Annotated in this window: 97 protein-coding genes and 4 tRNA genes (2 of these 101 cut by a window edge); 36 read left to right on the forward strand and 65 right to left on the reverse strand. The window is 67.8% G+C overall.

Annotated features, from left to right (window positions below):
* Positions 1 to 126 carry the 5' portion of a signal recognition particle-docking protein FtsY gene (gene ftsY / locus LDO86_RS11850; protein ID WP_018768297.1) on the reverse strand. Its footprint begins 1080 nt before the window's first position, so the window shows 126 of its 1206 coding nt (coding positions 1-126); it begins with the start codon at positions 124 to 126; its stop codon lies beyond the left edge, outside the window.
* A gap of 104 nt (positions 127 to 230) precedes the next feature.
* Positions 231 to 3854 (reverse strand): chromosome segregation protein SMC, encoded by a 3624-nt coding sequence (gene smc, locus LDO86_RS11855; protein ID WP_018768298.1) that lies wholly within the window; start codon positions 3852 to 3854, stop codon positions 231 to 233.
* Positions 3855 to 4083: 229 nt separating this feature from the next.
* Between smc and LDO86_RS11860 the strand changes: the two genes are divergently transcribed.
* From LDO86_RS11860 to LDO86_RS11870, 3 genes are read left to right on the forward strand one after another with little or no spacing between them, the layout of a single operon-like run.
* Complete coding sequence (locus LDO86_RS11860) at positions 4084 to 5106, forward strand: 3-oxoacyl-ACP synthase III (RefSeq protein WP_026265615.1); 1023 nt, start codon at positions 4084 to 4086, stop codon at positions 5104 to 5106.
* A complete protein-coding gene (locus tag LDO86_RS11865) occupies positions 5100 to 7784 on the forward strand; it encodes an alpha/beta fold hydrolase (protein WP_026265616.1) in 2685 nt (894 codons plus the stop codon). The genes LDO86_RS11860 and LDO86_RS11865 overlap by 7 nt, the downstream gene beginning before the upstream one ends.
* A complete protein-coding gene (locus LDO86_RS11870; RefSeq protein ID WP_018768301.1) occupies positions 7781 to 8752 on the forward strand; it encodes an NAD-dependent epimerase/dehydratase family protein in 972 nt (323 codons plus the stop codon). The genes LDO86_RS11865 and LDO86_RS11870 overlap by 4 nt, the downstream gene beginning before the upstream one ends.
* Positions 8753 to 8782: 30 nt before the next feature.
* On the opposite strand, the gene mutM is transcribed toward LDO86_RS11870, so the two are convergent.
* From mutM to coaD, 5 genes are all read right to left on the reverse strand, one after another.
* Complete coding sequence (mutM, locus tag LDO86_RS11875; RefSeq protein WP_018768302.1) at positions 8783 to 9751, reverse strand: bifunctional DNA-formamidopyrimidine glycosylase/DNA-(apurinic or apyrimidinic site) lyase; 969 nt, start codon at positions 9749 to 9751, stop codon at positions 8783 to 8785.
* Positions 9752 to 9757: 6 nt separating this feature from the next.
* The gene (rnc, locus tag LDO86_RS11880) at positions 9758 to 10486 is read right to left on the reverse strand and encodes a ribonuclease III (RefSeq protein WP_018768303.1); all 729 of its coding nucleotides are present in this window, start codon (positions 10484 to 10486) and stop codon (positions 9758 to 9760) included.
* 20 nt (positions 10487 to 10506) lie between these two features.
* A complete protein-coding gene (gene rpmF / locus LDO86_RS11885) occupies positions 10507 to 10710 on the reverse strand; it encodes a 50S ribosomal protein L32 (RefSeq protein WP_009356569.1) in 204 nt (67 codons plus the stop codon).
* Between the two features lie 36 nt (positions 10711 to 10746).
* Positions 10747 to 11271: a YceD family protein gene (locus LDO86_RS11890; protein WP_081620162.1), complete on the reverse strand. Its 525-nt coding sequence runs from the start codon at positions 11269 to 11271 to the stop codon at positions 10747 to 10749.
* A gap of 122 nt (positions 11272 to 11393) precedes the next feature.
* Positions 11394 to 11894, reverse strand: a complete 501-nt coding sequence (gene coaD, locus LDO86_RS11895; RefSeq protein WP_026265617.1) for a pantetheine-phosphate adenylyltransferase — start codon at positions 11892 to 11894, stop codon at positions 11394 to 11396.
* A gap of 43 nt (positions 11895 to 11937) precedes the next feature.
* Between coaD and LDO86_RS11900 the strand changes: the two genes are divergently transcribed.
* On the forward strand, positions 11938 to 13167 hold the full coding sequence (locus LDO86_RS11900; protein WP_224083993.1) for an aminotransferase class I/II-fold pyridoxal phosphate-dependent enzyme: 1230 nt from the start codon (positions 11938 to 11940) through the stop codon (positions 13165 to 13167).
* Positions 13167 to 13955 (forward strand): fused MFS/spermidine synthase, encoded by a 789-nt coding sequence (locus tag LDO86_RS11905; protein WP_018768308.1) that lies wholly within the window; start codon positions 13167 to 13169, stop codon positions 13953 to 13955. Before LDO86_RS11900 ends, LDO86_RS11905 begins: the two co-directional genes overlap by 1 nt.
* Positions 13956 to 13984: 29 nt before the next feature.
* On the opposite strand, the gene rsmD is transcribed toward LDO86_RS11905, so the two are convergent.
* Genes rsmD through thiL form a run of 4 tightly spaced genes read right to left on the reverse strand, consistent with a single transcriptional unit; the run spans position 13985 to position 19002 of the window.
* Entirely contained in the window at positions 13985 to 14644 is a 660-nt protein-coding gene (gene rsmD, locus LDO86_RS11910) for a 16S rRNA (guanine(966)-N(2))-methyltransferase RsmD (RefSeq protein WP_051081314.1), read from the reverse strand.
* A gap of 42 nt (positions 14645 to 14686) precedes the next feature.
* On the reverse strand, positions 14687 to 16957 hold the full coding sequence (locus tag LDO86_RS11915; RefSeq protein ID WP_018768310.1) for an ATP-dependent DNA helicase RecG: 2271 nt from the start codon (positions 16955 to 16957) through the stop codon (positions 14687 to 14689).
* The gene (locus LDO86_RS11920; RefSeq protein WP_018768311.1) at positions 16947 to 17933 is read right to left on the reverse strand and encodes a DAK2 domain-containing protein; all 987 of its coding nucleotides are present in this window, start codon (positions 17931 to 17933) and stop codon (positions 16947 to 16949) included. Before LDO86_RS11920 ends, LDO86_RS11915 begins: the two co-directional genes overlap by 11 nt.
* Before the next feature lie 22 nt (positions 17934 to 17955).
* Positions 17956 to 19002 (reverse strand): thiamine-phosphate kinase, encoded by a 1047-nt coding sequence (gene thiL / locus LDO86_RS11925; RefSeq protein ID WP_018768312.1) that lies wholly within the window; start codon positions 19000 to 19002, stop codon positions 17956 to 17958.
* A 69-nt stretch (positions 19003 to 19071) separates the two neighbouring features.
* Here thiL and LDO86_RS11930 point away from each other — a divergent pair, with 69 nt between their 5' ends.
* Positions 19072 to 19575, forward strand: a complete 504-nt coding sequence (locus LDO86_RS11930; RefSeq protein ID WP_018768313.1) for a DUF3515 domain-containing protein — start codon at positions 19072 to 19074, stop codon at positions 19573 to 19575.
* A gap of 42 nt (positions 19576 to 19617) precedes the next feature.
* On the opposite strand, the gene LDO86_RS11935 is transcribed toward LDO86_RS11930, so the two are convergent.
* The 6 genes from LDO86_RS11935 to leuC form a co-directional block, all read right to left on the reverse strand.
* On the reverse strand, positions 19618 to 20766 hold the full coding sequence (locus tag LDO86_RS11935) for a D-alanine--D-alanine ligase family protein (protein ID WP_018768314.1): 1149 nt from the start codon (positions 20764 to 20766) through the stop codon (positions 19618 to 19620).
* 2 nt (positions 20767 to 20768) lie between these two features.
* Positions 20769 to 21818, reverse strand: a complete 1050-nt coding sequence (locus LDO86_RS11940; RefSeq protein WP_018768315.1) for an NAD(P)H-dependent glycerol-3-phosphate dehydrogenase — start codon at positions 21816 to 21818, stop codon at positions 20769 to 20771.
* Positions 21815 to 22582 (reverse strand): lysophospholipid acyltransferase family protein, encoded by a 768-nt coding sequence (locus tag LDO86_RS11945; protein WP_224083994.1) that lies wholly within the window; start codon positions 22580 to 22582, stop codon positions 21815 to 21817. Before LDO86_RS11945 ends, LDO86_RS11940 begins: the two co-directional genes overlap by 4 nt.
* 9 nt (positions 22583 to 22591) lie before the next feature.
* Entirely contained in the window at positions 22592 to 23917 is a 1326-nt protein-coding gene (murA, locus tag LDO86_RS11950; RefSeq protein WP_026265620.1) for a UDP-N-acetylglucosamine 1-carboxyvinyltransferase, read from the reverse strand.
* A gap of 159 nt (positions 23918 to 24076) precedes the next feature.
* The gene (leuD, locus tag LDO86_RS11955) at positions 24077 to 24679 is read right to left on the reverse strand and encodes a 3-isopropylmalate dehydratase small subunit (protein WP_018768318.1); all 603 of its coding nucleotides are present in this window, start codon (positions 24677 to 24679) and stop codon (positions 24077 to 24079) included.
* A 10-nt stretch (positions 24680 to 24689) separates the two neighbouring features.
* Positions 24690 to 26144, reverse strand: coding sequence for a 3-isopropylmalate dehydratase large subunit (gene leuC, locus LDO86_RS11960; RefSeq protein ID WP_026265621.1), 1455 nt, complete (start codon positions 26142 to 26144; stop codon positions 24690 to 24692).
* 113 nt (positions 26145 to 26257) lie between these two features.
* Here leuC and LDO86_RS11965 point away from each other — a divergent pair, with 113 nt between their 5' ends.
* Both LDO86_RS11965 and LDO86_RS11970 read left to right on the forward strand, forming a co-directional pair.
* A complete protein-coding gene (locus LDO86_RS11965; protein ID WP_009356552.1) occupies positions 26258 to 26977 on the forward strand; it encodes an IclR family transcriptional regulator in 720 nt (239 codons plus the stop codon).
* A gap of 44 nt (positions 26978 to 27021) precedes the next feature.
* Positions 27022 to 27567, forward strand: a complete 546-nt coding sequence (locus LDO86_RS11970; RefSeq protein ID WP_018768320.1) for a DUF1697 domain-containing protein — start codon at positions 27022 to 27024, stop codon at positions 27565 to 27567.
* A 23-nt stretch (positions 27568 to 27590) separates the two neighbouring features.
* Here LDO86_RS11970 and LDO86_RS11975 read toward each other — a convergent pair whose 3' ends face one another.
* The 4 genes from LDO86_RS11975 to LDO86_RS11990 form a co-directional block, all read right to left on the reverse strand.
* Positions 27591 to 29207 (reverse strand): GTPase, encoded by a 1617-nt coding sequence (locus tag LDO86_RS11975; protein WP_018768321.1) that lies wholly within the window; start codon positions 29205 to 29207, stop codon positions 27591 to 27593.
* Complete coding sequence (locus LDO86_RS11980) at positions 29204 to 30919, reverse strand: dynamin family protein (RefSeq protein WP_224084483.1); 1716 nt, start codon at positions 30917 to 30919, stop codon at positions 29204 to 29206. The genes LDO86_RS11975 and LDO86_RS11980 overlap by 4 nt, the downstream gene beginning before the upstream one ends.
* Before the next feature lie 231 nt (positions 30920 to 31150).
* A tRNA-Glu gene (locus tag LDO86_RS11985) sits at positions 31151 to 31226 on the reverse strand.
* Between the two features lie 129 nt (positions 31227 to 31355).
* Positions 31356 to 31427 (reverse strand) — tRNA-Gln (locus tag LDO86_RS11990).
* 311 nt (positions 31428 to 31738) lie between these two features.
* On the opposite strand from LDO86_RS11990, the gene LDO86_RS11995 reads away from it, so the two are divergent.
* Positions 31739 to 33334, forward strand: a complete 1596-nt coding sequence (locus LDO86_RS11995; protein ID WP_018768323.1) for a hypothetical protein — start codon at positions 31739 to 31741, stop codon at positions 33332 to 33334.
* A gap of 89 nt (positions 33335 to 33423) precedes the next feature.
* On the opposite strand, the gene LDO86_RS12000 is transcribed toward LDO86_RS11995, so the two are convergent.
* The 6 genes from LDO86_RS12000 to LDO86_RS12025 all read right to left on the reverse strand — a co-directional run bounded on the left by LDO86_RS12000 (position 33424) and on the right by LDO86_RS12025 (position 39829).
* Complete coding sequence (locus LDO86_RS12000; RefSeq protein WP_018768324.1) at positions 33424 to 34164, reverse strand: HAD family hydrolase; 741 nt, start codon at positions 34162 to 34164, stop codon at positions 33424 to 33426.
* On the reverse strand, positions 34164 to 35678 hold the full coding sequence (gltX, locus tag LDO86_RS12005) for a glutamate--tRNA ligase (RefSeq protein ID WP_018768325.1): 1515 nt from the start codon (positions 35676 to 35678) through the stop codon (positions 34164 to 34166). Before gltX ends, LDO86_RS12000 begins: the two co-directional genes overlap by 1 nt.
* A gap of 56 nt (positions 35679 to 35734) precedes the next feature.
* Positions 35735 to 36511: a fumarylacetoacetate hydrolase family protein gene (locus LDO86_RS12010; protein WP_224083995.1), complete on the reverse strand. Its 777-nt coding sequence runs from the start codon at positions 36509 to 36511 to the stop codon at positions 35735 to 35737.
* A gap of 10 nt (positions 36512 to 36521) precedes the next feature.
* Entirely contained in the window at positions 36522 to 37343 is an 822-nt protein-coding gene (locus tag LDO86_RS12015) for an MBL fold metallo-hydrolase (protein ID WP_018768327.1), read from the reverse strand.
* Between the two features lie 216 nt (positions 37344 to 37559).
* Positions 37560 to 38672, reverse strand: coding sequence for a branched-chain amino acid aminotransferase (locus LDO86_RS12020; RefSeq protein WP_018768328.1), 1113 nt, complete (start codon positions 38670 to 38672; stop codon positions 37560 to 37562).
* Between the two features lie 104 nt (positions 38673 to 38776).
* Positions 38777 to 39829 carry a 3-isopropylmalate dehydrogenase gene (locus LDO86_RS12025; protein ID WP_018768329.1) on the reverse strand — a complete coding sequence of 351 codons (1053 nt, stop codon included), beginning with the start codon at positions 39827 to 39829 and terminating at the stop codon, positions 38777 to 38779.
* 150 nt (positions 39830 to 39979) lie between these two features.
* Here LDO86_RS12025 and LDO86_RS12030 point away from each other — a divergent pair, with 150 nt between their 5' ends.
* From LDO86_RS12030 to LDO86_RS12045, 4 genes are all read left to right on the forward strand, one after another.
* Positions 39980 to 41173 carry a histidine kinase gene (locus LDO86_RS12030; protein WP_018768330.1) on the forward strand — a complete coding sequence of 398 codons (1194 nt, stop codon included), beginning with the start codon at positions 39980 to 39982 and terminating at the stop codon, positions 41171 to 41173.
* A gap of 2 nt (positions 41174 to 41175) precedes the next feature.
* Positions 41176 to 41904 (forward strand): response regulator transcription factor, encoded by a 729-nt coding sequence (locus tag LDO86_RS12035; RefSeq protein ID WP_196804743.1) that lies wholly within the window; start codon positions 41176 to 41178, stop codon positions 41902 to 41904.
* Between the two features lie 101 nt (positions 41905 to 42005).
* Positions 42006 to 42782 (forward strand): ABC transporter ATP-binding protein, encoded by a 777-nt coding sequence (locus tag LDO86_RS12040; protein WP_134163869.1) that lies wholly within the window; start codon positions 42006 to 42008, stop codon positions 42780 to 42782.
* Positions 42783 to 42784: 2 nt separating this feature from the next.
* Positions 42785 to 45319 (forward strand): FtsX family ABC transporter permease, encoded by a 2535-nt coding sequence (locus tag LDO86_RS12045; protein WP_224083996.1) that lies wholly within the window; start codon positions 42785 to 42787, stop codon positions 45317 to 45319.
* 88 nt (positions 45320 to 45407) lie between these two features.
* Here the strand turns inward: LDO86_RS12045 and metG are convergent, their stop codons facing one another.
* From metG to ilvD, 8 genes are all read right to left on the reverse strand, one after another.
* Positions 45408 to 46967 (reverse strand): methionine--tRNA ligase, encoded by a 1560-nt coding sequence (gene metG / locus LDO86_RS12050; RefSeq protein ID WP_018768335.1) that lies wholly within the window; start codon positions 46965 to 46967, stop codon positions 45408 to 45410.
* Between the two features lie 36 nt (positions 46968 to 47003).
* Entirely contained in the window at positions 47004 to 47759 is a 756-nt protein-coding gene (locus LDO86_RS12055) for an ATP-binding cassette domain-containing protein (RefSeq protein WP_018768336.1), read from the reverse strand.
* Entirely contained in the window at positions 47756 to 50554 is a 2799-nt protein-coding gene (locus LDO86_RS12060; RefSeq protein WP_018768337.1) for an FtsX-like permease family protein, read from the reverse strand. The genes LDO86_RS12055 and LDO86_RS12060 overlap by 4 nt, the downstream gene beginning before the upstream one ends.
* A gap of 218 nt (positions 50555 to 50772) precedes the next feature.
* Positions 50773 to 52362 carry a phosphoglycerate dehydrogenase gene (gene serA, locus LDO86_RS12065; RefSeq protein ID WP_018768338.1) on the reverse strand — a complete coding sequence of 530 codons (1590 nt, stop codon included), beginning with the start codon at positions 52360 to 52362 and terminating at the stop codon, positions 50773 to 50775.
* Positions 52363 to 52487: 125 nt separating this feature from the next.
* Entirely contained in the window at positions 52488 to 53513 is a 1026-nt protein-coding gene (gene ilvC, locus LDO86_RS12070; RefSeq protein ID WP_026265624.1) for a ketol-acid reductoisomerase, read from the reverse strand.
* A gap of 83 nt (positions 53514 to 53596) precedes the next feature.
* Complete coding sequence (ilvN, locus tag LDO86_RS12075) at positions 53597 to 54109, reverse strand: acetolactate synthase small subunit (protein WP_018768340.1); 513 nt, start codon at positions 54107 to 54109, stop codon at positions 53597 to 53599.
* A gap of 2 nt (positions 54110 to 54111) precedes the next feature.
* Entirely contained in the window at positions 54112 to 56019 is a 1908-nt protein-coding gene (locus tag LDO86_RS12080; protein ID WP_018768341.1) for an acetolactate synthase large subunit, read from the reverse strand.
* Between the two features lie 376 nt (positions 56020 to 56395).
* Positions 56396 to 58114: a dihydroxy-acid dehydratase gene (ilvD, locus tag LDO86_RS12085; RefSeq protein ID WP_018768342.1), complete on the reverse strand. Its 1719-nt coding sequence runs from the start codon at positions 58112 to 58114 to the stop codon at positions 56396 to 56398.
* 261 nt (positions 58115 to 58375) lie between these two features.
* Here ilvD and LDO86_RS12090 point away from each other — a divergent pair, with 261 nt between their 5' ends.
* The 3 genes from LDO86_RS12090 to LDO86_RS12100 all read left to right on the forward strand — a co-directional run bounded on the left by LDO86_RS12090 (position 58376) and on the right by LDO86_RS12100 (position 60948).
* Positions 58376 to 59572: a hypothetical protein gene (locus LDO86_RS12090; RefSeq protein WP_026265625.1), complete on the forward strand. Its 1197-nt coding sequence runs from the start codon at positions 58376 to 58378 to the stop codon at positions 59570 to 59572.
* Positions 59573 to 59627: 55 nt separating this feature from the next.
* Positions 59628 to 60758, forward strand: coding sequence for a PQQ-dependent sugar dehydrogenase (locus LDO86_RS12095; RefSeq protein WP_018768343.1), 1131 nt, complete (start codon positions 59628 to 59630; stop codon positions 60756 to 60758).
* 114 nt (positions 60759 to 60872) lie between these two features.
* Positions 60873 to 60948, forward strand: a tRNA-Lys gene (locus LDO86_RS12100).
* Between the two features lie 168 nt (positions 60949 to 61116).
* Here the strand turns inward: LDO86_RS12100 and LDO86_RS12105 are convergent.
* Positions 61117 to 61575, reverse strand: coding sequence for a MarR family transcriptional regulator (locus LDO86_RS12105; RefSeq protein WP_018768344.1), 459 nt, complete (start codon positions 61573 to 61575; stop codon positions 61117 to 61119).
* Between the two features lie 96 nt (positions 61576 to 61671).
* Between LDO86_RS12105 and bcp the strand changes: the two genes are divergently transcribed.
* From bcp to LDO86_RS12145, 8 genes are all read left to right on the forward strand, one after another.
* On the forward strand, positions 61672 to 62145 hold the full coding sequence (gene bcp, locus LDO86_RS12110; protein ID WP_018768345.1) for a thioredoxin-dependent thiol peroxidase: 474 nt from the start codon (positions 61672 to 61674) through the stop codon (positions 62143 to 62145).
* A 120-nt stretch (positions 62146 to 62265) separates the two neighbouring features.
* Positions 62266 to 62347, forward strand: a tRNA-Leu gene (locus LDO86_RS12115).
* A 230-nt stretch (positions 62348 to 62577) separates the two neighbouring features.
* A complete protein-coding gene (locus LDO86_RS12120; RefSeq protein WP_018768346.1) occupies positions 62578 to 63270 on the forward strand; it encodes a fasciclin domain-containing protein in 693 nt (230 codons plus the stop codon).
* A gap of 160 nt (positions 63271 to 63430) precedes the next feature.
* On the forward strand, positions 63431 to 65098 hold the full coding sequence (locus LDO86_RS12125) for an ABC transporter substrate-binding protein (protein WP_026265627.1): 1668 nt from the start codon (positions 63431 to 63433) through the stop codon (positions 65096 to 65098).
* Between the two features lie 79 nt (positions 65099 to 65177).
* Positions 65178 to 66680 carry a malate:quinone oxidoreductase gene (locus LDO86_RS12130; protein WP_018768348.1) on the forward strand — a complete coding sequence of 501 codons (1503 nt, stop codon included), beginning with the start codon at positions 65178 to 65180 and terminating at the stop codon, positions 66678 to 66680.
* Between the two features lie 68 nt (positions 66681 to 66748).
* The gene (locus tag LDO86_RS12135) at positions 66749 to 69979 is read left to right on the forward strand and encodes an efflux RND transporter permease subunit (RefSeq protein WP_018768349.1); all 3231 of its coding nucleotides are present in this window, start codon (positions 66749 to 66751) and stop codon (positions 69977 to 69979) included.
* A gap of 113 nt (positions 69980 to 70092) precedes the next feature.
* Positions 70093 to 71202 (forward strand): LLM class flavin-dependent oxidoreductase, encoded by a 1110-nt coding sequence (locus LDO86_RS12140; RefSeq protein WP_018768350.1) that lies wholly within the window; start codon positions 70093 to 70095, stop codon positions 71200 to 71202.
* Entirely contained in the window at positions 71202 to 71669 is a 468-nt protein-coding gene (locus tag LDO86_RS12145) for a MarR family transcriptional regulator (protein WP_018768351.1), read from the forward strand. The genes LDO86_RS12140 and LDO86_RS12145 overlap by 1 nt, the downstream gene beginning before the upstream one ends.
* Positions 71670 to 71767: 98 nt before the next feature.
* Here the strand turns inward: LDO86_RS12145 and LDO86_RS12150 are convergent, their stop codons facing one another.
* Both LDO86_RS12150 and LDO86_RS12155 read right to left on the reverse strand, forming a co-directional pair.
* Positions 71768 to 72574 (reverse strand): transglutaminase family protein, encoded by an 807-nt coding sequence (locus LDO86_RS12150; RefSeq protein WP_018768352.1) that lies wholly within the window; start codon positions 72572 to 72574, stop codon positions 71768 to 71770.
* A 67-nt stretch (positions 72575 to 72641) separates the two neighbouring features.
* Positions 72642 to 73469, reverse strand: a complete 828-nt coding sequence (locus LDO86_RS12155; protein WP_043424747.1) for a hypothetical protein — start codon at positions 73467 to 73469, stop codon at positions 72642 to 72644.
* A gap of 180 nt (positions 73470 to 73649) precedes the next feature.
* Between LDO86_RS12155 and LDO86_RS12160 the strand changes: the two genes are divergently transcribed.
* On the forward strand, positions 73650 to 74312 hold the full coding sequence (locus LDO86_RS12160) for a DUF1684 domain-containing protein (RefSeq protein WP_018768354.1): 663 nt from the start codon (positions 73650 to 73652) through the stop codon (positions 74310 to 74312).
* A gap of 86 nt (positions 74313 to 74398) precedes the next feature.
* Positions 74399 to 74887 (forward strand): GtrA family protein, encoded by a 489-nt coding sequence (locus LDO86_RS12165; protein ID WP_018768355.1) that lies wholly within the window; start codon positions 74399 to 74401, stop codon positions 74885 to 74887.
* A gap of 14 nt (positions 74888 to 74901) precedes the next feature.
* Here LDO86_RS12165 and LDO86_RS12170 read toward each other — a convergent pair whose 3' ends face one another.
* Genes LDO86_RS12170 through LDO86_RS12190 form a run of 5 tightly spaced genes read right to left on the reverse strand, consistent with a single transcriptional unit; the run spans position 74902 to position 80796 of the window.
* Complete coding sequence (locus tag LDO86_RS12170) at positions 74902 to 76068, reverse strand: cysteine desulfurase family protein (RefSeq protein ID WP_018768356.1); 1167 nt, start codon at positions 76066 to 76068, stop codon at positions 74902 to 74904.
* Between the two features lie 7 nt (positions 76069 to 76075).
* Positions 76076 to 76993, reverse strand: a complete 918-nt coding sequence (gene nadC, locus LDO86_RS12175; protein WP_018768357.1) for a carboxylating nicotinate-nucleotide diphosphorylase — start codon at positions 76991 to 76993, stop codon at positions 76076 to 76078.
* Positions 76986 to 78788 (reverse strand): FAD-dependent oxidoreductase, encoded by a 1803-nt coding sequence (locus LDO86_RS12180; protein WP_018768358.1) that lies wholly within the window; start codon positions 78786 to 78788, stop codon positions 76986 to 76988. The genes nadC and LDO86_RS12180 overlap by 8 nt, the downstream gene beginning before the upstream one ends.
* Entirely contained in the window at positions 78788 to 80089 is a 1302-nt protein-coding gene (gene nadA / locus LDO86_RS12185; RefSeq protein ID WP_056387944.1) for a quinolinate synthase NadA, read from the reverse strand. Before nadA ends, LDO86_RS12180 begins: the two co-directional genes overlap by 1 nt.
* Positions 80086 to 80796: an NUDIX domain-containing protein gene (locus LDO86_RS12190; RefSeq protein ID WP_018768360.1), complete on the reverse strand. Its 711-nt coding sequence runs from the start codon at positions 80794 to 80796 to the stop codon at positions 80086 to 80088. The genes nadA and LDO86_RS12190 overlap by 4 nt, the downstream gene beginning before the upstream one ends.
* 385 nt (positions 80797 to 81181) lie before the next feature.
* On the opposite strand from LDO86_RS12190, the gene LDO86_RS12195 reads away from it, so the two are divergent.
* From LDO86_RS12195 to LDO86_RS12205, 3 genes are all read left to right on the forward strand, one after another.
* Positions 81182 to 82489: an amino acid permease gene (locus LDO86_RS12195; RefSeq protein ID WP_018768362.1), complete on the forward strand. Its 1308-nt coding sequence runs from the start codon at positions 81182 to 81184 to the stop codon at positions 82487 to 82489.
* 81 nt (positions 82490 to 82570) lie between these two features.
* Entirely contained in the window at positions 82571 to 83398 is an 828-nt protein-coding gene (locus LDO86_RS12200; protein ID WP_018768363.1) for an alpha/beta fold hydrolase, read from the forward strand.
* Between the two features lie 103 nt (positions 83399 to 83501).
* A complete protein-coding gene (locus LDO86_RS12205) occupies positions 83502 to 84149 on the forward strand; it encodes a phosphoribosyltransferase family protein (protein ID WP_018768364.1) in 648 nt (215 codons plus the stop codon).
* 80 nt (positions 84150 to 84229) lie between these two features.
* On the opposite strand, the gene LDO86_RS12210 is transcribed toward LDO86_RS12205, so the two are convergent.
* Positions 84230 to 85564 carry an MFS transporter gene (locus LDO86_RS12210; RefSeq protein ID WP_018768365.1) on the reverse strand — a complete coding sequence of 445 codons (1335 nt, stop codon included), beginning with the start codon at positions 85562 to 85564 and terminating at the stop codon, positions 84230 to 84232.
* Between the two features lie 252 nt (positions 85565 to 85816).
* Between LDO86_RS12210 and LDO86_RS12215 the strand changes: the two genes are divergently transcribed.
* Positions 85817 to 86548, forward strand: coding sequence for an IclR family transcriptional regulator (locus tag LDO86_RS12215; RefSeq protein WP_018768366.1), 732 nt, complete (start codon positions 85817 to 85819; stop codon positions 86546 to 86548).
* 35 nt (positions 86549 to 86583) lie between these two features.
* Here the strand turns inward: LDO86_RS12215 and LDO86_RS12220 are convergent, their stop codons facing one another.
* The 4 genes from LDO86_RS12220 to LDO86_RS12235 all read right to left on the reverse strand — a co-directional run bounded on the left by LDO86_RS12220 (position 86584) and on the right by LDO86_RS12235 (position 93312).
* Positions 86584 to 87840, reverse strand: coding sequence for an MFS transporter (locus LDO86_RS12220; protein ID WP_018768367.1), 1257 nt, complete (start codon positions 87838 to 87840; stop codon positions 86584 to 86586).
* Positions 87841 to 88006: 166 nt separating this feature from the next.
* Positions 88007 to 91135: an SMC family ATPase gene (locus LDO86_RS12225; protein WP_018768368.1), complete on the reverse strand. Its 3129-nt coding sequence runs from the start codon at positions 91133 to 91135 to the stop codon at positions 88007 to 88009.
* A complete protein-coding gene (locus LDO86_RS12230) occupies positions 91132 to 92310 on the reverse strand; it encodes an exonuclease SbcCD subunit D (RefSeq protein WP_026265630.1) in 1179 nt (392 codons plus the stop codon). Before LDO86_RS12230 ends, LDO86_RS12225 begins: the two co-directional genes overlap by 4 nt.
* A 57-nt stretch (positions 92311 to 92367) precedes the next feature.
* Positions 92368 to 93312: an aquaporin gene (locus LDO86_RS12235; RefSeq protein ID WP_018768370.1), complete on the reverse strand. Its 945-nt coding sequence runs from the start codon at positions 93310 to 93312 to the stop codon at positions 92368 to 92370.
* Between the two features lie 215 nt (positions 93313 to 93527).
* Here LDO86_RS12235 and LDO86_RS12240 point away from each other — a divergent pair, with 215 nt between their 5' ends.
* The gene (locus LDO86_RS12240) at positions 93528 to 94613 is read left to right on the forward strand and encodes an ADP-ribosylglycohydrolase family protein (RefSeq protein ID WP_018768371.1); all 1086 of its coding nucleotides are present in this window, start codon (positions 93528 to 93530) and stop codon (positions 94611 to 94613) included.
* On the opposite strand, the gene LDO86_RS12245 is transcribed toward LDO86_RS12240, so the two are convergent.
* The gene (locus LDO86_RS12245) at positions 94594 to 95073 is read right to left on the reverse strand and encodes a DUF4395 domain-containing protein (protein ID WP_018768372.1); all 480 of its coding nucleotides are present in this window, start codon (positions 95071 to 95073) and stop codon (positions 94594 to 94596) included. The two genes, LDO86_RS12240 and LDO86_RS12245, sit on opposite strands and share 20 nt — an antisense overlap.
* 83 nt (positions 95074 to 95156) lie before the next feature.
* Positions 95157 to 96212 (reverse strand): exonuclease domain-containing protein, encoded by a 1056-nt coding sequence (locus tag LDO86_RS12250; RefSeq protein WP_018768373.1) that lies wholly within the window; start codon positions 96210 to 96212, stop codon positions 95157 to 95159.
* A 68-nt stretch (positions 96213 to 96280) separates the two neighbouring features.
* Between LDO86_RS12250 and LDO86_RS12255 the strand changes: the two genes are divergently transcribed.
* Positions 96281 to 97075, forward strand: a complete 795-nt coding sequence (locus LDO86_RS12255; RefSeq protein ID WP_043424767.1) for a VTT domain-containing protein — start codon at positions 96281 to 96283, stop codon at positions 97073 to 97075.
* Between the two features lie 130 nt (positions 97076 to 97205).
* Here LDO86_RS12255 and rdgB read toward each other — a convergent pair whose 3' ends face one another.
* The 6 genes from rdgB to clpS all read right to left on the reverse strand — a co-directional run bounded on the left by rdgB (position 97206) and on the right by clpS (position 101533).
* Complete coding sequence (rdgB, locus tag LDO86_RS12260; protein ID WP_018768375.1) at positions 97206 to 97853, reverse strand: RdgB/HAM1 family non-canonical purine NTP pyrophosphatase; 648 nt, start codon at positions 97851 to 97853, stop codon at positions 97206 to 97208.
* Positions 97850 to 98608 carry a ribonuclease PH gene (gene rph / locus LDO86_RS12265; RefSeq protein ID WP_026265632.1) on the reverse strand — a complete coding sequence of 253 codons (759 nt, stop codon included), beginning with the start codon at positions 98606 to 98608 and terminating at the stop codon, positions 97850 to 97852. The genes rdgB and rph overlap by 4 nt, the downstream gene beginning before the upstream one ends.
* Positions 98609 to 98659: 51 nt before the next feature.
* Positions 98660 to 99457: an MBL fold metallo-hydrolase gene (locus LDO86_RS12270; protein WP_018768377.1), complete on the reverse strand. Its 798-nt coding sequence runs from the start codon at positions 99455 to 99457 to the stop codon at positions 98660 to 98662.
* The gene (gene murI, locus LDO86_RS12275) at positions 99454 to 100524 is read right to left on the reverse strand and encodes a glutamate racemase (protein ID WP_043424768.1); all 1071 of its coding nucleotides are present in this window, start codon (positions 100522 to 100524) and stop codon (positions 99454 to 99456) included. The genes LDO86_RS12270 and murI overlap by 4 nt, the downstream gene beginning before the upstream one ends.
* A gap of 66 nt (positions 100525 to 100590) precedes the next feature.
* Complete coding sequence (locus LDO86_RS12280) at positions 100591 to 101157, reverse strand: DUF2017 domain-containing protein (RefSeq protein WP_018768379.1); 567 nt, start codon at positions 101155 to 101157, stop codon at positions 100591 to 100593.
* Complete coding sequence (clpS, locus tag LDO86_RS12285) at positions 101150 to 101533, reverse strand: ATP-dependent Clp protease adapter ClpS (protein ID WP_018768380.1); 384 nt, start codon at positions 101531 to 101533, stop codon at positions 101150 to 101152. Before clpS ends, LDO86_RS12280 begins: the two co-directional genes overlap by 8 nt.
* A 155-nt stretch (positions 101534 to 101688) precedes the next feature.
* Between clpS and LDO86_RS12290 the strand changes: the two genes are divergently transcribed.
* Together LDO86_RS12290 and LDO86_RS12295 are read left to right on the forward strand one after the other, a co-directional pair.
* A complete protein-coding gene (locus LDO86_RS12290) occupies positions 101689 to 103017 on the forward strand; it encodes a nicotinate phosphoribosyltransferase (RefSeq protein WP_018768381.1) in 1329 nt (442 codons plus the stop codon).
* A 9-nt stretch (positions 103018 to 103026) separates the two neighbouring features.
* Positions 103027 to 103659 (forward strand): isochorismatase family protein, encoded by a 633-nt coding sequence (locus LDO86_RS12295; protein WP_018768382.1) that lies wholly within the window; start codon positions 103027 to 103029, stop codon positions 103657 to 103659.
* Positions 103660 to 103674: 15 nt separating this feature from the next.
* On the opposite strand, the gene LDO86_RS12300 is transcribed toward LDO86_RS12295, so the two are convergent.
* The 5 genes from LDO86_RS12300 to LDO86_RS12320 form a co-directional block, all read right to left on the reverse strand.
* Positions 103675 to 105456, reverse strand: a complete 1782-nt coding sequence (locus LDO86_RS12300) for a DEAD/DEAH box helicase (RefSeq protein WP_018768383.1) — start codon at positions 105454 to 105456, stop codon at positions 103675 to 103677.
* Positions 105456 to 105797 (reverse strand): DUF3039 domain-containing protein, encoded by a 342-nt coding sequence (locus LDO86_RS12305; protein WP_026265633.1) that lies wholly within the window; start codon positions 105795 to 105797, stop codon positions 105456 to 105458. The genes LDO86_RS12300 and LDO86_RS12305 overlap by 1 nt, the downstream gene beginning before the upstream one ends.
* Before the next feature lie 108 nt (positions 105798 to 105905).
* The gene (nagB, locus tag LDO86_RS12310) at positions 105906 to 106685 is read right to left on the reverse strand and encodes a glucosamine-6-phosphate deaminase (protein WP_018768385.1); all 780 of its coding nucleotides are present in this window, start codon (positions 106683 to 106685) and stop codon (positions 105906 to 105908) included.
* 21 nt (positions 106686 to 106706) lie between these two features.
* A complete protein-coding gene (locus LDO86_RS12315; RefSeq protein ID WP_018768386.1) occupies positions 106707 to 108278 on the reverse strand; it encodes a hypothetical protein in 1572 nt (523 codons plus the stop codon).
* Positions 108260 to 109054 (reverse strand): ABC transporter ATP-binding protein, encoded by a 795-nt coding sequence (locus tag LDO86_RS12320; protein WP_026265634.1) that lies wholly within the window; start codon positions 109052 to 109054, stop codon positions 108260 to 108262. The genes LDO86_RS12315 and LDO86_RS12320 overlap by 19 nt, the downstream gene beginning before the upstream one ends.
* Before the next feature lie 51 nt (positions 109055 to 109105).
* Here LDO86_RS12320 and LDO86_RS12325 point away from each other — a divergent pair, with 51 nt between their 5' ends.
* Positions 109106 to 110980: a Na+/H+ antiporter gene (locus tag LDO86_RS12325; protein ID WP_026265635.1), complete on the forward strand. Its 1875-nt coding sequence runs from the start codon at positions 109106 to 109108 to the stop codon at positions 110978 to 110980.
* Between the two features lie 14 nt (positions 110981 to 110994).
* Here the strand turns inward: LDO86_RS12325 and LDO86_RS12330 are convergent, their stop codons facing one another.
* Genes LDO86_RS12330 through LDO86_RS12345 form a run of 4 tightly spaced genes read right to left on the reverse strand, consistent with a single transcriptional unit; the run spans position 110995 to position 115135 of the window.
* Complete coding sequence (locus LDO86_RS12330) at positions 110995 to 111279, reverse strand: DUF3253 domain-containing protein (RefSeq protein ID WP_018768389.1); 285 nt, start codon at positions 111277 to 111279, stop codon at positions 110995 to 110997.
* Between the two features lie 14 nt (positions 111280 to 111293).
* Positions 111294 to 112391 carry an NADH:flavin oxidoreductase/NADH oxidase gene (locus LDO86_RS12335; protein ID WP_018768390.1) on the reverse strand — a complete coding sequence of 366 codons (1098 nt, stop codon included), beginning with the start codon at positions 112389 to 112391 and terminating at the stop codon, positions 111294 to 111296.
* Positions 112391 to 113383 carry a tetratricopeptide repeat protein gene (locus tag LDO86_RS12340; RefSeq protein WP_018768391.1) on the reverse strand — a complete coding sequence of 331 codons (993 nt, stop codon included), beginning with the start codon at positions 113381 to 113383 and terminating at the stop codon, positions 112391 to 112393. Before LDO86_RS12340 ends, LDO86_RS12335 begins: the two co-directional genes overlap by 1 nt.
* Positions 113384 to 113434: 51 nt before the next feature.
* Positions 113435 to 115135: a hypothetical protein gene (locus tag LDO86_RS12345; RefSeq protein ID WP_026265636.1), complete on the reverse strand. Its 1701-nt coding sequence runs from the start codon at positions 115133 to 115135 to the stop codon at positions 113435 to 113437.
* A gap of 207 nt (positions 115136 to 115342) precedes the next feature.
* Between LDO86_RS12345 and LDO86_RS12350 the strand changes: the two genes are divergently transcribed.
* Position 115343, forward strand: partial view of an AI-2E family transporter gene (locus tag LDO86_RS12350; protein WP_026265637.1) — a 1-nt sliver only. The gene runs 1319 nt beyond the window's last position; just 1 of its 1320 coding nucleotides falls inside the window; the start codon is cut by the window's right edge — 1 of its three bases falls inside, at position 115343; its stop codon lies off the right edge, out of view.

Raw genomic sequence — 115343 nt, forward strand, 5'->3', positions numbered from 1 at the left:
GTTGGCATCCCGCGTGCCGGGGTACCGGGTGATGTTCCTCCGCGTCTTGAGCAGGACCGGAATCAGGCCGCCGATGACCACCAGCGCAACAAGAATGGACAGGACAATGGGAAGGATGTCATTCACTCCCCTAGCTTCTCACAAACGGCCTGCCCGGTTCGGGCGCGCAGCCCGCCCCTGACCTGCCCCAATGCGGCGCCCCCGCGGCCGCCGGACGCCGGCGGGTCCTGCTACACCTCGGAAACGAGCCGCTGGCTGATCACCGTGGAAACGCCGTCGCCCCTCATGGTGACGCCGTACAGTGCGTCCGCCACCTCCATGGTCCGCTTCTGGTGGGTGATGACGATGAGCTGGCTGGACTCCCGAAGTTCCTCGAAGATGGTGATCAACCGGCCGAGGTTGGTGTCGTCCAGCGCCGCCTCCACCTCGTCCATGACGTAGAACGGCGAGGGCCGCGCCTTGAAGATGGCCACCAGCAGCGCCACCGCGGTAAGGGACCGCTCGCCTCCGGAGAGCAGGGACAACCGTTTAATTTTCTTGCCCGCAGGACGGGCCTCCACCTCGATGCCTGTGCTGAGCATGTCCCCCGGGTCCGTGAGGACCAGGCGGCCCTCGCCGCCGGGAAAGAGCCGCTCAAAAACCCGGACAAACTGGACCTGGGTGTCCTCGAACGCCTCGGCGAAGACGCGCTGGACCCGGTCGTCCACTTCCTTGATGATGTCCAGCAGGTCCCGGCGGCTGGCCTTCAGGTCCTCAAGCTGGGTGCTGAGGAACTGGTGCCGCTCCTCCAGTGCCGCGAATTCCTCCAGGGCCAGGGGGTTGACCTTGCCCAGGCTGGCGAGGTCGCGTTCAGCTTTGCGCAGCCGTTTCTCCTGCTCCTGCCGGACGTACGGCTTCCCTTCCCGGATTTCTTCCCCGCCGGCGTCAACGGGAGCCCGCAGCGCGGCCCACTTGTCGCCGGTCTCCTCCGCAGGCACGGGAACCGGGACGTGCGGCCCGAACTCTGCCACCAGCGCTTCGGGGGTGATGCCCAACTCGTCCACGGACCGGGATTCCACCGCCTCGATCCTGGCCCGCTGCTGCGCACGGGCCAGCTCATCCCGGTGCACGTTGTCGGTGAGGTCGGCCAGTTCGCGGGCCAGGGCGTCGTTGGCTTCCCGGATGTCCCGAAGCCCACGGTCACGCTGTTCGCGGTTTTCCTCGGCCAGGTCCCGTTCGTGCCGGGCGAGGTCCACCGATACGTCCACGTAACGCAGTGCCAGTTCCGCCGCGGCGGAAACGGCGGCCGCACGCCTGGCCTGGATGCGGCGGCGCCGGGCACGCTGGGCTGCTTCCTCCCGGGCACGGCGTTCGGTGGCGGCGGCGCGCTCCAGGGACGCCACCCTGTTGCGGGTTGCCGCCAGCTGCTCTTCGGCGCTGCGCAGGGATAACCGCGCCTCCACTTCCGCTGCACGGGCGGCGGATGCGGCACGGGCCAACGCGTCCCGCTGTTCGGTGGAGGGCTCCTCTTCAACCGGAGCCTCCTGGGCGGCGGCCAGCCGGGCCGTGATGGCAGCGAGCGCCTCCTCCTCCGCGGCAACGTTCTCCGCAGCGCGTGCCAGGGAGGCCGCCAGGCGGTCGCTCTCACCGACGGCGCTGCGCAGGACCGAATTCAGGTGGCCCAGGCGTTCGGCCACGGCGGCCAGGCGGGCATCGGATTCGTGCAGTTTGTCCAGGGCAGCGTCCGCCTCCTCCTGCGCTCCGGCGCGGCGCGCCTCGGCGGCGGCCAGGGCGAACCTGTTCCGCTCCAGGTCTGCCGTGACCGCCGAAAGGCCACGGTCGGCGTCGTCCACCGCCGCCTGCACCTCAAGGAGGGAGGGCGCCTTGGCAGAACCGCCGGCAACGGATACGGCGGTGAACACGTCCCCCTCGCGGGTGACCGCCGTGAGTCCGGGCAGCCCGGCCACCAGCGCAGCCGCGGCGTCGATGCCTGTGACGACGGCGGTTCCGGACAGCAGGTGCCGGACCAGCGGGATGTGCTCCGCAGGTCCGTCCACCAGGTCGGCGGCCCATTGCGCACCATCGGGCAGCGGCACTGCTTTGGGGGCGGCCGCTCCTCCCGGCGTGGACTCCGTGGCGGGGTCACCCAGGTGGCCTGCCACCGCTGATGCGAGGAGCAGCGACGCCCGCCCGGCGTCGTCGTCCTTGAGCACCTTCAGGACGGCGGCCGCCGTGTCCTGATCCTGGACGAGGACTGCCTCGGAGGCCTCTCCCAGCGCGGCAGCGACCGCCGCCTCGTAACCACCCTGCACGCTGATCCCGGCCGCCAGGCTGCCCAGCACCCCGGACAGCCCTGACTCCAGTACGTGCCTGGCACCGTCCTTGCGGTCCAGGCCGAGCTTAAGAGCGTCGAGCCGGGCGGCAAGGGCGTCCCGCTTGCGGACGCCTTCGTTGACGGCGGCCTTGAGCCGGGCAATCTCCTGAAGGACCGCATCAAGTGCTTCACTGGCGGCCTCGTAATCGGCGTCGAGGGATTCCTCCCCTTCCTCCACGCCGGCCACCTGGTTTTCCAAGGCCGTGAACTCGGCCTGGGCGCGCGCCCGCCGTTCCGTGCCGGCGGCAAGGGACTCCCGCAGCCGGCCCAGTTCTGCCTGCGCGGACTCTACCCGGGACCGCGCCGCCGCCACTTGTCCGGCCAGGCGGGCCAGGCCCTCCCGCCGGTCCGCGGCAGCCCGGAGCTGGGCAGTGAGCCGCCGGTCCTCAGCCACGGCCGCCTGCTCGGCGTCGGCCTTGGCGGCGCTGGCCGCCTCCAGGGTGGTGCGCCTGGCCTGGATGTCCTGTTCAAGCTCAGCCAGCTCCTGCCGCACCCTGGCTGCCTGGCGCTCGAGCTGTTCGGGATCCCGGCCGGAAACCGGCGCGGCATCGTCGGAACCCAGCAGGCGGCTGCGCTCGGTGGCCAGCGAACCGAGCGCCCGGAGGCGCTCGCGTGCAGTGGACAGCCGGTACCAGGTGTCCCGCGCCGCGTTGAGGCGGGGCGTGGCTTCGGCCGCCAGCTGCTCCAGTGCCGCCTGCTGCCGGCGCCCGGCTTCGAGTTCCTGTTCGACGGCGGTCCGGCGGGCTTTGAGCGCTGCCTCGTCCGCCACGTCCTGCTCCAGTGCCTGCTGCAGCTGGACGAGGTCATCGGCGAGCAGCCGGGCACGGGCGTCCCGGACGTCGAACTGGACGCGCTGGGCACGGCGGGCCACTTCGGCCTGTTTGCCAAGGGGAGTCAGCTGGCGGCGGATCTCGCCGGTGAGGTCGGTAAGGCGCTGGAGGTTGGCCTGCATCGCCTCCAGCTTCCGGACGGTCCGTTCCTTGCGCCGACGGTGTTTGAGGATTCCGGCCGCCTCCTCGATGAAGCCGCGGCGGTCCTCGGGGGTGGCGTGCAGCACGCGGTCCAGCTGGCCCTGGCCCACGATGACATGCATTTCCCGGCCCAGCCCGGAGTCGGAGAGGAGCTCCTGGATATCCAGCAGCCGGCAGGAGGCACCGTTAATGGCATATTCTGAGCCGCCCGTCCGGAAGAGTGTCCGGGAGATGGTGACTTCGCTGTATTCGATGGGGAGGGCGCCGTCGGTGTTGTCGATGGTCAGCGAAACGTGGGCCCGTCCCAGGGGCGGCCGCCCGGACGTCCCGGCAAAAATGACATCCTCCATTTTGCCGCCGCGGAGGGTCTTGGCCCCTTGCTCCCCCATGACCCAGGCCAGGGCGTCCACCACGTTGGACTTGCCGGATCCGTTGGGACCCACGACGGCGGTGACCCCGGGTTCGAAGTCGAAGGTGGTGGCAGAGGCAAAGGACTTGAACCCCCGGACGGTGAGGCTTTTGAGGTGCAAGGCTTTTCTGGTCTCCTGGAGCGGATAGGGCACTTTTGCTGGAACCGGCTCACTACAATCTACTGGGCAGGACCGACATTTCCCGGCAGCAGCCCCCGGAACCGGAACAGGGGACACGGCCGGATATGCCGGTTCCGGCCCGGCAAAGGCATAGTTAAGCTCTTGAGCCTGCGTATATGTGGGTACAGTCACCGCATGAATGCGCGACGGAAACGAAGAGGGGCTTGAATTGGCAGGTAATGCAACCTTCCGCCACAGCAACACCGCGCTGCTCTCGGTGAGCAGCGTCGAGGCTCCGAGGATTGTAAGCTCCACGGACTTCGACCGCCACCTGGCGCACACCCTGAAGCGGCTGAAGTTTCCACCCCGGCTGCTTGAGCGGGTAGCAGGCATTACGCACCGCCGATGGTGGGCCCCCGGAACATCGTTCGATGACGCCGCGGTGGAAGCCGGCGCCAAGGCCCTGGCCGAGGCAGGCATCGAAGCCTCCGACGTCGGACTGCTGATCAACACCTCTGTCACGCGGCGCAACCTCGAACCGTCCGTCGCGGTGAAGATCCACCACGGCCTCAGCCTGCCGTCGTCGGCCATGAACTTCGACCTCGCCAACGCGTGCCTCGGGTTCGTGAACGCCCTGACCCTGGCAGCGAACATGATCGACTCAGGACAGATCAGGTACGCCGTCGTCGTCAATGGCGAGGACGCCCAGCTGACGCAGGAGGCGACCCTCGCCCGGCTGCAACGGCCGGAAACCACCCGCGACGATTTCAACCGCGAGTTCGCCACACTGACGTTGGGGTCCGGGGCTGCGGCGGCCGTCCTGGGGCCGGCCGATGAGCACCCCGGTGCGCACCGGGTGGTGGGCGGCGTGATGCGTGCCGGCACCGAGCACCATGAACTGTGCGTGGGCGGCATCGACGGCATGAACACCGACACGAAAGGGCTGCTCGACGGCGGCCTCCAGCTGGTCGTGGACGCGTGGCATGAGGCGCAGCCCGAGTGGGACTGGGCGGCCATGGACCGCTACGTCACGCACCAGGTCAGCAACGCCTATACACGGGCCATCATTGACGCAATCGACCTCGACCCGGACAAGGTGCCCATCACGTTCCCGCACTGGGGCAATGTTGGTCCGGCCTCGCTGCCCATGACGCTGGCGGCCGAGTCGCAGTCCCTGGATACCGGCGACCGCGTGCTGTGCATGGGCGTGGGTTCCGGCCTGAACACCGCGATGCTGGAAATCGTTTGGTGATCGTGGACTGGCCGGGCGTGGCCAACGAATGGTCGCGCGAAATTGATGTCCCTTCCACAGCGGGTGTCGATGCACCAGGTACGGTGCGCCGCTGGCACCTGCTGGACAACGGCGGAGAACTTGCCCGCCGCGGCCTGATTCCCGCAGGAACCCTGCTGTGCGTGCACGGCAACCCCACCTGGTCCTACCTGTGGCGCAGCCTGCTGGCCGCCGGATCCGACCCCGCTCATCCGTGGCGGGTGGTGGCGGTGGACCAGCTCGACATGGGCTTCTCCGAGCGGACGGGCACCTTCCGCCGGCTGGCTGACAGGATCCAGGACCTGGGCGACCTGACGGACGCGCTGGCCCTGGACGGACCTGTCGTCCCGGTGGGGCATGACTGGGGCGGGGTGGTCAGCCTGGGCTGGGCGCTGGCACATCAACACCAGCTGGCGGGTGTGGTGCTGACCAATACGGCCGTTCACCAGCCTGCCGACTCATCCATTCCCCCGGCTTTGCGCGTTGCCCTCCACCCTGCCGTGCACAAGTGGGGAACCACCACCTCCGATTCCTTCCTGCGGGTGACGCATTCGCTGGCGCAACCGCCGTTGCCTGCAGACGTCCGGAACGCCTACACGGCCCCCTACCGCGGAGCCGCGCGGCGGGCCGGGGTGGGAAACTTTGTTGCCGACATCCCCGTGGACGCCTCGCATCCCAGCTTTGCCGCGCTCGGCGGCGTGGCGGAAGGCCTCCGGAACCTGAAGGTCCCTGCCCTGATGCTGTGGGGTCCGCGCGACCCGATTTTTTCCGACCGCTATCTCAAGGACCTCATCACCCGCCTCCCGCATGCTGACGTGCACCGCTACGAGGGCGCAGGACACCTGCTCGCGGAGGACCGGGACATCGCCCCGGCGGTTTTCGACTGGCTGGCCGGGCGGGTCAGCGGCGGCGGCAACGGTTCGCCCGCGACGGGGAACGCCGCTTCCCAGCCACCGGCCCGCGAAGGTTTCCGGCCATTGTGGACGCTCCTCGCCGAACAGGCGGCAGGACCCGCCGGAGGTGAGCCGGCCGTCGTCGAAATGGCTGCGGACGGCACCGTGGCCCGCGCCCTCACGTGGCAGCAGCTGGACTCTGACGTCGACCGCCTGGCCACCGGCCTGCACCTGGCAGGCGTAAGGCCGGGCAGCCGGGTGAGCCTCATGGTCCCGCCCGGGGTGGACCTGACCGTGGCCCTTTATGCCTGCCTGCGGCTGGGAGCCGTGGTGGTGGTGGCCGATGCCGGCCTGGGTACGAAGGGATTGAGCCGGGCCGTCAAGGGGGCAACCCCGGACTTCCTGATAGGCATTGACAAGGCACTGGCCGCTGCCCGCGCCCTGGGCTGGGCGGCCAGGCGCATCAGCGTGCGCGACCTGCCGCCCGCCCGCCGGCGGATCCTCGGGGTGGAAACGTCCCTGGCCGGGCTGGCGAGGGCGGGTACCGTGCCCTCCGCCGGGCCTGGCCACGGCGACGGAACATACTCCGCGGCCCCGGACTCCCCCGCCGCCGTGCTCTTCACCTCCGGCTCCACGGGTCCGGCCAAGGGGGTTCTGTACACGCACCGGCAACTCGCCGCCATGCGGGACACCGTGGCCGAAACCTTTGGGATCCATCCGGGCCAGCGGCTGGTGGCGGGTTTCGCGCCCTTCGCCTTGCTGGGACCAGCTCTGGGAACCGTGTCCGTAACGCCGGCGATGGACGTCACCGCACCACGAACCCTGACGGCACGAGCCCTCGCGGATGCCGCAGCGGCCATCGACGCCACAGTGGTCTTCGCGTCCCCGGCTGCCCTGCGCAACGTGGTCGCCACCGGCGGCGGACTCACCGCGGAGGGCACGGCAGCCCTGAAACGCGTTGAACTGCTGCTCTCCGCCGGCGCTCCCGTTCCGGAGCCGCTCCTTGCGGAAGTGCAGCGGCTGCTGCCGGGTGCCTCCCTGCACACGCCTTACGGAATGACGGAGGCCCTGCCCGTCACCGACATCAGCCTCGAACAAATCCGGACCGCGGCCTTCGACGCCGGATCCGGGACAAAGCCCGGGGCCGGCAACGGCGTCTGCGTGGGCCGGCCCGTCCACGGCGCCCAGGTAGCCGTCATCCCCTTGGCGGCAGACGGTACCGCCCCCGGTTCAACTCCTGTCACGGACGCGGGAATCACCGGTGAAATCCTGGTCAGTGCTCCGCACGTCAAGGATATGTACGACCGGCTCTGGCTGACCCAGGAGGCCAGCACCGGCGTGGCCGGATGGCACCGCACCGGCGACGTAGGCCACTTCGACTCCGACGGCCGGCTGTGGGTGGAAGGCCGGCTTGCGCACGTCGTCACCGCGCCCGGTTCGGTGGTGACCCCGGTAGGCGCCGAACAGGCCATCGAACGGGTGGCCGGCATCCGCATGGCCGCGATCGTTGGCGTGGGGCCAGCGGGGACGCAGGCCGTCACCGCCGTCGTCGAGACCGTCCCGCCCGTCCGGAAAGCGGGCCCCGCCGGTCCGGAACTGGCTGGACAAGTCCGGGAGGCCGCCCGCCTGGCGGGCGTTTCCGTGGCCGCCGTCCTGGTGGTCCCCGCGCAGCCCACCGATATCCGCCACAACGCAAAGATTGACCGGACGCGCCTGTCCCGGTGGGCTGAGTCCGTCCTGGCCGGCGGACGCGCGGGGACGCCATGAAAGTCCTCGTCACCGGTGCAAGCGGACTCCTGGGCCGTGAAGTCGCCGGACAACTGGTGCGCCGGGGCCATGACGTCACCACCTTCCAGCGGCGTCCCTCAGGGGTCGACGGCGCCACCGACCACCGCGGATCCCTCACCGATGATGCCGCCGTCGGCGCTGCCGTCCGGGGTGCCGAGGCGGTCATCCACCTGGCGGCCAAGGTCTCCTTCACGGGCCGTGCCGCCGAGTTCGACGAGGTAAACGTCCAGGGCACCCGACGGCTGCTCCTCGCCGCCCGCGCGGCCGGTGTGAGGGACCTGGTCTACGTGTCCTCCCCGTCAGTGGCCAATTCCGGCGCCGCCATTGCGGGCCTGGGCGCAGAGCCGGCGGACCCGGAACGTGCCCACGGGGACTACTCCCGCACCAAGGCCCAGGCCGAACTGCTGGCCCTTGCCGCGGACGCCGCGGACTTCCGCGTTGCTGCCGTACGGCCGCATGTGGTCTGGGGGCCCGGGGACACCCAGTTGGTGGAACGGGTGCTGGCGCGCGCGGCCCGGCACCGGCTGCCGCTGCTGGATGCGGGTGCTGCCCTGATCGACACCACGTATGTGGACAATGCCGCGTCGGCGATCGTTGCCGCGCTGGACCGCATCGGCCATATCCATGGCAGGGCACTGGTTGTCAGCAACGGCGAGCCACGGCCGGTGGGCGAACTGATTGCCGGCATCTGCGCCGCCGGTGGCGTGCCTGCTCCGTCGTGGTCCGTGCCGGGACATCTTGCCCGGTCCGCGGGATCCGTAGTGGAAAAGGTGTGGCTGAGGCTTGGAATGCAGGACGAACCGCCCATGACGAAGTTCCTTGCGGAGCAGCTCTCCACCGCCCACTGGTTCGACCAGCGCGAAACCCGGGAACTCCTCGACTGGACTCCGGCCGTCTCGATCGACGAGGGCCTGGCGCGGTTGGCCGCATACTACGGCTCCCGCTGACCGCTCCGGAGGAGCTGGGCCGGGCCTGTACTACCAGCGGCCGTTGCGTGGCCGCGGCTGGCACACCGGGCAGGTGTGGGACGAACGGTTCATGAACTGCTCGCGGCGGATGATCGACTGGATCCCTGCGGCCGCGCACCTTGTGCACGGCTCACCCTGGCGGCCGTACGCGTTGAGTGACCGGTCAAAGTAACCTGAGGCGCCATTGACGTTGACGTACAGGGAATCGAAGCTGGTACCTCCTGCGGCCAGGGCATCGAGCATGACCCCGCGGGCGCTGTCGAGGACACGCCGGGCCTCGCCCCGGCGCAGGGTGTCGGTGGGCCGGGCGTAATGCAGCCGGGCCTGCCACAGGGCTTCGTCCGCGTAGATGTTTCCGATCCCCGAGACCAGGCCCTGGTCCAGCAGTGCCCGCTTCAGGCCGGTCCGGCGCTTCCGAAGCCGCTGGTAAAAGAGGTCGAAAGAGAAGGAAGGGTCCAGCGGATCGCGGGCGATGTGTGCTGCCTCCGCGGCGATCAAGGGAAGGGGGGATTCCGCCAGGCCGCCCGGGCCGCCGTCGTCCGTGGGTACCAGGGCGGTGACAAAAAGGCCTCCGAAGATCCGCTGGTCCACGAACCGCAGCTGGTCCGGCATGCCACCCCGGGGACTGAGCCGGAAACGGACCTTGAGGTGCTTTTCATCGGGAACGCCGGGGTCCTGCATCAGCAGCTGCCCGCTCATGCCCAGATGCGCCATGAGTGCCACCTTCGGAACAAGGGTGTCCTCCCCGCAGTCCGGCTGCGCGGCGGTGCCGTCCAGCAGCGGCATCCAGAGGAACTTGCCGCGCCGCACGACGTCGGCCACCGTGGCGCCTTCGAGGTTGCCGATGAAGTCGTCTACGCCAAGGGCGTGACGCCGGATGGAGCGGGGATCGATGACGTCCACGGCCCGGATGGTTCTGCCGCGGACCCAGTTCACCAGGCCGCGGCGCACCACTTCGACCTCGGGCAGCTCAGGCATGGAGCGCTACTTGGCGGCTACGGAGCCTGCGGAGGGGCTGGGCGCGGCCTGGGCCCCGGTTCCGGAGAGTACCCGCCAGGCGTCTGCCGCCGCCTCCTGTTCGGCTTCCTTCTTGGAATGGCCGGAGCCCTTGCCGTAGGCCGTGCCGCCAATGTTCAGCACCGCCATGAAGGTACGGGCGTGGTCCGGGCCGGAGCCCTCCACCGCATAGTGGATGGTGCCCAGCTGCCGGCTGGCGGCGAGTTCCTGGATGCTGGTCTTCCAGTCCGTGCCGGCGCCCAGGACGGCGGCGTCCTTCAGCAGCGGACCGATCAGCCGCATGACCAGCTGGCGCGCGGTTTCGATGTCGTTGGAGACGTACGTTGCCCCGATCAGGGCCTCCATGGTGTCCGCGAGGATGGAGGCCTTGTTCTTGCCGTGGGTGAGCTTTTCGCCCTGCCCCAGGTAGATGTACTCGCCAATGCCAAGACTGCGGCCGATGCCGGCCAGGGCCCGGGTACTGACGACGGCGGACCGGCGCTTGGCGAGTTCGCCTTCAGGCAGGTCCGGGTTGTCCCGGTAGAGGGCATCAGTGACGGAGAATCCCAAAATGGAGTCGCCCAGGAACTCGAGCCGCTCATTGGTGGGTATGCCGCCGTTTTCGTATGCGTACGAACGGTGGGTAAGCGCAAGACGAAGCGTCCCGGCGTCAATAGTGACACCGAGACGCTTCAGAAGCTCTTCAGTTGAAGACATCAGTCAGCCTGTTGGGCCGATTAGACGTCAGCGACCTTGCGGCCCTTGTACTCAAGGAACAGCGCGGTGCCGGCAGAGTCGGTAACGACCTTTGCCTGGTGCGGCAGGCTGTAGGTGACCTGGCCGTTCTCAACGGTCTTCACCAGGTGGGGGGCGGTCGCCTTCCACTGCGAGCGGCGGGCGCGGGTATTCGAGCGAGACATTTTCCGCTTGGGAACAGCCACGGCTAACTCATTTCTCTCTAGACAAACACGTACAAATCAATTTTGCCGGTCAGGCTTAGCCATATCAGCTAGGGCAGCCCAGCGAGGATCCAGGACCTCGTGGTGGTGCCCCGGCTCGTCTTCCAGGCGAACTCCGCATTCGGAGCAAAGGCCCTGGCAGTCTTCCCGGCACACCGGCTGGAACGGCAGATTGGTGACAACCGCGTCCCGCAACACCGGTTCAAGATCGATTACATCGTGCTCGACTCGACGTTGCTCTTCATCATCTTCTCCATCCGAAAGCTGAATGCCCTCGTAGAAGAAAAGTTCTTGCACATTGACCTCAAGGTCATACGCAAGGGGATCCAGGCATCGGCCGCACTCGCCAGTAACTTCGGCAACCACGGTTCCTGATACCAGAATTCCTTCGTGTACGGCCTCCAGCCTCAGATCCAGCTCGACATCCGAGCCTTCCTGAACACCAATGAGCGCCACACCAAGATCACCCGGTGCGGGTACATGTTCCGTCAGCGTCCGCATGCTTCCCGGGCTGCGCCCGAGGTCCTTGACGTCGAACGCCAAGGGCGAACCAGCATCTCTGTTAATGAGAACTCCTGTTGAACATATGACCGACGTACCATCTTAGCCTGAAGAGCCGCAGTGACTCAAACCGGCAGGAGGCAGCGCCGAAGTACCGATCCAGCCTACCGCTTTGGCTGCTGATCCGCCGAAGGCTCGCCGGAAACCATCCGCCGGTGCACAGAACGGGGCACATAAGCGGACACGCTGCCGCCCAGGGACGACACCTCTTTGATGAGGGTGGAGGACAAATGGACGTAGCTGGCCTCGGCCGGAAGGAAGACCGTCTCCACTCCGCTCAGCTGGCGGTTCATGGTGGCCATGGGGAGCTCGTAGTCAAAGTCCGACGAGGACCGGAGCCCCTTGACGATGGCCGACACGCCCCGCTGGCGGCAATACTCGGCCAGGAGCCCCTCGCCCACCGGTTCCACCACGATGCCCTTGAGCAGCGCCAACGTTTCGCGCGCCATTTCCAGCCGCTCTTCCAGGCTGAACATGTACTTCTTGGCGTAGTTGGTGGAGATGGCCACGATGACCTCGTCGAAAAGACCGGCAGCCCGTGCAATGACTTCGAGATGGCCGTTGTGGATGGGGTCGAAGGATCCGGGGCACACAGCGCGTCTCATGCTCCGAACCTACCCCATGGAAAGGCCGGGATACCATGACTGGATGCATCCACCACGGGAACTTTCCACCCCCTTGGCACCTGCGCCCTGGCAGCGCACAGCGCTCGGAGCCAACCTCCTGGCACCCGATGGCAGGCTGGGTGTCACCATCTTCGAAGAGATGACCACCCTGGCCGTCCAGACCGGGGCCATCAACCTGGGACAGGGCTTCCCCGATGAGGACGGCCCGGCCGAAATCCGGGAGGCCGCCCGGGCAGCCATCGCAGCGGGAGCCAACCAGTACGCACCCGGCAAGGGCCTCCCCGAACTGCGAGAGGCGGTGGCCGCACACCAGGAACGGTTCTACGGGCTGGCGCCGGACCCGGCCACGGAGGTCATCATTACCACCGGGGCTACCGAGGGCATCGCCGCCGCCCTCCTCGCCTTCGCCGGACCGGGCGATGAGGTCCTGACGTTCGAGCCCTTCTATGACTCCTACGGCGCGGTCATTGGGCTTTCCGGCGCCTCCCACGTAACGGTGCCGCTGGCCGCCCCGGACTTCATGCCGGACCTGGCGGCTTTGGAGGCAGCGTTCAACGAGCGGACCCGCGTGGTACTGCTGAACAATCCGCACAATCCCACCGGCGCCGTTTTTCCGCCGGCCGTCCTGCAGCGCGTGGTGGAGCTCGCGGAAAAGCATGGCAGCATCGTCATCACGGATGAGGTGTACGAGCACCTCACCTTCGGCGTGGCCCATACCCCCGTTGCCACCCTTCCAGGCGCCGCCGCCCGCACCATCACCATTTCCTCTGCCGGAAAGACCTTCTCCCTGACCGGTTGGAAGATCGGCTGGCTGAGCGGGCCCGAGGAGCTGGTCGCCGCCGTCCGCACGGTCAAGCAGTTCCTTACCTACAGCTCAGGCACTCCCTTCCAGGCCGCGATCGCCAAGGGACTGGCGTTGCCGGACGGTTTCTACACGGGCATCGCAGCCGCCCTCGGGAAGAAACGGGACATCCTCAGCGCCGGGCTCCGGGCGGCGGGCTTTGACGTTTTCACCCCGCAGGGAACCTACTTCGTCAATGTGGATACGGCGCCGCTGGGCATCACCGACGCCCTGGACCTCGCCCGCCGCCTGCCGGCACTGGTGGGTGTGGCGGCCATTCCCGTTCCGGTCTTCTGCCATGCGGAAGGCGCGGAACGGATGCGAAGCCTGCTCCGGTTCGCCTTCTGCAAGAAAACAGAAGTCCTGGAGGAGGCTGCGGCGCGGCTGTCCACCCTCCGTGGCAGGCTCTGATGTCCGGCGGCAGCGGCGTGCACGCCAGCCGCTTCCTGCGGACCACTGGCCAGCACGCCGGCATCGAATCCGATGCGTTCATTGACGGGGGCTATGTACTGAGCATCGGCGGATCAGAACAATCCCACGTCAACCTCGACCGGCCCGAGGACATTTTCTACGAGTACCTCCGCAGGATCGGACACCTGGTGGACCTGGCCGCCCCTCCCGGCGAGCCGGTCAGCGCGCTCCACCTCGGGGCAGGGGCGCTGACGCTTGCGCGGTACATCCAGGCGACCCGTCCCGGCTCGGTCCAGTACGCGGTTGAGCTGGAACGTGAGCTGCTGGACTTTGTCCTCCGGCACCTTCCCATGCCCGACGGAACGGACCTCACCACCATCATCGGCGACGCCCGCGAGGCGCTCGGTGCCCTCGATCCGGAGCTCACGTTCGACGTCGTGATCCTGGACATCTTTTCCGGCCCGGAGGCGCCGGCCCACATCGCCACCAGCGGTTTCTACCGCGAGGCCAGGGAGCGTTTGCGCCCGGACGGCCTGCTGATCGTCAATGTGGGCGACGAGGCCGCCCTCACACTGGTCAGGAGCCAGGTGGCGGCGATGCGCGCAGCCATGGCGGATGTGGGCGCCGTTGCGGAAGCGGGAATGTTCGAGGGCAGGTATCCGGGCAACATCATCCTGGCAGGAACGCAGGGCCCGTGGCCGGAATCGTGGACAGCTGAGCTGACCGCACGGGGCCCCCACCCCGCACGTGTCCTGGCGGGAATGGACCTGGACCCCTTCTCACGCTAAACGCCTGTCCGGCTGAACGCCTTGTCGGGCTAGGCGCCCTGGGTGTCCGGCCCGGCGGCCTCGAATCCGGCAGTGTCAGGTCCGGCAACATCGGCCAGGTCATCCGGAGCGATGGCGTCGGGCACGAACGGCTCGGCGAACCACAGCCGGGTTTCCCCGTACTTCTTTTCGGCGAACCTCGTCATCCCGTCCGGCCACTGCGGTTCCGGGGAGCGGGACGAGCGTTCCACCACCACAACGGCACCCGGGACCAGGTGCGCGGCGAGCTTCTGCAGCACCGCCGACAGTGCGGCTTCCTCCAACGGATACGGCGGATCCAGGAACACCAGGTCCCAGGCCGCAGATTCCGCGGCCCGGTCCAGGAAAGGTTCCACCCTGGAGCGGTGCACCGTGACGGCCTTTCGGCCCAGGACTCCGTTAATGAGGTCCGCGTTGCGCTGGCACACACCGCTGGCCTTGGCGTCGGATTCCACCAGGTCCACTGTCGCGGCTCCCCTGCTGGCGCTTTCCACCCCCAGGGAACCCGAACCCGCGTATAGATCAAGCACCCGCGCCCCGGAAATCACCTCGAAGGCGTCCAGGCGGGAGAACAGAGCTTCCTTCACCCGGTCTGTCGTAGGCCTGGTCAAGGACCCGGGAACCGCCGCCAACGGCGTTCCGCCACCAACGCCGGAGATAATCCTGGTCACCGTGCCCACCGCGATCCGCCGGCGCCCGCTCCGCTTTCTTTGCTAACCGCGTTCAAGGAACGCCTCCTTCTCAGGGTTGAGGTATTTCTCGATGGCGTCCGCGAGTTCCGGGTAGCCGGACAGCAACGGGTCGCCGCCTACGATCGCCTGGGCGTCCTCCCTGGCCCGGGCGATGACGTCTTCGTGTTCGAGCACCCGCAGCAGTTTCAATGTGGACCGTCCGCCGGACTGGGAAGCGCCCAGGATGTCGCCCTCGCGCCGCAGTTTGAGGTCTTCCTGGGAGAGCACAAACCCGTCGGTGGTGGCCGCCACGGCATCCAGCCGCCGCCGGCTTGGGTGGCCCGGTTCCAGGGCGGTGACCAGCAGGCAGGTTCCCGGCAGTCCGCCGCGGCCCACACGGCCGCGAAGCTGGTGCAACTGGGAGATGCCGAACCTGTCGGCGTCCAGGATGACCATCAGGGTGGCGTTGTGGACGTCCACCCCCACTTCGATCACGGTGGTGGAGACGAGCAGCTTGATGCGGTTGGCGGTGAACCCGGCCATGGTCTCCGTCTTCAGGTCGGGGTCCTGGCGTCCGTGTAGGGGAGCCAGCGGCACCCCTGCCAGCGAGGGCTCGCCCTGAAGATGGTCCACGACGGCGGTGACCGACGCGAGCTCCCGCGTCTCCTCTGTGTCCATGCCGGGAGGTGCCGCCTCCCCCGGGCTGAAGTCGCCGTCGTCGTCTGTTCCGATCTTGGGACAGACCACGTACACCTGGTGGCCGGCGTCGATCTCTTCCCGGGCACGTGCCCAGATCCGTGCCACCCAGCCGGGATTTTCCGCAAGGCCCACGAGGTAGGTGGTGATCGGGGCCCGGCCCTTTGGCAGTTCGTCGAGGGTGGAGGTCTCAAGGTCGCCAAACACGGTCATCGCTACGGTGCGGGGAATGGGCGTGGCGGTCATGACGAGCAGGTGCGGCGGTTTCCGGGCCTTCGCCCGCAGGGCATCGCGCTGTTCCACACCGAAGCGGTGCTGCTCGTCCACCACGATCAGGCCGAGGTCGTAGAAGGACACGTTGTCACTGAGGAGGGCGTGGGTGCCGATGATGATTCCTGCGGTCCCCGAGGCGGCGTCCAGCATGGCTTGTTTCCGTGCCGCAGTGGGCATGGACCCGGTCAGAAGCGTGACCTGCACGGACGGCCCGTTGCCCCCGGACGGCCCGCCGAGGAGTCCGTCGCTGGAGAGCACGCCCAGGGTGCGGCGGATGGAGTCGTAATGCTGGGCGGCGAGCACTTCGGTGGGCGCCAGGAGTGCGGCCTGGCCGCCGGCGTCGATCACCTGCAACATGGCCCGCAGCGCCACCACGGTTTTCCCTGAGCCCACTTCACCCTGCAGCAGCCGGTTCATGGGGGCTGCCTGCGCCAGTTCCGCGGCGAGGGTCTTGCCGACGGCGGCCTGGCCGGCTGTGAGCGTGAAGGGCAGGTCCTGGTCGAAGGCAGCCAGGAGACCGTCTGTGACAGGGCGCCGTGCGGTGGCTTCCTCGGCGGCGAGCTGGGCCCGGCGCCTGGCAAGCGCTGATTGCAGCACCAGGGCTTCCTGGTACCGGAACCGGTCCCGGGCGCGTTTCCAGTCGGCGGCGATTTCCGGCGCGTGGATGAGCCGGTACGCCTCCGCCACGGGCAGGAAGCCTTCCCTCGCGGCGACCGTAGGTGGAAGCGGATCCGGCAGCGCACCCAGGTCCACGGTTTCGAGCAGGGTGCCGATCACCTTCTGGATCCTCCAGCTGGGAAGCTTGGCTGTGGCGGGATACACGGGGATGGGCATCGCGGCGAGTTTCGCGGGGTCACCGGTGCCCTGCACGAAGGGGTCATCGTCCAGGAGCTGGAAGTCCGGGTTGGTGAGGCCCAGCTGGCCTTTGAAGCTGGTGACTTTTCCCGAGAACAGCGCCCGCCGTCCCTGCAGGAGCTCGGCTTTTGCCTTGTAGCCGTTGAAGAAGCTGATCTTGAGGGTCCCGGGCACTTTGCCGTGGTAGTCCCTGCCGCCCACCAGCCGGAGGCCCTGCTGCCCGTCGTCGTCGGAAACGATGACGTCCGTGATGGTCCCCCGCCGTGCCTGCATTGCCCGCGTGCTGCTGGACAGCACCCGGGCGATGAGGGTGACGTCCTCATTGAGCGGGAGCTCGCTGATGGGAGTCAGCTCACCGCGCATGAGGTAGCGGCGGGGAAAGTAATTGAGGAGGCCTTCGACAGTGGTGATGCCAAGGTGTTTTTCAATGACGGCCGCGGAGCGCTTTCCGATTCGGCGTTCCAGGGCGAGGTCCAGCTCAGCGTTCATGCCCGCCGGTGTTCACCTTTTCCGCATCCGGGTCCCGGGGAAGCGCCAACTCGCTGATGCTGATCTGGGACGGCTCCCCCAGCGACCTGATGATGTCCACGGCCGCGTCAGGTTCCGGAACGTGGACGTGGACCCGCCACCGGTAGTTGCCCTCGGGATCCGAGCCGTTGCCCACCTGGCTCATGATGACGGACTCGCCGATCTCGTCCAGCCGCTGCCGGAGGGTGGCGGCATTCAGGGGCGAAAGGTTGATGGTGCACATGACTTCCACGCCGTCGTCGTCCGGGATGGAAGTGTGGATGTGGGGATCGGAGACGTCGTAGCCGTGCAGGCCATCGAGGAGTTCGCTCTGCAATTCCTCGCCCAGGACGGCGGAGCGGAGGCAGTCGAGGATCAGCAGCATGCCCACGCCGCCCGCGTCCACCACATGGGCGGACTGCAGGGCATCGAGCTGCTCCTCGGTGTGGATCACGGCGGCCAGCGCACCCTCCACCGCCGCGTCCAGGGCCAGGCCCAGCGCATGGTTGCTGTCATCGCCGTCCTGGGCGGAGTCGACGGCGGCTGCCGCACGGGCTGCCGCTTCCATGACCGACAACATGGTTCCCGGAACTGGATCACTCAGTGCGGACCATGCGCGGATCTGGGCACGGTTCAGCGCTGCCGACAGGAGCGTGGAGGTCAACCGGGTATGGCCGGCAAGGGGTTCCGCGGCGGCGCAAAGAAACACGGAAAAAAGAGTTCCCGAGTTTCCCCTGGCTTCCTCCATGGCGGCCTGCCCGGCCGTGGCAAGGACTTCCCCGACGTCGACCGGGGCCGGCTGATCCTCGGCGAGCACCAGGGAGCGGGCGGCAGCGCGCACGGTGAGATAGAGGTTGGTGCCCGTGTCGCCGTCGGCCACCGGGAAGATGTTGATGGCGTTGAGCCGGTCGCTGTGGTTTCCCAGGGCAGTTTCAGCCTTGCCCAGCCACCTCTTCATCGCCAGCGCGTTGGCGGCAACCTTAGTGTGCAAAGTGATCCCATCCCCCGGTGTCCGCGGCCCGGCCCGCAATCAGGACGCCCGGGCCTTCGTCGGTACCGAGTGCATGTATCGAGCCTATCGCAGTGAATCCGGGTGGCAGCTGAACGCCCGCCGGGAATGTGGCCAGGAGCCCGTGGTCCTCTCCGCCGCCCAGCACCCATGCCGTGCCGTCCCCGCCCAGGCGGGCGGAGGCGGGGGCCAGGAGGTCCGCCAGTTGCGCCAGGCCGGCCGGATCGAGCGCGACGGCGACGTTGCTGGCGGCGGCCAGCCGCTTGCCGTCCCGCAGGAGTCCGTCCGAGATGTCCAGCATTGCCGTGGCACCCGCCGCCCGGGCTGCAGGCCCGGCATGCAGCGGCGGACGCGGCCGGCACTGCAGGTCCACGAAGGCGCGCTCCGCCGGGGTGAGGGTGTCCACGGCGATGTCCGATTCAAGCAGCGCCAGGCCTGCGGCGGCATGGCCTGCTGTTCCTGCCAGCGCCAGGATGTCCCCCGCCCGGGCGCCGGACCGCAGGACCGGCTGTCCGCCGTCGAGCGTCCCCAGCACCGCCACGGTTACCGAGATTTCGCGGCCCCGGCCCAGGTCCCCGCCGGCCACGGAGCAACGCGCGGCGCCAAGTTCACGGATTCCGGCTGTCAACCCGTCCGCCAGGTCCTCCACCCACCTCACGGGCGTGTCCACGGTGAGGGTGAGGCTGACCACCATGGACATTGCCTGTGCGCCCATGGCGTTGATGTCGCTGAGGTTTTGTGCCGCAGCCTTCCATCCTACGTCGAACCCGGTGGTGCGGTAGCCGTTGGGCCACAGGAGGCGGAAGTCCTGGTCCTGGACCTGGGTGTCGATGCTGATGACGGTTCTGCCGTCCGGGGCTGCGACGACGGCGGCGTCATCGCCGGGACCCAGCAACGTGCTGGCGGTGTGGCCCCCGGCCATCCGGAGGCGCGGAAAAATCCGGTCCAGCAGCTCGGCTTCGGAAAGGCCGGCGACGGTGGGCTGGCAGGCGACGCGGTTACGGAGGTCTTCAGGCACGCCACTACGCTACCGCGCCCGGCCGACATCGTGTCCGGGCGGGGACGACGTCGGCGATAGGCTGGGATCATGCACCATCCCCAGCTGCCCCTGTCCGCCCGTGCCGCCAGGATGGCGATGGTTGGGGGAATTGCCGCCCTTTCCTTGACCGCCTGCTCCCCCGCGGTGGACGTCACGCCCGCCAGGGACGCCGCCAATCCGCTGTGCGCACCGATGATGGTGGCCCTGCCGGACGCCATCGGCGATTCAAAGCTCCGGAAGACCAACAGCCAGGCCACCGCAGCCTGGGGCGACCCGTCGCTTGTCATCCTCCGCTGCGGCGTCAATGTGCCGGGCCCTACGACGGACCGCTGCGTGACCGTCAACGGCGTCGACTGGGTCATCAAGGAGGGCGACCCCGTGTGGACGCTGACCACCTACGGGCGGGAACCGGCCACGGAAATCCTGATGGACCCGGACAAAATCAGCTCCGCAACCGTACTCGCGGACCTGGCAGCAGCTGCCGAAAAGGTGCCGTCAGCACGGAACTGCGTGGGCCAGGAAGACCTGCAGAACCTGCCGAAGAGCCGGTAGGTCCAGGCGGGTGGGCCCACGCCGGGAGGGTTCCGGCGTGGATCAGCGAAGGCCGGTTTTGCGGTTCAGGGCCAGGTGGATGAGTTCGTCGATCAGGTCCGCGTAGCCCAGTCCGGACGCTGCCCACATCTGCGGGTACATGCTCTTGGGCGTGAAGCCGGGCATGGTGTTGATCTCGTTGATGATCAGTTCGCCCTCGGGGGTGTAGAAGAAATCCACGCGGCTCAGGCCCTCGGCGCCGACGGCGTCGAATGCGGCGGCCGCCAGCTCCCGGACCCGGGAGATCGCTTCCGCGGGGATGTCTGCGGGACAGCTCAGGGCTGCGGCATCATCCTCCACATACTTGGCGTTGAAGTCGTAGAACTCGTGCGTCCCCCCGGACACCGAGATTTCGCCCGGCATCGAGGTCCGGGGCGCATCGGTGCCCCTGCCTTCCAGGACAGCGCATTCGATTTCGCGGCCGACAATTCCGGCTTCAATGACCAGCTTGAGGTCGTGGCGGCGGGCCTCTTCGATCGCGGCGTCCAGGTCCTCAAGGGAATCAACCTTGGAGATGCCCATCGACGAGCCGGCACGGGCCGGCTTGACGAAGACGGGGAAACCGAGGCGGTCCACCTGCTTCCTGACGGATTCGGGATCCCGCTGCCACTGCCGGTCGGTCACAGCCACGTAGGGTCCCACGCGGAGTCCGGCGGCCTCGAAGACCACCTTCATGTAGTGCTTGTCCATGCCGACCGCCGATGCCAGGACTCCGGCGCCGACGTAGCGGGTGTCGGAAAGTTCAAGGAGCCCCTGGATGGTGCCGTCCTCGCCGAAGGGGCCGTGCAACAGCGGAAAGACCACGTCGACGGCGCCCAGTTCCTGCGGAACCTCGTTGGGGGACGCCACGATCAGCTGGTGTTCCCCGCCGATCTCAGCAAGCGTGACGGTCTGCGGGGAAGGTACTACCTCGGGGAGTGATGATGCGGCAAGCGACCACTGGGTGGTTTCGGCCGGGGCAAGAACCCACTGGCCGGTTTTGGCAATCCCGATGGGGATGACGTCGTACTTGTCCTTGTTGATCGCGCCCAGCACGCCTGCGGCGGTGACGCAGCTCACGGCGTGCTCGCTGGAGCGGCCGCCGAAAAGCACGGCGACCCGCGGCTTCCGGGTGGTGGCAGTTTCCCCTGTGTTGGGTGTGTCTTGGGACATGGTCAGTAATCGCCTTCAGGTTTCAATTCCCGGGACAGCAGAACCGGCCCCAGTTGGTCAACGGACAGCTTGCCTGCCAGCACCGCGACGACGGCGGCAGTGATGGGCATGTCGACGCCGAGCTTGCCGGCGAGTTCATGGACGGCCTGGCCGGATTTGATGCCTTCGGCGGTCTGGGTCATCTTTCGGCCCACCTCCTCCAGGGTCAGGCCCTGGCCCAGCAGCCTCCCGGCCGTGTGGTTCCGGGACAGCGCGGACGAACAGGTTGCCACGAGGTCGCCCAGCCCGGCGAGCCCGGCCATGGTCTTGGCCTCGCCGCCCAGCGCCAAGGCGAGGCGGGACGTTTCCGCGAGTCCCCGGGTAATCACCGAGGCCTTGGTGTTGTCCCCCATCTGCTTGCCCTCACAGATGCCTACTGCCAGCGCAATCACGTTCTTGACGATGCCGCCGATTTCGACGCCGACCACATCGGCCGTGGTGTAGGGCCGGAAGTAGGGGGCGGTGCAGGTCCGGGCGAGCCAGCCTGCAGTGGCGGAGTCAGCGCATGCCACGACTGATGCCGTAGGCTCTTCCCGCGCAATTTCCATGGCGAGGTTGGGTCCCGAGACAACTGCGATGCGTTCCAGCGGCAGGTCCAGTTCCTGTGCGATGACCTCGCTCATCCGCGCATCCGTGCCCAGCTCCAGCCCCTTCATCAGGGACACCACAACAGCTCCGGGAGCGATCATGTCCTTCCATTCGCGCAGCTGCGGGCGCAGCGACTGGGCCGGAACCGCCAGCACCACCAGGTCGGCTCCCGCCAGGACTGCGCGGACGTCTGTGGACGCCGTGATGCTCTCCGGCAGGACGATGTCCTTGAGGTACTCACTGTTGCGGTGGCAGTTGTTGATCTCTTCGACCACCCCGGCGCGCCTGCCCCAAAGCCTGATGACGCGCGGCGTTCCGGCGGCAATCGCAGCGTCCGCGAGGATCTTCGCGAAGGTTGTCCCCCACGATCCCGCACCCAGGACGGCTACCGTGCCCGCCGCCCCCGGCTTCCCGTCAGCGGTCACGGAGCTTCCGTTCCTGATTCGGGCTCGCCGCGGTCAACGAACCGTCCGTGCTTGGCCTGCGGCCGCTTGGCCGGGTCCCAGCGTTCGGCGGGAGGCTGCTCGCCGCGCAGGCCTGCCAGCAAAGTCGTGATCGCGTCCATGATCACTTCCGTCGCCTCCGTCAGGGTGGCCTTGTCCAGCGGGCGGCCGCGGAACGCACTCAGGTCCACCGGTTCGCCCACGACGACGCGTGAGTGCTTCCGGGGGAACACGTGGAACCGCTTGCCGTACCTGGGGAACACCTCGTGCGCGCCCCAGTGGGCAATGGGCACCACCGGAATATCGCCTTCGAGGGCCAGCCTTGCCGCGCCGGTATGCCCCTTCATCGGCCAAAGCCCGGGATCGCGTGTCAGCGTTCCCTCCGGGTAGATGATGATCGCCCCGCCCTCAGCCACAATCTCCTGGGCCACTTGCAGCGATCGGTTCGCTCCCGCCGTCGAGCGCTCCACCGGCACCTGCTTGGTGGCGCGCAGGAGCGCACCCAGGCCGGGAACCTTGAACAGCGCGGCCTTGGCCAGGAAGTGCGGGGCACGCTTCTGGTTGTAGAGCATGTGCCCCACAACAAGGGGGTCGATCTCCGTGCAGTGATTGGGGGCTGCGATGAAGCCGCCGGCGGGAAGTTTTTCGGTACCTTCCCACGTCTTGGACATCATCAGGTTCAGCAGCGGCCGGGCGATGCTGGCAATGAAAACAAATGTGGCCTTGCTTTTGGCCGATTCCTTCACGGTGCCGCGCTACTTCGTGGTGGTGATGTCGAAGTCGGCCCCAAGGCCGGCGAGCTTTTCCGTGAACCGCTCGTAGCCCCGGTTGATGATGTCGATGCCGGTGACCCGGGACGTTCCGGTGGCGGCCAGGGCGGCAATCAGGTGGCTGAACCCGCCGCGCAGGTCGGGGACATCAATGTCGGTTCCCTTGAGCTGGGTGGGTCCGGAAATCACCGCGGAGTGCAGGAAGTTGCGCTGGCCGAACCGGCACGGGACGCTGCCCAGGCATTCCCGGTGCACCTGGATGCTGGCGCCCATGCGGATCAGGGCGTCGGTGAAGCCAAAACGGTTCTCATACACCGTTTCGTGCACGATCGATACGCCCTCGGCCTGGGTCAGCGCAACCACCAGGGGCTGCTGCCAGTCCGTCATGAAGCCGGGGTGGACATCCGTTTCAAGGACCAGCGGGTTCAGCTTTCCGCCCTTGTGGTAGAACCGGATGCCGTCCTCGCCAATGTCCATTCCGCCGCCCACCTTGCGGTAGGTGTTCAGGAACGTCATCATGTCGCGCTGGGAGGCGCCTTCAACGAAGATGTCGCCGCGGGTCACCAGTGCGGCCGAAGCCCAGGACGCCGATTCGTTGCGGTCCGAGAGGGCACGGTGGTTGTAGCCGCCGAGGTCACGGACACCCTCGATGCGGATGGTCCGGTCCGTCTGCACGCTGATGATGGCGCCCATCTTCTGCAGCACGGCGATAAGGTCGATGATTTCCGGCTCGGTGGCGGCGCCGGACAGCTCCGTGATGCCTTCCGCGCGGGTGGCGCTCAGCAGGACCTGCTCGGTGGCGCCCACGGACGGGTACGGCAGCGAGATCTTGGCGCCGTGCAGGCCCTTGGGTGCAGAGATGTGGATGCCACCGGGGCGCTTCTCCACGACGGCACCGAACTGGCGCAGGACATCCAGGTGGTAGTCGATGGGACGGTCGCCGATCTTGCAGCCGCCCAGGTCGGGAATGAAGGCTTCGCCAATGGCATGGATCAGCGGTCCGCACAGCAGGATGGGGATGCGGGAGTCACCGGCATGGGCATCGATCGCGGTGCTCGGCGCCGTCTTTGCGGCCTTGGGATCGAGGGTGAGGTCACCGTTGACCGGGTCCTTCTCCACGGTCACCCCATGCAGCTGCAGCAGGGAGGTGACCACCTCCACGTCCTTGATCTCCGGCACGTTCCGCAACACCGAGGGTTCGTTGCCCAGCAACGCCGCCACCATTGCCTTGGGGACAAGATTCTTTGCCCCACGGACGCTGACGCGGCCTGTAAGCGGGACACCGCCGCGGATTGTCAGAACACTACTCATATACCGGTTTCCTCACGATCACTAGCCCCCAAAACCTTGCAAAGGCTCCAACCAAGCATAGGAGGTCGCGTTACCGAACCGAAATAAGGGGGTACCGGCGGCGGGGCGTGGCGCGGCCTTCGCCCGCTGCGCCGCGCCGCCGGCATGGTGGCCCAGGGGCTAGGAAAGCTTCGCCGGCAGGGTCTTGGGCTTGAACGCCTGGCGGGTCGCCTCGTAGGCGGTGATGTCGGCTTCATGCTGGAGGGTCAGCCCGATGTCGTCGAGGCCTTCCAGGAGCCGCCAGCGGGTGTAGTCGTCGATGTCGAACGGCGCCACGATGTTGCCGCAGACGACGGTCTTGGACTCGAGGTCCACCGTGACCTGGGTTCCCGGGGCGTTTTCGAGTTCCTTCCAGATGAGCTCGATGTCGTCCTGCGCAACCTGCGCGGCCAGCAGTCCCTGCTTGCCCGAGTTGCCGCGGAAGATGTCGGCGAACCGGGAGGACAGGACGGCTTTGAAGCCGTAGTCCTTCAGCGCCCAGACCGCGTGTTCACGGGAGGAACCGGTGCCGAAATCGGGGCCTGCCACCAGGACCGATCCCGCGTTGTAGGGCTCCTGGTTCAGGATGAAGGAGGGGTCCTTGCGCCAGGCGGAGAAGAGCGCGTCCTCGAAGCCGGTCCGGGTGATCCGCTTGAGGTAGACCGCGGGGATGATCTGGTCGGTGTCGACGTTGCTCTGGCGCAGCGGGACGCCGATACCGGTGTGCTTGGTGAACTTTTCCATTTGTGCTGTCCTAGGCTGCGTCGATGCGGATGGCGGCGGGTTCGGGAGCCGGGTCAAGGTCCGATGGAGAGCTGAGCGTGCCCCGTACTGCCGTGGCTGCGGCCACCACCGGGGAAACCAGGTGGGTGCGGCCACCCTTGCCCTGCCGGCCTTCGAAGTTTCGGTTGGAGGTTGAGGCGCAACGCTCCCCCACCTCCAGCTGGTCCGGGTTCATGCCCAGGCACATGGAGCAGCCGGCAAAGCGCCACTCAGCACCGAAGTCCTTGAAGACCTTGTCCAGGCCCTCGGCCTCGGCTTCCAGCCGGACGCGGGCAGAGCCGGGGACCACCAGCATCCGGATGTTCGGATCCTTTTGCCGGCCGCGGATGATGTCGGCAGCGGCACGCAGGTCCTCCATCCGGGAGTTGGTGCAGGAGCCCAGGAAGACGGTGTCCACGCGGATGTCCTTCATGGGCGTGCCGGCTTCGAGTCCCATGTACTGCAGGGCGCGCTCGGCAGCGGCCTTGGCGTTTTCGTCACCGAAGTCCCCGGGTGACGGAACGGACTCGGACAGGGACACGCCCTGGCCGGGGTTGGTGCCCCAGGTGACGAACGGCTCCAGGGTGTTGGCGTCCAGGTCAACCTGCACGTCGAAGGTGGCGTCGTCGTCGGTACGCAGCGTATTCCAGTACTCCACGGCGGCGTCCCAGTCCTCGCCTTCCGGCGCGTGGGGGCGGCCCTTCATGTACTCGTAGGTGGTTTCGTCCGGGGCCACCATGCCGGCGCGGGCGCCGGCTTCGATGGACATGTTGCAGATGGTCATGCGCGCTTCCATGGACAGGGCGCGGATCGCCGACCCGCGGTATTCCAGGACGTAGCCCTGGCCGCCGCCGGTGCCGATCTTGGCGATCACGGCGAGGATGATGTCCTTGGCGGTGACGCCGGGACGCAGTGTGCCCTCGACGTTGATGGCCATGGTCTTGAACGGCTTCAGGGACAGGGTCTGGGTGGCCATGACGTGCTCCACCTCGGAGGTGCCGATGCCCATGGCCAGCGCACCGAAAGCGCCGTGGGTGGATGTATGCGAGTCGCCGCAGACCACCGTCATGCCGGGCTGGGTGAGGCCCAGCTGCGGGCCCACCACGTGCACGATGCCCTGCTCGGCATCGCCCAGGCTGTGCAGCCGGACGCCGAACTCCGCGCAGTTGTTGCGCAGGGTCTGGATCTGGGTGCGGCTGGTCAGGTCGGCAATCGGTTTGTCGATGTCCAGCGTGGGGGTGTTGTGGTCCTCGGTGGCAATGGTCAGGTCCGGCCGGCGCAGCTTGCGGCCGGCCAGCCGCAGGCCTTCGAACGCCTGCGGGGACGTGACTTCGTGGACCAGGTGAAGGTCGATGTACAGAAGGTCCGGCTGGGCGTTGGCACCATCGCCGTCACCTTTGCGCACCACATGTGCGTCCCAGACTTTCTCGGCCAATGTCTTTGCCATGGCCATCTCCCTTCACTGCTGTTTGGCTGATTGATCCAACTGAATCAGGACGGCTCCGCGCTGCGCCAGCCGAAAGATTTGCATCTCAGATATTGAGACGGCAATATCATTACATGGACAATTCTAGTGGAGTCGGTGTCATTGATAAAGCGGCCCAGGTGCTCGATGCCCTTGAGGCCGGCCCCACCACGCTGGCGCAGCTGGTAGCCGCCACCGGCCTGGCCCGGCCCACTGTCCACCGCCTCGCTTTGGCGCTGGTGCACCACCGGCTGGTCAGCCGAGACATCCAGGGCCGGTTCGTGCTCGGCAGCAGGCTTGTGGAGCTTGCCTCCGCCGCCGGGGAAGACCGCCTGATCGCCTCGGCCGGGCCCGTACTCATGCAACTGCGCGATGCCACCGGCGAAAGCGCCCAGATCTTCCGCAGGCAGGGTGACTGGCGCGTATGCGTCGCCTCCGCGGAGCGCCCCATCGGCCTGCGCGACACCATTCCCGTGGGCACGCAGTTGTCCATGAAGGCCGGCTCTGCCGCGCAGGTCCTGCTCGCCTGGGAGGATCACGACAGGCTCCTCGAGGGCCTGCAGTCGGCCCGTTTCACGCCGACCGTCCTGGCAGGAGTACGACGCCGGGGCTGGGGACAGAGCCTTGGCGAGCGTGAGCCGGGGGTCGCCTCCGTTTCGGCACCGGTGAGGGGTCCGTCCGGCAGGGTGATTGCCGCCGTCTCCATTTCCGGTCCCATTGAGCGGCTGACCCGCCAGCCCGGTCGCCTGCACGCCGAAGTTGTCTGCAATGCCGGGCGCATCCTCACCGAGGCCCTCCGCAAGAACAACGACTAGGCTCCTGCCGGCCCCACCGGGGCTCCGGCCGCTAGGCTGTGCCCATGGGCAGCTATGCGGTGTTCCTCCGCGGCATCAACGTGGGCGGGATCAATATCAAGATGGCGGACCTGCGGGACGCGCTGAAATCCTGCGGCTTCACGGACGCAAAGACCCTGCTGGCCAGCGGAAACGTGGTGCTCAGCAGCACCCTGGACGCAGCATTGGTCAAACAGGAATGCGAAAAGTGCCTCCGGGCCGCCTTTGGCTATGAAGCGTGGGTTGTGGTCCTGGACGCCGGGCGGGTGGCCCAACTGGTGGATGGCTGCCCCTACCCGGACGACGACAGGTCCACCCACACCTACATCACCCTGTCCTCGGACACCGCCGTCCTTGACGAACTGGAGGCGGCCGGGTCAGCCCTTGAAAGCCAGGACCAGCAGCGGCTGGGGCCCGAAGCGCTTGCCTGGCTGGCCCCGGCGGGAGGGACACTGGACAGCCCCTTCAGCAAGATCAGCGCGAAAACGAAGTTCAAGGCCGCAACCACCACCCGCAACCTGCGCACCCTCATCAAGGTCCGGGACGCCGCTGTCGCCCTGGCGGGCGGCTAGGTCATTATGGGCCGGTAGCAGCCCTACGGCCCCATGGCCTTCTTCAGCGCCTTGTTGAAGGCTGCCAGCCTGGCAATCTCCTCCTCCACGGGCGCCACCACCAGCTCCTGCGCCGCCGCTGCCACGGCGCTGTTCAGCCGCCGTCGTGCCCTTGCAGCGCGCACCCGGGCAGCACCGGACGCAATGAAACGGCCGGTGACCGCCAAAAATATCCCCAGCACCAGGCCGAAGGCGATCATCAAGGTGGGTACCGGCCAGCCTTCCGCGCGTGGAACTTCGGGCACCGGCAGCTGCAGGTAGGCCAGTCCGGCCAGGACGCCAAGCCAGCCCAGGCCGCCCAGCACCGTCAGCAGCGCCAGCCACTGAACCACGTTGAAGGCACCCCACCACCACGCCTTGCGGTTGGCCCCGATGTCGGTCCCGGCGATGGCCTGGTCCAGGGCGTCGGGCAGCCGGTCCCGGCCGGCCCTGGCCCTCCCCCTAATTGCTGCCCGCCAGGGTCCCGGAGCCCCCTCGCTGGCCGCGTCCGCAAATTCCCTGACGGCAGCGTCCGTCCGGGCCCGCTCCGGCGCGCCGGCGGGCGGCAGGGAGGTCCGGTTCAGCCCGGCAGGTGAATCCCTGCGGAGATTGAGGCGGCGCAGCGGGTCCGGGCGGAACCTGGAGAGCCAGCGGGTGACGGGCCAGCCGGTGCGCCGGACGGACTCCAGCCGGTAGGACTGGCCGACGGCCCGCACCACGGCAGGCACGTTCGCTGCCACAGCCAGTTCGTCCGCGAGCCGGGACCTGGCGGCCGGCCGGACCCCTGCGGCGTCGCCGTCCCCGGAAGCCTGCCGCAGGTCCTGCCCGGCCTTGGTGATATCCGCCTCCAGCCGCCGGGACTGGGCCTGGCGCTGGACGGCCACCTTCCGGATCGCCGCCCGCACTTCCCCGATCCCCGCCCCCGTCACCGCCGATGAAGGGAGGACCCGCACCTGTCCCAGCCCCTCACCTGCAAGGATTGCGTGCAGCGAGTCGAGCACGGGCTGCACATCGTGTTCCGGGAGCCGGTCCACCTGGTTCAGGACCACAAGCGTGACGGCCCCGTGCGAAGCGTGCGGCGCCAGGAACCCATGGTGGACGGCAGCGTCGGCATACTTCTGCGGGTCCAGCACCCACACCAGGACGTCCACCATCCCCACCATCCGCTGCACGATCCCGCGGTTGGCTGCATGGGTGGAGTCGAAGTCAGGCAGATCGAGCAGGATCAGCCCCGTCTGTTCGTCGGCGAAGCCGTCCACCGGCGCGGCGTGATGCCGGTTTCCCACTTCCAGCCAGTCGAGGAGGGCTTCGCTGCCTGCCGCTCCCCAAACACCTGCCAGTGGTTCCGATGTCGTCGGACGGCGGGCCGCCGCCGTCGCGATCTCCGCGCCGCTGACCGCGTTGAAGAGGGAGGACTTGCCGCTTCCGGTGGCCCCGAAAAATCCCACCACGGTGTGGTCGCCGGACAAGGAACGGCGGGAACTTGCGCGCTCCAGGACGTCGAACACGTCCTGCAGCGCCTGGTCCGGCAGGACCCCCTCCCCCAGCTCCCGGGCGTCCTGGAGCGCCTGGAGCCGGGCGTCCAGTTTGGAGGACGCGTGTGCCCCGCTGTGGCGGCTCACGCGCTCTCCGCCAGCCGGGCCAGTTCCCCGGCCTGCGCAGCAAGGCGTTGTGCGAGGGCGGGATTGCCTTCCGGCAGCCGCTGCAGGAACTTCTCCTGCTCGTCTGCCAGCAGGCGCCGGCACCGCGTGGCCAGATCTTCACGGGCTTTATCAGCCATGCGGCGCACGGCGTCCTCGCCGAACACCGCTTCCAGCAGGCGCTGGCCCACGACGGCGGTTCCGCCCGCCACGCCGATCTCCAGTCCGGTCAGGCCCGCAGTCATCGAAAACACCACGATCATCAGCGCGGCGCCGAGGCCGTTGATGCCAAAGGACAGCCACCGGGCCTGCGTCCGCCGTCCCTGGCCTTCCGTCCGGATCAGCTCCATCAGGGCTTCCTGCCACGCCCGGATTTCCGCTGCTGCCCGTTCGGCGAACCCGGGCGCCGTCCCCGACAGGTCGTCCGGACCCAGCAGCTGCCGCCCCGCGGGGTCTGAGCGCCACCGCTGGTCGGTGTCCTCCGCTGCGTTGGCTGCCTCGTCCACAATGACGGCCTGAAGCCCGGTTTCGATGGCCGCCTCAACCCCGACGGCCGGTGCCGGTTCACCGCGGAAGAAGGCCCCCAGCCTGTCCCGGAACCGCCCCACATTCTGCTCAAGGGCGCGGAAGAATTCACCGGTGCCCACAAAATCCTGCCACCGGGCCAGCACTTCGCCCCGGAGGAGTGCACCGTCGCGGGTGGCATCAAGGATCCGCTTGGCGGCATCCGCGTAAGCCGCCACGGCGTCGGCCTCAAGTCGCGAGGCGGCCAGCTCCTGCTCACGGACGGCGCCGGCGATATCCGGAATCCGATGGGCCAGGGCGCGGACGGTTCCATTCAGGGTCCGCCGTGCGACGGCGGCCCGGCCGGCAGCATCGGCGGCCAGGGCACCAAGCCAGTCCCGCAGCTCATTGACAGCGCCGGGAGGCAGCATGCCGTGCGGATCAAGGACCGTCTCGGCGATGATGAACAGCCGGCTCCCACCGAGCCCCTCCCGGTCGAGCAGGCCGCGGAGGTCCTCGCTTACCTCCGCCTGCGCGCCCGGCGGCACCCGGTCCAGCACCACTGCCACAGTAATGTCCCGCGCCGCCGCGTCCAGGAGGAGCTTCCAGGGAACGGCGTCCGCGTACCGGTTGGCTGTGGTGACAAACACCCACAAGTCCGCGGCGGCCAGCAGTTGCCCGGCCAGCAGGCGGTTTTGGTCGGAAATGGAGTCAACGTCCGGGGCGTCAAGGAGTGCGATGCCGGCCGGAACCGCCGGATCGGCCAGCAGCACCAGCGAAGCGGCGTCGCGCGGCTCCGGCATGGCGCCCGCGGCGGCCGGACTGCCGGCGAGGAAACCGCGGATCCGGCTTAGCCCGGGCAGGACCCGCTGCCCTTCAAACCATGTTCCCTCCGCGGGGTTGTGCAGCAGGATGGGCTGGCGGGTAGTGGGGCGGATGGCCCCGGCCCGCGTGACGGGATGCCCCACGAGCCCGTTCACCAGGGTGGATTTGCCGGCACCGGTGGAACCGCCGACGACGGCAAGCAAGGGGGCGTCCAGGCTCCGGTACCGCGGAAGGATGTAGTCGTCCAGCTGCGCCCTTGCGGCCGACGTTTCGCGGCGTGCCTGGTCCGCGCCCGGCAGCGCGAGCGGCAGCAGCACATCGTCCAGGCCGCTGCGGATCTCCTCCAGCAGGGTCACTGCCGCCATGGCGTGCGGCACCGGCGGGATGGGGCGGCCGTGCTCGTCATGGGAGGTCACAGCTACATCATGCCAGTTGAGTAGGGGGCGCGAAGTTCCACCGCGTGTCGTCCCCAGCAGGGAATTCCCCCGCAGCAGGACGATTTTCTTCGAAACGACAGGCGGTCTCGTCCGGCTGGAGGGGAACCGGCCTGATGCTCATAAAAAATGGCCCCGGGCTAATGCCCGGGACCATTTCGATGGTGACCCCAGCGGGATTCGAACCCGCGTTACCGCCGTGAGAGGGCGGCGTACTAGGCCGCTATACGATGGGGCCAGAGTACTTCCGGCAGCGTTTCCGCCGCTCAAGCTCAGTGAGTATTTCACACACTTTGCCGTGGTTTCAAATCGGCGAACCGAGTGGAAACCTACTGAATTCCAGCTGAAGCCAGCTTTCAAATCAGAGCTGGGATACCAGGACTCGAACCTAGAATGACGGTACCAGAAACCGTAGTGTTGCCAATTACACCATATCCCAATGGCACTTTCGGGCCGGTTTTCAGGGCTTTTTCCCTGCTCCGTGCGCCTCAGCACGAGAAATTACTTTACCCGAGACTTTCGGCTCGCACAAATCGGGATCGACGAAGTCGCCGGCAGCCGCATGGACTTCTCCATGCGGGCCCTTGCCCACGCTCCCGCCGTATGGTTACCCTCGAGTAAGTTACCCATCAGTAACAACTTCCCGTCCCGCTATCCGGGCACCCCCACGAGGAAACAGGATGGCCCTCCCACCAACGGTTTCGACCACCGGGCAGCGTCGCCCGGTGGCCCAGTTAGGAAGTGTCAGCGTTGACAACCCGCACAGAATCCATCGCAACAGCCAAGCCCAAAACCCGGTCCCAATCCATCGCCATCACCGCACTGTCCCTGCTGCTGGCTCTTTTCCTTGCGGTTTATACCTTCCTCACGGGCCAGATCGCCAACGGTGCCGCGCAGCTGATGGACGGAGCAGAGCAGGCTGCCGCGGGGGCCAACCAACTCAAAGACGGTTCGGGCCAGCTGGCAGCAGGAGCAGGGGCCGCGAACAAAGGCGCGGCGCAGGTGAAGGACGGCTCGGACAAGGTCAGGGACGGCAGCAGCGAATTGAATGCCGGCGCCGCGGCCCTGCAGTCGGGGGCCGGCCGGATCTTCTCCGGAGTCCGCGACCAGCTGGCACCAGGGGTGGACAAGCTGCACGCCGGTACCACCAAGCTGCAGAATGATGTGCTGAACAAGCTGGTACCGGGTGTCTACCAGGTGGACGACGGCGCACGGAAGCTTCAGTCCGGCGCCGTCGCTCTTTCCGCTGCGCTGACCCCAACGGCGTCCGGAAACGCACCCAACAACCTTGCTGACGGCGCGGGCCGGATCGCTGCAGGCACGGGCCAGCTCGCCGCAGGTGCCGGCGATCTTGATGCCGGCGCCACCAAGCTGCGCAGCGGGACCGCAGCGCTGAAGGACGGCACCGGCCAGCTGGCAGCCGGAGCAAACCGGCTCAAGGGTTACCCGGGTGCCGGCAACGACCCCGCACAGGGCGACGGGCTCGCCGCACTCAGCCAGGGACTGGACCAGCTCGAAGCGGCAGCGAACGGACCGCAGGGCCTGGTACCCCTTGCAGTGATCAAGGACCAGATAGCCAAGCTGGCCGACGGCGGCCGGAGGGCCTATGCCGGGGCGGTACAGCTTGACGCCGGCGCAGCAAAGGTCAACGGCGGGGCCGGGGCCCTGGACGACGGCGCCGGGCAGCTGAAGACCGGAACGGGCAGGCTGGCCACGGGAGCCGGCGAGTTGAACGACGGCGCCGGACGGTTGAAGGCGGGCTTTGCCACCCTGGCGGAAAAGCTCAATGCGACGGATCCGCAGAACCCGGGCGTGGTGCTGGGCACGTCGATGCTGGCCGAGGGGACGGCGAAGATCCGGGTGGGGATGGACGGTGTGCCGGGCGACCCCGACCGTCCCGGCCTGATCTACGCCGCCAACAACCTCCAGGACGGCACCACCCGGCTCAGCGCGGGCATCAACGGCGGCGGCGACCCGGCGAACCCGGGCCTGCTGGCGGGAACGGAAGCCCTCTCCGACGGAACCGTCAAGCTCAGCAGTGGGACGGGCCAACTGGAATCGGGGTCCGCACGGCTCGCCGAAGGATCCGGTCAGCTGGCCGATGGCAACGGCCGGCTGGACGACGGTTCCGGCAAACTGGCGGAAGGCGCCGGCAAGCTGGCGGACGGCAACGCGAAAATCGCTGCCGGCACGCAGGAGCTGCACACGAAAGTGGCGGCAGTGTCGCCGTCGTCCTGGCTGGACAACCCGGGCATCGCCCTGCTGCTGATCGCGCTGCTCGTGGCCGCCGCCGTCGCGGCCTACCTGCTCCTGCGCCGCCGTGCCGCGGGCCTGCGGGCCCCCTGACAGCTGACGCAGACAGGCCGGGACCGCGGCCCTGCAAAAAGGGGGGCCGCGGTCCCGGCCTGCAACGCCTATGTGGCCGGCTGGTCCGGTTAGGCCAGCAGTTCCTCCAGGGAAGCAACCATGCTGCCCTCGAAGCCCTCCACAACCTCACCCATGCGGTTCAGCCAGACGCCCAGCAGCCCTGCCGCCGTCGAACCCTCCGCATCCAGCAGCCGGTTATCGCCCACGTACAGCGTTTCGCCCGGGGCAGTGCCCAGCAGCCGGACGCCCTCAAGGTACATGGCCGGATCGGGCTTGGCCACGCCAAGCGTGTCCGTGCCCACCAGGTGCGTGATCCGCTCCAGCCCGGCCCCGTCCAGCTTGGCGCGCTGGTAGTCATGGACGTTGTTGCTCACGGCGCCGTAGGGCACTCCCGCATTGTCCAGGACGTCCAGGAGGGGCAGCACATCGGGGAACGGCTTCACGTACGCGGGCTGCTTCTCCATGTAGGCCGCCAGCCACCGGTGCGACTCCTCGCCCTCGCCCAGGTCAACGCCGAAGTGTCCCAGTGCCGCACGCCCGCGGAGCAGGCGTTGTTCGTTGAACGTCAGCTCGCCGGCCAGGTAGCGGTCGTAGAAGTGGGTGGTCTCGTGGGTGAAGATGCGGCCGAACCGCTCCCACCCGGCCTGGTCCAGTCCGGGCAGGAGGTGTTCGCTGACCTCGCGCAGCGCGGTGGTCATCGAATACTCGAGGTCCACCAGGGTGTCGTCAATGTCGAACAGGACGCCCCGGACACGGCCGAAAGGTGTCTCCAGTATGCCGGCTCGGGCCGCTTGGCTGGGAGCGGTCATCAGCCGCGGAAGGCGCGGAGCCGGCGCAGGGAGGACTCCTTGCCCAGGATCACCATGGACTCAAACAGCGGCGGCGACACGCGGCGGCCGGAAACGGCCGTGCGCACCGGGCCGAAGGCAAGCCTCGGCTTGATGCCCATGTCCTCCACCAGGGCCTGCTTGAGTGCGGCCTGGATGTTGTCCGGCGTCCATTCCGCCACCGGTTCCAGCGCGGCGATGGCGGCATCAAGGACCTCGGGAAGGTTGGCGGGAAGGCCTTTGCGTGCGTCGTCGGCGATGTCGATGGCGTCATCGGCCTTGAACAGGAACGCCAGCATGTCCGGGGCTTCGCCCAGGAGCGTGATGCGTTCCTGGATCAGCGGCGCCGCCTCGGTGACGATTTCCTCTTCGCGGTCTGTCAGGATCTCCCCCACCAGGCCTGCCTCGCGCAGGTAGTGCGCAACGCGGTCACGGAACACCTTGGGCTCGAGCATCCGGACGTGGGTGCCGTTGATGGCCTCGGCCTTCTTCAGGTCGAAGCGGGCCGGGTTGGCCAGGACGTCGTGGACGTCAAAGTGCTCCACAAGCTGCTCCACCGTAAAGATGTCCTCGTCCGCGCTGAGGGACCAGCCCAGCAGGGACAGGTAGTTCAGCAGCCCTTCCGGGATGAAGCCCCGCTCCCGATGCAGGAACAGGCTGGACTCGGGGTCGCGCTTGGACAGCTTCTTGTTGCCCTGGCCCATGACGTAGGGAAGGTGGCCGAACTCCGGCATGTACTCGGCGACGCCGATGGCGTACAGCGCCCGGTACAGGGCGATCTGGCGGGGCGTGGAGCTGAGCAGGTCCTCGCCGCGCAGCACATGGGTGATGCCCATCAGAGCGTCGTCCACCGGGTTGACCAGCGTGTAGAGCGGCGCACCGTTGGCCCGCACCACGGCGAAGTCAGGGACGGAACCGGCCTTGAACGTGATGTCGCCGCGGACCAGGTCGGTGAACGTGATGTCCTCGTCCGGCATGCGCAGGCGGAGGACAGCCTGCCGGCCCTCCGCCCGGTACTGCGCCAGCTGCTCCTCCGTCAGGTGCCGGTCAAAGCCGTCGTAGCCAAGCTTCGGGTCCCGTCCGGCCGCGCGGTGGCGCGCCTCGATCTCCTCCGGGGTGGAGAAGGACTCGTAGATGAACCCGCCGTCATGCAGCCGCTTGATGACGTCCTGGTAGATGTCGCCGCGCTGGGACTGCCGGTACGGCTCGTGCGGGCCGCCGACCTCAACGCCCTCGTCCCAGTCGATGCCCAGCCACTTCAATGCGTCGAGCAGCTGGTGGTAGCTTTCCTCGCTGTCCCGCGCCGCGTCCGTGTCCTCGATGCGGAAAACCAGCGTGCCCTTGGTGTGGCGCGCGTAGGCCCAGTTGAACAGGGCCGTCCGGATCAGTCCAACGTGCGGGGTACCCGTGGGCGACGGGCAGAAACGGACCCGGACGGGCGTCTCGGCGGTAACGGGCGGAATGGCTGCGGCGGGTGACGAAGAAGCGATAGTCATAGTGGCTTCAACTTTACCCGCCTGGCCGGGTCCGGCCTTCCGCCGGCCGGACAGGCCTAGCGGCGGACGATGGGGTTGGAAAGCCGTCCGATGCCCTCGATTTCCACCTCGAAGCGGTCGCCCTCCTTGACCAGGCCCACGCCGGCGGGCGTGCCGGTCATGATCACGTCGCCCGGCAGCAGGGTAAACGCCTGCGATACCACCGACACCAGTTCGCGCACGCCGCGGATCATCTGGCTGGTGCTGCCGTCCTGGCGCACTTCACCGTTGAGCCTGCCCTGGATCCGCAGGTCCTCCGTGTCCAGGTCGGTCTCGATCCAAGGCCCCAGCGGCGCGGAGGTGTCGAAGCCCTTGGCGCGGGTCCACTGCAGATCCGTTTTCTGGACGTCGCGGGCCGTGAGGTCGTTGCCGCACGTGTAGCCGAAGATGACATCGTCCACGCGGTCTTCCGGCACGTCCTTGCAGATCCGGCCGATCACCACGCAGAGTTCAGCTTCGAAGGAGACCTCTTCGGAGAACTCCGGCAGGACTACGGGGTCGTTGGGGCCCACGACTGCGGTGTTGGGCTTCAGGAAGAGCAGCGGCTGGGCGGGGACCTCGTTGCCGAGTTCATGGGCGTGATCCACGAAGTTCCGGCCAACGCCGATCACCTTGCTCCGCGGGATGATCGGCGCCAGCAGCCGGACGTCCTCCAGCTTGTGGCGCACGGATGTGCGCTCCACGCCATGGAAGAAGGGGTCGCCGTGGATGACAGTGATTTCCTCACTGCCCGGTTCACCTTCCATAACGCCGTACAGGGGATCGGAATCGACTACAAACCTGGCAATACGCATGGCTCCTACCCTACCGTCCCGCCGGTGCCGCCTGGCCCGCGCTGCCGCCGCCGCGCAGGTAGGACAGCTGCGCGGCCACGGACAGCTCGGCGGCACGCCGCACGGAAGGCTCGACGTCGGAATAGACGGCGTCGGCCACTTCCCCCGCGGCTGCATCCTGGCCCAGCCGGTCCAGCGCGGCGCGGATCTGCGCCAGCCGTTCTTCCCGGTGTGTCCGGTAGTCCCGTGCGATGGCTTCAAGGGAGGGCAGCACCGGGCCGTGGGCCGGGAGGACGGTTGCGGGCCCCAGCGCTTCGAGCCGGTCCAGGGATGCCAGGTAGTCGCCCAGCGTGCCGTCCGGATAATCCAGGACGGTGGTGCCGCGGCCAAGGACGGTGTCGCCCGTCAGCACCGATCCATGGTCCCCGTCCGCAGGCAGGTGGAAACAGACGGAGTCTGAGGTGTGGCCGGGCGTGGCCAGGACGACGATCTCCAGCCCTGCGGCCTGAATCACCTCTCCATGGACCAGCGGCACTCCCCCGCCGTGGCAGTGGCCGGGATCCGCCGCCCGGACCGGCGCGCCCGTCAGTTCATGCAGGCGGGCGGAACCCGCCGTATGGTCCGCGTGCCGGTGGGTCACCAAAATCAGTTCGACGGCGGCGGTCCCGGCCAGTGCGTTCAGGTGCGTTTCGTCCCGGGGACCGGGATCCACGACCACCACGGAGGAATGGCCGGGGGCACGCACGAGGTAGGAGTTGGTGCCGTCCAGGCTCATGGGGCCGGGGTTGGGTGCCAGGATGAACTGTGTGAGCCCGGAGCTGCGCTGCAGCCGGGGGCCGGAAACTGAAGTCACCGGTCCATCCTTGCATCCGGCGCTGCCCCACCCCAGCCCCGCAGCGCGTCGGTGTGCCGGCATCCACCCCGCAACAGTCAGCAGCTTGTTCGCACAACCACGCCTTCAAGGTCAGGATCTGCGAACCAGCCCAGGAATGCCTGTTGGCCGGAACGCAGGACGGCGCCTGCCGGACCCAAGTCCGGCAGGCGCCGTCGTACATTGAAAACTGCCAGGCTATGCCAGGCGGGTCAGCCAGCCGTGGGTGTCCGGCTCCGTGCCCGTCTGGATGCCCAAGAGCTTTTCGCGGATGGCCATGGTGGTCTCCCCCGCCTTGGCGTCCTCGGAACCGATGAACTCGGTGGCGTCCTTGAGGACTCCGATGGGAGTGATGACGGCTGCCGTGCCGCAGGCGAACACTTCGGTGATGTCACCGGAGGCCACGCCGTCACGCCACTCGTCAAGGGTGATCTTCCGCTCGGAAACCTCGCGGCCCATGTCCTTGGCCACCTGGATGACGGACATCCGGGTGACGCCTTCCAGGATGGTCCCGGTGAGCGCGGGCGTTACCAGCGAGCCGTCCTTCATGACGAAGAACACGTTCATGCCGCCCAGTTCTTCCACGGCGTTGTCGTTGGCCTGGTCAAGGAACAGGACCTGCTTGCACCCGTTGGCCTCGGCCTCCTGCTGCGCGATCAGCGAAGCCGCGTAGTTGCCGCCGCACTTGGCGTCGCCGGTGCCGCCACGGCCGGCGCGGGCATACTGCCGGGAGATCCAGATGGACACGGGCTTGAGCTCGCCGCCGAAGTAGTTGCCGGCAGGCGAGGCGATCACCCGGAAGGACACCTCGCGGGCGGCGCGGACGCCCAGGAAGGCCTCGGTGGCGATCATGAACGGCCGCAGGTACAGGGCCTCGCCGTCGCCGGAGGGGACCCACTCCTTGTCCACTGCCACCAGTTCGCGGATGGCGCCGAGGAAGTATTCGGCCGGCAGTTCCGGAAGGGCCAGCCGGCGGGCGGATTTGTTCAGCCGCGCCGCGTTCGCCTCCGGGCGGAAGGTCCAGATGGACCCGTCCGCGTGGCGGTAGGCCTTCAACCCTTCGAAGATCTCCTGGCCGTAGTGGAAGACGGCGGCGGAAGGATCCAGGACGATCGGACCGTAGGGTTCGATCCGGGCATCGTGCCAGCCGCCGTTGCCGTCCGCGTCCACGCTGTAGTCCACGATGGCGGTGTGGTCGGTGAAGTAGTTGCCGAATCCCGGGTTTGCCAGGATGGCTGCACGCTCTTCGGCGGACTTCGGGTTGGCCGAAGGCTGCCGGGTGAATTCGACGCCATGGGCGGTCTGGGTCATGGTTCCTCCACGATCGGCCGCCACCTCGTTCAGCGCTGAACGGCGGGGCGGCATTTGGTGATTCGAGACAAGCTTACGCCCGATGCCGGATGCCCCGGCGCGGGCTAAAGGCCGGCGGTGATGGCGTCGCCCACGGCCGTGGTGCTGCGTGCGGTGCCGTCACGCTTTTCGACGTCGGCAACCACGGCAGCTTCAATCCTGCGGGCGGCGTCCGTGTAGCCCAGGTGGTCCAGCAGGAGGGCCGCGGAGAGGATCGCCGCGGTGGGATCTGCCTTGCCTTGGCCGGCGATGTCCGGCGCGGAACCGTGGACCGGTTCGAACATGGACGGCGCCGTGCGGTCCATGTTGATGTTGCCGGAGGCGGCCAGGCCGATGCCGCCGGTGATGGCAGCGGCGAGGTCGGTGATGATGTCGCCGAACAGATTGTCCGTGACGATGACATCGAAGCGGGACGGGTCCGTGACCATGAAGATCGTGGCGGCGTCCACGTGCAGGTAGTCGTGCGTGACGTCCGGGAATTCCTGGGCGACGGCTTCGACGGTGCGCTTCCAGAGGTGGCCGGCGAAGACCAGGACGTTGTGCTTGTGCACCAGGGTGACGTGCTTGCGTTCCCGTGCGCTGGCGCGTCGGAAGGCGTCACGGACCACGCGCTCCACGCCGTGGGCGGTGTTCAGGGAAACTTCGGTGGCTACCTCGTGCGGGGTGCCCGCACGCAGGGTGCCGCCGTTCCCGACGTAGGGCCCTTCAGTGCCTTCGCGGACCACGATGAAGTCGATGGTGCCGGGGTTGGCCAGGGGGCTGCCGACGGTGCCGTAAAGCCGGGAAGGCCGCAGGTTGACGTAGTGGTCCAGGCTGAACCGGAGCTTGAGGAGCAGCTCACGCTCGATGATGCCGGACGGGATCCGGGTGTCGCCGGGGGCGGCGCCCACCGCGCCGAAGAGGATGGCGTCGCGGGTCTTCAGGTCGGCCAGGACGTCGTCCGGCAGGGTCTCGCCGGTGCGAAGCCAGTGCTCGGCGCCGAGTTCGTAATGCGTGGGCTTGAGCTCCACGCCCTCCGCCGCAACAGCCTTTTCCAGGACTTTAAGGGCCTCGGCAATGACCTCGGGGCCGATGCCGTCGCCGGGAATAACTGCAAGATCGATGGAGGATGCGCTCATGTCTTCAGGGTAGCCAGACCATCCATATGCTGGTCAAGCCGTCCCATATTCCGGACACCGGGTCCGTCGGCGGCGTTGGAGTCCCGGACGTGTACAGCGATCAGCCCCAGGCATGAGGCACCCGCCACCGCATCAGCATAGAGTTTCGGGGTGGAATTACGGCACAAGGCTTATCACTGGCTCCGGGTCAACACCTTCCGGGTGGACCTGGTCCTCATGCTGGCGCTCCTGCTTTTCTGCGGCCCGGTGTACCTCATCGCGGACCGACCCTGGCACTTCGTGCTGTCGAGCGCACTGGTGGTGCCGCTGGCATGGCGACGCACCCGGCCGGTGCCCGCGGCGGGCGCCATTGTGCTGGCATCTCTGGCGTTGTGGGCGTCCGGGCTGGAGCCCCTGGCGGGATTGATGGCTGTTCCGCTGATCATCTATGCCGTTGCCGCCTACGGTCCTGCCTGGGCCAGCCGGTCGGTCCTTGGCCTGGGCCTGCTGGGCGGCGTGCTGCTGACCACCCGAAACCTCAGCAGCACGGCCCAAACGGGCGTGCTGGGCCTCACCATCAGTGCCGTGTACACCGTACTGATCTGGATGCTGGTGTTGTTCAGTTGGACCCTCGGGGACTTGACACGCGTCCGCCGTCAGCAGCTGCAGACCCTCGCGGACCGTGCCCGTCGGCTCGAAACCGAACAACAGCAGGAACGCTCCCTGGCCGCCGCCGATGAACGCGCCCACATTGCCCGTGAGATGCACGACATCGTGGCGCATTCCCTGTCCGTGATCATCACCCAGTCCGACGGTGCACGATACGCCGCGGCAGCCAACCCTGCCGTGGCCACGGAAACGCTGGCCACCGTCGCCGCCACGGCACGGGAATCGTTGGCGGAAATGCGCCGACTGCTGGGTGTGCTGCGGCACGGCGATGAGTCCACCACCCGCCCGTTGCCCGGACTTGTGGACCTCGATGAGCTGTTCCTGGGGTTCCGTTCGGCCGGCCTGCCGCTGGACGTCGAACAGCTGGGATCGCCGCGGCGCACCCTGCCTCCGGGCGCCGAACTCACGGCATACCGGGTCCTCCAGGAATCCCTGACGAACGTCCTCAAGCATGCAGGTCCGCGGGCCCGGGCCCGGGTTTTGGTGCGGTGGCAGCCACGCGGGCTGCAGCTCGAAGTGCACGACGACGGCCGGGGCGCTGCTGCCCATCCGGCGGTGGGTGCCGGGGAAGACGGCGGTAACGGGCTGCGGGGCATGCGGGAACGGATCAGCCTTTACGATGGTTCGTTGGCGGCCCGCCCGGCCGCGGGCGGGGGCTTCCAGGTTTCGGCCTTCCTTCCCTACACCGAGGCTTGAGCATGACTTTGCCACTAGACCGTGACACAACCGCTCCGATCCGAGTGGCGCTGGTCGATGACCAGCAACTGGTGCGGTCGGGATTCAGAATGCTGATCAACTCCCAGCCGGACCTTGACGTCGTGGTCGAGGCCGGGAACGGGCTCGAGGCACTCCAGGCCCTCGGAGCAGCAGCCGCCGACGTCGTCCTGATGGACGTGCGCATGCCGGGAATGGACGGCATCGAGGCCACCCGCAGGCTTATCGAACGCGCCGCTTCCGCCCCCGCCGGGTCAGCCAGGGCTGAACTTCGCGTCGTGGTGCTCACGACCTTCGATCTGGACGAGTACGCACTGGCGGCAATCGAAGCCGGCGCCAGCGGTTTCCTCCTGAAGGACGCCCCGCCGGAGGAACTGCTGGAAGCCATCCGCACGGTGCACCGCGGGGACGCCGTCATCGCCCCCTCCACCACCCGCCGGCTCCTGGACCACGTAGCTCCGCTGCTGCGCGCGCACGGCAACGAACGGCCCGAGGACCACGAGGCCGTCGAACGGCTCACAGCCCGCGAGCGCGAAGTGTTCACCCTCATGGCACAAGGGCGATCCAACCCTGAGATCGCGGCAGACCTGTTTGTCTCCGAAGCAACCGTCAAAACGCATGTAGGGCACATCCTGGCCAAGCTTGGGGCACGGGACCGGGTCCAGGCAGTCGTGCTCGCCTACGAGACCGGGGTGGTCACTCCCGGGGGCTGACGCCTGGCGCGGTGGTCTCAGACCTGGGTATGAGGCCGGCCCCGGCAGGACCAGACCACCGGCCGATCCCCGGGCGCCGGGTGCGGCCATAGCGTGGAAACATGACAACTTCCGCGCATGCCCATACTGCTTTGAACAGGCAAAACATCACCTCCGCTCCCGCCGTGCAGGCCCTCTCCCTGGCCAAGACGTACGGCCGCGGCGCCACCCGCGTCAGCGCCCTGCGTGAGGTCAGCGTCACATTCGATGCCGGCCGCTTCACCGCAATAATGGGCCCTTCCGGCTCCGGAAAGTCCACCCTGATGCACTGCCTCGCCGGCCTGGACACCGCGGACTCCGGACGGATCCTGGTGGGCGGGACGGACATCACGGCCCTGAACGACAAGCAGCTCACCACTCTTCGCCGCGACAGGATCGGATTTGTCTTCCAGGCCTTTAACCTCGTGCCGACGCTGACAGCCGAACAGAACATCACGCTGCCGCTGGCACTGGCAAACAAGGCCACCGACGCCGCCTGGTTCGACACAGTGGTGGCCACGCTTGGCCTTAAGGACAGGCTCCGGCACCGGCCGCACGAGCTCTCCGGCGGTCAACAGCAGCGGGTGGCCGTGGCCCGGGCCCTGCTGACCCGGCCCGACGTGGTGTTCGGGGACGAACCTACCGGCAACCTTGATTCGACCGCCGGCGGCGAGGTCCTGGCACTGCTGCGCCGCAGCAGCCGGGAAATGGGCCAGACGATCATCATGGTCACCCACGATCCGGTGGCGGCCAGCTACGCCGACCGCGTGGTCCTGATGAGTGACGGCGGTCTGGTGGGCGAGATCGCCGAGCCCACCGCCGGGTCCGTCCTCGCTGCCCTCGGCAAGCTGGGAGGCTGATCGTGCTGCGCGTTGCCTTCTCGCAATTCCAGTCCCACAGCCGCCGGTTCATTGCCGTCGGCCTGGCGGTGATGCTGTCAGTGGCGTTCCTGTCCACCACCCTGATGATGGGGGCGAGTACCCGTGCTTCGCTGGGTGCCAGCCTCGGAGAGGCCTACAGCAAGGCCGGCCTCATCGCCACCCCGGACACGGGAACCTTCAACGATGCCGCCCTGGCAGCAGTCCGTGCGGTACCTGGCGTGACCGAGGCCTATGGCCGGATGGAGGCGTACACCGAGTTCACCGCCGGCGGCCAGGAGGTGTTTGCGCAGGCCCGGAACCTGGCGCCGATGGCCTTGGAAACCGCGGCCGTGACCTACGGCGCCCTCCCGGAGAGTGCTGACGGCGTTGCGGTGGACGGGGCTGCCGCCGCCCGCTACGGGCTGCGCATCGGCGACTCCCTGACCCTCAGGGCCCCCGGCGGCGCCACAACCGTGGCCATGACCGTCACCGGGATCCTTCGCGGCAGCAACGACCCCTTCACCTCTGCCCTCCCGCAGATCGTCGCCGGGACACCGGCCGTCAGTGCCCTGGCAGCCGGTGCCCGGGACCCGCAAGGTGGTACCGGCGCCGGCGCCGGCTACGGGACCATCCAGTTGGCCCTGGCTTCAGGCATCGACGCCGCCACAACCAGCAAGAACGTGCTGGCGGCGCTCACCGGCGTCGGCGCCGGCGCGCAGGTCAAAACAGCAGACGAACAGGTCACCGCCCAGGTGGCGATGATGACCGGAGGCCAGGATGAACTGACAATCATCCTGCTGGCGTTCGCCGGGGTCGCCCTGATTGTCTCCGGCCTGGTGGTGACCAACACCTTCGCGGTGCTGGTGGCCCAACGCACCAGGGAACTGGCGCTGCTCAGGTGCCTGGGGGCGTGCCGGAGCCAGGTACGCAACTCGGTCCTGGCCGAAGCCCTGGTGGTGGGCCTGGTGTCCTCTGCGGCTGGTGTGCTCGCCGCCGTCGCCCTGATGGCTGCCCTGATCGGCTGGGCCGGGACGCAGCCGGACATGGCGTTTGCCACCATGGCCGTCCCGTCGTCGTCCGTCATTGCGGGGCTGGCAGTAGGCACATTCCTGACCCTGGGCGCCGCCCTGGTTCCCGCGAAAGCTGCCACGGCCGTGGCTCCGCTTGCTGCCCTGCGGCCGGCTGACGATGCCGGAATCGGGAACCGGCGCGGCCGAGTGCGACTGGTGCTGGGCCTTGCCGCCCTTGCCCTTGGTATTCCGTTGCTGGCCCTCGGCGCCGCGGGCGTGATGCTGGTGGTGGCCTTCGCCGGCGGCGTGCTCTCCTTCGTCGGAGTCCTGCTCTGCGCCACCCTGTTCGTCCCGCAGCTGGTGGGCCTGGCGGGACGGTTGGCCTCCCCTGCCGGCGTCCCCGGGAAGCTGGCCGCACTCAATGCCGTCCGCAACCCGGCCCGGACTTCCGTCACCGCTGCCGCCCTCCTGATCGGCGTCACGCTGGTGTCCCTCATGATGACCGGGGCTGCCACTGCCCGCCAGGCGTTTGATGACGCCCTCGCCGGTACCTACCCCGTGGATATGGCCATCACCGGGGGTGCACTGACAGCCCTCGAGCGTGACGCAGTAGCACGGATCGACGGCGTCGCTACTGCGGCCTTGCTGCCGGTAGCAGGCACCATGGCCGGCGAAGGCATGGACAGCCCCGTCTATGCCCTCGACGCGGCGGAGGCCGGCCGGCTGCTCCGCGACACCACTATTACCCTTGAACCGGGCAGGATCTACCTGCCCGAAGGCTCCCCGGCCGGATCCGTTGAGGTCAACGGCGCCGCCGGACGGGCCACCTTGGAAGCCGTGGTGCTGCGGACCCGCAACATCCCGGCCCTGGTGTCCACCGACACCGCCCGCCAGTCGGGCCTGACGGGCAGTGGCGTTGCCCCAACAGACAGTGCGCGGACCGATGGCACCGGCCCCGCGGCCAGTGCCGTCTGGCTGCGCCTGGCGGACGCTCCCGGCGGCGCACCGCTGTCCGCAGACCGGATCAAGGACATCCAGTCCGCTGTTGCCCAGGCAGCAGGCGTGTCCGCGGGTGCGGTCAGCGGCGCCGCCATAGAGCGGGTCACCTTCAATGAGGTCATCGACGTACTGCTCCTAGTGGTCACGGGCCTATTGGGGGTGGCGGTGCTGATCGCGCTGATCGGCGTGGCCAATACACTGTCGCTGTCCGTGCTCGAACGGACCAGGGAGAACTCCCTGCTCCGGGCGCTGGGCCTTACCAAAGGCCAGCTGCGGGGCATGCTGGCCCTTGAGGCAGCCCTGGTGGCCGGCGTCGCCGCAGTGATTGGTGCTGTCCTGGGCAGCGTCTATGGCTGGCTGGGGGCGCGGTCCGCCCTCGGCAGCCTGGCCGAGGTCACACCCTCCGTCCCTTGGCTGCAGTTGTTGGGGGTACTGGCCGTGGCCGTGGTCGCCGGCCTGCTGGCGTCGGTCATTCCTGCCCGGCGTGCGGCACGGCTGTCGCCTGTCCAGGGGCTTGCCGCCGCATAGCCCGCCGACGGCCGGGCCAGGGCGCCGGAACGGGAAAGGGCAGGTGGCGCGGAAGTCCGCCTCACCTGCCCTTTCGTGCGCCGGAACCTCAGGCTTCGGCCGGTTCCTCGAACTTGGGGAACACAGGAGTGGGAGCCGGCAGTGCCGTTCCCGGGACGATCGGGCTGGCGATGGCGGCGAACTGGCGGGCTTCACCTTCTGCCTGGCCCAGGGCGTCCAGGAGCTTGGCCGTGGCGTTGGGCATGACCGGCTGGGCCAGGATGGCCACGATCCGCAGGACCTCCAGGGTCACGTACAGGACGGTGTTCATGCGTTCGACGTCGGTCTTCCGCAGGACCCAGGGCGCCTGATCGGCGAAGTAGGCGTTGGTGTGGTGCAGCACGCCCCAGACAGCTTCCAGGGCGCGGCTGAATTCCTGCTTGTCGAAGGCGGCGCGGGCGGCGTCCAGCAGGCCGTTGGCCTGGTCAAGGATGGCCTGGTCCGCAGCCGTGAACTCTCCGGGGGTGGGAACCGAGGCGCCGCAGTTCTTCGCCACCATGGACAGCGACCGCTGTGCGAGGTTGCCGAAGTTGTTCGCCAAGTCCGCGTTCATGCGCCCCACGATGGCCTCATGGTTGTAGCTGCCATCGGCCCCGAACGGGACTTCGCGGAGGAAGAAGAACCGCACCTGGTCCAGCCCATAGCGGGCAACGAAATCGGCAGGAGCCACCACGTTGCCCAGGGACTTGGACATCTTGACCCCGTTGTTGTGCAGGAACCCGTGGATCATGACCCGCTTGGGCAGATCCAGCCCTGCGCTCATCAGGAAGGCGGGCCAGTAGATGGCGTGGAACCGGGAGATGTCCTTGCCGATGATGTGGACGTCGGCGGGCCAGTACTTCCGGAACTTGTCCGAGTCCACATCCGGGTAACCGACGCCCGTGAGGTAGTTGGTCAGCGCGTCCACCCAGACATACATGACGTGCTTGTCGTTGCCGGGCACGGGAACGCCCCAGTCGAACGTGGTCCGGCTGATGGACAGATCCTCCAGCCCGCGCTTGACGAAGCTGATGACCTCGTTGAACCGGTACTGCGGCGCGCCGAATTCCGGGTGGGATTCATACAGTGCCAGCAGTTTGTCCTGGTAGGCGGACAGCCGGAAGAAGTAGCTCTCCTCCGCCGTCCACGTCACCTCAGTGTCCGTCTCTTTCGAGTAGCGCACGCCGTCGTCCTTGACCACGGTGTCATCCTCGCCATAGAAGGCTTCGTCCCGGACGGAGTACCAGCCCTCGTACTTGGAGAGGTAGATGTCCCCGTTCGCTTCCATCTTCTTCCAGATGGCCTGCGAGGCAGCGTAGTGGTCCTCGTCCGTGGTGCGGATGAAGCGGTCGTAGCTGATGCCCAGCGCGGCGTGCGCGGCCATGTAGACCTCCGCGTTCCGGTCCACCAGCTCCTTGGGCGTGACGCCCTCCTTCTCCGCGGTCTGGGCAATCTTCATGCCGTGCTCGTCCGTGCCGGTCAGGAACATCACGTCATAACCGTCCAGCCGCTTGAAGCGCGCCATGGCGTCGGTGGCTATGTACTCGTAGGCATGACCGATGTGCGGCACACCGTTGGGGTAGGTGATGGCCGTGGTGATGTAGAACGGCGTTTTTTCTGGAGCAGTCACGTTCGGACGGTTACCTTCAGTGCGGAGTGGGCGGGGCTAGATCAGTTCTGTCAGGGTATCGCTCAGCCGGACCAGTTCGTGGTCGTGGGAGGCCACCAGGACGGCGATCCCGTCAGAGGTGGTGTCCTTCAGGATACTGATAATGCGGTTGGCAGAGGCACGGTCCAGGCTGGCGGTGGGCTCGTCCACCACCAGGACCCTGGTGCCCAGGATCAGGGCGCGGGCGATCGCCACGCGCTGCCGTTCACCGCCGGACAGCTGGGCGGGACGGTGCCGCATCCGCCGGCCAAGGCCCACCAGGTCCAGGAGGTCCTTGGCCATGTCGCGCCGCTGGTCCACTTCGCCGTCCGGAACGGCAGGCAGGAGCACGTTCTCCAGTGCGCTCATGCCGTCGATCAGGGCACCGCCCTGGTCCACATAACCGATCAGTGCACGACGGCGGTCGGCGATTTCGTCGTCGCCCATGCTTTCGAGCGAATCGCCTTCCCAGAAAACGCGGCCCGACGTCGGCAGGGTGAGTCCCGCGCCGACGGTCAGGATGCTGGTCTTGCCGGAGCCGCTTCGGCCGGCCACACAGTGCATTTCGCCGGCGTGCAGGGTCAGGTCGAAGCCTTCCACCACGCTCACGGCCTCGGCGCCGCCCTTTCCACCGCCATAGCGGATGGTGATGTCGCGCATCTCCAGCGGGGTGGCGTGGTCGGCCGACTTGACGATGGTGTTGGCCCGGGTCTGCAGGGGGACCTCGTTGGAGCCGCTCCTGCGGCTGCGCTGGAGGTTCGTCGGGTTTGTCATTGGACCACTTTCGTTGCAATAGGTATCCAGCAAATTACAGCCACCAGGCCGGCTACGGCGGCCCAGATGGCCGCGTAGGGTGCCAGCAGCAGGCCGATGCCCAGGGCGCCCAGCACGCCCAGCGGCAGGGCCACGGTTCCCACCAGTGCGTTCTCGAACAAACGGACCTGGCGGAGCATGTCAGGGTTCCAGCCCATCGCCTGGAGGATGCCAAGGTATTGCCGCTTGGCGTTGAGCTCGAAGCGGCCTGTCACCAGGGTGAGCACCAGTCCCACGGCCACCCCCGCAAGCGCCAGCAGGATGCTCGGCAGGGTGACGCTGGCCGCCGCCAGGCCGCTCAGCGCGCTTGCACCCGCTGCCCGCGGGATGTCGATCAGCAGGGCGATCAGCCCGCCGACGGCGGCACCGAAGACGCCGACCGCAACCGCCAGGGACAACGTGTTGAACTTGTTGGTGCTCAGCTGCCGGTTGGCGAAGGTCAGCGGCGAATCCACCGGGATGAGCCGTTCGTCGTGCTGCGGCTCCTGGTCGATCACGTCGCGGTGGCGGAGCTGCTGCGCGGCGAAGAGGGCCGCGCCGCAGTACAGGACCAGGACGGCGGCGCACACCAGTGCGGTGGCAAGGCTCCAGCTCACCAGGCTCAGCACGATGCCGGCGGCGGCGAGCAGTACGGCCCCGACGCCGAATTCCTCAAGTACCCAGCTGCGGATCCGCCGCTGGGTCCAGCCCATGGCCCGCAGGGTTCCTGCCTCGCTGCGCCGTTTCCGGATGTAGCTCACGGTGGAGGCCCCCGTCAGCAGGGCGGCGCCGCACAGGGTGAGGAACAGCAGCGTGATGTTCGTTCCGGACAGTGCTCCGGCCACGGCTTCGGCAGCGTTCTGCCGGACCCAGGACTGCTGGACGGTGCCCAGGGCGGACTCCTTGCCGGCTCCGTCCTTGGAGTAGCCGGGAACGAAGATGCTGGTGTCCTCACGCGCCGAACCGGCCACCACGGTGGCGTCCAGGCCCATGTCCCTGATCTCGGCGGCGAGCTTCTCCACCTCGGGCTGGGCGTCCTTCCAGCTGCCCGGCGCCTTGGCGCGGACGCGCACGGCGTCGATGACGGCGGCGTTCTGCTTGTAGCCGCGCGCTGCTGCGAGTCCGTAGTAGTCGGTGATGGCACCGGCGGACTGGCTGGCCAGCCCGGTGGCGCTCAACGAGGGCTTCAGGTCTGCTGCGGGAACATCCTTGCCGGCAGCATCCTTGACCAGCGTGAACGGCGTGGGGTCGTAGCCGCCCAGCGGGAGCTTGTTGACGTCCCCGGAGGCCGCCTCGACAGCGGCGGGGTCGAACGTGCCGTACACCATGGGCAACGGCGTTGCCGCCTGCTGCTGGCCGGTGGACAGGTTGTCCCGGTAGGACCGCTCGTCCACCGGGTTCCGCTGGGTCTGGTCAACGGGCGCGCCGTTGGCGGCCTTGTCAGGAAGGCGGTTGACGGTGACCCATTCGCCGGGAACAGCGGTCTTGTCCACGGCACCGTTGGCCGCTGTGTCACTGTCGTTGTATTTGGGGGCGCCGGCGAAGTTGGTGCTCCACTTTGCCGGGGTGTACAGGCCCGCGTTGAAGTTGCCGTTGTTGCCCAGCAGCGACGAGTGGTCCGTGGAGCCCGGCCATGACAAAACGAACGGGTCCTTCGAGACGAACGGCAGGTAATCCTTGCCCAGGGACTTCGACACGGTGCCGACGTCCTTGACTACCTTGCCGGCGTCGTCAATCTCCTCGATCTTGACGTTGTACTTCAGGTCCAGGGATGTTCCGGAACGCACGATCAGCGGGACGGCCTGCGAGCCGCTGGTCAGCTGGCCGGTGCGCTTGGCCTGCTGGTACTGGGTCATCAGCGGAGCCCAGTACTTGAGCTTGACGCCCAGGAAGTCCGGACCTTCCTTGAGTTGGTCCATGCTGATGCCGTTGGTGAAGAGGCCTTCCAGGTAGCGGCCCACGGCGCCCGCGTCGCGTGCGTCGGCGGGCGGGGCCTTCTCCAACGGGGCCAGGAAGTCGCCCGCGGAGCCCAGCAGGGCCCGTTCAGCGGCCGGGTCCACTGCCACCACGGATTCGGTGACCTCGGGAGCCAGCGGGAGGGCGACGGAAAGGTTGAAGAGATTGTGCTCGGAGCCGCCGGCGGGGGCGGGGAATTTGATGCCGGTCTCCCCCGCCGCCGGGGCGATGCGGATGCTGCTGCCGCCCTGGGCCTTTTCCTCCACGAGCCGGGCCTTGCCCAGCGTGCCCTCGGCGGTGGTCTTGAAGAGGGTCTGCTCCGAGTTGCCGTCAGAGCTCACTGCGCTGGCGGTCAGCCGGTACTTCTTGGCGGCATCGGTCAGGACCGATTCAGCGGCCGGCCACTTGTCCGGTGAGGTGGCACCCGCCGCCTGGTCCGCGGTGGCGGTGCCGGCCAGCCCGGCGTTGTAGCCGAGGTAGTCCATGGCGTCGAGCCGGGGCGTCTCAAGGTTCTGGGTGACCCGCGAGACCAGGCTGATGGGGGCCGCCACGGACGTGCCGGACAGCTTCCGGATGGAGTCCAGCTGGTCGAAGCCGATGCCGCCGGCGCCGTTGGCGATCTCGGGCTGCAGGAGGGCCCCGGAGGGTGCCTTGGCCTGGACCAGGATGTCGTAGAGCCCCCTCGAGTTTTCATCAACCGTGCGGTTGAGCGCAGCCTGTGACTGGCTTTGAACGAGGACCGACAAGCACATGGCTGCGATCAAGATGGCCGCGGTCAACAGCAGCACCCTGCTTCTGATGAACCTCTGGACGGCGTTCATGGAACTCCCTGAAACCTGGATTGCGTGCGCACACTTCCATCCGCCCGGGCAGACGTGGACAATGACGGACGGATGTGCAAAAGGTATTGGCCGGTCTGCCGGCTACGGTCCTGAATCAGGACCAAGCCATTGTAAGCAGACCGGCCAATCATACGTGGCTCCGCAGTGGACGAAGCCTTGCGGAGGGGCGGCAGCGGCGTTTCGGCCGGTGTGTCGCGTTAGTCTTCCAGGTCCACTTCCCGGACCATCTCAGCGCCGATGCCTGCCTTGATGGCGTCCAGCACCTGCTGCGGCACAGAGCTGTCGATGGTCAGCAGGGCAAGGACCTGGCCGCCCTCGTTGGAACGCGCCACCTGCATGCCGGCGATGTTGATGTTGTTCATGCCCAGGATGTGGCCGATGGTTCCGATCACGCCGGGGCGGTCGGTGTAGGCAACCACCACGAGGTGCTCGCTGATGGGGATCTCAACCTCGAAGCCGTTGATGCCCACCAGCTTCTCGATCTGCTTGGGACCGGTCAGGGTGCCGGCCACGGAGATCTGGCTGCCGTCGCTGAGGGCGCCGCGCAGGGTCAGGACGTTGCGGTAGGACTCGGTCTCCGGCGTGGTGATCAGGCGGACGTTGATGCCGCGCTGCTCGGCGATCACCGGGGCGTTGACATAGGACACCTGTTCGGTCACGACGTCGGCGAAGATACCCTTCAGCGCGGCCAGTTCCAGGACCTTGACGTCGAGTGAGGAGATTTCGCCGGCCACCTCGACGTCGAACTGGGTCAGGGAGGCGTGGGTCAGCGCGGTGAAGATGCGGCCCAGCTTCTCGATCAGCGGGATGCCGGGGCGGACGTCGGGGGCAATGACGCCGCCGGCAACGTTGACGGCATCCGGCACCAGCTCGCCGGCGAGGGCGAGGCGGACGGACTTGGCCACGGAGACGCCGGCCTTCTCCTGGGCTTCGTCGGTGGAGGCGCCCAGGTGCGGGGTCACCACCACGTTGTCGAGCTTGAAGAACGGCAGGTCGGTGCTGGGCTCCTTGGCGAAGACGTCCACGCCGGCGCCGGCGATCTCGCCGTCCTGGAGGGCGGTGAAGAGGGCTTCCTCGTCCACCAGGCCACCGCGGGCCACGTTGACCACGTAGGCGGTGCTCTTCATCTTCTTGAACGCGTCAGCGCCCAGCATGCCCACCGTCTCGGGCGTCTTGGGCATGTGGATGGTGATGAAGTCCGACTGGGCCAGGAGTTCGTCCAGGGTCACCAGCTGCACGCCCAGCTGCGCGGCGCGGGCGGAGGTGATGTAGGGGTCGTAGGCAAGGATCTTGGTGTCGAAGCCCTTCAGGCGGGCTGCCACCAGGGCACCGATCCGGCCCAGGCCGATGATGCCGATCTTCTTTTCGAACAGCTCGATGCCGGTGTACTTGGAGCGCTTCCATTCGCCGTCCTTGAGGGCGGCGCTGGCCTGCGGGATGTGGCGGGCCAGGCTCAGGATGTGGCCCACGGTGAGTTCAGCGGCGGACACGATGTTGGACGTGGGCGCGTTGACCACCATGACGCCGGCCTGGGTGGCGGCCTTGATGTCCACGTTGTCCAGCCCCACGCCGGCACGGGCAATGACCTTCAGGTTCTTGGCCGCAGCGATGGCTTCGGCGTCAACCTGGGTGGCGGAGCGGACCAGGATGGCGTCTACGTCACTGATCGCAGAAAGCAGCTGGGAACGGTCGGCACCGTCGGTCTGGCGGATTTCAAAGTCCGGGCCAAGGGCCTCGACGGTGGCGGGGGAAAGTTCTTCGGCGAGCAGTACTACGGGTTTTGACACGGCTGATCCTCTGCGTTGCAGTCCTGGGGATGGAAACAAGTCTAGGCCGACGGAAAGGCCGGGCTCACATTGTTAAGTGTGAACCCGGCCTCACCGTTGCGGTCTATGTGGTTGGGCTGGCAGCCTTAGCGGGCTGCGGAGCCTTCCACGTAGTCGACGTCCTGCTGCTGCCAGGAGAACAGGGAGCGCAGTTCGCGGCCGACAGCCTCGATGGGGTGCTGCTCGGCCTTGGCACGCAGTTCCTTGAACTCCACGCCGCCGTTGTCCTGGTCCTCGATGAAGCGCTTGGCGAAGGCACCGGACTGGATGTCGGCCAGGACGGCCTTCATGTTTTCCTTCACCTGGGGGGTGATGACGCGCGGGCCGGAGACGTAGTCGCCGTATTCTGCGGTGTCCGAGACGCTCCAGCGCTGCTTGGCGATGCCGCCCTCCCACATGAGGTCGACGATGAGCTTGAGCTCGTGCAGCACCTCGAAGTAGGCGATCTGCGGCTGGTAGCCGGCCTCGGTGAGGGTCTCGAAGCCGTACTGGATCAGCTGGGAAACGCCGCCGCAGAGGACAGCCTGCTCGCCGAAGAGGTCCGTTTCGGTCTCTTCGGTGAAGGTGGTCTTGATGACGCCCGCGCGGGTGCCGCCGATGGCCTTGGCGTAGGACTTGGCCAGCTCCCAGGCGTTGCCGGACGCGTCCTGCTCGACGGCGATGATGTCCGGGATGCCGCGGCCGGCCTCGAACTCGCGGCGCACGGTGTGGCCCGGAGCCTTCGGGGCCACCAGGATGACGTCAACGCCTTCCGGTGCCTGGATGTAGCCGAAGCGGATGTTGAAGCCGTGGGCGAACGCCAGTGCCTTGCCGGGGGTCAGCTTGTCCTTGATGGAGTCGTTGTAGATCGCGCGCTGGTGCTGGTCCGGCGCCAGGATCATGATGACGTCAGCCCATTCGGCGGCGTCGGCAACGTTCTTGACCGTGAAGCCTGCATCCTGCGCCTTGGCGGTCGACTTGGAGCCGTCCTTCAGGGCGATGACGACCTCGACGCCGGAATCGCGCAGGTTGAGCGCGTGGGCGTGGCCCTGGGAACCGTAGCCAACGATGGCAACCTTGCGGCCCTGGATGATCGACAGATCGGCGTCGTCGTCGTAGAACATTTCAGTCACTTGCGTAACTCCTCTTGAGTGGTTGTAGATAGTGGTCTTGCGGTGCTGCGGTTACGGGCGCGGGGCCCGCCTTGGGCAGGTGCCTAGGCGGAGCGGAGCGCCCGGTCACTCATGGAGCGGGATCCCCGTCCAACGGCCAGGGTGCCGGACTGCACAATTTCGCGGATGCCGAAGGGCTCCAGCACTGAAAGCAGTGCCGTGAGCTTTTCGGGGTGGCCGGTGGCCTCAATGACGACGGAGTCGGTGGAGACGTCGACCACTGAGGCACGGAACAGGTCTGCGGCCTGGGTTACCTGCAGACGTGTTGCGGCATCCGCACGTACTTTGACCAGGATGTGGTCGCGCTGTACGGAAGATTCTGGGGTCAGCTCAACGATCTTGATGACGTTGATCAGTTTGTTGAGCTGCTTGGTGACCTGCTCGATGAGGTCGCCGTCGGCGTCGACCACCACCGTCATGCGGGATACGCCCGGCACTTCGGTGGGGCCAACGGCCAGGGAGTTGATGTTGAAGGCGCGGCGGGCGAACAGGCTGGCCACGCGAGTCAGGACGCCGGGCTTGTCCTCAACCAGGACGGAGAGTGTGTGGCGGCTCATGCTCAGTCTTCCTCTTCCCATTCCGGGGTCATGTTGCGGGCAACCTGGATCTGGTCGTTGCTCACGCCGGCGGGCACCATCGGCCACACCATGGAGTTGGGGCTCACCACGAAGTCGATAACCACGGGGCGGTCGTTGATTTCGAGGGCTTTTTGGATGGTGGCGTCAATGTCCTCGTCGCGTTCGCAGCGGAACGAGGCACAGCCGTAGGCCTCCCCCAGCTTGACGAAGTCCGGGATGCGGACGGTGTCGTGGCCGGTGTTGAGGTCGGTGTTGGAGTAGCGGCCCTCGTAGAAGAGGGTCTGCCACTGGCGCACCATGCCCAGCGAGGAGTTGTTGATGACAGCAACCTTGATGGGGATCTTGTTGATGGCGCAGGTGGCCAGTTCCTGGTTGGTCATCTGGAAGCAGCCGTCGCCGTCGATGGCCCAGACCACCCGGTCCGGCTCGCCCACCTTGGCGCCCATGGCCGCCGGTACGGCGTAGCCCATGGTTCCCGCGCCGCCGGAGTTCAGCCATGCGTGGGGGCGCTCGTACTTGATGAACTGGGCAGCCCACATCTGGTGCTGGCCCACGCCGGCCACGTAAACGCCTTCGGGCCCGGTCAGGGCGCCGATCCGCTGGATGACCTTCTGCGGTGCGATGAGGCCGTCGTCAGGCTCCGTCCAGCCCAGCGGATAGGTTTCCTTGAGGTTGTTAAGGAAGGCCCACCAGGTGGTCAGGTCAGGGGCGCCGGAGGCCTCGAACTGGCTGCGTACGGCCTCGGTCAGTTCCGGGATGATCTCCTTGACGGACCCCACAATGGGCACATCGGCGGTGCGGTTCTTGGAGATCTCGGCCGGGTCGATGTCCGCATGGATGACTTTGGCGTTGGGCGCGAAGGTCTTCAGCACGCCGGTCACGCGGTCATCGAAGCGGGCTCCGAGGGTGATCAGCAGGTCGGACTGCTGCAGGGCCGTGACGGCGGAAACGGTGCCATGCATGCCGGGCATGCCCACGTGCTGCGGGTGCGAATCCGGGAATGCGCCCTTGGCCATCAGGGTGGTGACGACAGGTGCCCCGGTTGCTTCGGCGAGTGCAAGCAGTTCAGCTGACGCGTGTGCCTTGACCACGCCGCCGCCCACGTACAGTACCGGCTTGGTGGACGCCGCAATGAGCTTGGCCGCCTCGCGGACCTGCTTGTTGTGGCCGCGGGTGACCGGCCGGTAGCCGGGCAGGTCGATCTTCGGCGGCCAGGAGAACGTCATCTGGCCCACCTGGGCGTCCTTGGCGACGTCGACAAGCACAGGGCCCGGACGGCCGGTGGAAGCCAGGTGGAAGGCTTCGGCCATGACGTGCGGGATGTCGTTGGGGTCGGTCACCAGGAAGGAGTGCTTGGTGATGGGCATGGTGATGCCCACGATGTCGGCTTCCTGGAAGGCGTCGGTGCCGATGACGCCGCTGGACACCTGGCCGGTGATGGCCACCAGCGGCACGGAGTCCATGTGGGCATCCATGATGGCGGTAACGAGGTTGGTGGCCCCGGGACCCGAGGTGGCGATGCAGACGCCAACCCGCCCGGTGACCATGGCGTAGCCTTGCGCGGCGTGGCCGGCTCCCTGTTCGTGACGGACCAGCACGTGGTTCATGGTGGAGGCCATCAAGGGGTCGTAGGTGGGCAGGATCGCGCCACCCGGCAAACCGAAAATGTCGTCGACGCCGAGTTCTTCGAGCGAGCGGACGATTGCTTGCGAGCCGGTCATCACCGTCGGGGGTACGACGTTGTTCGGCCCAAGGACAGGAGAGACGGCAGCAAGGTCGGCGACGACGGCGGCGTGGTCAGCCGTCCGGTCGGCGCGTTCCGGAGCCTTGGCGGCTCCAGCGGACTTGGTGGCCATCAGCGAGGGGCTGATGGGCGATCCTTTGCTCATCGGACTCTTCCTTGTGGATCTTCTGTGGTTTCTGGCTGAGGGAAATAAAAAAACCCCTCAGCCGGGTGGCTCTGTGAGGGGTTTCGCGCGTGACGGTTCGTTACCAGTGGAGGCTAATGTGCCACGCGCTTGGTAAAGACGACGACGGTGCCGGCGGTAACGAAAGTCATGCGTTCAGTCTTCCCTCTCGGTGAGACAGGTGTCAACGAGCGACAACCCTATCTCACCATGTGGACCCCATTGTCCACTCTTTGATCCTATCTCGGAAGGACCGACCGAAACCCAACCGCACAGGCGGCAGGGCTTAATAAGGGGGATCCCGAGGGCCCCAAGTGATGCGGCGGCCGCGCCGCATCACTTGGGAAGGGATCACCCGTCAGCCGGTGTAGGCGCCCTGGCTGGCGCTGTGCACCAGCTTGGCGTACTTGGCGAGCACGCCCTTGGTGTAGCGGGCAGGGAGCGGCTCCCAGCCCACCTTCCGGGCTTCCAGTTCTGCGTCGTCCACCAGCAGGTCGAAGCTGCGGGCGGCGATGTCCACCCGGATCCTGTCACCGTCCTTCACGAAGGCGATGGGGCCGCCGTCGACCGCTTCCGGGGCAACGTGGCCGATGCACAGGCCGGTGGTGCCGCCGGAGAACCGGCCGTCGGTGAGCAGCAGGACGTCCTTGCCCAGGCCTGCCCCCTTGATGGCGCCGGTGATTGCGAGCATTTCGCGCATGCCGGGGCCGCCCTTGGGTCCTTCGTAGCGGATCACGACGACGTCGCCCGCCTGGATCTTGCCGTTGTCCAGCGCGTCCAGGGCGCCCTGTTCGCGCTCGAACACGCGGGCGGTTCCCTCGAAGACATCGGCGTCGAATCCGGCACTCTTGACGACGGCGCCTTCGGGCGCCATGGAGCCGTGAAGGATGGTGATGCCGCCGGTCTTGTGGATGGGATTGTCCAAAGCGCGGAGGATCTTTCCGTCCACGTCCGGCGGGTTGATCGCTTCCAGGTTTTCCGCAACGGTCTTGCCCGTGACGGTGAGGCAGTCGCCGTGGAGCAGGCCGGCGTCGAGCAGGGCTTTCATGATCACCGGCACGCCGCCGATCCTGTCGACGTCGGTCATCACGTAGCGGCCGAAAGGCTTCAGGTCGCCCAGGTGCGGGATCCTGTCGCCGATGCGGTTGAAGTCGTCAAGGGTGAGCTCAACCTCGGCTTCGCGGGCAATGGCCAGCAGGTGCAGGACGGCGTTGGTGGAGCCGCCGAAGGCCATCGTGACGGCGATGGCGTTCTCGAAGGCCTGCCTGGTCATGATGTCGCGGGCCGTGATGCCCTTGCGCAGGAGGTTGACCACGGCTTCGCCGGACTTGCGGGCGAACTCATCACGACGGCGGTCTGCCGAGGGCGGTGCGGCCGAGCCGGGCAGGGACATGCCCAGGGCCTCGCCGATGCAGGCCATGGTGTTGGCCGTGTACATCCCGCCGCATGCGCCTTCGCCGGGGCAGATGGCCTTTTCGATGCGGGTGAGGTCCTCCATGCTCATCTTGCCGGCCGCGCATGCGCCGACGGCTTCGAAGGCGTCAATGAGGGTGACTTCCTTCTCGGAGCCGTCCTCGAGCTTGACCCAGCCGGGCATGATGGAGCCGGCGTAGAGGAACACGCTGGCAAGGTCCAGTCGGGCCGCCGCCATCAGCATGCCGGGCAGGGACTTGTCGCAGCCGGCCAGGAGGACCGAACCGTCGATCCGTTCCGCCTGCATGACGGTCTCAACGGAGTCGGCGATGACCTCGCGTGAAACCAGGGAGAAGTGCATGCCCTCGTGGCCCATCGAGATGCCGTCGGAGACGGAGATGGTGCCGAACTGCATGGGGAACCCGCCACCTGCGTGGACGCCTTCCTTGGCGCCCTGCGCAAGCCGGTTCAGTGAGAGGTTGCAGGGGGTGATCTCATTCCATGAACTCGCCACGCCCACCTGCGGCTTGGCGAAGTCGTCATCGCCCATCCCGACCGCCCGGAACATGCCGCGCGCGGGGGCCGCATGGATCCCGTCGGTCACGACGCGGCTGCGGGGTTTGATGTCAGGCGTGGTCTCGGAGGCGGTCTGGGCGTCACTCATAGGGGAAAGTCTAGGGCGCAGACCGTCGCGGAAACGACAGTCTGCGCAGAGGTTGGGCCAAAAGGCACGGAAATGGTTGTCAAATAGTGGACGTTCGTCTCATATTTCGAGACGCAGCGCAGCGCATGCCGGGTCCCGGCCGGCCGCAGGAGCTTCACGGCCATGACTCCCCCGGCGTGGCGCGGGATCTCTGGACAGCAGTGGTGACCCGACGTAGCGTCGGGGACAGGACACCGAGCCACTTGGACCGAAAGGCCTGCCATGGACATTGTTTTCTGGATCATTCTCGTCGTTATCGTCATCATCATCATCGGCTGGCTGGTGAACCGCAGCAGGTCCGCCAATCAGCGCGGCGGATCATCGGCGGGGGCAGGGACGGACAGGGTCCGGACCGATGGAGCGCTCGAAGGCGGCAGTGCCGCAGCCTCCGCCCAGGCTGCGGGCACCACCGGCATCCCCACGGCGGCGGGGTTCGGAAAGCCCGCCGAACCGGCCGTCCTTCCCACCGCTGAGGAACCGGCTGATTCCGCCGCTGCATCCAGCACCGGCACTCCGGCAGGCGGCACGTCGCCCCGCAGCACGTCACCCGGCAGCACAGAGGACGGGGACGGTCGCAGCCAGGACCAGGCACAGAACCAGGCGGCAGACCAGGCCGAGTGGGAAACCCAGTGGTCCGAGGCCGGCTCCGGGTCAGGCTCCTCCGCCGCAGGTGCAGCCGGAACTCCCGCGGAACAGCCGGCACAGGCCGGAGCTCCCGCCGGGGCGCCGTCCGGGCAGGCTTCACCCCCGGCGACCCGCCCGGTCCACCATGACGAGTACACGGCACCGCACGCCCCCACGCTTCCCGGCGCTGAAACGGCTGCACTGGAAGGCACGGACGACGGCGGCGCGGCGCCAGCGCGGCCGGCCGGCGGGCACGCGCCACGGCACCACGCCGACACGTCCGCATCACCGGCCCACCAGGAGCCGGCCGTGCCGCCAGCCGCCGATGGCACCGAGGGACAGGCCGCAGCGGCCGAAACACTGGACCGCACCCAGTCCTCCGCCCTGGTAGAGAACGGGGCGGATCACCACCAGCCCTCCGGCCAGGACCAGAGTGTGCCCGCGGCCGGGCAGGGTGTGCCCGCGGCCGGGCAGGACGTGGCAGCGGCCGGGCAGGGCGCGCCGCCACAAGGCGGGCACGCCCAGGGCGCCCAGGGCGCCCAGGCACAGGGTATGGCTGCCGTCGAGCCGGCCGGACACCTCGCAGCAGATGAGCCCTATGGCGCAGGTTCGGCCGCGCCGGGCCCCGATGGGAGCGGACCGGCGGACTACACCGTGAAGGGCGATGCCGCCGCGATGGTCTACTACGAAGAAGGACATCCCGACTATGAGCAGACCCGGGCGGAAGTCTGGTTTGAATCTGCCGCACACGCGGAGGCCGCCGGCTTCCGCGCGCCCCGGCGCAAACGGCTCTAAGAGGAGGAAGGCCCGCCGCGTTGCGGCGGGCCTTCCTTGCCTGGACTCATCCAAGGTGCTGGCATCGTGCCTGGCGCTGGCCCTGTCCCTGGCGCTTGCCGCCTGCACGGGGACCCCCGGGCCGCCTGCACCGGCCACAGGCACGGCAAGCCGCGGCACCCCGCCGGAAACCGCCGTCGTTGTTCCCCCACTCTCTACCGCCCCTGCCCCTTCCGCTTCTTCTGCCCCCGTACCGGCGGTGCAGGAACGGCTGGACCTGCAGCTGAGCATCCCTTGGGCGGCGGTCTTCCTTCCGGACGGCACCGCCATCATCTCCGAGCGGGACACAGCGCTCCTGAAGGCCGTCCGGGAAGGAAAAGCCACAACGCTTGGCAAAATCCCGGGCGTGGTCCCCGCCGGGGAAGGGGGCCTGCTTGGCCTGGCACTGTCCCCGCACTTCGCCACGGACCACCTGCTGTACACCTACCTGACCGCACAGGAGGACAACCGCATCATCCGGTTTACCGTCAAGGCCAATGGCGATGGTTCCCTGGCGCTCGGCCAGCCCCAGGTTGTGTTTACAGGAATCCCAAAGGCCACCACCCACAACGGCGGCAGGATCCGCTTTGGCCCGGACGGCCTCCTGTACGTGGGCACCGGCGACGCCCAGCGCCGCGGGCAGCCGCAGGACCCCAACGCCCTGGGCGGAAAAATTCTTCGGCTTACGCCCGACGGCAGCCCCGCCCCGGGCAACCCGTTCGGCAACGCCACCTACAGCCTGGGCCACCGGAACGTCCAGGGCCTGGCCTGGGATGACGCCGGCAGGCTGTGGGCCAGCGAGTTTGGACCCGAGGTGGACGACGAACTGAACCTGATTATGCCGGGCGCCAACTACGGCTGGCCGCTGGTCACCGGCGCACCGCACCGGGCGGAGTTCCAGGATGCGAAAGTGGTGTGGCCGTCGACGAGCGATTCTTCACCCAGCGGACTGGAGATAGCCGGGGGCGTTGCCTATCTGGGTGCCCTCCGGGGGCAGCGCCTGTGGACGGTGCCGCTCAACGGGACAGAGGCGGGCACCCCTGTGGCCTATTTCACAGGCGGATACGGCCGGATCCGCGACGTGATTCGGACCCCGCAGGGAGGTTTGTGGCTGCTGACGAACAACGAAAACCCTGATTTCGTGCTGGTTTTGCGCCCATTCCAGTGATTCACGCACCGCCACCCGGGCCGATTTCACTTGCACCAAAAGTTCGTGTAGAGTTTCATGTCGTTGCGGAGATCAACGGGAAAGAAAAAGCCCGGGGATGGAAGCAAAAAAGATGCACCTCTAGCTCAATTGGCAGAGCAATTGACTCTTAATCAATGGGTTCCGGGTTCAAGTCCCGGGGGGTGCACCACTGGGAAAACAGCCTCCGGTTTGTGGAAACACAAACCGGAGGCTGTTTTGTTTTAGGGCTTCACGGCGTCCGGAACGGGCACCCTGCAGTCGGGCACCAAAAAAGCGCGGTCCCGGCTTTTCCATGCCGGGACCGCGCTTTTCCTTAAACGGCCTGCGGGGCCAACTGCTACTTGGCGGCGTTGTCCACCAGGTCGCCCGCGTTGCTGGGCGTGGTGGAGAACTGGCTGGCCAGTTCGCGCACTACGGCCTTGAGTTCCTGGCGCAGCAGTTCGGGGTCGATCGACGCCGATGCCAGCACGGAGCGCTCCATCTCCACCGCCTGGGCAACGGCTTCCTTGCCCTGCTCGGTGAGCGACACGACGTGGCTCCTGCGGTCCGAGGTGCTGCGGACCCGGACGATGTGGCCGTGGGACTCAAGCCGGCTGAGTGTCTTGCCCATGGTCTGGGCCTGGACACGGACATACTGGGCAAGCTGCGCCTGTGTCATGGGTCCTTGCGCGGCAAGGACCTCGATGGCGATAACACCGGCGTGGGTGAGTCCGATGGCGCCAAGTTTTTCGTTCCAGGAGTGTTCAACGAGGCGCGCAGCAGTGGACAGGAGGCGCCCTGTGGGCCAGTGATCCATATCAGGCATAGCAGCAAGTATAGCCAAATGCCGATTAGCACTCGCCCCACGTGCTTACTAGGCTGTTGTGTCCCGCCCGCGACAAGGAGAAAAACAATGGCTGAAAGACTCGTTACCGGCGACAAAGCACCCGCTTTCACTCTTCAGGATTCGACCGGCAAGGACGTCAGCCTGGCTCCCCGGCCCGGCCGCTCCACCATTGTGTATTTCTACCCGGCCGCCTCCACGCCCGGCTGTACCAAGGAAGCCTGCGACTTCCGGGACAGCCTTGCGTCGCTGCAGGCCTCCGGCTTCGACGTCCTTGGCATCTCCCCCGACCCGGTTGAAAAACTGGCCAAGTTCGCTGCCAACGAGTCGCTGACGTTCCCCCTGCTCTCCGACGCGGACCACGCGGTGGCCGAGGCTTACGGCGCCTGGGGCGAAAAGAAGAACTACGGCAAGACGTACCAGGGCCTTATCCGCTCCACAATCGTCGTGGACCCCTCTGGCAACGTTTCCCTTGCCCAATACAACGTCCGCGCCACGGGACACGTCGCCAAACTGCGGCGGGACCTCAATCTGGACAACTGACCCCGCAGGCAACCGCCCCTGTCAGTTGTCCAGGCACCCTCCCAGCCACGTACCCGGGCAACGCTACAATGGACACTGGCATCCGCCGTCGAACCTTCAGGGTTCCCGGCAGGAAACCGCGCGCGAGTGGTGAAATTGGCAGACACGCAGGATTTAGGTTCCTGTGCCTTCGGGCGTGGGGGTTCAAGTCCCCCCTTGCGCACCTGGGATCCCCCGGCTTCGGCCGGGGGATTTTGCGTTAAAGGCATGACGGTGCTTGGGCCGGATTAGTGCCTCAAATCGAAAAACTCCAAAGATCACCCATCCACCACTGCCCAACGGCCGAATAGCCATTGAGACACCAGCCAAGGGCAGGTGCTTACCCCAAGGCAAACTGCAGGTCGCGGACATCCCATCCGGGGCGGCAGGCAAAACGATCCAAGGAGAACTGAAATGCAGACCTTCAAGCGCACAACTTTCACCGTCGCAGGCGTTGCAGCGGCCGCTCTGCTCAGCCTCACCGCATGTGGCGGTTCCGGCAGCACCTCCGGTTCGTCGGCGTCGTCGGCGCCGATGACATCCTCCCCCAGCTCCAGCATGGCGTCCCCGTCCGCCAGTGCGTCGGCCAGCTCCTCGGCCGGCATGATGGACCCGGCCGCAAACCTGGTTGGCCCAGGCTGCGCCGCCTACGCCAAGCAGGTTCCCACCGGTGCGGGCTCGGTGGAGGGCATGGCCCTGGACCCGGTGGCCGTCGCCGCCTCCAACAACCCGATCCTGACCACGCTCACCGCTGCAGTCTCCGGCAAGCTGAACCCCAAGGTGGACCTGGTTGACACGCTCAACGGCGGCGAATTCACCGTCTTCGCGCCGGTGGACGACGCCTTCAAGAAGATCGACGCCGCCACGATCGAGACCCTGAAGACGGACGATGCGCTGCTCAGCAAGATCCTGACCTACCACGTGGTTCCCGGCCAGATCACCCCGGACAAGATTGCCGGCACGCACGCCACGGTCCAGGGCGGCTCCGTCACCGTCACCGGCAGCGGCGACAACCTCAAGGTGGACAACGCCAACGTGGTCTGCGGCGGCGTCAAGACCAAGAATGCGACCGTCTACCTGGTCGACTCCGTCCTCATGCCCAAGTAAGCCCTCTCTTCCCCACATGACCAAGGCCGGGCCCGCTGCAACGAGCGGGCCCGGCCCTGGCGCGTCCCGGACGTGCCTGGGATTGGCCCCATGCCTTGTCCTCTAGACTGGTCCCGGCCCGCAAGGGGCGGAGCCGGCAGCATCCAGAGGTGATAAACGAGTGCCCAGCAGTACATCGCGGCGAACGGTCATCAAGGCCGGCGCCGTCCTCATGGCGCTGGGCATGACGTCATGCACCGGGACGCCGTCCCCTTCCCCCACATCCGGAACGCCCAGTTCCGCGCGGGCGGAGCCTGATGCCACCTTCAGTTTCGGCACGGCCGCCCAGCCCCTGGGACTGGATCCCGCCCTGTCCAGCGACGTGGAGTCGCAGCGCATCACCCGCCAGATCCTTGAAGGCCTTGTGGGCGTGGACCAGACCACCGGCAAGCCGACCCCGCTGCTGGCCACGGAATGGAACGAGTCCAACGAGGGCCGGACCTACACCTTCAAGCTCCGCTCCGGGGTTACGTTCCAGGACGGCACGCCATTCAACGCCGATGCCGTCTGCGCCAACTTCAACCGCTGGTTCGCGTTTCCCGCCGAGTTGCGGAGGCAGGCGCCAGGCAGCTCGTTCAAGAGCGTGTTCAAGGCGCACTCGGACGAGCCCGGATTGTCCATCTTCAAGAGCTGCACGGCGGTCTCGGCCGACACCGTCCAGATCGACCTGACGCAGCGCTTCACGGCGTTCCTCCAGGCACTGACCCTGCCGGCTTTCGCCATTGCGTCCCCTGCGGCCCTTGCCGCCGGCACGGCAGACGTCCTGGACCAGAACCGGGGCGGCCAGGCCATGTCCAGGTTCGCCACGAACCCCGTCGGCACCGGGCCCTTCACCCTGGCGGCGTGGGGCAGCGACAGTGTCACCCTCTCCAGCAACAAGACCTACTGGGGCGACCGCGGCCAGATCGCCACCATCAATTTCCAGGCCTACAACCATCCCCAGATTCGCCTCCAGGCCCTGCTGGACGGAAAGATCGACGGCTATGACGCCGTGACCGTGGGGAATTTCGACCAACTGGTCAAGCGCGGCAAACAGATTGTGCAGCGCGACCCGTTCTCGGTGATGTACGTCGGCATGAACCAGGACATCCCGGTACTGCAGAACCAGAAGATCCGGCAGGCGGTGGAGCTTGCGATCGACAAGGAAACCCTGATCCGGAAGTTCTTTATCGACAACACGGCCAAAGCCACGCAGTTTGTCCCGCCCAAGATCAGCGGCTTCAACAATGACGCCCCGGCACTGGGGCACGATCCGTTGAAGGCCAAGGATTACCTCAAGGAGGGCGGCTACGCGGGCGAGGAACTGAAGTTCTACTACCCCATGAACGTCACCCGGCCCTACCTGCCCACGCCGGAAAAGGTTTACGCCGAGCTCAGCCGCCAGCTCACCGCCGTCGGCTTCAATATCCGTCCTGTCCCCGTGGACTGGTCGGACGGCTACCTCCAGAAGGTCCAGTCCGCCGGCGACCACGCGCTCCACATCCTCGGCTGGAACGGCTCGTACTCGGACGCGGACAACTTCGTCGGCCCTCTCTTCGGAGAGAAGAACGGCGAGTTCGGCTACCAGGATCCCCAGGTGTTCTCGAAGATCAACCGGGCACGGGGACTGCCTGACGGCAAGGAACGGGATGAGCTTTATCACACCATCAATGCCCAGATCGCCGCGACCGTGCCGGCAGTCCCCATCGCCTTCCCCATCTCCGCGCTTGCCCTGTCAGACCGGGTGCTGAGCTACCCTGCATCGCCGGTCTTAAACGAAGTTTTCACGAAGGTCCAGCTAAAGCCTTGACGGGCCCGGCCAATTTCAGTATGCGGGCCGCGCGGGGATATTCTGTGACAGCCAGAGCCGCTGCAATCGGAGACTGATCGTGACCTTCATTTCCAAGACCCCACACGCCGACGTTGTCCTGATAGGCGGCGGCATCATGAGCGCCACCCTGGGGGCATTCCTCAAGCAGCTGGAGCCGGACTGGACCATCTCCCTGTTCGAACGGCTGGACCAGCCGGGCCGCGAAAGCTCGGACCCCTGGAACAACGCGGGCACGGGCCACGCCGCCCTCTGCGAACTCAACTACTCCCCCGCAGCCAAAGACGGCTCGGTCAACCCCGGCAAGGCACTGCTCATCAACGAACAGTTCCAGCTCTCCCGCCAGTTCTGGTCCCACCTGGTGGACAACAACCTGATCGGTTCGCCCAAGGGCTTCATCAACACTGTCCCGCACATGAGCTTCGTGATCGGCGAGGACCACAGCCGGTTCCTGAAGACCCGGTACGAGGCGCTGAAGCCGCACCCCCTGTTCCGCAGCATGGAGTACTCCGAGGACCACGCGCAGATCGCCAAGTGGGCGCCACTGATCGTCAAGGGACGCGACCCCCAGCAGCGCATCGCCGCCACCCGCGCGGCCGAGGGCACCGACGTCGACTTCGGGGCACTCACGCGCGAGCTGGTGACCTACCTTGGGCACAACGGCGTCGAAATCAACTACAACCACGACGTCACCGGGATCTCCCGCGCCTCCGACGGCGGCTGGGACCTGACGCTGAAGTACCCCAAGTCCGGGGAACACGGCAAGATCCACGCCAAGTTCGTCTTCGTCGGAGCCGGCGGCGGGGCCCTGCACCTGCTGCAGGCCTCCGGCATCCCCGAAAGCAAGGGCTATGGCGGCTTCCCCGTCTCCGGCCAGTTCTTCCGCTGCACGGACGAGGCCATCGCGGCCCAGCACAGTGCCAAGGTCTACGGCCAGGCCTCCGTGGGCGCTCCCCCCATGTCTGTTCCGCACCTGGACACCCGCTACGTCAACGGGAAGCGTTCGCTCCTGTTCGGTCCGTACGCCGGCTTCTCCACCAACTTCCTGAAGAACGGCTCCTACCTGGACCTGCCGCTGTCCATCCGGCCCGGGAACATCATCCCGATGCTGGCCGTGGCCAAGGACAACATGGACCTCACCGCGTACCTCGTCAAGGAAGTGGTCAAGCGGCACGACCAGAAGGTTGAGGCACTGCGCGAGTACTACCCCGAGGCAAAGGGCGGGGACTGGGAACTCATCACCGCCGGCCAGCGTGTACAGATCATCAAGAAAGACCCGCAAAAGGGCGGCATCCTTCAGTTCGGTACCGAGGTGATTGCCGGCCGCGACGGCTCCATCGGTGCGCTCCTGGGCGCGTCGCCCGGAGCCTCAACCGCTGTCCCCATCATGATCGAACTGCTGCAGAAGACGTTCCCCAAGAACTTCAAGGGCTGGCAGGGCAAGCTCAAGGACATGATGCCCGGCTACGGGGTGAAGCTGGATGAGAATCCGAACCTTGCCGCGGAGCTGGAACGGGCAACGGCCGCGTCCCTCCAGCTGGAGAGCGTTTCCGCCAGCCACTGACCCTGCGGGGCCAGCGGCTGGCACCCCCAGGGCATGTACCAGTCACTTAGACCCCCAGGAGACCACCCATGTTCCGGCTGGCGCACCTTTCCCTGGCAAACCGGGCCCTGATCGCACTGATCACCGTGTTCGCCTCGGTCTTCGGCGTGATCACCATGTCATCGCTGAAGCAGGAACTCATCCCTTCCATTGAGTTCCCGCAGATCACGGTGCTCAGCTCCATGCCGGGCGCGTCGCCGGAAGTGGTGGACAAGCAGGTCAGCGGCCCGCTTGAGAAGGCGCTGAACGGCGTGGAGGGGCTGGAATCCACCTCCTCCACGTCACGCACCGGCGTCTCCCAGATCACCATGGTGTTCACGTACGGGTCGAACCTGGACCGGGCCAGGAACCAGATCGACCGGGCCATCTCCAATGCCAAGCGGTCCCTGCCCAGCGATGTCCAGCCGCAGGCCATTGCCGGAAGCATCAGCGACTTCCCCATCGTCTTCCTCGCCGTCTCCTCGGACAAGACGCTCAGCGAGCTGAATGCCGACCTGCAGCGCCTGAGCGTTCCCCGGCTGCAGAAGATCGACGGCGTCCGCAGCGCCGATGTCACCGGCGGCGCATCCCAGCACATCGAGATCCTTCCCAGGGCCGACGCCATGGCAGCGGCGGGTACAGGTGTCACCTCCATCCGGGACGCGCTGTCCAATAACGGCGCGCTGGTCCCCGCCGGGACGCTCCAGGAGCAGGGCAAGACGCTGTCGCTTCAGATTGGCAGCCCGGTGGACTCCCTGGACGCCATCAAGGCACTCCCGCTGGCAGGTGCCAGGAATGGGGCAACAATCGGCTCCGTTGCCGATGTTTCCCTCAAGGATGACGAACGCACCTCCATCACCCGCACCAACGGCGCCGAAACCCTTGCCATCTCCGTGACCAAGAAACCCGAGGGCGACACGGTGGGCATCTCCCATGCGGTGCGGGACTCGCTGAAGGGCCTGGAGGCGGAACTGGGCTCCAACGCCAGGTTCACGCCGGTCTTCGACCAGGCACCCTTCATCGAAAAGTCCATCAAGGACCTCACCACGGAAGGCCTGCTGGGACTGGGCTTCGCCGTCGCCATCATCCTGCTCTTCCTGATGTCCGCCCGCTCCACGCTGGTCACAGCGGTGTCCATTCCGCTGTCCCTGCTGATCACGTTCATCGGCCTGTCGGCCACCGGCTACTCGCTGAACATCCTGACGCTCGGCGCGCTCACCATCGCGATCGGGCGCGTGGTGGACGACTCCATCGTTGTCATCGAAAACATCAAGCGGCACCTCAGCTACGGTGAGGAAAAGTCGACGGCGATCCTCACCGCCATCAGGGAGGTGGCCGGCGCCATCACCGCCTCCACCCTGACCACGGTGGCGGTGTTCCTGCCCATCGCCTTCGTCGGCGAACTGGCCGGCGAACTCTTCCGGCCATTCGCTTTGACCGTGACCATGGCACTGCTGGCGTCGCTGCTGGTGTCGCTGACCATCGTCCCCGTGCTCGCCTACTGGTTCCTAAAAAACCCCAAGGGCGCGGCGGGCAGGGCGCCCGCCGGCTCCCCCGAGGCCCGGCGGATCGCCGAGGAGGCGAAAGCGAAGGCCCACGAAGCCGAACAGCGAAGCCGCCTGCAGCGCGGCTACCTGCCCATCCTCCGGTCCACGCAGAAGCACCCCGTCATCACCCTGGTTGCCGCGGTCCTGGTGCTCGGTGCCACCGGTGCCATGACACCACTGCTTGCCACGAACCTCCTGGGAAACTCGGGACAGAACAGCCTGACCGTACGGCAGGTGCTGCCGGCCGGGACCAGCCTGGCCGACACCAGCGCCGCCGCCATCCGCCTCGAAGAGGTGCTGCGGGGCATTGACGGCATCAAGGACGTCCAGGTGACCTCCGGCAACGCCCAGGCCGGCTTCGCCGCGCTCACCTCCACCGGATCCTCCAACTCCACCTTCACAGTGGTGACAGACGAAAAGGCCAACCAGGAGCGCCTCCAGGAGACAGTTCGCTCAGAGCTTGCGAAGGTGCCCGACTCGGGCAAGGTATCGGTGGGCACCCAGCAGGGCGGCTTCGGCACGTCATCCACCGTGGACATCACGCTGAAGGCTGCCAGCAGCGCCGACCTGCAGGCCGCCAGCGACACCATGGTCGCGGCCATGACGGGCGTGCCCGGCACCAGCGAAGTTGCCAGCAACCTGGCCGCCAGCAACCCTGTGGTGCAGGTCAAGGTGGACAGGGCCAAAGCCGTCGCCGCCGGCCTGAACGAGCAACAGGTGGCCGGGGTCCTGGCATCGACCATCAGCCCCATCCCTGCGGGCACGGTCCGGATCGATACCAACGATTTTCCCGTCCGCATCGGCCAGGGCACCAAGTTCACCAGCATCGACGCCGTCCGGAACATCCCGCTGCCCGCAGGCGGCCGGCCTGTAACGCTGGGAAGCATCGCGTCCGTGGAGCAGGTGGACGTCCCCGTCTCCATCACCGCCAGCAATGGCGAGCGGACCGCCAAGGTGTCCATCACGCCGTCGGGCTCCAACCTGGGCGCGGTGAACACGGAAGTCCAGAAGCGCCTGGCGGACGTCCAGCTGCCCGCCGGCGTCACCGCGGCGATCGGCGGCGCCACCACCCAGCAGGCAGAATCGTTCCGGCAGCTGGGCCTGGCCCTGCTGGCAGCCATCGCCATTGTCTACGTGATCATGGTGGCCACCTTCAAGTCGCTCGTCCAGCCGCTGATCCTGCTGGTCTCGGTTCCGTTCGCTGCGACCGGCGCTGTGGCCCTGCTGCTGCTCACCGGAGTGCCCCTGGGCCTGCCGTCGCTCATCGGCATGCTGATGCTGGTGGGCATCGTGGTTACCAACGCCATCGTGCTGATCGACCTGATCAACCAGTACCGGCAGCCGCGCGACGGCAGGCCCGGCATGAACGTGGCGGACGCCATCACCAACGGCGCACGCCAGCGCCTCCGCCCCATCCTGATGACGGCCCTTGCCACGGTCTTCGCCCTGACGCCGATGGCCCTGGGCATCACGGGCGGCGGCGGGTTCATCTCGCAGCCGCTGGCCGTGGTGGTGATCGGCGGGCTGGTGTCCTCCACCGCACTGACCCTGATCCTGGTCCCGGTGCTGTACCGGCTGGTGGAGGGACGGCGCGAGAAAAAGGCACTCCTGCGCGACCTGCAGGCCCGCCCCGAAATGGGACCGGGTGCCGACCTCGACGCCGAATTCATGGACTGGACCACCGGCCAGGTCCCCAAGGTCAGCGGCCGGCGCGCCGCTCCCGGCGCAGACTAAACGGCGGAATATTTCCGGCGTGGCTGCGTTGTATCCGGCGATAGATGCAAATGCATCTAAATTGGTTTACACTGGAGCCAAGCCCAGCAAGTCCAGGAACGGAAAGGCACGCCATGCAGATCGGTGTTTTCAGCGTCAGCGACATCACCACGGACCCCACCACGGGCCGCACCCCCACCGAGCACGAACGCATCAAGGCCTCGGTGGCCATCGCCAAAAAGGTCGAGGAAATCGGCATGGATGTCTACGCCCTGGGCGAGCACCACAACCGGCCCTTCTTCTCCTCCTCACCCACCACCACCCTCGCGTACATTGCAGCCCAGACCGAACGGATCATCCTCTCCACGGCCACCACGCTGATCACCACCAATGACCCGGTGAAGATCGCCGAGGACTTCGCCATGCTCCAGCACCTGTCCGACGGGCGCGTGGACCTGGTCCTGGGCCGCGGCAACACCGCCCCGGTGTACCCGTGGTTCGGCAAGAACATCCAGGACGGCGTGGAGCTGGCCATCGAGAACTACAGCCTCCTGCGCAAGCTGTGGGACGAGGACACCGTCAACTGGTCCGGCAAGTTCCGCACCCCGCTGCAGAACTTCACCTCCACGCCCCGGCCGCTCGACGGCGTGGCCCCCTTCGTGTGGCACGGCTCCATCCGTACCCCGCAGATCGCGGAGGTGGCCGCGTACTTCGGCGACGGCTTCTTCGCCAACAACATCTTCTGGCCCAAGGAGCACTACCAGCAGCTGATCGGCCTCTACCGCGAGCGGTACGAGCACTATGGACACGGCAAGGCGGACCAGGCGATCGTCGGGCTCGGCGGCCAGTTCTTCATGCGGAAGAACTCCCAGGAGGCGGTAAACGAATTCCGCCCATACTTCGACAACGCCCCCGTGTACGGCCACGGACCGTCCCTGGAGGACTTCACCTCCCAGACCCCGCTGACCGTGGGCAGCCCGCAGGAAGTCATCGAGAAGACCCTGACCTTCCGCGAGCACTTCGGCGACTACCAGCGCCAGCTGTTCCTGATCGACCATGCCGGCCTGCCGCTGAAGACCGTCCTGGAGCAGCTGGACCTGTTCGGCGAGGAAGTCCTGCCCGTGCTCCGCAAGGAGTACGCGGCCCTCAAGCCAGCGCACGTTCCCGAGCCGCCCACCCACGCCGGCCGTGTCGCCGCCCTGCTGGCATCGCAGGACGCCGACAAAGCCACCGCGGAGGCGTGATGGCTGCGGGAGGAACGGAATCTCCGGTGCGGCTGGCAGCCGAAACCTGGGAGTCCCTGTTCCGCGCCCAGGTAGCGGTGATGCGCAAGCTGCAGTCCGGGCGGGCCTTCCGGAAGCTGGCGGTCAACGAATACGACGTCCTGTTCACGCTCTCCCGGTGCCCGTCCGGCTGGCTGCGGCTCAACGAGCTCAACGACAACGTGCTGTTGAGCCAGTCCAGCCTGAGCAGGCTGGTGGAGCGGCTCGAAAAGCGGGGGCTTGTGGCCAGAATGCCGGCCCCCGAGGACGGCCGCGGCATCCTGCTGAAGCTGACCGACGAGGGGCGGGAGCTGCAGAAGGAAATCGGCCGCGAGCACGTCCGGGACATTTCCGCGCTGGTGGGTCCCGCCCTGACGGCCGCGGAGCAGAAGGAACTGAAGCGGCTCACGGACAAGCTGCGAAGTTCGCTGGGTCCCCTTCCGCGGTAGCAGGCGGCTTCCCGGCGGCCGCACGGGCCGGCCGAACAGGACGGCCCGTGCCGGGTGGACAGGACGGCCCGTGCCGGGTGGACAGCCAGGGTGGACAGTCAGCCGAGCGCCACCAGCCGGGAGGGATCCTCGCCGGGCAGGTCCCCGTCAACCACGGCCGTGACGCGCAGCTGGTTCAACACCAGGCTTCCACCCACCGTGGAAAGGAACGCCGTGTCTGATGAGTCGCGGCCGGCGGTAATGCGCAGCATCGACTCCCGCGGCGCGAGCCCCGTGGGGTCGATGACGTGCCAGGCCCCCTCCACGTAGGCTTCCGCCACGGCGTGGAAATCCATCGGGCTCAGGCCCGGTGCGTAGACGGCCGCCAGCCGGGCCGGGATGTCCTTGGAGCGGAGCAGCGCGATGGCCAGGTGCGCAAAGTCCCGGCACACGCCGCGCCTGCTGAGGAGGGTCTCCACGGCACCGTCCGTGCCGCGGGAGGAGCCGCTGATGTACCGCAGTTCACCGTTGACCCAGTCGCGGACGGCGCGCACCAGGTCCGCTCCCTGGACCCCTTCGAACTCGGCATAGGCCGTGGGCAGCAGCCGGTCCGACTCGGCATACCGGCTGGGACGGACATAGCGGATCCGCTCGGCCAGGGTGGCGTCTTCCGGAACGGCGCGGCCCGTCACCGTGGCAAAATAGTCCACGCTGACGTCGGTGGGTTGGGCAAACTCCATGTAGTGGAACCGGCCGCCGTGGTGGTCGGAAACTTCCGTGAGTGGAACCTCGGCCCCGCCGGCAGTGACGGAGAGGGACTCCGTGAAGGATGAGTAGCCGCTGTTCCGTGCTACAGCGATGGCCATGGCCACCTTGGTGTTGGCGATGGTCCTGAAGGCCAGGCGTGCGGAAACAGAGCGTTCCATGTCTCTCCGGGGGTGTTGGGGGGAAGGTAAGTCGCACACCCCGCACTTGTGAGTGCCGGCAGCGGGACTAGTTTTTGACCTTCAGCGACATTAGCATCCGCTGCACGTTGGCGAAGTCAGCGCTTTCGTTGACGTACTGGGCGGCCTGGCCAAGGGTGTCGAAGGCCTTCGCCGGTGCCACTTTCTCATCCGGCGCAAAGGCTTTGAGGGTCACCAGGTCGCCGAACGAGTAGTCCCCCTTGCCGGCCGGACCACGAACCACGTTGCGCAGCCCGCACGCCTGCCCGTCTGTTCCGCCCACCAGGTTGGTGATGCCGTAGGAACCGAAGTAGCGGTACCCCTGGATCACCCGGTAGACCATCCGCGGCGGGATGGTTCCCTCCCCGCCCGGGACGGAGAGCTCAAAAGGCACGCTGCTGATCACGGTGTACGGGTGCCGTGCGTTGTCGGGACAGTCGACGTTCGACGGCGGCAGTCCGGTCCTGAGCGCGGCGACGAAGGTTCCGTCGGGCTTCTTCACCTCAATCTTCAGCCCACCGGGAAGCACGCCTTCCTCGGGCGCCACCGACTGCGCGATCCAGTCCGCCGGCAGGTCGAAGCTCACCGTCCTGGCAGGATCCGAGTATGTCTTCCAGGAGGCGGCGGTGGCCGCCCCCTGCGGCTCGCCGGCCGTTGCGGAGGCAGGGGCCGGGACGGTGCCGCCGGCGTCCGGTGACGCCGACGCCGTTCCGGATGTTGGCCCGGCCGCTGCAGATCCGGAGATTGCGGCCCCGGAGGTTGCCGGCTGTGCCGTCCATCCCGGGCCGGCCGGTGATCCGGAGCAACCCGTCAGCAGGACCACGGCGGCCACCAGTGACATCCGGGGAAGAGCGCTCAATACTTCCTTGCCTGTCATGGAAGCCAGCCTAATAGCGGCATGGCTCCTCTCCGGGCCGGCACGGCGGTGTTTCCTGCGCTTGCGAACGGTGTTCCGTGGCCCCCTCTGCCGGGCGCCGGCCATCCGTTCCCCCGGGCACATACCCGGCGTGTCGCCGTCGGACGGCTGCCACGCTGCCCGGGGACTAGGCTGGGGGTTATGGCGGAAGAGCAGCACGGCGCAGCCGAAGACAACCCGGCGGACATCTCCGCCCTGGATATCGCCGACTGGCGGCTGAGGACCTTTGCGCTCTACGACACCGTCCGCCGGCTCTCGGTTGAAAGCCCGTCCGAGGCACACTCGTACTGGCGCCACCAGCGTGACATGATGTTCGCCACCCACCCGGCTTCTGCGCTGACCGCCGCGGGCAAGGCGCGCTTCTCCGGGCTGAAGACCGCCGACTACGATCCCATCTACCGGTTCCACGTGCCCTTGACCAAAGAGGGTGCCGGCCGCGAGATGAGCGTCGACACCGGGACCGACGGCGTGGTGCACTTTGTCCGGCTGGGCACCTTCGATTTGCCCGAAATGGGCCAGCTCGCGGTGTGGAAGCTCCACGGGTACGGCGGCGGGATCTTCGTTCCGTTCCGCGATGCCACGGCAGGCCAGCCCGGCGGCACCTACGGGGCGGGTCGCTACCTGATCGACACCATCAAGGGCGCCTTCCACGGCGTAGCCGGCACCGGCCCGGGCGCCATGTTCGTCCTGGATTTCAATTTCGCCTACAACCCCTCCTGCGCCTACAACGAGGCCTGGGCCTGCCCGCTGCCCGGGCCCTCCAACCGGCTGGCAGTGGAAATTCCCGTGGGCGAGCTGTACTGACGGATGGCGGTTCGTCCTGGGCGCCCTGTGCGCATCTCCTGCTTGCCCCCTGCCCGCGGCGCTGACCGTCCTGCCGGTGCCACCGGATGAGGCAGGGACTGTCCGCACCAGCAGTACCGGAGACCAGCACCCGGCGCCTGCCTGCCACCAGGCATTACCGGGGAGTCCTGCGCTATCCGGTCATCCGGCAGTTGCTCCGCTTCTCCGGTGTCGGCGTCATCTGCACCGCTGCATCACTGTGCCTCTACGCGCTGCTGCGGCCATGGCTTGGCGCCCAGCTGGCCAACGCGGTGGCGCTGGTCCTCACGTCGCTCTTGAACACTGCCTTGAACCGCCGGCTGACGTTCAAGATCGCAGGCCAGCAGCGCCGCACCCGTGACCACCTCAACGGCCTGGTGGTGATCGCCGTGGCCCTGGTGATCACCGGCAGCAGCCTGGGTGTGCTGCACTGGTTCAATCCGGAGGCCACCGTGGCGGACGAACTGCTGGCCACCACGTTGTCCGGCTTCCTGGCCACGGCGGTGCGCTTCAGCATGCTGCGGCACTGGATTTTCCGCCGCGCGCGGCACCGCTGACCAGGCAGCGACGGTCAGCGGCCTTTGCCCGCGCCCAGGTTCTTGACACTGGCGACGGCGGCCCGCACCGCGTCCGCAGCCACGTCCAGTTCCTCCCGGGTTACCGATGCGTCGAAACTGAACCGGACCGCTGTCTGCGCCACTTCGGCGGAAATTCCCAGCGCGGTAAGCACGGGCGACGGCGCATCCGAGCCGGCAGCGCAGGCTGAACCGCTGGAGCAGACCACGCCGCTCCGTTCCAGCTCCAGCAGCACAGACTCGCCGCTGGTTCCGGGGAAGCAGAATGATGCTACGGAGGGCAGCCGTTCGGAGGGGTGGCCGGTCAGGACAGCGTCCGGCACCGCGGCCAGCACGGCGGCGATGAAACGGTCCCGCAAGGCGGCCACCCTTGGCTGCTGGCCGGCCTGCCGGCCGTGGGCCAGCGTGAGGGCCGTGGCCAGCCCCACCGCCCCGGCCACGTTTTCCGTCCCCGAGCGGCGGCCCCTTTCCTGGCCGCCGCCGTGAATGACCGGTTCCAGCCGCGTACGGCTCCGGACGAAGAGCAGGCCGCAGCCTTTGGGCGCCCCCAGCTTGTGCCCGGAGATGCTCATGGCGTCCACGCCCAGGGCCTTGGTGTCCAGCGGCAGCCATCCGGCGGCCTGGACGGCATCCGTATGGAAGGGGATTCCGTGGTGGTGGGCGAGTTCTGCGAGCGCGGCGATGGGCTGGACGGTGCCCACCTCATTGTTGGCGTACATGATGCTGACCAGCGCGGTCTCCGGGCACAGCACCCCGGCCAGCGCATCAGGGGTGACCTGGCCGGTTGCGTCGACCGGCACCACGTCCACCACGAAGCCGTGGAAACGCTCCAGGTAGCGCGCGGATTCCTCCACGGCCGGATGTTCGACGGCGCTGATCACCACCCGGTTCCAATGCGGGTTTGCCGCCTGCCGGGCCAGGGCAATGCCCTTGACGGCCAGGTTGTCCGCTTCCGTTCCCCCGGAAGTGAACACGACCTCGCCCTGCCGGCAGCCAAGGACGCCGGCCACCGCTGCCCGCGCCCCCGCGAGCGCCGCAGCTGCCGCCTCACCAAGGGTGTGGTGGCTGGAGGGGTTCCCGAAGGAGCCGGTGAGGTAAGGCCACATGGCGTCCAGTACTTCGCGGCGGACGGGGGTGGTGGCGGCGGCGTCGAGGAAGATCATGGCGTGCTCACCAGGCGGTCAGTTCGACGTCGAGGCCCAGGTCCAGTGCGGCCACGGTGTGCGTCAGTGCCCCCACCGAGATGACGTCCACCCCTGTGGCGGCAATCGCCGCGACGGTGCCGGGGTTGACGTTGCCGCTTGCTTCCACGCGGGCGCGACCGGCCACGAGGGCCACGCCGGCCTTCAGCTCCTCAACCGTGAAGTTGTCCAGCATGATGGTGTCCACGCCGGCGGCCAGCACGGGCTCGATCTGCTCCATGCTGTCCACTTCCACTTCAAAGTGGGTGGTGTGCCCCAGCTGGGCCTTGGCGGCCAGCAGGAGCCCGGTGAGCTTTGCCGGGTCTCCCCCGGTCATCACGGCCAGGTGGTTGTCCTTGGCCAGCACCGCGTCGGACAGGCTGTACCGGTGGTTTGCGCCGCCGCCGCACCGTACGGCGAACCGTTCCAGGACGCGCAGGCCCGGTGTGGTCTTGCGCGTGTCGGTGATGCGCGCCCGGGTCCCCTCGGCGAGCCGGACGAACGCGGCGGTCTTGGTGGCGATGGCGGACATCCGCTGGACCAGGTTGAGCGCTACGCGTTCTGCCATCAGCACCGAACGGGCGCTGCCGGTGACCGTCGCAAGGTGCGTGCCGGCGTCGAACGCTTCCCCGTCCGCCACGAGCAGCTCCACCTGGGTGGCGGGATCCACCAGCTGCATCGCGTCGCGGAACACTGTTGCGCCGCTGAGGACCCCGGCCACCCGGGCATTGAGGAAGGCCGTGGCGTGGGCCGAGGCGGGAATGAGCAGTTGCGAGGTGATGTCGCCGGAGGGTGCATCCTCGGCGAAGGCCCGTTCCAGGATCTCCCTGACCGGTGCCACGGGAAGGGTGAGGTCCAGTGCGGGGCGCAGGGTGGCTGCCTGGTCGATCACGGCGGGTTCAGTCATGGAGCAGGCTCGCTTTCGGGCGCGGAGGGTAAGTGGTTTCAGGGTCTGCGGGATCATCACTGCGGTAGTGCGCCCCGAGGGATTCGCGGCGGCCGAGGGCGCCGTCGACGAGCAGCTGGGCGGCCAGCAGCAGGTTCCGGTCCTCAAGCACGGCAGGGCCGGCAGAGGGCGAGTCAGCATGGGGACGGACGACGGCGGCCCACCGGTCAAGAGTGGAAGCAGCCTCAGCCAACAATTCCCCGGACCGCAAAACCCCGGCATGCGAGGTCATGAGGCGGCGAAGGGCGCCCCGCGAAAACGCCTTCCCGGCCTCCCCGCCCCCGCCGAAGTTGGACGGCAGGCTCCTGAGCGGACCATCTGGCCTGTCCGCCGCGCCTTCTGCGGCAGCACCCAAGGGGACCCGACAAACGTCGACTGAGGGTGCTCCGGAAGCGAGCGTCAAGGGGAGGCCGGCAGCGGCCGAGACAGCGAGCGGAGGAGCGCCGTCAGGCGACACCCAAGGAAGCGCGTCACCACAGAGGAAGTCTTCGACAGCGCGGCGGCCAAAGACGAGTCCTTCGAGGAGGGAGTTGCTGGCCAGCCGGTTTGCCCCTTGGACGCCGGTGCACGCAACTTCACCGGCTGCGTAGAGCCCGGGGACGGTGGTGCGGGCGTGGAGGTCGCTGGTTACGCCGCCCATCCAGTAGTGGGCGGCGGGTGCGACGGGGACCAGTTCGCGGGTCCAGTCGATACCGGCGTCCAGGGTCTTGCGGGTGAGGGTGGGGAACCGCTGTTGGAGGAACCCGTTGCCCCTGGCCTGTTCGATGGCGCGGGCGTCGAGGTAGACGTGGCCGTTGGGGTCACCGAGTTTGGCGAGGTGGAGGGCGATGCTGCGTGAGACGACATCGCGGGGTGCCAGTTCGGCGTCTGGGTGGTAGGCCTTCATGAAGCGCCGGCCGTTGGAGTCGAGCAGGACGGCGCCTTCGCCGCGGACGGCTTCGGAGATCAGCAGGGGTCCGTCCAGGCGTCCGGGGTGGGCGGTGGCGGAGCTGACCAGGCAGGTGGGGTGGAACTGGAAGAATTCGAGGTCTGCCGTGGCTGCGCCGGCGCGGACGGCGAGCGCCAGGCCGTCGGCGGTGGCCACGGCGGGGTTGGTGGTTTGGGCGAACAACTGGCCGGCTCCCCCGGTGGCGAGCAGGACGGCGTCCGCGTCCAGGCTGAGGTTGCGGCCGTCCTGGTGGTATTCGACCCCGCTCACATTCCCGTCGCGGGTGGTGAGGGCTGTGACGTGGGCTTCCGTGAGGAGCGTCAGCTTACCCGCGTCCCGCAGGGACAGGACCGCCTGGATCAGTGCACCGGCGACGCGCGCGCCCGTGGCGTCCCCTCCTGCGTGCAGGATGCGCGGGGCACTGTGTGCTGCCTCGAGCCCAAGGGCCGGGCCGCCGTCGTGCCTTGCGTCACCGTGGCCCGCTTCAGCTGGCCCCGCGTCAAACGCCACCCCGTAGCGCTGGAGGCCGGCGATGTCCTGCCGTGCCTGCGTGCACATCAGCCGGACGGCGTCCTCGTTGCAGTGCCCCGCCCCTGCCCGGAGCGTGTCCGCGATGTGCGCGGCAACGGTGTCCCCCGGCGCAGGTTCGGCGAGCACGGCGGAGATGCCGCCCTGCGCGTACCAGGTGTTGCTGTGCTCCAGCGCGCCTTTGGTCACCAGCACCACGTCGGCGCCGGCATCTGCGGCAAGCAGGGCGGCGTAAAGTCCCGCGATGCCGCTTCCGACGACGGCGAGCCGGCGGGCGGGTGCGTCGGGCCCGCGGCGCATCAGGGCCTCGCAGCGAGCATGCGCTCGAGCGCCGTCCTGGCGTTGGCCTGTACATCGTCAGCCACCGTGATGCGGTTGACGATGCGGCCGGCCACCAGTTCCTCCAGCACCCAGGCAAGGTAACCGGGGTGGATGCGGTACATCGTGGAGCAGGGGCAGATCACCGGGTCCAGGCAGAAGATGGTGTGCTGCGGGTATTCGGCGGCGAGCCGGTTCACCATGTTGATTTCGGTGCCGATGGCGAACGTGGTGGGCTCGGTGGCTGCGGCGATGGCTTTCTTGATGAAGTCGGTGGAGCCGGCGGAATCGGCGGCGTCCACCACTTCCATGGGGCATTCGGGGTGCACGATCACCTGCACGCCGGGGAAATCGGCGCGGGCCTTCTCGATCTGGGCTACGTTGAAGCGCTTGTGCACGGAGCAGAACCCGTGCCAGAGGATCACCCGGGAGTCGAGCAGTGCCTGTTCGTCGTTGCCGCCGAGGTCCTTGCGCGGGTTCCACATGGGCATCTGCCCAAGCGGTACGCCCAGGGCCTTGGCGGTGTTGCGGCCGAGGTGCTGGTCGGGGAAGAACAGCACCCGCTGGCCGCGCTGGAACGCCCACTCCAGGACGGTCCTGGCGTTGGAGGAGGTGCAGACGATGCCGCCGTGCTCGCCGCAGAAAGCCTTCAGGGCTGCGGAGGAATTCATGTAGGTGACGGGGATGACCGGAACCCGGCCGTCGGCGTCGGGCTCGGTGCCGAAGATCTCCGCCAGCTGCTCCCAGCATTCCTCCACGGAGTCCGCGTCCGCCATGTCTGCCATGGAGCAGCCGGCGGCGAGGTTGGGCAGGATGACCGCCTGCTCCGGGGTGGAGAGAATGTCCGCGGTTTCGGCCATGAAGTGGACCCCGCAGAAGACGATCGCCTCGGCCTCCGGCCTGGTGAGTGCCGCGTTGGCGAGCTGGAAGGAGTCACCCACGAAGTCGGCGTACTGGATCACCTCGTCGCGCTGGTAGAAGTGGCCCAGGATGACGGCGCGTTCGCCCAGTTCGGCTTTGGCGGCTTTGATCCGTTCGCCGAGTTCGGCGTCGCTGGCCCGCTTGTATTCCTCGGGGAGCTGGCCCTGGCGCGGGGTGGTGGCGGGGGCGGGGTCGGCGCTGGATGCACCCGGGCCGTAGGCGGGGACACCCGCCAGTGCCTCGGCCAGGTCGTAGTCCCAGGGTCCGCTCGCCAGTGCCGGGCTGCAGGTGCTGCGTTCGGCTGCGCCTTTTTCGGCCTGTTCGCGCGTGATCAGCTGGATTGCCGTGTTGACGCTGCTCATGGTGTGCTCCTGTTGTCTGGGTCAAGGCCTGGCCGGCCGGTGTAGCGGTAGAGGCGTGGCGGACGGTGTTTCCCGCCTTGGAGGTATTCCCCGGTTTCTTCGATTTCCGGGGTGGATTTGAGTTGCCGGCGGAAGTTGGCGGGATCCAGTTCGCGGTCCAGGACAGCTTCGTAGACTTCGCGGACCTGGGCCAGGGTGAAGTACTCGCCCAGCAGGTGGTACGCCACTGAGCCGTAGGCCAGCTTGTTGCGCAGTCGCCCGAGGGCGTAGTCAACGATCGCGTTGTGGTCGAAGGCCAGCCCGCCCAGGCGGTCCGCGCGGAACCACCGCACGTTCTCGGATTCGTCGGCGAGCGCAGCCTCCGTGGGCTGGACCAGGGCCCAGTACACGATGGAGACCACGCGCTGCGTGGGTGAGCGGTGCAGGCCGCCGAAGGCGTACAGCTGCTCAAGGTAGCGGGGCGCCAGGCCTGTGGTTTCCCGCAGGTTCCTGGCCGCGGCGTCCTGGAGCGACTCCTCATGGCTGAGGGGGCCGCCCGGCAGTGCCCACAGCCCCTTGAAGGGCTCACGGATGCGCCGCACCAGGGGCAGCCACAGCGTGGGACGGCCCGACGTTTCACTGGGCCGCAGGGCGAAGATCACCGTGGAAATGGCCAGCGAGGGCGGCGCGGCCTGCCGCTCAGACACGTTTGCCGAGCTGTAGTACACGTTCCACCGCCTCTCGTCGTGCCCATCGCCGGATGCGGCGGTTCGTCAGAGTTATGGTCAACTTGACCAAAACTAATTCTACGACCAGCGGCGCAGGAATGGGAAATGTTTCTGCTGCCGCCTGGGGACGCCGGAACGGTCCAGGGTCAAGGGCGCGCCCGCCCTTCTCCCCTGGCGGTTCTTCCTGCCGTTTTTGGGCGGCTCCTCGAAGCCGGTAAATTCAAAAGGTCCCACAAGGACCCCCGGACCATCCGGACCGGACTGTCGAACCAGCTCCAGAAGGTGCACCATCCCAATGACGATGAAGTCTGGCCGGACCATGTCCGCCGCAGCCCCGCCCAAGACGCCGGCAAGCCACAGCATGAAGCCGCGCCAGCTCACCATGATGGGGCTGGGCAGTGCCATCGGCGCAGGCTTGTTCCTGGGATCGGGTGCCGGTGTCCAGGCCGCCGGACCGGCAGTCCTCATCTCCTACCTGGTGGCCGGCACGCTGATCATCCTGGTGATGTGGGCCTTGGGCGAAATGGCGGCCGCCAACCCGAACAGCGGCGCCTTTTCCGTTTACGCCGGGCGGGCCATGGGGCGTACGGCCGGGGCCACCATCGGATGGCTGTGGTGGCTGCAGCTGGTGGTGGTGATCGCAGCCGAGGCACTGGGCGCCGCCGGGCTGCTGTTCTCCGTCTGGCCCATGATCCCGGTCTGGGCGCTGGCGCTGCTGTTCATGGTGGTGTTTACCGGCATCAACCTGGCCGGTGTCCGGAACTTCGGTGAGTTCGAGTTCTGGTTCGCCATCCTCAAGGTGGCCGTCATCGTGCTGTTCCTTGCAGTGGGGGCCGCTTTGCTCCTGGGGCTGCTGCCCGGCGTCGACTCCCCGGGAGCCGGAAACCTTACCGGGAACTTTGCTCCCCAGGGTCTGGGCGGCGTTGCGGCGGCCCTGTTCGTGGTGATCTTCGCATTCGGCGGAACGGAAATCGTCTCGGTGGCCGCGGCCGAAACCGAGGACCCGGAACGCAGCGTGGGCAAGGCCATCCGGACCGTGGTGTGGCGCATCCTGGTGTTCTACATCGGCTCCGTCTTCGTCATCGCCGCGGTCCTCCCCGCCACGTCCAGCAGCCTGGCCTCGCCCTTCGCCGGGGTGCTGGATGCGGCCCGGATCCCCGGTGCGTCCACCGCCATCACCTTGGTGGCCGTCGTCGCACTTCTCTCGGCACTGAACGCCAACCTCTATGGGGCGTCCCGCATGGTGTACTCCCTGGCGCAGCGCGGTGAAGCGCCGCGCGTCCTGACCCGCCTCAACGGCGCCGCCGTGCCCCTGGCCGCAGTGGCGGTGTCGGTGGCCTTCGGCTTCATCGCCACCGTCCTGGAGCTGTTGTTCCCGGACCGGATCCTGCCCGCCCTGTTCCAGCTGGTGGGATCGACGTGCCTGGTGGTCTGGGGCAGCGCCCTGGTCTCCCAGTTGATCCTGCGCCGCCGGGCAGACCGGGACGGAATCCCGCTTCCGCTGCGGATGAAGGGCTTTCCCGGCCTGACCATCCTGGGCCTGGTCCTCCTTGGGGTGATTTTCGCCGTCGGCCTCAGCGCGGAGAGCAGCCGGGTGCAGCTTTTCAGCACCTTCGCCCTGGTTGCCGGCATCGCGCTGGCGTGTGCTGCCGGGGCCCGCCTCACCGGCAGGGACAAGCCTGCCAACAGGTAGAGTGGTGCGTACCTTTCCAAGGAAGACGCACCGACGCGCCGGGCCCGCCCAGGCGCCGTACCTGATTGGGGAACTGACACCATGAGCGGCAGGCACACCGGACAGCAGCACGCGCACACCGTTGAAGGCACCGACCCCCAGCTGTATGTGGCGGTCCATGAGCCCGCAAACGATGCCGGCCTGCGGCCGGTCCTGCTGCTGCACGGCTTCTCCTCCTCCTCCAAGCTCAATTGGGAGGACACCGGCTGGGTGTCGGCGCTGCTCGAGGCCGGCCGCCGGGTCATCACCGTGGACCTTCCCGGCCACGGCCGCAGCGGCGCGCCGGAGGACCGTGACTCCTACTCCCCCAGCAGGATCAGGGCGGACCTGCTCCAGGCGGCGTTCGACGCCGGCGTCCACCCCCTGCAGGACGGCGACCCTTCCAGCGGGCTGGACGTCGTGGGCTACTCCCTGGGATCCAGGCTCGCCTGGGAGTTCGCCGCAACCCAGCCCGAGCTGGTGCACCGGCTGGTGCTCGGCGGCCCCAACGACTCCGACCCCCTTGCTGCATTCGACCTCATCGCCGCCCAGGACTACCTTGCGGACGGGACACCGATCCAGGACGAATCGACCGCCCAGCTCCTGAAGATGGCATTGCTGCTGCCGAACAACAACATCTTCGCGCTGCTGTCCCTGGTGGAGGCCATCAAGGCCGAGCCCTACGACCCTGCCGAGGCAGTCCCCCATGTTCCCATGCTGCTGGTGGCGGGCGACAAGGACGAACGCGCCGCGATCCTGCCCAGGCTCGCCGAGCTGGCCCGCGGCGCCGGTTCCATGGTCGAACAGCTGGTCCTCCCGGGCCGGAACCACACCAACGCCATCACCAGCAGGGCCTTCAAGCAGGCCGCGATCTCGTTCCTGTCCGTCTAGGCAGGGCCCGGGTCTTGCTGGAAAGCCTGGCCCCGGGCTGAAACCGCCAGGGCATCCAGCAGTACGCTGGGGGCAGGCAGGCCGCAGTTGCCGGGAGGGACAGATGGGTACGCGTTTCGAAGACCGCACTGACGCCGGCCACCGCCTGGCCGCTGCGCTTGGGCAGTTCCGGGAACAGCCGGAGACCGTGGTCCTGGGTCTGGCGCGCGGCGGTATTCCTGTCGCCGCGGCTGCAGCGGCTGCCCTCGGCCTGCCCCTGGGCACCGTCCTGGTGCGGAAGCTGGGTATTCCGGGTCACGAGGAAACCGCCTTTGGGGCGCTGGCCTGGGCGCAAGGGCGCACGGTCCGGTTGATCAACAAGCCGTTGCTGGAACGCGTCCTTGACCACGGCGTGCAGCAGGAATGGCTGGATGACGTTGAGAAGCGCGAACGGGACGAACTGCTCCGCCGGGTGGAGCTGTATCCGGGAACCGGCATCGACGTGGCGGACAGGACCGTCCTCCTGGTGGATGACGGCCTGGCCACGGGCGCTACGATGCGTGCCGCCGTCGAAGCCATGCGGGAGGGCGGCGCGGCTGCCGTGGTGGCGGCAGCTCCCGTGGGATCGATCGACGCCGAAGCCTCGCTTGAGCGGGTGTGCGAAGCCGTGGTGTGCCTGCACCTGCCGGGAAGATTCCGGGCTGTTGGAAGCTATTACCGGCACTTTGGGCAGTTGAGCGACGACGACGCGGTCAGGCTGCTGGCGCACTAGGCCGCCCGGAAGCACAGCAGGCCCGGACCTTGCGGTCCGGGCCTGCTGTCCTGCCCACGTCGTCCGGGGGGCGATGGGGATCAGTGGTGGTTGCTGACGCCCAGCGGGCGGCCCTTGGTTTCCTTGGCCAGCACCACGCCGACGGCCGAAATGACGCAGAGGACCATGATGTAGATGCCGATCGAACCGGTCCACTTGGTGGCCTGCAGCAGTGACTCGGCAATGGTGGCCGCGAAGGCGCCGCCCAGGATGGCGCCGAAGGCGTAGCCGATGGAGATGCCGGAGTACCTGACGTTGGCGGGGAACATCTCTGCATACATGGCCGACATGGGACCGTAGGACAGGCCCAGGCCGATGGTCAGGACGAACAGGGCGACGCCGTAGAGCAGGATGTTCTTGGTGTCGATGAGGGCGAACATGGGGATCATCCAGGCAAAGACGATGGCGTAGCCGGTGAGGAAGGTCTTCACGCGGCCGATCCGGTCCGACAGCCAGCCGCCCACCAGGGTGAAGATCAGCCAGCCAAAGGACGCCAGGGTGGTGGCCAGGAGGATCTGCGGGGTGGGCATCTTCAGGGTCTTGGTCGCGTAGGAGATGAAGAACGCGATCAGCAGGTACCCGGCGGCGTTGTTGCCGATGAAGATCAGGGTGGAGTATAGGACGGGCAGTTTGTGGTTCCGGATCAGCTCGCCCAGCGGCGCCTTGCTTTCCTTCTTCCGCAGGGCCATCTCCTGGAAGACGGGGCTCTCGGCGACTGCGCGGCGGATCAGGTAGCCCACCACGATCAGGACGATGGAGAGCAGGAACGGCACGCGCCAGCCCCATGCCGCGAAGTCTTCCTTGGACATGCCGGTGTTGAGGAAGTAGAGCAGGCCGGTGGCCAGGATCATGCCTACGGGTACGCCGATCTGCGGGTAGGCTCCGAACAGGCCGCGGCGGCTGATGGGTGCATGCTCAACAGCCATCAGGGCGGCGCCGCCCCATTCCCCGCCGGCCGAGAAGCCCTGGATGACGCGCAGCAGGATCAGCAGGATGGGAGCCCAGGCACCGATCTGCGCATACGTGGGGAGCATGCCGATCAGGGCCGTCGCGGCGCCCATCATGACCAGGGTGAAGACCAGCATCGCCTTACGCCCCAGGCGGTCGCCCAGGTGTCCGGCGACAACAGCGCCGAGCGGGCGGAACAGGAAGCTGATGCCGATGAGGGCAAACGAGAGGATCTGCGCCAGTCCCGGGTTGGACTCGTTCAGCGGTGCCAGGAACAGCGGCGACAGCAGCGTTGCGGTCAGCTGGGCAAAGATGAAGAAGTCGTACCACTCGATGGTGGTGCCGACGAGGGTGCCGGCGAGGACCTTGCGTTCCTCCCGCCGGCTGCTGGGACCGGCGGGGGTATCCACCTTGGAAGGTGTGGTCATTGAAACTCCATTGTTTATTGGGCAGCTGTGCCACCCGGACGCCTTCAGAATTACCGACAGAACGGTCAGTTAGTTAGTAGGGTACTACGGAATTGTGATGCGGGACACGGGGTGCGGATTTTTTTCCAAGGGGATGTGCCCGACATTGAGTTCTATATTCGAACTGCGAGTTCGTATAGAGGACAATACCCGGTGCGCCCGGATGAGACAAGAGTCACGGCAGGCCGCGCGTTCGCCCCTAGGATGGATTTCATGACACCTCCAGCAGCCGCAGCCCGGACGGCGGAGCCGCAGGCTTCGCCGTCCCAGACCCTTTCGCGCGGCATCCGCGCCCTTGAGATCCTGGCAGCTGCCCCGGGCCCGCTGACCATCGCCGAACTGGCCGACGCCATGGGTGTCCACCGTTCGGTGGCCTACCGGATCCTGCGTACCCTGGAAGACCATTCCCTCCTGGTGCGTGACGATGCCGGACGGGTCCAGCCCGGCCCCGGCCTGGCGGTCCTGGCCCGGGGAGTATCGCGCAACCTGCAGAGCGCCGCCCTTCCCGAGCTCACCCAGTTGGCGAACTCGCTGGATATGACGGCGTTCGTGGCGGTGTGGGACCACCATGACTGCATCACGCTCGTCACGGTTGAGCCGCGGCATTCGGGCGCCACCGTGGCCCAGCACCCTGGAACGCGCCACCCCATCAACGCAGGCGCGCCGGGTATCGCCATCCAGTCGGCCCTGTCCGAAGCCGAGTGGGACCGCTTGGATACGGGTATCCCCTACCGTCCGGAGGCGTCGGAAGCACGGAGGAGGGGTTACTCAGCCAGCCATGACGAGGTCATTGCCGGGGTTTCCTCGCTGGCAGCCCCTGTCCGGGTGCCCGGCGGGCGCCCGGCCGCCCTCGCCGTCGTCTACATCCGTTCCGCCCATGATCCGGAAACGGTGGGGGCGGCCATCGCCGCAAGCGCCGCCAGGATCGAGGGCCAACTGGCGTAGCGGCGGGAGGGCGGCAGGCTGGCATGGAGGCCCTGTCAGGTCCTCCGGCGGAGCACGACGGCGGCCCCGGCCCCAAGCAGCGCCAGCGCTGCGGCCGCGCAGACCGGGACAAGGAACGCCGCCGCCGGGCCGTGGAGTTGGGCCAGCTGTCCCCCAATCGAGGACCCGATGGCCGTTCCGGCAACAATACCGCTGGCCAGCGCGGTCATGACCGTGCCAAGCCGGCCGGCGGGAGCCACCTGTCCGCCCACGGCGAAGACAGTGACCATGACCGGACCCACCGGGAGTCCAAGGACCAGCAGGACCGCCGCCATCATGGGCAGCGATGCCGGCAACAGCAGCAGGACCGCCAGCCCCGCCATCAGGGCTGCGCACAGCACCCAGCGCAGTGCCAGGCCGGCGCGCCGCGGCCAGTAAGCAACCGAGAATGCCGCCACTGCAGAGCTTAGGCCCATCACGGCGTACAGCAGGCCCGCAATTTCCGTGCCTGCGAGCCCCGCAGAGAAGGCGCTGAGGGCGGCCTGGGTGGAACCGAAAAAGGTCCCCATGCAGACCATGGCCAGAACCGGCAAGGCAACGACCCATGGCAGCTTCACGGGTTGTGCCCTGCCCGTGCTTTTCCTGCGGACGGGACGACCGGTGGCAGGTACGGCGCCATGGGTAGGGTGCACCGCGAAGGCAGGGACAAGGGTGATGGTCATGGCCGCTGCCAGCGCCAGGGGAAGCCAGGGCGCCACGAGGCTGGCCAGGCTTCCCACCAGGGCCGGTCCCAGGACAAACGTCAGTTCATCGGCCGTGCTCTCGTAGGAGAGCGCGGTGTCCAGCTCACGGGCAGCGCCACCGGACGGCGCCGACGGACCTGCGGCATTGGTTGTCAGCGCCATCCACCTGACCCGGGCCAGGGGTCCCACCTGGGGGCAGGTGGCGCCGGCGGCGAAGGCGGCCACCAGGACGGCGGGCGGGAAATCCCCCGCCTCGGATGTGGTGTTGGCGATGAAGACCAGGGCCAGCACCGCCACGGTGTTGAGCAGAGCGGACAGGAGCAGGACGGGCCGTTGTCCCCGCCTGTCCGCCAGGGCTCCAAGCACCGGAGCTCCGAGCGCGGAGCCGATGCCCACCGCGCCGGCCGCGGCCCCGCCGGCGGCGAAGGAACCCGTGACCGAGGTGACCAGGGTCAGCGTGCCCATGGCCAGCATGGCCAGGGGAAGCCGCGCAAAAAGTCCCAAGGGAATGAAGCTTCTGCCGGCGAGCTGCGGCAGCCGGGAAAAACGCCCCCTCGCTGCCCGTTCCATGGAGTCCGGGCTGGAGGTTTCCTGCTCTGCGGCGGTGCGGGCAGGAGTGTCGGGGGTGGTTGAAGGAGTAGTTTGTGGTGTCAATTCCGGGCTCGTTCAATAGGTGCGCATCGTCCCTCCTCCCGATGCGCGCAACCCGGTAACGCGCTCCAGTATATCGGCCGGGTCAGGCGAGGGCGTCCACAGTCTCGGAGATCCGCAGCGTGGAGCCGTTCCGGCTCTTGATCACTTGCAGCTGGGTCCCGATGCGCTGTTTCATCTCGGCAACATGGCTGACCAGTCCCACCACCCTGCCGCCGTCGCGGAGCCCCTCAATGGCATCCATGACCTGTTCCAAGGACTGTTCGTCCAGGCTTCCGAAGCCCTCATCCACGAACAGGGTCTCGATTTCCACCCCTCCGGCCTCCTGCTGGACGACGTCCGCCAGCCCGAGTGCCAGCGAGAGCGACGCCATGAAGGACTCGCCCCCGGACAGGGTGGAGGTGTCCCGCCGGAAGCCCGTCCACTGGTCCACCACTTCAAGTCCCAGCCCTGATTTTGCGCCACGCGCTGCCTTGGCGTCGGTGTGCTGGAGCAGGTAGCGGCCATCACTCATGGCCACCAGGCGTTCGGACGCGGCGAGGGCCACCTGCTCCAGCCGCGCCGCCAGGACGTAGCTGTTCAGGCTCATCCGGTACGTGTTCTCACCCCGGCCGGCTGCGGCGTCAGCCAGCCCGGCAAGCATCTGTGCCCGCTCCGCCGGTTCCCGGGATGCGCGGACCAGCTCCTGGTAGTCGGCGGCGATCGTTTTCAGGGATTCCAGGCAACGCGAGGCGAGACCGGCGGCAAGATCGGCTTCCCGCGCGTCATTCTGGGCAGTGGCCGACTCCAGGCGAAGCGCTGCCAGCCGCTCCTCGTCTGCCCGGAAGCCGTCCGCGGCTTCTTCCAGGGCCAGCACAATGTCCTCGGATTCGAACAATCCGGCAACGCGCGCGGCTTCGTCCTGGGCTGCACGGCCGGCGGCTTCCAGGGCTGCCGCTTCGGCGGCGCCAAGGAGCTGGCTGCGGACGTCGTCTGCCGTGGCGAAACCCGCACCCGGCAGGGCCAGTTCCAACTGCTCCTGCGCTTCGGCGGACTGCAGCCGCGCCGCGTCCAGCCGCGTCTGCGCCTCGACGGCCTTGTCCAGGACTGCTGCGGCGTCCTCGAGTGCCCGCAGCCGGCGGGTCAGGCTGGGGTGGGGGCCGCGCAGGGCGGCGAGCGCCTTGTCCAGTGCTGCAGCCTGTTCGGCCGCCTCGGCAAGGGACACGGCAGTCCGGGACAGCTCTGCCTCTGTTTCGGACAGCGCGGCACGCGCCTGCCCCAGACCGGCATCCAGCGCTTCCAGCCGTTGCCGCCTGTCCTGCAGCTCCTCTGCGGCCTTCTCTGCGTCCGCGGCGGCAGCGAGGGCGGCCTCGGCACCGGCGCGTGCCTCTTCAACAGGGGTGGTCCCGCCCTGGCCGGCGAGGACTGCCACGGCCTGCTCCGCTTCTGCAAGGTCAGCGGCAACCAGGGCATGGGCTGCCTCTGCGGCCTCGTATAAGCGGTGGGCTTCCTCTTCATCCTGGGCCAGGCCCGGGCCGGTAGTGCCGCCATCCGCGGGGCGGGGATGCTGCCCGCTTCCGCAGACGGGGCAGGGCTCGCCGGCAACCAGCTTGGCTGCCAGCTCGGATGCGGCGTTGGCGAGCCGGACCTCCCGCAGGTCCAGCCAATGGCGTTTTGCCTCCAGGAGGTCCTCCCGCGAATCGTCATGGCGGATCCTGGCCAGGTCCCTCCGCTGGGCAGCCCGCCCGTGCCGCCGGACGATGTCCAGCAGTTCCGCGGCCGCAGCGGCTTCCTTGCGGCGGAGTGCCGCCTCGATGGAGCGCGCTTCCAGCTGGTCCATACCGTCGGCCAGTACCGCCCGCTCGTCCTGCAAATGGGCTGCGCGATTCCCCAGCGTCTCCACGGTGAGCCGGAGCTCTTCCTGCCGGCCGGCCAGGCTCCGGTGCCGCTTCCGCAGGTCCTGGAGCCTGTCCTCGTCCGGCAGCCGGGCCTCGACGACGGCCAGCAGCGAACGCAGCCGGCCCAGTTCGTCCGCTGCCCCGGGGACCCTGCCTCCGGCGGCGAATGGTTCCAAACCCAGTGTTTCGGAGCCCGGTGTTTCGGAGCCCGGTGATTTGGAGCCCAGTGTTTTGGAGCCCAGGGTTTCCAGGCCCAGCCGGGCCAGTTCGCCGTCGTCCGTGGCAGCCATCCGCAGCAACGTCAGGGCAGATTCTGCAGCGGCTTCCGCGTTGTGGACCTTGGCTGCCGCAGCGTCCACGGCCTGCAGCTGCCCCTGGAGGACCTCGGCCTGGCGGTGCCGGGCCAGACGGGAGGAGAGCTCATCGCGATGCGCGGCCCCGTCCTCCACGGACTTCCGCCGGGCGGTGGCCGCCTGGAGTTTCCGGTGCCGCTCATGCCGCGCGGCTTCGCTGTCCACCTCACTTCGGCGGTCCTGGCTGAGCGCCGCCGCGGCTGCGGCGTGCTCCGTGAGTTCCGCCAGCCGGCCGGCAACGGAAGCCTGCAGCCAGTCAAGGCGGCCGGGGACGTCGTCCGCCGGCGGAGCTCCGGCATCAGGAAGCCGGAGCGGAGCGGCCTCGGTTTCGGCACGCGAGGCAAGGAGGCCGAGTTGGCCGGACAGGGCGGCGACGTCCTCCCGGGCGGCGGCAGCCTGACGCGAGAGTTCCTGTTCCAGGGCCTCGAAGCGCTGGGTGCCGAAGAGCTTTTGCAGCAGGTCCAGGCGGTCGGCGGCCTTGGAGCGGAGGAAGGCAGCGAAATCACCCTGCGGCAGCATGACCACCCGGGTGAACTGCTCACGGTCCATGCCCAGCAGCGCCATGATCTCCGCGCCTGCTTCGTCGTTGCGCGCGGACTTTTCCACCCACGCCCCGTCGATCCGTTCGCGGAGCAGCGTCTTTGCCTGCTGGACCGTGAAGCCATTCTTGCCCCGCGCGCTGGGCTTGTCCCACGCCGGCGAGCGGGTCACTTCGAAGCGGCGGCCCTGCGAGGAGAACTCGCAGGTCACGGAAGGTTCCTGACCGGGTTCCGCGTGATCGCTGCGCAGCCGCTTGCCGTCCTGCCGGGCACCGGGGACAGATCCGTACAGGGCAAAGCAGATGGCATCCAGCACGCTGGTCTTGCCGGCACCGGTGGGCCCGTTCAGCAGGAACAGGCCATGGGCGCTGAGGCGGTCAAAGTCGATGTCCTCGGTTCCGGCGAAAGGGCCGAACCCGGAGATGCGCAGATGGTGGATCCTCACCGTGACGCCTCCAGCAGCCTGACGTTTTCCAGCGCGGCGGCGAGCGCGTTCTTCTCCGCCGGGTCTGCAGCCCGTCCCCGCACATGCTCCAGGAAACCGCAGCACAGGGCGAGGTCATCCGGTGCGCCCGCGAGCCTGCTGCTGTAGCTGGCCTGGGGGGCGGCAGCCCCGCCCTGCGGATCGAAGGACAGGACCAGGGTGTCCGGGAACCTGGCGCGGAGCCGTTCCATGGCACGGGCGGGACGCTGGGCATCCGTCAGGGTGATCTGGCAGTAGGCGGTCTCAGCCCAGGCGTGGCCCGGGTCCGCCAGGAGATCTTCCAGGGTTCCGCGCAGTACGGCGAGGGACCGCGGGGCCTCCCACAGGACCTCCGCCACGGATGTGACTCCCGCCGGACCGATGTCCACCAGCCAGGCACCCTTCCGGTGGGCGGCCTCGGAGAAGGAATAGGCCAGCGGCGACCCGGAATACCTGACGGAGCCGGACAGCTGTTGACGCCCGTGCAGGTGGCCCAGGGCGGTGTAGCTGAAGCCGTCGAAGAGGTCCAGCGGCACCGCGCCCACTCCGCCGATGCTGAGGTCCCGTTCGCTGTCCGAACTGATGCCGCCGCTGGCGAAGGTGTGGGCCAGGATTACGGAGTGGACGGTGGCGGTAGCCGCCCGCCGGGCGATGTCCTCCCGGATCAGGGCGGTGGCCGCCCGGGTTACCTCGAAATGGCTTGGCGTTTCCGCCCCCAGCTGTTCGGCGACAAGCCTGGGCTCAAGCCATGGGATGCCGTACAGCGCGAGGACGGCGTCCTTTCCGGCAGCATCCGCGCCCAGCGGCAGCAGGAGCGGGTGGGCGAGGTCCTCCACCCTGGTGCGCAGGTGCACTCCCCCGCGTTCCAGCAGGCGGGAGGCGAAACCCAGGCGGATGGCGGAGTCGTGGTTCCCGCTGGTAAGCACCACTTTTGCACCCGTGGCAGTCAGGCGGACCAGTGCGTCATCAAGCAGGTGGACCACGTCCACGCCCGGCAGCGCCCGGTCATAGACGTCGCCGGCGATCAGGACAACGTCCACGCTGTCCCGCTGGACCGCTGCCACCAGCTGGTCAACGAAGGCGCGCTGGGCGTCCAGCATGCCGACGCCGTGGAAGGAACGGCCCAGATGCCAGTCCGAGGTGTGAAGTAACCGCATATCCCTAAGCTATCGGCAACCACTGACACTCAAGGAAAACGCCGCGGCCAGCGGCGGTCAGGACCGTTTTCCTTCGAAAAACTCCTGCGCCTCGTTGACGCCGCCTGCGTCCTGCCGGGCGGCCGCTGCGGGCACAGCCCTGTCCGTGCCGGCACTTTCCATGGCGTCGTCGTCGGCCTCCCCGGCGTCGTCGTCGGCCTCGGCGGCGCCCTCGTCGTCATGGAGGTCCGCGCCGTCCTCAACGGATGCAGCGGACTCAGCCACTCCGGTAATGCGGAACGCCAGCCCCGCGATGGCAGCGCCGGCCAGCGGCGCGACCAGGAAGACCCACAGCTGCTCCACGGCCCAGCCGGAACTGAAGACGGCGGAGGCGACGGCGCGGGCGGGGTTGTACGGCAGGTTCCCCACCGACTGGCCCACCTGCAGCAGGGCCGCGAAGGACAGGCCGACGGCAACCGGCGCCGCGCTGCGGCTGCCGCCGGAGCGGCCGGCGGCAAGGAAGACAGCCACGATGATCGCGGCCCCCAGCAGTTCCAGGAGCACGACGGCGGCGAGCGGGGCCTGAATGATGGAATGCTCGCCGAAGCCTGCGGTCACGGTGTCGAAGGCAGTACGGCTGTCAGGGATGCTGGGAAGGGTGCGGAGGATGCCGAACAGGGCAAGGGCGCCCACCAGGGCTCCCACCACCTGGGCGGCGGCGTATGCGGCGGCGGCGCCGGCACGGATCCGTCCCGCCAGGAGGTGACCCAGGGTAACGGCGGGATTGAAATGGCCGCCGGAGATGTGTCCGAAGGCGAGCATTGCCGCCGTGATGGCCAGGCCGGCGGCAAGGGCCGCCGGCACCGGGCTGGACTGCGGAATGCTGAACAGCGGCACGCCCAGCCCGGCCACGGCCAGGAAGAGGCTGCCGAAGGCCTCGGCCACCAGGCGGGGCATCAGAGCGCTGGGCGCGGTGGCCGCGCCGGGCTGCAGTGCGTCGCGGTCGGGGACAGGGGTGCTCATGATGGGACCTTCGCTTCTTGGGGCCTGGGCTTTGCGTTGCAAGCGGCAGCTGCTGCCGGTTCCGGGGCTTCCACCAGCTTGCAGGGCGGCGCCGGGCAACCCGTGCAGTATTCCAGCCCAGGCTGTGCGTTTGCTGGACACCAGCCGTGCGCAATGGCCGGCGGGACGGATAGGACCAGGCGGCGGGACCGGTTTTCGGACGGTAAATTTACTTCATGAGCATCGACCGCGGAACCCCTGTGCCCACCCTCAAGTCCCGGATCCACGGTGCGCTGCTGGGCGGGGCGCTGGGGGATGCACTGGGCTATGCGGTGGAGGCTGATTCCATCGGCGCCATCCGCCGGCGCTTCGGAGCCCGGGGCCTGACCGGGTTTGACGCTCTGTCCGGTTCCTGGCCTTTTTCCGACGACACGCAGCTGACCCTGTATACCGTGGACGGGCTGGTGGAGGCGTTGGAGTGGGCCAACGACGGGGTGGGTGCGGATGTGAACGCCTGCCTCTGGCTGGCGTACCTGCGCTGGCTGGCCAACCAGGGCGAAGACGCCGGGGCTTCAGCGCCCGCACCCCAGCCCCGCTGGATCGACGGCAACGAGGTGCTGCGGCAGCGCCGGCATCCGGAGCAGGACTGCATCACCGGGCTGGCCTCCGGCGAGATGGGCACGTCGGTCCGCCCCGTCAACCCCGAGGCCAAAGGCGCCGGCACGGTGATGCGTTCGGCGCCGTTCGGGCTGATTCCACATATTGCGCCCGACGCCGTCTACAAGCTCAGTTCCGACGCCGCCTCCCTCACGCACGGGCACCCTTCAGCCCGCCAGAGCGCCGGAATCTTCAGTCTCCTGATCCATAAGCTCGTGTCCGGCGAGGCGCTGCGGGACGCCGCTGCCGCGGTGGCCGCGCACGCGGCCACCCTCCCGGACGTGGCGCCGGAGCTCCCGGAGAGGCTTGAGGCCGCCCTTCGTCTCGCCGACAAGGCAATCGTTGCCCCGGAGGAACTGGTCCACGTGCTTGGCGGGGGCCGGATGGCGGAGGAGGCACTCGCCGTCGCACTGTATGCAGTCCTGGCCACGTTGCCCGCTGACGACGCGGACGCCGGGCCGGCCCGGCATTTCCGGGACGCTGTTGTTCTGGCCGTGAACCATGACGGCCCCAGCAGTACCACGGGCTCGCTGGCAGGAAACATCCTGGGCGCCTTCTATGGGGAAGACTGCCTGCCGGCGCCGTGGCTCGGGGCCCTGGAAGCGCCCGGGGTGGTCCGCGGCATGGCCGATCAGTTGGTGAAGGTCACAACCGGCGAAGGCTGATGTTGTTGCAGGCCTCGCAGACGTCCTCGGGGATCAGCCCGCGGCGCTGCAGGAACCCGAAGATGGCGCACCCCAGGCAGAACCCGGCGAAGGCCTCCAGGGAGGCTGCCACCACCAGGATCCCCAGGAGTGTCCAGGCTGCGGCTGCTGCACCTGCGGCGAACAGGAGCAGCGCCGCAGTGGATACGGCAGCACCTATCCCCTGGGCAAAGCGCTTGGGTGGCCCCGGCACAAGTTTTACCTTTCCCAGCCGCGGAGTGATGACCTTGACTGAGAGCAGCGCCAGGGGTGAAATCCGCGGGCCGAAGAGCAGACGCAGCCAGAACCCGCTGGAGATGGCCAGCAGCCCCCACCCGGAGCCCGCCAAGGCGGTGACGACGGCGAGCAGCACCACGAGCGCTGCCGTGATACGGGCGGCGTACTCGTTGACGGGATTGGGAAAAGCGAACAGGGACGCCATATGGCAAGGCTAGGAGCCTGCGGCAGGGCTGCCAAGCTGTGTTGCGCCGCATGAAGCGGGCGCGCCTTTGAGTGCCGGCCGCGTCAGGCGCTGACGGCAGTCGCGCGGGCGCCGTCCCAGGTTTCCCTTGGGTCGGCGTGCAGGGCGTCCCCGTTGCCCACCATCTGGAGGAACTCACCCTCGGACAGCACTTCGATGGCTTGTCCCCGCTCATGGAGCTCCAGGACGCGGCGCGCCTTGCCGGTGAGCCTGCCGGAGCGCAGGTCTGAGGCAACGAAGCCATCCCCCACCACCAGCACGGTGGTACGGCCGGTGACCCGGCTTTCCGTCCGGGCACCGCACCTGGCCGAGCGCAGCTTCGCTTCCGGACGGGCGATGGAGAGCTGCCCGGTGAATACCACCGTCTGTGCGTACAACGGATGGCCGGGCTCGGCGTCCAGGTTGGGTTCCGGGTTCAGCCCTTCCTCGGGCCAGCCGGACTGGAACCGGCGCACCAGTGCGGCACCGTTGCCGGACGCAGCAGCCATGGCCGCCACGCTTGGCTTCGACAGGTCGCCCGAGGCGGGATCGAAGGCCTGCTGGTGCGGCATGGCCAGCCCCAGGGAGAGGAAGAGTTCGGCGATGCTGTTGGCACCGTTGCGCGCGGCGATGTCGACGAGGATCCCGGCGCAGGCGCGGGCGTCCTCGGCGGCGTCGTGGTGGTTGACCAGCGGTACGCCCGCTTCCTCGGCGGCGAAGGGAAGCGAGTTGGAGACGAGCGAGTAGCAGCGCCGGGACAGCATGACGGTGCAGACGTAGTCGTAGGCGGGACCGGGCAGGCCCGATACCTCCAGCGCCGAGCGGATCACGCCCAGGTCAAAGGCGGCATTGTGGGCTGCAAGCACGTCGTCGCCGATGAACGCGCCAATCTCCGGGAACAACTCCCCAAAACGGGGCCTTCCGGCAACATCCGCAGCCGTGATGCCGTGGATCCGGACGTTGTGATGGTCAAAGTGGTCATAACCGGCCGGGGGGCGCATCAGCCAGGAGGCCTCTGCGACGATTTCCCCGCCCCTTACCTTCGTCAGTCCCACAGAGCACGGGGAGCCGCGGAAGCCGTTGGCCGTTTCGAAGTCGATCGCCGTAAAGTCCAAACCCACGGCCCCTACCTTACCGCCGCAGGCCTCCCAGACCGGTCAAGTACCCTTGAGAGGTGAACTTTCCTGTGATGAATGACCTCGCTGTGTCCATGCTGGTGGGTGCGGGACCGGTCCAGCCAAGAATGGCTTCCTTCCTGCCCGATTGGCTGAACCCCCAGGTCTTCCTGGCCGATCCCGCGCTCGCCCCCTGGGTGGTCCTGCTGGTGTGCGGCATCGTCTTCGCCGAAACCGGGCTGCTGGTGGGGTTCTTCCTCCCCGGAGACTCCATGCTGTTCACCGCCGGCCTGCTGGTGGCCACGGACACCATCAAGTTCAACATCTGGCTTTTGGCCCTCCTGATCGTGGTCTCGGCCATCATCGGCAACCAGACCGGCTACCTCATCGGTTCAAAGGCCGGTCCCGCCATCTTCAACAAGCCAAACTCCAAGCTCTTCAAGCGCGAGAATGTCGAAAATGCGCACGCCTTCTTTGAAAAGCACGGCGGCAAAGCACTGATCCTGGCCCGCTTCGTCCCCATCATCCGGACCTTTGTTCCTGTGATCGTCGGCGTGGCGCAAATGAGCAGGAGGAAATTCTTCCTCTACAACGTCATCGGAGCGGCACTGTGGGGCGGCGGTGTGACGCTGCTCGGTTACCTGCTGGGCGACAAAGTTCCGTGGGTCCGGGACAACCTGGACATCATCTTCATCGCCATTGTGCTGGTCTCGGTGATTCCCATCGGCATCGAGGTCCTGCGCGGCCTGTCCGCCAAGCGCCAGGCACAGGCCTACGGCACGGACGCGGTGGACGAGTTCATCGAGGAACACGAACCGGACGAGGAGCGGAAGACTCCCCGCAACAGCCACCGCGGCCGGCCGGAGTAGCAGCCTGCCCCCGGCCAGACTGTAAATGCCGGCCAGGCTGCAAAAGAAGGTGCGCATCCCGCCGGGATGCGCACCTTCTTTTGTTGGTTGGCCGTTTTGAAGTTGGCTGGCCTGTGGGCAGGCAGGTTCCCTAGCGGGCCGCCTCCAGGGCCGCCACAATGGACGGCAGGAGGGCCCGGAAGGCCTTGCCGCGGTGGCTGATGGCGTTCTTTTCCTCGGCGGACAGTTCGGCACAGCTGCGGTCCTCGCCCGCCGGCTGCAGGACGGGGTCGTAGCCGAACCCGCCGCTCCCCCGGGGTTCGCGCAGCAGGATCCCCTCAAGCTGCCCGTACTCCACCACTTCGCGCCCGGGTCCGCCTCCGTCAGCGGGCACGGCCAGCGCGGCGGCGCACACGAATGCGGCGCCACGGTGTTCGTCCGGGACGTCGGAGAGCTGGTTCAGCAGCAGTTCCAGGTTGGCGGCGTCGTCGCCGTGGCGTCCTGCCCAGCGGGCGGAGAAGATGCCCGGGGCCCCGCCCATGACGTCCACGGCCAGCCCGGAGTCGTCGGCGATGGCCACCAGGCCGGTGGCGCCGGCGACGGCGCGGGCCTTCAGCAGCGAGTTTTCGGCGAACGTCACGCCGGTTTCGGCAACGTCCGGCGCACCCGCCGCCGCCGCGTCCACCACCTGGGTGTCGACGTCGAGCCCTGGCACCTGCCCGCGCAGCAGCTCACGGAGTTCGCGGAGCTTGCCCTTGTTGTGCGTGGCGAGCACCAGCCGGGGAGCCGGGCTGCTCACAGGGATTCCGCCAGGGTCTCGCGCTGGATGGCAGCGAGCTGGGCGGTTCCCAGCAGGGCCAGGTCAAGGAGCTGGTCCAGTTCCGCACGGTCGAAGGGAGCGCCCTCGGCCGTGCCCTGCACCTCCACGAACTTGCCGGAGCCGGTCACCACCACGTTCATGTCGGTTTCAGCGCGGACATCCTCGACATAGGGCAGGTCCAGCATGGGAACCCCGTCGATGATGCCCACGGACACCGCCGCGATGGTGTCGATGATGGGCTGGGCGTTCCTGCCGATGAGCTGGTTGTCGCGGGCGAACCGGATGGAGTCCGCCAGTGCCACATAGGCACCGGTGATGGCGGCCGTGCGGGTGCCGCCGTCGGCCTGCAGGACGTCGCAGTCCAGCACGATCGTGTTCTCGCCCAGGGCCTTGGTATCGATGATGGAGCGCAGCGAGCGCCCGATCAGGCGCGAAATCTCGTGGGTGCGGCCGCCGATCTTTCCTTTGACGGATTCGCGGTCGGACCTGGTGTTGGTGGCGCGCGGGAGCATGGCGTATTCCGCCGTGACCCAGCCGCGGCCCTCGCCCTTGAGCCAGCGCGGGACGCCTGGGGTCAGCGACGCCGTGCACAGGACCCTGGTGTTGCCGAACTCGATCAGTGCCGATCCCTCAGCCTGGTTGGACCATCCGCGGGTGATGCTGATGGGCCGGAGCTGGTCCGGGGCACGGCCGTCGGCGCGCACAATGGGCACTGCAGTTGCTTCAGATGTCATGCCCCTAGCTTATCGAGTGCCGGTGCATGGCTTGTCGGGGCGCCGGCGCGGCTAGATGGTGTAGTGCACGCCCGCTACGGCAACGGCCACGTCCCCGGGGAACACCGGGCGCGCTTCGGCCATGACCGTGGTCTGGGACGTCCATACCGGGATGTGGGTCAGCAGGAGCCGCCGGGCACCGGCCGCCGCTGCAGCCTCCCCCGCCCGCTTGCCGGTCAAGTGGACATCCTTGATGCCGGCGTCACGGCCCTCTTCGAAGGCTGCCTCGCACAGGAACAGGTCCGCGTCCTTGGCGGCTTCCTCAAGCCCCGCACAGGAGTCCGTGTCGCCGGAATAGGTCAGGACCCGGGACACCGACGTGCCGTCCTTGCCGGGCTCCACCACCTCCACCCGGAGGGCGTAGGCCTCCTCAATGGGGTGGTTGACCGCGAAGGGCGTCACGGTGAAGGGGCCCACGGTCACGGATTCGCGTTCGGTCCAGTTGGTGAAGTCGAACTCCTCATGCATGCCGGGGTCCAGGTCAAGCCCATAGGCCGTGGCCATCCTGTCCGCCGTGGCGGCGGGGCCCCACACGGGAATGCGGCCGCGCCCCCACCCGCCGGGCTTCCAGCGGATGGCAACGTGCAGCCCGCACAGGTCCATGCAGTGGTCCGGGTGCAGGTGGGTGAGGAAGATCGCGTCGATGTCCTCCAGGTCCGTGTAGCGCTGGATGGCCCCCAACGCGCCGCTGCCAAGGTCCATCACCACCTTCCACGACCGCTCACCGTCGGTGGCGGTCAGGAGGTAGCACGACGCCGGCGAGCCGGGCCCGGGGAACGAGCCCGTGCATCCCACGATGGTCAGCTTCACAGGGCGGGTCCTCCGGAGCGGCGTGCGTCGGCCAGTCCGCCGCCCACGAAGTTGGAGATCCTGGGGCGTTCGCGCGCGCCCTGCGCGGCGGCGATCATCTCAGGGGTGATCCGCGCCAGGCTGCCCGTAGGGTACTGGGCGGCCACATGGTCCACGTGGCGGACGGACAGCACCTCGGGGCCCAGGAACCGCCGGGCCAGCGCCTCGAACTGCCCGGCGTCGCCGGTGGCCACGAAGTGGTGCTCGGGCGGGGTGGGGGACGTGCGCTGCAGGTTGTGCGTGGCAAGGGCGCGGTACACGTCCTTGGCCGTTTCCTCGGCGCTGGAGACCAGGGTGACATCCGCGCCCATGACGTAGGAAATCACGCCCGTCAGCAGCGGGTAGTGGGTGCAGCCCAGGACCACGGTGTCCACCCCGGCCGCCTTCAACGGGGCAAGGTACTCTTCCGCGACGGCGAGCAGGGCCGGGCCGGTGGTGATCCCGGCCTCCACGTAGCTGACGAACTCCGGGCAGGCGACAGAGGTGATGTCCAGGTCGGGCGCCGCGGCGAAGGTGTCCTCATACGCGCGCGAGCCCACGGTGGCCGACGTGCCGATCACGCCCACCCTTCCGCTGCGGGTGGCGGCAACGGCGCGCCGCACCGCGGGCTGGATGACTTCGATGACCGGGATGCCGTACTTGGCGGTGTACCGCTCCCGGGCGTCCCGGAGGACAGCGGCCGACGCCGAGTTGCAGGCGATGGTCAGCAGCTTGACGCCGGAGTCCACGAGTTCGTCCATCACGCCCAGGGCGTTGGCCCGCACCTCCGCGATGGGGAGCGGCCCGTACGGCCCGTGCGCGGTGTCCCCCACGTAGAGGATCGACTCGTTGGGAAGCTGGTCAATGATGGAGCGGGCCACGGTGAGGCCGCCGACACCGGAATCGAAGACGCCGATGGGACGGGTTTCCGGGGCGACGGCGGGGAACCCGCTGTCGGCGTCCGTGGGCTGTGTTTCCGCCGGTGGTTCCATGCTCGGGGCTGTAGTCATGATTATTCGAGGATAGGTGTTCCCGGAAGCGTCAGCCATCATCTTGTGTCCCGCGACTCATGTCTGCTGCGTCACAGCGGACGGCCTCCCCCTGGCCGCCGTGGCTCACCGGCGGGATTCCATGGACTGCAGCAGGGCCTGGACCAGGGACTCCTGGAGCCAGGTGGTGAAGTTGTAGACCAGGGCCAGATAGCTTTCCACGTCCTCGGCCTGGGACCAGTCCTGCATGCGGTGCACATGCTCGGCGTCGGCCTCGTCCCGGATGTCCAGCCGTTCGGCCAGGACCAGGCGCACATCGTTCAGCGCCATGGACCAGTGCTGCGCCCCCTCGGGGGTCAGCACGATCTCGTCCTTGTCCAGGTCCAAAGCCGCGGCGCGCAGGGCCCCGATCTTTGTCTCCCGCAGTGAACGCTCGGTGAGCTGGCGGAACTCAAGGGACGCGTCGCCGTCGTCCTTGACAACGTTGGGCAACAGCCGCTTGACGGCCCGGTCCGTGGGTTCTGCCACCTCCATGTCCAGGCCGATCAGTGCCGCCAGCGGGTCCTGCCCGGTGCGGTCCTCAGGCTGGAGCATGGAAATGACGTCGTCGATCAGGCTGCGCAGCAGGTCCCGTTCAGCCGGTTCCAGGTAGCCGGCGATGCCCTTGAGCCCGTATTTGAATGCCTTAGCCACGTTTTCCCTTACCCTGGCCCGGACCGCCGGACTTGCCTGATTTGCCGCCCGGGCCGCCGCTGGCCTTTTCCACCGTGGCCCAGAGCCCGAAGCCGTGCATGGCCACGGCGTGGCGCTCCACCTGTTCCTTGCTGCCTGAGGCGACGATGGACCGGCCCTTCCGGTGGACTTCCATCATGAGCTTGTTGGCTTTGGTTTCCGAGTAGCCAAAGTAGCTTTGGAACACGTAGCTGACGTAGCTCATGAGATTGACGGGATCGTTCCAGATCACCAGGTTCCAGGGAATGTCCGGCGCGGTCAGGGAGTCGGTGGACTCTGCTGTGCCGGTCCGGATGCCCTCCTGTGTATCAGGGCCGGGCGCAACGCTTATGGTCATCTGTCCATTCTATGGGGAGGGTGGGCCCACGCCGGCGAGGGCCCCGCGGCGAAGCGAAGCGAGACGCGGGAGCCGGTGGGTGGGCCCACGCCGGCGAGGGCCCCGCGGCGAAGCGAAGCGAGACGCGGGAGCCGGTGGGGACTAGAGTGACTTTCGTGAGCACCTCAGCCGGCTGGGACCATCCCCGCACGTCCTTTTACACCGACCATTATGAGCTGACCATGCTGCAGGCGTCGCTGCATTCAGGGGCTGCGCACCGCAGGTCGGTGTTCGAGGCGTTCGCGCGGCGGCTGCCCGACGGCCGGCGCTACGGCATTGTCGCCGGGACCGGACGCCTGCTGGAGGGCATTGCGCAGTTCCGTTTCGGCGACGCTGAACTGGAGTTCCTGGAGCGTACCCGCGTGGTGAACCGGGAGACGCTGGAGTACCTGGCCAACTATAAATTTTCGGGCGACATCTGGGGCTACGCCGAGGGCGACGCGTACTTCCCCAACTCCCCCATCCTGATCGTCGAGGCCTCCTTCGCCGAAGCCTGCATGCTGGAGACCTACCTGCTGTCCGTCCTGAACCACGACACCGCCATCGCTTCAGCGGCTTCCCGGATGGTCAGCGCCGCCGGTGGCAGGCCCTGCATCGAGATGGGTTCGCGGCGCACCCATGAGGAGGCCGCCACGGCGTCAGCCCGGGCGGCCATCATTGCCGGCTTTGACAGTACCTCCAACCTTGAGGCCGGCATCCGCTACGGCGTGAAGACCGTGGGCACCGCCGCGCACTCGTTCACGCTGCTGCACGACACCGAACGGGAGGCCTTCGAGGCCCAGATTGCCTCGCTGGGCGAGGGGACGTCCCTGCTGGTGGATACGTACGACGTCGAAAAGGCCGTCCGCACGGCCGTTGACCTGGCAGGGCCCCGCCTGGGCGCCGTCCGCCTGGACTCCGGCGACCTGGTGGCCCAGGCGCAGTGGGTCCGGCGGCTGCTGGACGACCTCGGCAACGACCACACCAAGATCGTGGTGACGTCCGACCTGGACGAGTACGCCATCGCTGCCCTGCAGTCGGCGCCCGTGGACTCCTACGGCGTGGGAACGTCGCTGGTGACCGGCTCCGGCGCGCCCACCGCCAGCATGGTCTACAAACTGGTCAGCCGCACCGACGACGACGGCAACTTCGTGTCCGTGGCCAAGGCGGCCAAGAACAAGGCAAGCGTGGGCGGGCGCAAGTACGCGCTGCGCAAGCTGGACGAACGTGGCACCGCCACCGCAGAGGTGGTGGGCGTGGGCCACCGGCCGGAGGACGACGGCAACGACCGTCCGCTGCTGCAGCAGTTCATGAAGAACGGCGAGGTAATCCCGGGCTGGACCGGACACGAGGGCGTGCTGCGGGCCCGGCAGCGCCACGCCGACTCCATGGCCGAGCTGCCGTCCGTGGTCAACCGCCTGCAGCGCGGCGAGGCCGCCATCCCCACTCTCTACGAGGAAAACTAAGGAGCACCAATGTCCCGCGCTTTGATCATCGTGGACGTGCAGAACGATTTCTGCGAGGGCGGATCGCTCCCCGTTCCCGGCGGCGCGGCCGTGGCAGGCGCCATCAGCGAGTACCTGGACGCCCACAACAGCGAATACGACTATGTGGTTGCCACCCAGGACTGGCACGTGGACCCCGGCAGCCACTTCTCGGACACACCCGACTTCAAGGAGAGCTGGCCGCCGCACTGCGTGGCGGGCACCCGCGGAGCGGACCTTCATCCGGACCTGGACACCGAGTACATCGATGCCTACTTCCGGAAGGGGCAGTTCGCCGCCGCCTACTCAGGTTTCGAGGGACTGCTGGCCCCGGAGGATGCCGTTCCCACCGGGGAACGGAACGCCGGCGGCCTGCCCGCCGCCAGGGAGGCCCTGGAGCCCGATGAGGACGCCATCGGCCTCGATGACTGGCTGCAGAGCCACGACGTGGAGGACGTGGTGGTGGTTGGCATTGCCACCGACTACTGCGTGAAGGCCACCGCGCTTGACGCCGTCCAGGCCGGCTACGGTGTCACGGTGCTGCGGTCGCTGACGGCCGGCATCGCCGAGGACCTGGAAGACGCCGTTGCGGAAATGGAACTCGGCGGGGCGGACATCGCCTGATTCCTGGGAGTGCCGCTACTTGCGGCCCACGAACCAGTCCTGGAGCTTGCGCAGCCGCGACTTCAGCTGCTCCTCGTTGGCCTGCGCCACGGGAGGGCCGCCGCAAACCGTGCGGAGTTTAGTGTGCACCACGCCGTGGGGCGTCCCGGTCCGGGCAGCCCAGGCGGCCACGTTCTTGGCCAGTTCGTTGCGCAGGTCCATCAGCATCCGGTGGTCGGGAACGGCCGGGGCCTGGCTTTCGGCGGCGGCCGGTGCCTTCCGGTTCTTCCGGTTCAGCTGCTCGTGCTGGCGCTGGCGCAGCAGCGTACCCACCTGCTCGGCGTCCAGCAGGCCGGGGATCCCCAGGAAGTCCAGTTCGTCGTCGGACCCTACCTCGCCGCCGGTGCCGAACTCGCCGCCGTCGAACAGGACCCGGTCAAAGGAGGCCTGGGAGTCCAGTGCCTCGAACTTGCCCTTGGTGAGGCTGTCGGAGGCCTTTTCTTCCCGGTTGGCCTCCTCCATCAGTGAGTCTTCGGGGTTGAAAAGCCCGTCGCCGTCCTCTTTTTCGGGGCGGTCCAGGGCGTGGTCGCGCTCCATCTCCATGGAATTGGCCAGTGCCATCAGCTGGGGAACGGACGGCAGGAAGACCGACGCCGTTTCGCCCCTCTTGCGGGCACGCACGAAGCGCCCCACGGCCTGGGCGAAGAACAGCGGCGTGGACGTCGAGGTGGCGTATACGCCGACCGACAGCCGGGGCACGTCAACGCCTTCGGAGACCATGCGCACGGCCACCATCCAGCGCTTTTCGCCGGCGGAGAATTCCTCGATCTTGCTGGAGGCCTTGGCGTCGTCGGACAGGATGACGGTGGGCGACTCGCCGGTGATCTTCTTCAGCTGGCCGGCGTAGGCCCGGGCGTCCTCGTGGTCGGTGGCGATGACCAGGCCGCCGGCGTCCGGGACGGTGCGCCGGACTTCGCTGAGCCTTTTGTCCGCGCCGGCCAGGACCGCTGGGATCCACTCCCCCGCGGGATTGAGCGCGGTCCGCCAGGCGTGGCTGGTGATGTCCTTGGTCACCGCTGCCTCGCCGAGGGACGCCGCCATTTCCTCGCCCGCGCTGGTGCGCCAGCGCATCTGGCCGGAGTAGGCCATGAACATCACGGGCCGGACCACGTGGTCCCGGAGCGCGTTGCCGTAGCCGTAGGTGTAGTCGGCCTTGGAGCGCCGGATCCCGTCCCGGTCCTCGGCGTACTCCACGAACGGGATGGGCGAGGTGTCGGAGCGGAACGGCGTACCGGTCAGCGACAGGCGGCGCACGGCGGGATCGAATGCCTCGCGCAGGCCGTCGCCCCAGGACAGGGCTTCGCCGCCGTGGTGGATCTCGTCCAGGATCACCAGGGTCCGGGCCGCTTCAGTCTTGGCCCGGTGCAGCAGCGGTTTGCTGGCCACCTGGGCATAGGTGACGGCGACGCCGATGAAGCCGCGGCCGTGCTGGCCGTCGGAGTTCTTGAAGTTGGGGTCGATGGCGATCCCCACCTTGGCGGCAGCATCCGCCCACTGGCGCTTCAGGTGGTCCGTGGGCGCAACGATGGTCACCCGGTTAACGGCGCCGGAATCGATGAGCGTGGAGGCGATGCGCAGCGCGAAGGTGGTTTTACCGGCGCCCGGGGTTGCCACCGCAAGGAAGTCGCGGGGACTGTTCTTCAGGTAAAGGTCAAGGGCTTCCTGCTGCCAGGCACGGAGTTTCGGGGCGGTTCCCCAGGCTGCGCGTTCCGGATACGCCGGAGGCAGGGTGGGACCGCCAAAGAGCGTCTCCGTCACTACTTGTTGCTGCCCGAGTCCCCTCCGGGACCCTTGCCGCCGTCATTGCCCGGCCGGAGGCCCTCGTAGACCTCCTTGCACATCGGGCAGACCGGGAACTTCTGCGGATCCCGTCCCGGCGTCCAGACCTTGCCGCACAGGGCGATGACGGGCTCCCCGGTCAGCGCGGACTCCATGATCTTTTCCTTCCGCACATAGTGCGAAAAGCGCTCCCGGTCCCCGGGTTCCACTTCCTGGCGCAGTTCCTCGCGCTCAATGGTGGCCGTGGACGATCCAGCCCCGGAAAGCTCGCGCATCGGGTCGTTGTCGAGAGGGTCCGTCATGCTAGTCATGGCATCCATCTTAGCCGCTCCCCCGGCCCGGCGTTCGACGGCGGCACGCCCGCGCGGGGGCCCCGCACCGGCCGCCGTCGTACTTTTTCATCGCCGGCGGCAGCGCGCGTAAGGCGGCTAGAGTCCCTGCCACGAAGGCTTGTTTTCATAGGTGTGGCGGTAGAAATCTGCCAGTTTGAGGCCGGAAGCGGCGGCCTCGTCCAGCAGGACGGTGGCGTGTGGATGGAACTGCAGGACGGATGCGGGGCAAATGGCAGCCACGGGTCCCTCCACGAAGTCGCGGACGGCCCGGGCCTTTTGCGCCCCCGTGGCCACCAGGATCACATGTTTGGCCTCCATGATGGTGCCCAGTCCCTGGGTGATGACATGGTGCGGTACCTCCGCAAGGCTGTTGAAGAACCTGGCGTTGTCGCGGCGGGTCTGTTCGATCAGGCTCTTGATCCTGGTCCGGGAGGCAAAGGAGGAGCCCGGTTCGTTAAAACCGATATGTCCGTCGGTGCCCACGCCCAGCAGCTGCAGGTCCACGCCGCCCGCCGCGGTGATGGCGTGCTCGTAAGCGTCGCAGGCGGCGGGGATGTCGGATGCAGTTCCATCGGGGCCGTGGACGTTCCCGGGCGCAATGTTCACGCGGCTAGTGAATTCCCGCCGGACCACCTCGCGGTAGGACTCGGGGTGGCCGGCGGGCAGGCCCACGTATTCATCCAGGGCAAAGCCGGAGGCGCGGCTGAAGTCCAGGCCCTGTCCATGCCGGGCCGCCAGTTCGTCATAGACAGGCAAGGGAGAGGACCCCGTGGCCAGGCCAAGGACTGCGCCGGGCTTGCGCCTGATAAGTTTCTCTATGGCGTCCGCCGCGAGTTTGGCGATCTGCCGGCTGCCGCCAAGGATCACGATTTCCATGTTGTTCCTTTCCGGGAACTGTCAGCGGTTGACGGTAACCTGCGCCAGGAGCTCCGGCCCCCGCGCCTCGAGCCACTTGCCGCCCAGCCGCATACCGGCCAGGAAAAGGACCATGCCCAAAACGGTCCCCACGGCGAGGGTGAGCCAACCGAACAGGACGTTGCCGGTGACAGCCTGTGCCACCAGCAGCGCTGCCTCGGGCAGGACCAGGACCATAAGGACCAGCATCCCAACGAACTGAACGGCAAGGGTTTGGCCCACGTTGCCCGGTGGCTTCTTGAACGGACTGTCGCCCGGAAGCGGCACGGTCACCGTGTAGCGGGCCGACACCACCGAGGACAGCCCCAGGCCGGTGAAGAGGATCCCCAGGCTGAACCCCAGCTGGCCGGGCAGCGCGGCCCAGTTGCGGGTGAATGCCGCGTAGCCCACCGAGAACACCAGCACCACGGGCAGGGCGAAGGTCATGCAGGCCAGGGCCCGGCCCAGCCGGTCAGCCACCCCGCGGACCCCGGTGGCCAGGTGCAGCGCAAACGCCGTGTTGTCGTACGAGACGTCCGCGGAGATGGACCAGGCCAGGATGAAGGCCGACACCGGGGCAAGGAAGGCAAGGCTGCCATAGCTGCCGGTCTGGGCCCCCTGGACACCCAGCACCACCGGAAGCAGCGGGATCACCACCAACGATCCCGAATACCGCGGGTCCCGGATCCAGTAAGTGAGCGACCTGGCCATCACCGCGCCGGCCGGGGTGGCCGGCAGCACGCCGAACAGGCCCAGCCGGCCGCCCTTGCGCTTCCCGGCGCCGGCGTACGGCGGGGTGACCAGCGCCCGCTCGAGCAGCAGCTTCCAGCACCAGGCCAGGACGCCGAGGACCGCCACCGAAACCAGCAGTTTCACCGCCGCCTGCCCGGGCCGGCCTGATGCGATGTCTCCGCCGAGCGCCCAGGGCGCCCCGAGCGGCGTCCAGGACAACGTCCCGGCGAAGCCGGGCAGGAACCCGGTGGAAGCGGAGATGCCACGGCCAACCCCTGCCACGATGGGGCCCAGCAGGACCAGGGGCACCATGAAGGCGATGGCGCTGATGTCCTTGAAGCGCCGCGAGGCAGCCAGGCTTGCCGTGGCGGTGGTGACCACCTTGGCCAGCACTACGCAGGTCATGACACCCAGGCATGCGCCAAGGAGGGCGGCGAGCGCGGGGAGCACGCCGCGGGACCAGGTCACCACCGTGGACAGGGCCACGAGCGTGGTGGCCACGCCCGGGATGCCGATCAGTCCGCCAAGGGCGAGGCCGGTGAGCATCTGCTTCATGGGGATGGCAAAGGTGGTGAAGCGCGCCGGATCGAGCGTCATGTCCGTGGCGGATGCCACCACCGGAATGATGCCCCAGCCAAGCACGGCGGCGGAGCCGCCAAGGACGATTGTGGTGTGCGCGGCGGCGGGGCCGGCGTTGCGCAGGAGGACAAGGGCGATGATCAGTGTTGCCACGACCCCCAGCGCGTAGAGCCCCGCAATGGCCATGCCCACCAGCTGCCAGGGGCTGCGGCGCAGTCCGTTGCGCAGCAGCGTGAGCTTGAGCCTCAGAAGGTGCGCAACCATTCCAGCCCTTCCGTGTGGCTGTGGCCTCCGACCAACTGCACGAAACGGTCCTCCAGCGAGGCGCCGGCCCGCACCTCGTCCACGGTTCCTGCGGCCAGCAGCCTGCCCCGGGCCACCACGGCGACGTGGTCGCACATGCGCTGGACCAGGTCCATCACATGGCTGGAGACGATGACCGTTCCACCGGAGGCGACGTACCGGTCCAGGATGGACCGGATGTTCGCCGCCGACACCGGGTCAACGGCTTCGAAGGGCTCGTCCAGGACCAGCAGCCTCGGGGCGTGGATCAAGGCCGAGGCCAGGGCGATCTTCTTTGTCATGCCGGCGGAATAGTCCACCACCAGCGTCCCGGCGTCCTGGGCCAGGTCCATTGCCGCCAGCAGCTCCCCTACCCGGGCGGCCACCACGGCTTTGTCCATGCCGCGCAGCAGCCCGGCGTACGTGATCAGCTGCTCCCCGGTGAGCCGGTCGAAGAGCCGGACGCCGTCGGGCAGGATCCCCATCAGCCGCTTGGCTTCCAGCGGGTGCCGCCACACATCCACCCCGTGCACCACCGCCGTGCCGAAATCGGGACGCAGGAGGCCGGTGGCCATGGACAGCGTGGTGGTCTTGCCCGCACCGTTGGGCCCCACGATCCCGAAAAACGAACCCGCCGGGACCTCCAGGCTGATGCCGTCCACCGCGATCTTCCCGCCGAACCTTTTGGCCAGCCCGCGGATGGACAGGGCCGCCACGGGCCCCGTATTCGGCGCCGGGGACGGTATCGGAGCAGTCATGCTGCCAGCCTAGTCCGCGGACCGGGGCTTCGGGGGTGCGAAACTAGCCCCATGGGTATTGCGTTGGGCCTGCTGGTGATCGTTGCTGTGGTGTGCGCCGGCAGCGCCGTGGGCCGCAGGTTCAATATCCCGGTTCCGCTGCTGCTGGTCCTGGCCGGGGTGGCGGGATCGTTCCTGCCATTCATTCCGCCCGTCGAGCTGAACCCCGAACTGGTGCTGGTCGGCCTGCTGCCGCCGCTGCTGTACGCGGCCGCGTTCCGCACGTCGCTGTTCGACTTCAAGAGCAACCGCCGCTCCATCGGATTGCTGTCCGTTGGCTACGTCATCTTCGGCACCGTGGGAGTCGGGTTGGTGGTGTGGTGGCTGTTCCCGGAAATCCCGCTGGCCGCAGCCATTGCGCTTGGCGCGGTGGTGGCGCCGCCTGACGCGGTGGCGGCTACGGCCATTGCACGGAAGGTGGGGATGCCCCGCCGGATCGTGAACATCCTGGAAGGCGAGTCACTGGTCAACGACGCCACGGCACTGGTGTGCCTGCGTGCTGCGGTGGCGGCCATCGCGGGCTCCGTCTCCGCCCTGGATGTGGCGGGTGGATTTGTGGTGGCGGCCGGCGGCGGCCTGGCGGTGGGACTGGCCGCAGCGTACCTCCTCACCGAAGTCAGGAAGCGGATCAGCAACGTTGCCATCAACACCTCAACATCGCTGATGGCACCCTTCGTTGCGTTCCTCCCCGCCGAGGCGATCCACGCGTCCGGGGTGCTCGCCGTCGTCGTAACCGGCCTGGTGATGGGCACCAAGGCGCCGTCCATGCCCAATGGTGCCGCGCGGCAAAGCGCCCGGAGCAACTGGGACACCGTCCAGTTCCTGCTGGAGAACGCCGTGTTCCTCCTGATCGGCCTGCAGGTGCGGAGCATCATCGACAGCGTCCAGGACGATTCGCTGGGTGCCGGCCGGGTGTGGCTGGGCTGCGCCGTGATCCTGCTGGCGGTGCTGGTGCTGCGGCCCGTCTGGGTTTTTCCGGCCACGTACCTGCCCCGGCTGATCCCTTCCGTGCAGCGGAAAGACCCCGCGCCGCCCTGGCAGTTCCCGGCCATTGTGTCCTGGGCAGGCATGCGCGGCGTGGTTACCCTTGCCGCCGTCCTGACGTTGCCGGACGACCTGGAGCACCGCAACGTACTGGTCCTGGCGGCCATGGTGGTGGTGGCAGGCACCCTGGTGCTGCAGGGATTCACGCTGCCGGCCCTGGTCCGGGTCCTGGGGCTGCCGGGACCGGACAGGCGCGAGGACGCGCTGAACCAGGCCGCGCTGATGCAGCTGGCCACCGCGGCGGGAATGGAGCGGCTGGAGCAGCTGCGGCGCGAGAACGACCCGCCCGAGGTCATGGATATGCTCCGGCGCCGGACCCAGGAGCGGGGACTCGCGGCCTGGGAGCGCCTGGGCAGGCCGGCCGCGGAGTCGGCCACCCCCAGCCAGCGTTACGCCCAATTGCGGATGGCCATGCTGGAGGCTGAGCGGGACAAGGTGCTGGAGCTTCGGCGTGGCGGGGACTTCGCGCATGAAGTCCTCAGTGAGGTCCTGGAACGGCTGGATGTGGAGGAGTCCATGCTTGATGCCTCCCTCAACGAACCCGACGCCGCCACAGAGGGCGGCGGCGAAGGACTTGCCCAGCCGGGCGGCGTGTGCGACCACCTGACCGCCGCCATGCCGTCGCCGGTTCCGGCGAACCCCACCTGTGCCGGGTGCGAACGGGAAGGGACCACACCGGTACACCTGCGAATGTGCCTGGCCTGCGGAAACATTGGCTGCTGCGATTCCTCGGCGGGACGGCACGCCAGCCGCCATTTCAAGGAAGCCGGCCACCCGGTCATGCGCAGCATTGAACCCGGTGAGGACTGGCGCTGGTGCTACGTGGATGACCTGCTCGGCTGAAGCAGGCCGGGTACTTAGTTCGGGGGCACTTTCCGGATCCTGATCGGACCCCTGGCCGTACCCGGATCAACGACGGAACCGCCTTGGGTGATGTGGACCTGCCCTGCGTCCACCAGGCGGCGTGCGGCGGCCCGGGCGGGTTCCATGAGCCGGCGCCAGTCATCTCCGCCCACGGCCCTGGCAGCATCAGAGGGGCAGATGGTGGCCGTGTCCGCACGGGATGCCAACAGTTCCAGGATCTTCGCTTCCAGCTGCCGGTCAACCTTGGTTTGCGGCCCCGTTCCGCCAGGATGCGCCATGCCGGACGCCGCGGTCAGAAGGCACGCCGCGGGATGGCCCGCTCGTACTGGGGCGGCCAGGCAATGTCGTAACCCAGTTCGAATGCGGCCCGCAGCCACCAGTGGGGGTCGCGCAGCGCCGCGCGCGCAATGAAGACGCCGTCGGCCTGGCCGGTGGCAACGGCGTGCTCCGCCTGCCCGGGCGTGGTCACCAGCCCCACCGTGCCGGTGGCGACTCCTGCCTCCTCGCGGATGGCTGCGGAGAATCCGGTTTGATAGCCCAGGCCCGGCTTGATCTGCTGGTGCGCCACGGCCCCGCCGCTGGAGACATCCACCAGGTCCACGCCGCGGGCGGCTGCCTCGCGGGCCAGCCGCACCGACGCCGCCTGGTCCACGCCGCCCGGCGCCCAGTCTGTGGCAGAGATCCGGAGCAGCAGGGGCATGGAATCGGGAATGACAGCGCGGACGGCGTCCACCACGGCCAGCATGAGCCGGTTCCGTCCGGCTTCGTCCCCGCCCCAGTCGTCGTCACGCTGGTTGATCAGCGGGCTCTGGAACTGGTGCAGGAGGTAGCCGTGCGCCCCGTGGATCTCCATCGTGTCAAAGCCGGCGTCCACCGCACGCACGGCGGCAGCGGCAAAATCGGCAATGACGCCGTGGATCTGTTCCACGGTCATGGCGGCAGGCGCCGCATAGCCCTCGAAAGCGGTGGTGGACGGGCCCACGGTGTCCCAGCCGCCGTCGGACGCCGGAACGCTCCCGTGCTTGCCCGAAAACGGCCAGTACGTTGACGCCTTGCGGCCGGCGTGGGCCAGCTGCACGCCGATCCTGGTGCCGGCGGTACCGTGCCGGTGGACAAAGGAGATAATCCGCTGCCAGGCCGCCGCCTGGTCGTCGTTGTAGAGGCCTGCGTCGCGGGGACTGATCCGGCCGGCGGCGTTTACTGCCGCGGCCTCCGTGAGGATCATCGCGGCGCCGCCCGTGGCAAACCCGCCAAGGTGCACCAGGTGCCAGTCGTTCGGAACGCCCGGGGCGTCGTCGGGATCGCAGCTGTACTGGCACATGGGCGATACCCAGCCACGGTGCTGCAGCTCCATGGACCGCAGCGTCAGCGGCTGGAACAGGGCCGGCACTAGAACAGCACCCGGGCAAGCGCCTGCCGCGACTTTGCTACCCGCTCATCACCTGCGCCCACGATGTCGAACAGCTCCAGCAGCCGTACCCGTGCGGTCTCCCGCTCCGGGCCGAAGTTCCTGCCGATGAACGCCACCAGCCGGTTCAGTGCATCCTCGACGTGGCCGCCGGCCACGTCGAGGTCCGCCACGCCGAGCTGTGCCGCCAGGTTGTCCGGCTCATCCGCGGCCTGCGCACGCAGCGCCTCGCCGTCCTGGGCCGACAACGACTGCAGCCGGTCCATCAGTTCCACCTGCGCCAGGCCGGCCTTGGCCTCATGGTCGGCCGGCATCTCCTTGAGCGCCTGGCGGTAGGCCGCAGCTGCGGCGGCGTAGTCGCCGGCCTCAATGGCGTCAAAGGCGGCCTGGTGCAGCGGCGGCAGCGGCGCGGGCTCCTGTTCCCCGCCCGCTTCCCCGCCAAGGCTTCCGGTGACCCCGTTCGCTGCAGCCACCTTGAGGAGTTCGTCGAAGAGGCTGCGCACCTGCTCTTCTTCCGCGCTGCCCTGGAAGAGCGGCACCGGCTGCCCCTTCAAGACGGCGACGGCGGTGGGAACGGCCTGCACCTGGAAGGCCTGGGCCAGCTGCGGGAAGGCCTCGATGTCTGCTGCGCCAAGGACCAGGCGTCCACCGTACGAGGCAACCACGCGCTCAAGGGTCTCGAGCATCCTGCCGGATTCGGGCGAGTACGGGGCCCACAGGGCGAACACCACGGGGACCTGGGCGGACAGTTCCACCAGCTGCTGGAAGTTTGCCTCGGTGACGTTGACCTTGAGTTCGGGGCCGCCGGCGGGTGCCTCCGGCTGGGCGCCCCGGGGCGCTGTTGCAGGGCCGGACGGGGCGGCAGGCCCGGACGGGGCGGCGGGCCGCTTCAGCGACGAAAGGTCGACGGCGCCGCGCAGGTTAACCGGGTTGGCAGCGGCAGGAGGGACTGGGCGGGAAGCTGGCGAACTCATGTTTCCCACTCTAGCCACTCCGGCCGCTGCCGGTGGTAATACAGCCAGGCCCTACTTGAAGGTGGCTCCGACCAGGCCGCGGGTTGCGGCGACGAGCTTCATCGGGTCCGTGGATCCTGCCGGCGGCACATAGACCGCCATGGATTCCGCGAAGCTCAGCACCATGCCGGTGGTGGTTTCCTTGCCGCCGGCCAGGGCTGCCGCATCGTCGCCGATGCTCAGCTTGTCACCGGCCGCCTTGGGGGTGCCCTCGAAGCCAAAGTTGATCCGGCCCAGGACCAGGGCCCCGCCGTCCGAGGTGCGGAACACCACGGTGCTTTCGGGGACCACCTTGTGCGTGAAGGAGAAGTTGCCGTTTTCGCCTGCCTTCGCCACCTCAGCCTGGTACGACAGGGTGTCGGCGATATACGGCGAGGACTGGCCCTCGACCAGCTTGTCCTTGAACGGGGAGTCCGCCGATGTGAGCCTGTCGGCCAGGCCGGACATTGCTTCCTCGCCGCTGTAGAGCAGCCCGGTCTTGTCCGCTGCGGAAAGCGTCTCGGTACCGCCGCGGCTGATGTTCGGGAAGGTGGTGCCCGGCTGCAGCGGCGTGGTTTCCATCAGCTTGTAGTTCTCGCGCGGCGACTGCTGGACCAGGGTCAGGATCTGCGGAACGACGTTGCCTTCGCCCTGGGTCACGGCCAGCACCGAGCGGGGCCAGTCACGATCGCTGGTGACGACGGTGGTCAGCAGCTTGGTGGAACGTACGGGCATGCGCGGCTCGTAAGTGCCCACCTGGGAGCGGATCTTGTAGTTCTGGGTACGGACTTCCAGTTCCGGTCCACCCACGCGGTCCGCCAGCTTGGCCGCATCCTTGGCGGCGTCGCCGGCGTCGGTGGCGCTGGAGACCTGCTCCAGGATCCGGCGGAACTGGGCGTCCAGCAGGACCGGCGATCCCGCGGCTTGCTTCGCCGTGGATGAGGCGCTGCCGGAAGGCAGCGGGCTTGGACTGGCGGCCTGGGCGGCAGTGGCGGATCCGGCCAGCAGGGCGGCAACCACGCCGGCCGCCACCATGGTGGCCTTGGAAGAGGAGGACGACGACGGGGCCTGGCCCTGCGTTTCGGCGTTCCGTGCACGGGCGCGGCGGGCGTAGCCGCTGTCACCGCCCTCGCCGTCCTTCCGGCGGGCTGAAAGCAGTCCCAGGACAATTCCGCCCACGATCAGCATGCTGCCCAGGACCATCAGCGGGACCGCCCAGGGGGTGGACGTGTCGTTGGGGAAGGTCATGGAGACAGAAGCCGGGGCGGCCTTGGTGCCGTCGGAAGCGAGGAGCAGGCTCCAGTCACCGTCGGCGGGCGGGGTCCAGGTGTATTCAAGCTCGCCGCTGGCATTCTCATTGGAAACCCAGAGGTCGGAACCGGCCGGGTTGGGGGCGGTCCCTTCGCCGTCGGCGTGCTCAACCACGAGTGACTTTTCGTCTTCGGTGACGCCGGTGATGGTGTTGTGGGCCGTCTGGCCCACCCAGGCGCTCACGTCATCGGGCCGTCCCGTGGCCAGCATGAAGTTGCCGTCGCCCTGGACGGTGATCTTGACGGTTCCGTCATGCAGGGTGCGCAGCTTCTGGTCGATAACCGTCAACGGCGCGCCGGCGGCATCCGCCGGCACGGACGCGGTGAACGTCTCGGATGGAGCCCAGATGGTTCTCTGGCCGATGCCGGCCAAAAGTGTCAGGAGGCCGAGCAGCACAAGTGCGGCTGCAGTCTTTAAACGCAAGGGAAACACCTATCATCAGCGGGGGTTTGCCTTCAATAGTAACCTTTTTGTTACCAGGAGCCCCTTTTTGCCCGTTCCGGCCCCTCTTCCGAAGACCTCCGGGCGGTGGCTTCGGCTCCCGGTGACAAGCCTGCTGATAGTGTTTGCGATGATCATCACATTGGCCCGCGCACACGGAGCCACGCACGGAACAGGCCCCCAAAACCAG

It is taken from the genome of Arthrobacter sp. StoSoilB19 (assembly GCF_019977275.1).
GTDB lineage: Bacteria > Actinomycetota > Actinomycetes > Actinomycetales > Micrococcaceae > Arthrobacter.

Coding starts and splice junctions, on each gene's coding strand:
- LDO86_RS12055 (WP_018768336.1), bottom strand. CDS start 47,759: ATGACAAACCCGACGAACCTCCAGCGCAGCCGCAGGAGCGGCTCCAAC.
- LDO86_RS12255 (WP_043424767.1), top strand. CDS start 96,281: ATGAATGACCTCGCTGTGTCCATGCTGGTGGGTGCGGGACCGGTCCAG.
- LDO86_RS12325 (WP_026265635.1), top strand. CDS start 109,106: ATGGGTATTGCGTTGGGCCTGCTGGTGATCGTTGCTGTGGTGTGCGCC.
- LDO86_RS12140 (WP_018768350.1), top strand. CDS start 70,093: ATGCAGATCGGTGTTTTCAGCGTCAGCGACATCACCACGGACCCCACC.
- LDO86_RS11980 (WP_224084483.1), bottom strand. CDS start 30,919: ATGGCGGCAGTGACCCTGCTGGAGGAGATCCGCAGCGGCCTGGACGAT.
- LDO86_RS12295 (WP_018768382.1), top strand. CDS start 103,027: ATGTCCCGCGCTTTGATCATCGTGGACGTGCAGAACGATTTCTGCGAG.
- LDO86_RS11905 (WP_018768308.1), top strand. CDS start 13,167: ATGTCCGGCGGCAGCGGCGTGCACGCCAGCCGCTTCCTGCGGACCACT.
- nadC (WP_018768357.1), bottom strand. CDS start 76,993: ATGACTGAACCCGCCGTGATCGACCAGGCAGCCACCCTGCGCCCCGCA.
- mutM (WP_018768302.1), bottom strand. CDS start 9,751: ATGCCTGAGCTGCCCGAGGTCGAAGTGGTGCGCCGCGGCCTGGTGAAC.
- LDO86_RS11915 (WP_018768310.1), bottom strand. CDS start 16,957: ATGAACGCTGAGCTGGACCTCGCCCTGGAACGCCGAATCGGAAAGCGC.
- LDO86_RS12305 (WP_026265633.1), bottom strand. CDS start 105,797: ATGGATGCCATGACTAGCATGACGGACCCTCTCGACAACGACCCGATG.
- LDO86_RS12040 (WP_134163869.1), top strand. CDS start 42,006: ATGACAACTTCCGCGCATGCCCATACTGCTTTGAACAGGCAAAACATC.
- bcp (WP_018768345.1), top strand. CDS start 61,672: ATGGCTGAAAGACTCGTTACCGGCGACAAAGCACCCGCTTTCACTCTT.
- LDO86_RS11920 (WP_018768311.1), bottom strand. CDS start 17,933: ATGAAGAGGTGGCTGGGCAAGGCTGAAACTGCCCTGGGAAACCACAGC.
- LDO86_RS12180 (WP_018768358.1), bottom strand. CDS start 78,788: ATGCGCCGCGGGCCCGACGCACCCGCCCGCCGGCTCGCCGTCGTCGGA.
- LDO86_RS12230 (WP_026265630.1), bottom strand. CDS start 92,310: ATGCGGTTACTTCACACCTCGGACTGGCATCTGGGCCGTTCCTTCCAC.
- leuD (WP_018768318.1), bottom strand. CDS start 24,679: ATGGAAAAGTTCACCAAGCACACCGGTATCGGCGTCCCGCTGCGCCAG.
- LDO86_RS12240 (WP_018768371.1), top strand. CDS start 93,528: ATGAGCATCGACCGCGGAACCCCTGTGCCCACCCTCAAGTCCCGGATC.
- LDO86_RS12315 (WP_018768386.1), bottom strand. CDS start 108,278: ATGGTTGCGCACCTTCTGAGGCTCAAGCTCACGCTGCTGCGCAACGGA.
- LDO86_RS12020 (WP_018768328.1), bottom strand. CDS start 38,672: ATGACCCAGACCGCCCATGGCGTCGAATTCACCCGGCAGCCTTCGGCC.
- LDO86_RS12220 (WP_018768367.1), bottom strand. CDS start 87,840: ATGGAACGGGCAGCGAGGGGGCGTTTTTCCCGGCTGCCGCAGCTCGCC.
- rph (WP_026265632.1), bottom strand. CDS start 98,608: ATGACATCTGAAGCAACTGCAGTGCCCATTGTGCGCGCCGACGGCCGT.
- LDO86_RS12160 (WP_018768354.1), top strand. CDS start 73,650: ATGGCGGAAGAGCAGCACGGCGCAGCCGAAGACAACCCGGCGGACATC.
- LDO86_RS12025 (WP_018768329.1), bottom strand. CDS start 39,829: ATGAGCGCATCCTCCATCGATCTTGCAGTTATTCCCGGCGACGGCATC.
- LDO86_RS12150 (WP_018768352.1), bottom strand. CDS start 72,574: ATGGAACGCTCTGTTTCCGCACGCCTGGCCTTCAGGACCATCGCCAAC.
- murI (WP_043424768.1), bottom strand. CDS start 100,524: ATGGCTGACGCTTCCGGGAACACCTATCCTCGAATAATCATGACTACA.
- LDO86_RS12105 (WP_018768344.1), bottom strand. CDS start 61,575: ATGGATCACTGGCCCACAGGGCGCCTCCTGTCCACTGCTGCGCGCCTC.
- leuC (WP_026265621.1), bottom strand. CDS start 26,144: ATGGCAAAGACATTGGCCGAGAAAGTCTGGGACGCACATGTGGTGCGC.
- LDO86_RS11935 (WP_018768314.1), bottom strand. CDS start 20,766: ATGTCCCAAGACACACCCAACACAGGGGAAACTGCCACCACCCGGAAG.
- gltX (WP_018768325.1), bottom strand. CDS start 35,678: ATGACTATCGCTTCTTCGTCACCCGCCGCAGCCATTCCGCCCGTTACC.
- LDO86_RS12215 (WP_018768366.1), top strand. CDS start 85,817: ATGACACCTCCAGCAGCCGCAGCCCGGACGGCGGAGCCGCAGGCTTCG.
- LDO86_RS12245 (WP_018768372.1), bottom strand. CDS start 95,073: ATGGCGTCCCTGTTCGCTTTTCCCAATCCCGTCAACGAGTACGCCGCC.
- LDO86_RS12145 (WP_018768351.1), top strand. CDS start 71,202: ATGGCTGCGGGAGGAACGGAATCTCCGGTGCGGCTGGCAGCCGAAACC.
- LDO86_RS12205 (WP_018768364.1), top strand. CDS start 83,502: ATGGGTACGCGTTTCGAAGACCGCACTGACGCCGGCCACCGCCTGGCC.
- LDO86_RS12330 (WP_018768389.1), bottom strand. CDS start 111,279: ATGGCGCATCCTGGCGGAACGGGGCCGCAAACCAAGGTTGACCGGCAG.
- LDO86_RS12195 (WP_018768362.1), top strand. CDS start 81,182: ATGGGGCTGGGCAGTGCCATCGGCGCAGGCTTGTTCCTGGGATCGGGT.
- LDO86_RS12060 (WP_018768337.1), bottom strand. CDS start 50,554: ATGAACGCCGTCCAGAGGTTCATCAGAAGCAGGGTGCTGCTGTTGACC.
- ilvD (WP_018768342.1), bottom strand. CDS start 58,114: ATGAGTGACGCCCAGACCGCCTCCGAGACCACGCCTGACATCAAACCC.
- LDO86_RS12000 (WP_018768324.1), bottom strand. CDS start 34,164: ATGACCGCTCCCAGCCAAGCGGCCCGAGCCGGCATACTGGAGACACCT.
- LDO86_RS12035 (WP_196804743.1), top strand. CDS start 41,176: ATGACTTTGCCACTAGACCGTGACACAACCGCTCCGATCCGAGTGGCG.
- nagB (WP_018768385.1), bottom strand. CDS start 106,685: ATGGAAATCGTGATCCTTGGCGGCAGCCGGCAGATCGCCAAACTCGCG.
- LDO86_RS12200 (WP_018768363.1), top strand. CDS start 82,571: ATGAGCGGCAGGCACACCGGACAGCAGCACGCGCACACCGTTGAAGGC.
- LDO86_RS12155 (WP_043424747.1), bottom strand. CDS start 73,469: ATGACAGGCAAGGAAGTATTGAGCGCTCTTCCCCGGATGTCACTGGTG.
- LDO86_RS12320 (WP_026265634.1), bottom strand. CDS start 109,054: ATGACTGCTCCGATACCGTCCCCGGCGCCGAATACGGGGCCCGTGGCG.
- LDO86_RS11900 (WP_224083993.1), top strand. CDS start 11,938: ATGCATCCACCACGGGAACTTTCCACCCCCTTGGCACCTGCGCCCTGG.
- coaD (WP_026265617.1), bottom strand. CDS start 11,894: ATGAGACGCGCTGTGTGCCCCGGATCCTTCGACCCCATCCACAACGGC.
- LDO86_RS12235 (WP_018768370.1), bottom strand. CDS start 93,312: ATGAGCACCCCTGTCCCCGACCGCGACGCACTGCAGCCCGGCGCGGCC.
- nadA (WP_056387944.1), bottom strand. CDS start 80,089: ATGAGCAGCGTCAACACGGCAATCCAGCTGATCACGCGCGAACAGGCC.
- LDO86_RS11930 (WP_018768313.1), top strand. CDS start 19,072: ATGCACCATCCCCAGCTGCCCCTGTCCGCCCGTGCCGCCAGGATGGCG.
- LDO86_RS12135 (WP_018768349.1), top strand. CDS start 66,749: ATGTTCCGGCTGGCGCACCTTTCCCTGGCAAACCGGGCCCTGATCGCA.
- LDO86_RS11965 (WP_009356552.1), top strand. CDS start 26,258: ATGGACAATTCTAGTGGAGTCGGTGTCATTGATAAAGCGGCCCAGGTG.
- LDO86_RS12170 (WP_018768356.1), bottom strand. CDS start 76,068: ATGATCTTCCTCGACGCCGCCGCCACCACCCCCGTCCGCCGCGAAGTA.
- ilvN (WP_018768340.1), bottom strand. CDS start 54,109: ATGAGCCGCCACACACTCTCCGTCCTGGTTGAGGACAAGCCCGGCGTC.
- murA (WP_026265620.1), bottom strand. CDS start 23,917: ATGAGTAGTGTTCTGACAATCCGCGGCGGTGTCCCGCTTACAGGCCGC.
- LDO86_RS12165 (WP_018768355.1), top strand. CDS start 74,399: ATGAGGCAGGGACTGTCCGCACCAGCAGTACCGGAGACCAGCACCCGG.
- LDO86_RS12340 (WP_018768391.1), bottom strand. CDS start 113,383: ATGAGTTCGCCAGCTTCCCGCCCAGTCCCTCCTGCCGCTGCCAACCCG.
- LDO86_RS12080 (WP_018768341.1), bottom strand. CDS start 56,019: ATGAGCAAAGGATCGCCCATCAGCCCCTCGCTGATGGCCACCAAGTCC.
- LDO86_RS11970 (WP_018768320.1), top strand. CDS start 27,022: ATGGGCAGCTATGCGGTGTTCCTCCGCGGCATCAACGTGGGCGGGATC.
- rnc (WP_018768303.1), bottom strand. CDS start 10,486: ATGTCTTCAACTGAAGAGCTTCTGAAGCGTCTCGGTGTCACTATTGAC.
- LDO86_RS12210 (WP_018768365.1), bottom strand. CDS start 85,564: ATGACCACACCTTCCAAGGTGGATACCCCCGCCGGTCCCAGCAGCCGG.
- LDO86_RS12120 (WP_018768346.1), top strand. CDS start 62,578: ATGCAGACCTTCAAGCGCACAACTTTCACCGTCGCAGGCGTTGCAGCG.
- LDO86_RS12090 (WP_026265625.1), top strand. CDS start 58,376: ATGGACATTGTTTTCTGGATCATTCTCGTCGTTATCGTCATCATCATC.
- clpS (WP_018768380.1), bottom strand. CDS start 101,533: ATGACCATAAGCGTTGCGCCCGGCCCTGATACACAGGAGGGCATCCGG.
- LDO86_RS11870 (WP_018768301.1), top strand. CDS start 7,781: ATGAAAGTCCTCGTCACCGGTGCAAGCGGACTCCTGGGCCGTGAAGTC.
- LDO86_RS12010 (WP_224083995.1), bottom strand. CDS start 36,511: ATGCGTATTGCCAGGTTTGTAGTCGATTCCGATCCCCTGTACGGCGTT.